An 88,089-nucleotide genomic window follows, 5' to 3' on the forward strand; every position below is an offset into this window, starting at 1 on the left:
CCTAGGGGAGTCGAACCCCTCTTTTCAGAATGAAAATCTGACGTCCTAACCGATAGACGAAGGGCGCGTGCGGGGCGGTTTATAGTGGGCGTCTTGCGGTTGTGCAAGCGCCAAAGGGGTGGGATGTCAAAAAAACGTCATCTGTCCCCCGGCGAATCGCCCTGGCGGGAAATCCTCTTGTAATCAATGCGTTGCGGACAGTTCTTGTGAGCCTGGCCCGGACACGCACTCCGAGGCGCCCGCCGGTAGTCCTCGGCGAAGGAGGATGGCTACTTGCGCCGGCCGCGACATTTCCAGTTCCAGTCGCGTTCCGGGCCAATGTCGATATGGACGGATTCGGTGTGGCAGTAGGTGCCGACGCCGCCGCGGCCCGGCCTGCTGCGCAGGTATTCGGCGAGTTCCCACCGGCTGACGCCGGCGATCTGGATGTCGGCCGCCTCGCAGCGGGTGTGGAGCGACTGCTTTGTCCGGTTACGCTTCATCGGGCGGACGCCGGACGTGACGATGACCGGCTTGCCGTAGTGCTGCTCGACCGATTTCAGGACGGCCAGCAGTTCCGGCTTGAAGCAGCCGGTATTGACCTTCTCCGTCTGCAGCCAAAGCCCGTTCGGCGACAGGCGGGCCAGTCCCGCAAGCGAGGCGATCTCGGTCACGCCGTTGTCGTCCTCGTCTGGGCCGTCCTCCTCGAGCTCGGAATGGTCGACGGGAGCTGCGGTCGACAGGACGCCGGGCAGGGCGGTGGGCACCAGTGCGGCCGTCTGGCGGGCGGCGGCGGTCTCGCGGGTGAGGAGCCGCGCCTGCCGCGCCGGTGCCGGTTTGCCGGCCGGATCGGCGTTGGGCGTCTTGCGCTTGGTTGCAAACAGTGCGGCGAGCGTCAGCCGCGGTTCGGAACCATCGGCCGGCTTGTCGTCGTCAGCGGTGCCGGCGGCGGCTGCCGTCTCCGTGGCAGGCGCGCCATCGCTCACGGTCGTCGCCAGCGCGCGCTGGGCATCGTTGCCTTCGCTCTCGGCCACCAGGGCCGAGCGGACGCTGGTCGGAACGGGAACGTGGTCGGGAACGACGGACGCTTCCTCGTCGAAGGCAGGAGGTGTGCCGGGGGCGGCCGGTGAGCCAGAAGCAGCGGGGATCGAGCCGGTGGTGGCGCCGCTGGCGGGAAGGGCGCCCAGATTGGCCTGATAGAGATTGGTGATCGCGCGGCCGGACGGGTCCGGGTCGGCGCCCGCGGGCGTATCGGACGAGGCCGCCGGCGCGGCGGAGGCGAAGATACTGGTCTGGTTGGCGTTCACCTGGGCGGGCTGCATGACCGCATCGGCAAAGTTCGACGGTTCGGATGGATCGCTCCCGGTCGCGGAGCGCGCCGACGGACCTTCGCCCCCGGCGGAACCCCGGCCGGCATTGACCAGCGGGTCGCGGTAGCCGTCCGCGGCTCCGTCTTCGCCGGCCTGCGCCTGTTCCTGCTGGCTCGAGGTCGCCTGCGAAAGGGCGGCGTCGTCCTCGGACTGCATGTCCCCCGATGCCGATACGCAGCCGTTCAGGACCAGCGCGGAGACGGCCATCAGCAGCCCGTTCCGCAGCCTTGTCGCATGTCTACCCATTCCGCACGTCGTCATGAGGTTCGGATCCCTGCATTTTTTGCGCCGGCCGAAAGGGATCGGCCGTGCTAGTCCGCATCCGGGAAGCTCCTCGGGAAGGAATGGCCCGTCGTGGCTCCCCCGCAGGCCCGCATGGCAATGCGGGCCGCTTGCTCGAAATTCCACCGGAATGAGCCATCGGGGCGGCGCCGGGGCTCTCCTCCCTCAGGAATCATCCACCCGCCGACAGCCGCGGGATATTCCGGGCAAAAGACGGCGAAACCGTGGTGAAATTGCGCGCGGGCGTTGCAGTCGGCCGTGCCCGGGCCGTTGACCCGGGGCGACGACCGGAAGGCAGGCGCCTGCGATCGATAATGAGTGCTAAAGGGCAAGCGTTGTGCGAGGCTTACCAGCTGCCGGTGTTCGCCATGGAGGCCCAGGGTTCGGCCGGCGGCAGGCGTTCGCCCTTCTGCAGGATCTCGAACGATATGCCGTCGGGCGAGCGCACGAAGGCCATGTGGCCGTCGCGGGGCGGCCGGTTGATCGTCACACCGTTGTCCATCAGCTTCTGGCAGAAGCCGTAGATATCGTCGACCTCATAGGCGAGGTGGCCGAAATTGCGCCCGCCTGAATAGGTCTCCGGATCCCAGTTGTAGGTCAGTTCGATGCAGGGGGCGGCGCTCGCTTTTGCCGAGGCGACATCCTCGGGGGCCGCGAGGAAGATCAGGGTGAAGCGCCCCTTGTCGTTCTCCATCCTGCGGGTTTCGACGAAGCCCATCAGGTCCCGATAGAAGCGGAGCGACTGCTCGACGTCGGTGACCCGGACCATGGTGTGTAGGTAGCGCATGCCTCAAATCCTCAATGAACGAATGGGCGGGAAGATAGGAGATTGTCAGCCAGAGGCAAGCCTCGTGGTCTATGGAGGGTTACGGGCAAAACTTTTCGTGAAGGCTTGCCCTACCGCAATGGGACGATGTTATTCTGATTGGCAAGAATCAGTTAACCGTAATGTGACGCGTAATCGAGGGGCTGGGCAGATCATGGCGGACAGGATGTCTACGAAGGAAATCACGGAGCGTGATGACCAGGGTGGCGAGGCGGTCGACCTGATCGAGATCACCGGCGTCATCAAATGGTTCGACGTCGCCAAGGGTTTCGGGTTCATCGTGCCGGACAACGGCATGCAGGACGTGCTGGTGCACGTCACCTGCCTGCGCCGGGACGGCTACCAGACTGTGCTGGAAGGCACCCGCGTGGTGGCCCTGATCCAGCGCCGCGACCGCGGTTTCCAGGCCTTCCGCATCCTTTCCATGGACCAGTCGACCGCGGTGCATCCCTCGCAGATGCCGCCGGTCAAGACGCATGTGCAGGTCACCGCGACGAGCGGGCTGGAACGGGTGCTGGTCAAGTGGTTCAACCGCACGAAGGGCTTCGGCTTCCTGACCCGCGGGGAGGGGACCGAGGACATCTTCATCCACATGGAGACGCTGCGCCGATTCGGCCTGACGGAGCTTCGCCCGGGCCAGGTCGTGCTCGTCCGCTTCGGCGACGGCGAGAAGGGCCTGATGGCAGCCGAGATCCATCCGGACAACCCGATGCCGGGCAACCGGGCGCACTGATGGCCACGGCCGTCCGCCCGGCGCTTCGTCGCGTCCATAGCGCCCTCGTGGCGCTTTTTTTGTTGCTTGCCGGCCTGGCACCGGCACTGGCGGAAGAGACCTTCCAGGAGGGGCAGCTTTCGATCGTCACGCAGGGCGGCGCCCGCCATGCGTTCACGGTCGAACTGGCGCTGACGCCCCGCCAGCGCGCGCAGGGGCTGATGAACCGCCGCACCATGGCGGCCGACCGCGGCATGCTCTTCTCCTTCGGCGAGACCCGCCAGGTGCTGATGTGGATGAAGAACACCTACCTGCCGCTGGACATGCTCTTCATCGACGAAGGCGGCGCGATCCGCACCATCCGCGAGAACGCCGAACCGCATTCCGAGGCGATCATCGATTCGCGCGTGCCGGTGGCCTATGTCCTCGAACTCAACGGCGGCACAGCGCGCAAGCTCGGCATCCGCACCGGTGACCGCGTCGAAAGTCCGGTGATATCGGGGGGCGGCGGGCAGCCCTGAGCGCGACGGCGGGCAGGAGCGGATTGGGGCCGGCACCGAATCCGTGTAAGCAGGCCCCGCAGGAACGGACGGTGGAAGCGGACATGGCGGCACGGGATCGATATTCGAGGAAGCTGGAATGCTCCAAGTGCGGGCGCACGGGCTTCGCGGAGGTCTCCGAGGACGACGACCCGCGGCGCAAGACCCCGGGTTTCAGGATCGACGAAATGCCGGCGGGCTTTTCCACCGAGCGCGCCTCCAGCGATCCGGCGAGGCACATGGTGCGCTGCCGCTGTGGCAACGTGTTCGCCTTCCAGCAGAAGACCTATTATGCGCCGGGCGGCGAACCGGCCCGGGGCCGTTGACGCACTATCAGCGTTTCGACCGGCGTTTTCCAATCAGGCGGCAGAAAAGAGCGGACACACAGATGAACCTTCGCATTCCCCACGCGGCCCTCACGCTGGCGGCAGCCCTTCTGCTTGCAGCCAATGCCCTGGCCGCCGAATTCAAGCATCCGGGGCTGATCAATTCCGCCGGGCGGCTCAACGTGTTGTCGCGGCTGGAGAAGGATGCCCGCTCGTCGGATCGGCGGCAGGCCTATTATGCGTCTCTCGACAAGGACAGGCGGTTTTCGGCCGACTACCAGCCGAGGCCGATGGACTATGTGGTCGTGGTGGCGCGAACCAGCAACGAATCGGAGAAGCGCTTCCGCAACGACATGGCGGCCGCCTATTTCACCGCCCTGCGCTGGGTGAAGACGGGCGACAACCGCTACCGCGCGAAATCGATCGAGATCATGAACGCCTGGGCGGACAAGTTCGTGGCGCTGACCCGCGAGAAGGGCACCAAGACCGGGCCCGGGCAGATCCCGCTGGAGGCGGCCTGGGCGATCCCGATCTGGGCCAATGCCGCCGAGATCATCCTCTACTACAAGCATCCCTACGGCGCGCCGGGGCCGGAGTGGAAGGACAAGGACGTCCGCAAGTTCCGCGCGTTCCTGGGGCGGCTGCACGAGCAGCGCCAGGAGATGCGGCGCAACCGCTCGGACAACCAGGGCGTCTCCGGAGCGCTGGCCGACATGACGCTCGGGGTCTTCAACAACGACGAGCGGCTGTACAGGGCCGGTCTCAGGGAGGCGCAGCGACAGTTGCCGGAGATCGTCGCCGACGACGGCGAAGTGAAGGAACTGCGCGACCGGGACTGCGTCCATCCGCAATATTCGCTGATCGGGCTGACCCAGGCCGCCCAGATCGAGATGAACCAGTCGGGCCGGAGCACGCTGCTGTCGATGAGGCACAAGGGCGACATCCAGCCGATCCTGATGGAAGGCATCGAATACATGTCGCGCGCCCTGACCGATGGCTCCGAGGCCCGCGATTGCCGCACCGGCAGGCTGCTCGACGGCTACGCGCCGATGGCCAAGCGCCTCTATGCCAACGACAACAAGGTGCAGGCCAAGAAGTTGAACGGCGCCATGGATCGCGTCCAGCAGCGCATGTCCGGGCTCTTCCCGGAAGGCACGGAGTTCACCCACGGCGACGACGGTTCGCAATAGGCAGGCCCGTGATTTCGGGCGCGTTCGCCGTCTGAACTAGACCTGGTTGATCGAGGGCAGGAGCGTGATCACCTCGCGCTTGTGCCGTTCGTCGAGCGGCTCGATGTTCTCGTTCCAGTAGGCTTCGGCCTCGGGCGTATCGTGCTCCCACGTCCGCGTGGCGACGTGGTCGTCGTCGATCTTCGACAGCCTGTGGCCGCCGAGCCGCATGTATTCCCGGGCCAGTTCAACTGCAGTCGCCTGTTCCATGACCATTGTCCTTTCGGTGCGACGAGAGGGAAACGGTACAGCGATGATAGTTCCGGAACGCGCCTTTCGCCACCACGATGACGGGCGGTTGACGTCGGCGGGAAACTGCGCATGCGTCTCTTGCAACATCCTATCCAGGGGGATAGGAAGTAGTCATGACGGAACACAAGCACGACACCCATCCCGAGATCGTCAAGCGGCTGCGCCGCGCCGAGGGGCACCTGAGGAGCGTGATCACCATGATCGAGGACGGCAAGCCCTGCCTCGATCTGGCGCAGCAGCTCCATGCCGTCGAAAAGGCGATCGTCAACGCCAAGCGGACGCTGATCCAGGATCACCTCGATCATTGCCTGGAGGACGCCGTCGGATCGCTGGCGCGCGACCAGCGCCGGTCCATCGACGAGTTCAAGGCCATCACCAAGTATCTCTGAGGTCAGACGATGCCCGATTTCGCCGAGTTGATCCGACAGGGATCGGCGCATGCCTGGCTGTTCATTCCGAGCGCCGTGCTGCTCGGCGCGCTGCACGGCCTCGAGCCCGGCCACTCGAAGACGATGATGGCCGCCTTCATCGTTGCTGTCCGGGGAACCGTGGCGCAGGCGGTGCTCCTCGGCCTTGCCGCGACGATCTCGCACACGGCCGTCGTCTGGGGCATCGCCTTTGCCGGCATGTACCTGTGGCGGGACGTCGATGCCGAGGTCTTCGAGCCCTACTTCCAGCTGGTATCCGGAGCGATCATCATCGCCATCGCGCTCTGGATGCTGTGGCGGACATGGCAGGACCAGCGGCAGGCGAAATCGGCCGCCGGCATAACGCACGACCATCATCACCACAACCATGACCACGCCCACCATCGCCATGGGGCGCACGGCCACGATCATGACCGGCCGGACCCTGTGGCCCAGGGCGACACCCGGCGGATCGATACCGGGCACGGCGTCGTGGAACTTGCCATCTTCGAGGACGGCGTGCCTCCGGTCTTCCGGCTGCGAACCCTTGGCGGTCATGCCTGGCGCGCAGCCGACGTCACCGTCCCCATCGAGCGGCCGGACGGGACGCGGCAGGATTTTCGGTTCGCCGACTGCGGCGCCTGTCTGCAATCGACGACGGAAATCGCCGAGCCGCACGCCTTCACCGCCCGCCTCTCGCTGGGGCATGGCAACCACAGCCACGACTACGACGTCTCCTTCGTCGAGGGACACGACCAGGTCCTGGGACCGGACGTCGACGCGGATGGCTACCAGGATGCGCACGAGCGCGCCCATGCGAACGACATCCGCCGCAGGTTTTCCGACCGCAAGGTGACGACCTGGCAGATCGTTCTGTTCGGATTGACCGGCGGCCTCATTCCATGCCCGGCCGCGATCACGGTCCTGCTCCTCTGCCTGCAACTGCGCGAGTTCACCCTCGGCTTCGCCCTCGTCCTCTGCTTCTCGATCGGCCTTGCCATCACGCTCGTGACGGTCGGGGCGCTGGCCGCCCTCAGCGTCCGCCATGCAACGACGCGCTGGAGCTGGTTCGGCACGCTCGCTCGCAGAGCGCCCTATGTCTCCGGCCTTCTGATCGTGCTGGTCGGGCTCTATGTCGGATTCCACGGCCTGCAGGGCCTGTCGGCGCAGGCAGAACCGGCGGCGGCGACGGAGCAGGGATGACGCGCGCCGAAGGTTCTTTCCCTCCACATGGGGAGCGGTGACATGACCGCAGCGGTCGGCGCCTATCTCGGCCTCTTTCTGGCAGCCTTCCTGGCTGCGACCATCCTTCCGGCGCAGTCGGAGACGGCGCTCGTCGTCCTGATCCTGACCGGGGACTATCCCGTCGTCGCGCTCGTCACCGTTGCGAGCGTCGGAAACATCCTCGGTTCCGTCGTCAATTGGTCACTCGGGCGCGGTATAGCCCGCTTTCGGACCAGGCGCTGGTTTCCCGTTTCCGCCAAAAGCCTCGAGATGGCCGGGCGCTGGTACGGGCGATACGGCAAGTGGTCGCTGCTGGCGAGCTGGCTGCCGGTCGTCGGCGATCCGATCACGGTCGCAGCCGGCATCCTCAGGGTGCCGTTTGCGACATTCCTGGTACTGGTATCGGTCGCCAAGGTCGGTCGCTATGCTGTGCTTGCACTGGCGACCGGTGCCTGGAGTTGACGGGGTGGAGGGGAATGAACAGATGAAGATGTCTGCTGCCGTCGCCAGCGGCGCGCGTCGTGGCGAGAAGGACGGTGGAATGGCGCATGGCATCTCCTTTCGCGAGGCCTTCCATGTCTGGCTCCGTGTGGCGGCGCTGAGTTTCGGCGGGCCCGCCGGGCAGATCGCGCTGATGCACAGGATCGTCGTCGACGAGAAGAAGTGGATCGGCGAACGCCGTTTCCTGCATGCGCTGAACTATTGCATGCTGCTGCCCGGGCCGGAGGCGCAGCAGCTTGCCGTCTATATCGGCTGGCTGCTGCACAGGACCGCGGGCGGCCTCGTCGCCGGCGTGCTGTTCGTGCTGCCGGGATTCTTCGCCATCCTCGCCCTCAGCTACCTGTATGTCGCCTTCGGCAATGTCGGCGTGGTCGAAGGCATGTTCTTCGGCCTCAAGGCGGCCGTGCTCGCGGTCGTCGTCCAGGCCGCGATCCGCATCGGCAGCCGCGCGCTGCGCAGCCCTGCCATGATCGCGATCGCTGCGGTTGCCTTTATCGCGATCTTCTTCTTCCGCATCTCCTTTCCGCTGATCATCGTTGCCGCGGCCATTGCCGGCTTTGTCGGCTCCCGGACCGGCGCGACCCTTTTCAAACCCGGCGCCGGCGACAGGGCGGGCGCTGGCGCGGGCCTTTCCGATGACGATTCGGTGCTGGGGGAGGGCACGCCGGAACACGCCCGGCCGAACCTTCGATGGTCGCTGCGGATAAGCGCCGTGCTGCTTCTTCTGTGGCTCGGCCCCGTGGCGCTGCTCTATGTCCTTTTCGGCAGCGACGACGTGTTCACGCAGATCGGCCTGTTCTTCAGCAGGATGGCCGTCGTCACCTTCGGCGGCGCCTATGCGGCGCTCTCCTATGTCGCCCAGGAGGCGGTCCAGCACTATGGCTGGCTGAAGCCGACCGAGATGATCGACGGCCTCGGCATGGCCGAAACGACGCCGGGACCGCTGATCATGGTCCTGCAATTCGTCGGCTTCATGGGCGCCTACCGCAATCCCGGCAGCCTCGATCCGATGACCGCGGCGACGCTGGCGGCGGTGCTGGCCACCTGGGTCACCTTCCTGCCGTGCTTCCTGTGGATCTTCCTCGGCGCCCCGTTCATCGAAAGGCTGCGGGGCAACGCCGCACTGGCAGGCGCGATGTCGGCGATCACCGCGGCCGTCGTCGGCGTGATCGTCAATCTGGCGCTCTGGTTCGGCCTGCATTTCCTGTTTGCCGGAACGGACATCCTGCGGCTCGGCCCACTATGGCTGGAGCTACCCGTCTGGTCCACCCTTTCGATCCCCTCGCTCGCCCTCAGCGCCGCCGCAGCCCTCGCCATCTTCCGCTTCAAGCTCTCCGTCATCGCCACCATCGCCTGCTGCGCGCTCGCCGGCATGGCCTGGCACGTCGCAGGGGCGAGGTGAATGTAGGGAGAAGGCCGGATTTAGCGGGGGATTGGCTGGGGAACCTGGATTCTCACATGATTTCAACGGCTTAGTGGAAGAGCCTTAAAATTCCCTCTGATTTCCCGTCGCGAGCGACCGTGGATGCCACCTTTGTGCCCTGGCTTTGGGCATCAGTCAACCGGACGGGCGAGCGGCAATAATTTCCGCTTTCGGACCTGAAAGTTGCGGTACGCCCGCCATAAGGCGCTGGAAAGCTTTGCGCCTTCCACCTGGTCGTTCAGGTATTTCCGGCCCGTTTCTGAAACCAGACATTCCTGCAGCCAGGCCAACGCGGGCATCATGGACGCTGCCGTTCTGGATATGCTCAAGCGCGAGATCCGTCTGATCGAGGACGCTCGCCAAGAACATCAACATGACTTACAACCTTCGGCAGTGGGACGGCTGCGGGATTAAAGCATGAGCACAGAGCAAGTGAAGAACGAAATCCGTCGATTTCTCAAGGCGGAGGATAAACTTGCGCTTTGTTTGAGCGGCAAGTGGGGCGTTGGCAAGACCCATACTTGGGACACCTTGCTCACTGCTGCATTCAAGGATGCCACGGTAAGGCCGCCGCGCTATGCCTACGTCTCGTTGTTCGGCCTTGAGACCCTAAGCGATGTTCGCAGATCAGTTTTCGAGAACACAGTCCAAGCTGCAGCTTTCAGCGAGAAGGAGAGGCTGGAAGCGACCTTCAGCAGCGTATCCGAACGCTTGGCGCAACTGTCGTCCAAGTGGCGTGCAGGGATCGGATTGATCCGTGGCATCCCCGTTGTTGCCGACTACGGAGGATTGGTTGAAGCCGGATTCCTCGACGTGCGAAACCAGATCGTATGCTTCGACGATCTTGAGCGCATGAGCGACGGCCTCGACCTGAAGGATGTGCTGGGGCTGATCTCCTTCCTCAAAGAGAAGAAGAATTGCAAGGTGGTGCTGCTGTTGAACAGTGAGGCATTGGAAGGGCAGAATGCCGAGGATTTCCGCGTTCAACTGGAAAAGGTAATCGACATCAATTTGACATTCGCTCCGACGGCGAGCGAGGCGGTTGCCATAGCTGTCCCGGATCGAACGACCCTCCTGACCCAGATGGTCGCAGAATATGCGGCGAAGCTAGAAATCACTAACATCCGGACGATCTTCAAGCTCCTTAGAATTTGCAGTCGGCTTGAAGAGGTTTTGGAGGGCTATGACGAGCGCATCATCAAGCAGGCCTTCCATAGCGCGTGCCTGTTCGGCTTCGCGATCTACCAGCCCACCGAAGCACCACCGATCGATGCCATCCTGAAGCATCGCCCCTATGCCGACCTCTTCGGTGACCGAGAGGAGCGAACTCCAGAGGAGATCCAGCATTCCGAGCTGCTGAAGCGATATGAGTTCTTCACAGCAGACGGCCTTGATCTCGTCGTCTTCGATTGCATCCGCAGCGGCTTTTACGATGAAGTTTCCCTGCGGCGAGAAGCCGATGTGCTGACGGGAAGGCTCGAACTCAAGGACCAGGATGCCGCGTTCAGCAACGTGTGGGACATCTACCATGGATCTTTCGATGACAATGCAGATGCCTTCGCCACGGAGCTGAAGCAGTCGATCAGGGACAACTCCGCAGCAATCAGTCCTGCGAACCTTTCCGCCTCGATCGCTACCCTGAAGAAACTCGGTCATGGCGACGGCCTCGACGATCTCATCAAGGACTACGTGGACAGCCGAGATGACGGAAAAGACTTCTGGGTGGGAGATCCTGTTTCGCCGCGCTTCAATATCGAGGATCCAGATGTGATCGCGGCTTTCGCTGCCAAAGCTGGTGCGTTCGCTGACGACAGAACTCTGAAGGGTGTCGCGACCGCTATCGTGAGAGACAGGGGATGGAGCGAGGGCACCCTTGAATTCCTCGACAAGCATAGTACCGACGATTTCTATGCCGCCATGAAATCAGCAAAAGACGAGGAGCTGCGCCTGGTCGTCTATGGACTGACCTACTTCCGAAACATCGGAAACGCAGACGAGAGGATGAAGAGCATTTCCGCGAAGGCCGTGTCAGCCCTACAGAGGATTGGGCAAGAGAGCGCGATCAATCGACTTCGTGTCGAGAAGTTCAGTGTCGTCGTGCCTCAAGCTTAAAGTCACCATTGATTTGTTCTTCGCGGGCGGCAATCCTGTAAAGGTGGAGGTGAACCGCGCCTAGAGATTCTCTGACCGCGAGCGGGCGTGGTTGGCGCTCAATGGCTCGCGCACGATCCGCCTTCTTTGTACCCGCCTCGGGTGTCCGCTTTTCGCGTTAGTGGTCCTAACAGCGTACGGTCTGCTGACGGCCCAAAAGCCGTCGTTCGTCACAGACTGTTTGACGCACTAGAACAGGGTCCCCAGCCGTCATTTTGAGAGTGCGAAGCATCTCTGGGATCTGGCAAACGTCCCACTCCAATTGACGCGAAATCGAGCCAAGTGTCTGAAAAGACGCCGCGATTTCTGGTGGGGAATGACAACTCCATAGCGGAGGAAAATAGGTAAAAAATGGCCTGCCTGGCTAACCTGGATTCTCACATGATTTCAATAGCTTATTGAAATTTCCTTTGAATTCCCTATATTTTCCTGCCGCGAGCGACCGTGGATGCCACCTTTGTGCCCTGGCTTTGGGCATCAGTCAACAGGATGGAGCGAGCGGTAATAATTTCCGCTTGCGGACCTCAAGTTTGCGGTGAGGCGGCCATAAAGTGCCCGGCACTTTGCGGCTTCATTTCAGCCGTTCAAGGCGGCGACTTATATCCCGAAACCTTTCCCTGCCAGGATTCGCCGTCATTGTCTCGACTTCGCGTCGCCGCCCCTTGATGTGCTGCCTTGGTTAGGGTCAGGCGCTGAAGGCGCTCTTGGGCGGGAAGACCCAGACTCGCGGAGCCACCGACATTGATTGGTTCGCGACCCCTATTTCGGACTTGATGCAGTTGCCATGCTGGACTGCTGTCAGGCGGCTTTCGTCCCTTCGTGTCCGGGCCATGCGCGCCGCTGAGCTAAGCACGTTCGTCAACTCAGAGCCGCCTCCGGATTTTCGCCGTGCTGGTGTTCGAGCTCCAAAAGGGTTTGGCCGTATCATCGGCGCTGTGCCGTGCCCTCACTCAGAGCGCGGAAGCGACGCGCCCTCAGGTCTGTCGTTCGCACCGTTCACTGGAGCTTCTGAAAGCGCCGTCCGCTTCACAATTATGGTCGCAGCCGCAGCGCGGCCACGATAGGCCAAGGCTAATTCCAGGGGGGCAAGCCATTGCAACAAAAGACCTTGTTCGATCATCCGACTCTGCTGCTTCGAGTTGTATCCCTCTTCAATTGCATGTCGGTGCGATAGCTGGTTGTATGGAATCACTGACGTCAACTGAGTCCGCTGAGGATCGTATGCATATTGAGAGCTTAAGGCTTCGGAATTTTCGTTGCTTTGGAGATGAAGCGCAGACCATTTCATTTGATCCTGCACTCACTGCCGTAGTCGGCGCAAACGGGGCCGGGAAGACGGCGATAGTTGCCGCATTACAGAAGCTGTTTGCAACCCGCGCGGAAGACCGCCGTTTGACACGTGAAGACGTCCATTTCGGCCCAGGCGAAACACCTGGCACGGTCGAGGAGGCAAATGCAAACTCGGAGGACGAGCTTGACCAACGACTAGGTGAGGCTGTTCTGCCTGAGGATCAGATTCGATCTGTCGACAAAAGAGAGGTCGAGATCGAAGTCATTCTTGGATTTCCCGAACTGAGCAACGGAATTGATGAGGACAAGGCGGATTCAGTGGCTGAAATCTTTCGGGCGATGTCATCTTCCGGCCCCGGCCAACCACTCAAGGCTAGGATTCGATTGGAGGCGAGTTGGATATACGGCATAGATGAGGATGATATCAGCGCACAGATGTTTTGGATCACAAGCCTGGACGAGGTGCCGTTTGGAGAGCGCGACATTGCTAAACTTCCATTCTCTTCGAACGACCGCCGGCGCTTCCAGATACGATATCTTCCGGCGACACGAGACGGTAATGCGATACTGAAGCTCGCTCTTCGAGAAATGCTCGCCTGGCTTGAACGGCACGGGAATTGGGAAGGCGGCCGAGAGCCGATGGCCAAACAGTGGGAGGCAATGCAGAACCTGTTTGATGCCATGCCAGCTATCAAAAAGATAAGTGAAGAGCTTTCAACAAACTGGGGCCGGCTTTTCGAGGGGCGTCACCTTCGAACTCCCCGCTTAACTGTCCTCGCTCGGGAGCTTCAGCGAGCACTTCGCGAGCTTTCGCTCACGCTCGGACCCGGACCTGGTGGGCGACACCGCTCTGTCCATGAACTCAGCGAGGGGCAAGCATCATTGTTCTACATTGCAATCGTTGTCACACTGTTCAAGCTGGATGAGGAACTTGCCCGTTCGCAGCCAGAAGGATTCCTCGCAATTGAAGTTGCACGTCCTTGGCTTACGATTATAGCGCTTGAGGAGCCTGAAAACCACTTGGCTCCTTTCTACCTCTCGCGGATGGTCAACCTCATGCGAGAGCAGGCACAGAGCCAATCCGTCATGGCGATTCTTACGACGCATTCAGCCAGCGCTTTGCGTAGGGTGGATCCCGAGCAGGTCCGCTATGTACGTCAGGATCCGATCACGCTTACGTCGAGCGTGAAGGAAGTCCCGCTGCCTGAATCCAAATCGGACGCTAGAAAATTCATCCAGGAAGCAGTTGCTAGCCACCCCGAGCTCTACTTCGCTCGTTTGGTGATACTTGGTGAGGGACGCTCCGAGCAGATTGTCCTGCCGCGACTTGCACGATCACTCGATTCGGAAATGGAACTGGATCCAGCTTTTGTTGCGTTCGTTCCACTCGGAGGGAGGCACGTCAATCATTTCTGGCGTTTGCTGGACGGTCTAAAGATCCCTTATGTAACCCTTCTCGATTACGATCTAGGACGCTCCGGCGCCGGGCCGAGGCGATTGAAGTACGCGGCAGACCAGCTTGGGAAAATCGGGGTGAATACGCCGCCACTTCCTCGTCCCGGAAAAGCCGGGCAATGGGACACTCTTACCGAGATCGATATTGGTTTCTGGATGTCATGGCTTCGCTTCAACAACGTCTTCTACTCCAGCCACCTCGACCTCGACATGATGATGGTCAAGTCTTTCCCGGACCGATATGGTGAGGTGGCGTCGATTGATGCGCCGGATGATGCCGACAGCTACAAGAAATCTGTTTTCGGTAAAGACGGTCTTGGCCTGGACGCCTATCAAGCCGCGGATCGGTTCACTGCCTTGGAGCTGGCGCAGTACGACGCGTTGTTCAAGTCGAACAGTAAGCCGGTTTCCCACGTCGAAGCGCTCTCGAGTATCCCCAGCGATAAAATGAAAGCCGGGTGCCCCGAGCCACTTGTGGCCCTGTTTGGACGCTGCCAAGATCTGCTTTCTCCATACATCGGGGGAGATTTCTAGTGTCGATCATCGAGCGAGCCCGATGGCATCCGGGGAATGGTATCAACCTAGACACTGCAGCGCTTGACGTTGTTAAGAGCGACAAAAGCGTAGCCGTTGTCGCGGGCCCCGGTGCGGGCAAGACTGAGCTTCTGGCGCAACGTGCCAGCTATCTTCTTGAAACTAACACCTGCAAGGCACCCCGCAGGATTCTTGCGATCAGCTTTAAGCGTGATGCCGCAAAAAACCTCAAGGATCGCGTGACTGCACGCACGGGTGAAGATCTCGGAACGCGCCTGGAGAGCTACACCTTCGACGCCTTTGCCAAGAGCATCGTAGACAGATTCCGGTCGACGCTTCCAACGTGGTGCCGACCAGAGCGAAACTATGAAATAATAATGCCAGGTTGGCAGGACTGGAATGATTTCGCTGACAGGCTTCGAAGAAGTGCCAACATCTCGATAACCGGCAAGGAACTAGACCGTGGTCATTCAACTTTAACCGCAGGACCGGGACCGTTGCCACTAAACGCCACAAAGGATGATTTTCCTAACCAAGCGGGACTTCGTTACTGGGCGGCATGTCTGAGGTCGGACCGAACTCACCAGCTAACATTCGGAATGATTGCCACCCTGGCAATGACGATCTTGGCGCATAATCCCACCGTGCGGTCCGCACTGCGTCTGACCTACTCTCATCTATTTCTCGACGAGTTCCAAGACACTACCGGACTGCAGTATGCGTTGCTGAAGCAAGCTTTCCTCGGATCCGAGACGGTAATCACGGCCGTCGGTGACAGCAAGCAGCGAATCATGACTTTTGCAGGAGCCCGATCGGGTATCTTCCAGGAGTTTGCAGAAAATTTTGAGGCAGACGTCGTCGCACTGACTGCCAACTTCAGGTCCAATCTCAGGATTGTTGCAATCGTAAATGCCATGGCAGCGGACATAGAACCTGACGCGGTCCCGGTAGCTTCTGCACGCGCTCAAGCTGACGCTCCAAGCCTCACAGATGGAGTGATTCATTTTCAGAACGCTGGAGAAGAGGCCAACACTCTTGCCAAGTCCATCGCAGCAGCGGTCGGTTCCGGACGTTGCAAGCCTGAGGACTTCATGCTTCTGGCGCGGCAAAGAGCGGACAAGCTCGAAGACAAGCTAGCATTCGCTTTTGTCGGCGAGGGCCTGACGCTTCGCAACGAAGCGCGATCTCTGGGAGAAATTCAGATCCAGGAACTGATGACCGAGCCGCTTCCAGATGTTGTGATCTGTGCACTTCAGATGGCAATCGATGACCGGACTGGTGCCCCGTTTCATAGGCTTCGCAACATGATCGGGCCGATCTTTGGTAATCGCGACGACAGGCCGGCAGCCGAGCTAAAGGTGGAGCAAAGGATTAGAGAGGCGCTGAAGATCGCTAGAGCCGCTACAGCCAACGCTCCTTCGGATACCGCGGCCGAGACCGTCGCAACGGCCATCTTGGATTCCCTCGGGACGACTACCCTTTCACAACTGGCGCCAGATTATGCAAACCCGGTTAGGTTCGAGGCCATATACTCTGCAACAGTTACCTTTTTGAAGGAGTGCGCAGGGTCGGCTGAGACGTGGCACGACGCGATTGCGCAATTTCAGGGCAGAAATCAAGTAAAACTGATGACTGTTCACAAAAGCAAGGGATTGGAGGCGCACACGGTATTCTTTCTTCATCTTCAGAACGACGGATTTAACTCAAACGCGGACATGGATGAGGAAACCTTGGCCTTCTTCGTGGCAGCTTCTCGTGCTCGCGATCGATTTTTTGTAACGACGACGAGCCATCAGATCGGCCGGGTCACACGGCTATGGGCGATGGTGGAGGCCGCGGAGATTCCTGAACTTGAGGCCAGTGCGCTTGATCGACTCGTGGACTGACAAGCGGTAGTGGGTGCTCACCGAGCAGAGCGCAATCGCGGTACCTCAGACACATTGGTGGGCGATGCGACTGTCTAATCGCAAATGTTGCGCGGACGTATTGAGGGTATGCCTGCGGCGAAGGCCGTCTGTCTTGAGTTGGTGATTAGCTCTAAGTCCATGGCTTATGTCATGCGCTACATTGATTTCCCCCATTGAGCTTTTGTCTGTCGACGATGTTGGTCGCCGGCGGGATTGGTCGGACGAAGAGAAGGTTCGGATCGTCGAGGAGAGCCTGCAAGGCTTTCGGCAGGGCTCGGTAACGGCGCGGCGTTATGGATTGTCGCGGTCACTGTTGACCCGTTGGCGTCGGGAATACCGAAGCGGGCTTCTGAACGTTTCCGCGTCAACGGGCTTCGTGCCGCTTTCGATTTCGCCACCGCCGGCGGTATCTTTCGAGATGGCCCCATCGCCGACTGAAGACGACAGGACGATCGAGATCGGCCTGCCGAACGGTCGTCGCCTGACGATCCCGGCTTCGCTTGATCCAACTATCCTTGCTCGGCTGTTGCCGGTTCTGGACGCGTCATGATCGCCTTTCCGCCCGGGGTGAAGGTGTGGATTGCGGGCGGTGTGACCGACATGCGTTGTGGCATGAACAGCCTGGCGTTGAAGGTGCAACAGGGGCTTGGCCGCGATCCTCACGGCGGCGAGGTCTTCTGCTTTCGAGGTCGCAAAGGTGACCTGATCAAGGTCCTGTGGCATGACGGCGTCGGCATGTCGCTCTACCTGAAGCGCCTGGAGGCAGGGAAGTTCATCTGGCCGATTAGCCAGAATGGCTCCGCCGTGCCGGTGTCGGCGGCTCAACTCGGCTATCTTCTGGAAGGGATCGACTGGCGTAATCCACGCTGGACGCAGCGACCTGCAACGGCAGGCTGATCGCGAACATTCCTCTGTTTTTGTTGGGCTTTTAACAAGCGGCATGGTAGCTTTCGGCCATGGACGACGCTGCTTCGGAGATAGCCAGGTTACGGGCCGCGCTTGCGGCATCGGAGGCGCGTGCCGCCTCCGCCGAGGCTGATCTCGCTCAGGTGCGAGCTGTCGTGACGACGTCCGAGGCGATGATCCGGCACCTCAAGCTCGAGATCGCCAAGTTGCGTCGCGAGCAATACGGTCAGAGTTCGGAACGACGCGCCCGCCTGATCGACCAGATGGAATTGCAGCTCGAAGAACTTGAGGCCGACGCCACCGAGGACGAGATCGCCGCGGAACGCGTGGCGGCGGAGGTTGCGCAAGTTCCAGCCTTTGAACGCCGCCGGCCGGTCCGCAAGCCGTTTCCCGAGCACCTGCCGCGCGAACGGCTGATCATTGAAGCTCCTTCGACCTGCACCTGCTGCGGCTCTGCCAAGATCGTTAAGATGGGCGAGGATATCACCGAGACGCTGGAGGTGATCCCGCGCCAGTGGAAGGTGATCCAGACGGTGCGCGAGAAGTTCACCTGCCGGGACTGCGAGAAGATCAGCCAGCCACCCGCACCTTTCCATGCGACACCACGCGGATGGGCGGGACCGAACTTGCTCGCGACGATCCTGTTCGAGAAGTTCGGCCAGCACCAGCCATTGAACCGCCAGGCTGAGCGCTACGCCAGGGAGGGCGTCGATCTCAGCCTCTCTACGCTGGCCGACCAGGTTGGAGCCTGCGCAACGGCGCTGCAGCCGATTCATGATCTGATCCGCGCCCATGTGCTGGACGCCGGGCGGCTTCATGGCGACGACACTACCGTGCCGCTGCTGGCCAAGGGCGCAACGAAGCAGGCTCGGTTATGGACCTACGTTCGCGATGATCATCCATTCGCGGGCGGCGCGCCTCCTGCGGCACTCTTCTACTTCTCACCAGATCGGGAGAAGACCCATCCCAACACGCATCTTGCCGGATGGCACGGAATACTGCAGGCGGATGCCTATGGCGGCTACAACGACCTCTATCGTGCCGGCCGCAGCCCCGAACCAATCAAGAGCGCGCTCTGCTGGAGCCATGCGCGACGGAAGTTCTTCGAGTTGGCCGACATCGCCGGCAACGTGCGCAAGGGCAAACCTGCCCATGAGATATCGCCGGTCGCGCTTGAGGCTGTAGCCCGCATCGACGTGCTCTTCGACATCGAGCGGGGCATAAACGGGACGTCCGCAGAGGACCGATTAGCTGCCCGGCAACAGCATACTCGTCCGCTTGTCGAGGACCTGCACGACTGGCTGATAGTCCAGCGCTCCCAGATGTCGAAGCACAATCCCGTCGCCAAGGCGATCAACTACATGTTCGACAAGGACGGGCGCTGGGAAGCCTTCACCCGGTTCCTCGACGATGGCAGGCTCTGCATGTCCAACAATGCGGCAGAGCGTGCCCTGCGCGGGATCGCTCTGGGAAGAAAGGCATGGCTATTCGCTGGCTCCCAGCGCGGCGGCGAGCGTGCTGCCTTCATGTATTCCCTGATCGTCACGGCTAAGATGAACGATATCGATCCGCAGGCCTGGTTGGCGGATATCCTCGCCCGTATGCCCAACATTCCCGTATCACGACTGCCGGAACTGCTGCCTTGGAACTGGTCTGCCGCTGGCAGCGGCCGACAGATGGCCGCCTGATGGGCCGCCCGACGCATGTCTACACGATCGGCTACGTCGCTGTGCTGATCGGCGAAAACCTCGAACTCATCCAGGAAATCGCCAGCAACTCCGACAATATCGACTATGGCGAGATGATCCATGCCCATGACGGCAGCGAAGAGGGCATCACGACATTCACCGACCGGGGCGTCGAGAGCCTGAAGGAATTCCTCGCCGACATCCGCACCTGGGAGGGCGGCGTTCGCCAGTTCCTTGGCGACGAGCAATGCGACCAGGAAAAGATCGAGCGCATCATGGAAGACCAGCCAAAATCATAAGCGGTGCGGCCTACGCCGGATGGATACTATTGAGGAAATAATTTCCGCCGCTTTACACTGCGTAAAGCGGACATTTGGCGGCGCATCGATTGCACCCTTTGCTAACCTTTCCATCGACGCAGGTGCGTGTGGCAGCGCGCCGCTCAGTTATTGCTAGATCTTCATCGATCGCTCCGAGCATCTCTATGTCGATCACGTGGGCGGCTATAGCCGCAGCCCTGACAGCCTCGATTGTCGAGGGAATTGTCGGGATATTGCCCGTGTGTTCTTCTCGGGTGACGGCAGCCAATATGTGAGCGGCGCCTTTCAAGCCCATGAGTGTAGCTCCAATGGCGGACGAAACATGATCTTGCCCCACGGCAACGTCTGTGGGGATTGGTCCTAAGGGCATAATTGGGACACCACTTGATGAAAGTGCGTCCGCGATTAACGCAATCGAACTGGGCCGCGCATGGCCAGGGGACTCGATGATGACCCCAACCCCTTCACGCTTTATCTGTTGGGCTAGTTCGAGCTGTAGTCTGATTTCGGACATCTGTGCAGCATCGGCGCTATCGAAGATGTTGGCAGACCGGAACGAAGCTCCAAGGCTGATCGTGGTTTTATACTTCAGGCAGATAGAAATGATGTCAGGCAATATGCGCACATAAACGTTTTCCCGGCGTCGCGAGACCGCAAGGTCTTTGATGACAATGCCTCCGCCTCTGGAAGTAAATGGCACTAATCGAGATTGTGCCTGAGTGATGATTTCCTGGGTGGGGGTAGGATGAATGGTGATGATGCCAACCCCACCTTCGGCCTGTTCCCTGACCCGATCTAGTAGTTCTTGTTCGTCAATACCTTGTTGACGAGGTTCGACCGTATAAATCGGTAACGTCGCAGCGAAGTACCCAAAATCTAGTATCGCTTTCCAAATGGAAGGGTTGTTTTGGACAATGCTCAAATCGGAAACGATCTGGCATGGCGCGGCGGTTGCACTCAATGCCTCGAGTTTGCGAAGCTGGTCAGAAACGTTGCGACGGTGGCTGGCACCGATCAACGCGTTGACGCGAGTTGGCTTTCCGGGACCAACGTCCAATGCAGCACCATCTGGACGAAAAACGAGCGTCACCAACTTTTCCACTGAGGCATTTTTGCTAACACAAGGTCGATGATTTCTGCAGGCTGCATCGGAGTTCCGCTGTCTGTGGAGCTTAGGTACCCGTGGTCATTTGGAAGGAGTTTCCGGATATGCGCTATCTGGGCCAGAGAAGCAGACGAACCCGCACTGGTTTCGGCGCACAGCAAGATGTTGCACCCGAGATCAGCAGCAAGCTCGACCTCGGCCCGAGTTCCCATTCCTCCGTCGAAGGCTAAGACGGTATTAGCCGATCGAAGCATCTCAGCCCGCCATTCCTTGAGGCGAGGCAAGAGTTCGGGATCATTTGAGAGAGCGGGAACTTGTGCATAAGGATTGGGAAAGTACCGAATCCGCTCTCGGAAATCGATCCTATCCTTGGCTGCCTGATCTACAAACGCCTGTATAACGCTCCTGCTTGCGCCTGTGGACTGTCCATCAAACAAGACAACTGAAACATCGGTTCGCTTGGCTAGCTCTCTGCCGACTTCTTCAGCCAGTTTGCTGTTTGCGGTATGACCACCGGTAACATACATGGTTGGGCCTCGGGACCTGAGTGCAATGCTATCCAAAGCAGCCGCGTACTCATCGAAGTTGTTTACGATGGCGCAGTCAATTCCTATTCGCCGCAGGTCCATGGCCCACTGTTGTTGCCTTTGAATGGCATCTGGAGCTTTGCTCGGGTCAGCCTTCCGTTGAAGCATGTAACGCTGTTTCGGCACCTTGCGCGCCAGCCTTCGCGCCTCGACCAAAATGCTTGCTATGTTAGGATCACCGTAGCCGTAGCCTGCGAACAGAAACGTTTTTCGCTGAAGATCGCTTCTCAGTCGCTCCGCCATCAGTGGATGTTTCACGAAATAATCTTCGAAATCTTCACGCGTAATGACGAGCTCATCCGCAGAGGAGCGATTTATGCATCCGTGCGCCTTAATAATTTCGCGTCGCCCCGGTTCATGGTGGTGCGCTATGTCTGTGTCTCTCGAATGGACAACAGGAGCGCCAACCGGGTAGGCCGATTCCAAGAGGTCGTCATAGTTCGTAGTCCAGACCAAATCGATCGCGCTACGGGCGAGCGACTGATGGTAGTGATTTGGCTTTGCCTTCGACTGTTTAATGGCAGTTTGAATTCTCGCGAACAAGGAAGTGCGAGATCCAGCGGACATGTTGACGATGTATTGAGCAATCCCCGGGAGGTCATCTTCCTCTCTGATCTGCAATCCCATTGGCTCCGCCAAGGGTCGCAATAGATCCATCCAGTTCGGAAGCTTTGAGGGTGTGGATATGCCGGCGCCAACAAACGCGGCGGCATTTCCGGTAAATGCGGCCTTACTGACCTCTTCAACAAGGGTTTCTTTTGAAATCGTCGGATTCATTAAGTCCCGTCCTAGTCAGTAATATTCCCGAATATATCCATATGCTTTTTCGAAGAGCTCTGCATCCTGGTGCAACTTGTAACGGAAGAGCGTCTGGCGAAGCGCCTTCCTAACCTCGCGCTCGCCGGCATGCGTAGCCTGCCAGCCATCGAACCTGACGGCGCGCACGATCTCGTCGATGTCGTCTACAACCCGCTTGACCATCACCGGCGTGTCGCCGTTTCGGGCCTCCTCGAACAACGCCGTCAACGCCGCCTTGCCGCGGTCAATGTCCTCTTCTTCGGGCGTCTCGCGTTCGATCTTCACCACGTCCTTCGCCAGCGACAGAAGCTCCTTTAGGAAGTCGATCGACAGGAGCAGACCCTGCTGGTGCCGGTTTTTCAGATCCTCGAGACGCTCACCCAACGCCTTGAACTTCGGATTGCCGGCGTGTTTCCGAAGGCGCCCCGCCAGCTTGATGGAGATCTCCTTCGCCTTCTTTTCCGGATCGGGATTCCCGAGCACAGCCTCAAGCAGCTCAGCGTCCAGAACCAGCGTATCGAGGTCGTCCCGGACGGCATCCACATGGACATTTTCATGGATAAGCTCGATGGTCTTGGCACCCAAGCGATGCCACAGCAATCTCCCTGTCCCCGTTGAAGGCTTTAGGGACTCGTACACCTGTGCCAACCAGCGATAGTCTTTCTCGTACTGCGTCAGGACAGGATCCGGTGACAGCGCTTCCCATATCCGCGTCAGAACGCTGAAATCGGCTGCGAATGCGTCGCGCAGCTCGTTGTTCGGAATACACTCCTGCGCAGCGATCAGACCCTCATACCCGGTAAGACCGCGGTCGACGCCCGCGAAGTAGGCGAGGCACTTCTGGAGCGCGGTCGGGAGAGCATTGATCAGTTCGGCGATATTCGACACCGCCTTCTTCATCCCCTCTTCGTCGAACTGCAGGGCTTGCGCGACGTCATCGAATATACCGAGGTAATCGACAATCAGACCATGCGTCTTCTGTTCGCCGTACGGGCGATTCGTCCTGCAGATTGCCTGCAGCAGCGTGTGGTCGCGCAGGGGCTTGTCCAGATACATCGTCTGCAAAATCGGCGCATCAAAGCCGGTGAGCAACTTCGACGTTACAATGATGATTTTTAGTGGGTCCTTCGGATCCCGGAAACGGTCGAGCAGCTTTTCTTCCGCATCACGGTCGCGCTTGTAAGGTGCGTATTCCGGTTCGCCGCTATTCACGGACATCACGATGTCCGACACTTCTGGCGGCAGGAGCCGGTCAAGTTCCTGTTTGTAGAGCAGGCAGCTTTCCCGGTCGAAAGTCACCACCTGCGCGCCGAATCCATTCGGGGCGACTTTTTCCTGGAAGTGCTTGGCGATGTCGCTGCATATGGCGCGGATGCGCTCGGGTGATTTTACCAAGATCGACATCTTGGCCGCGGCCTTGCCCAACCGATCCTTGTCCTCATCGGTCAGACCCTGCGTCAGTTCCGCATAGGCGTCCTCGATGGCCTGCTGGTCGATGTGCAGGTCCACCAGGCGCGGTTCGAAATGCAGCTCCTTCGTGGCCCCGTCGCGGATCGAGTCGTTCAGACCGTAGCGACTCATATAGCCGCCTTCGTCGGTATCCGCGCCGAAGGCATAAAAGGTGTTCTTGTCGGCGCGATTGATCGGGGTGCCGGTCAGACCGAACAGGAAAGCGTTCGGCAACGCCTCGCGCATCTTGCGGCCCAGATCGCCTTCCTGGGTGCGGTGCGCCTCGTCCACCAGCACAATGATGTTGTCGCGGTCGTTCAGCACGCCGTCGGCCTCGGCGAATTTGTGGATCGTGGTAATCGCCACCTTCCGCGCGTCCTTGCCCAGTAAATCGGCCAGTTCCTTGCGGCTTTCCGTGCGCACCATGTTGGCCATGTCGGCGGCATAGAAGGTGCCGGAAATCTGGCTGTCGAGGTCGATGCGGTCGACCACGATCAGCACCGTGGGGTTCTTCAGCGCGGGGTGCAGCCGTAGCTTGCGCGCAGCGAACAGCATTAGCAGTGATTTGCCCGAACCCTGGAAATGCCAAATCAGACCCTTGCGTGGCTGGCCCACTACCACCCGTTCGACGATCTTGTTGACGCCGTCCACCTGCTGATAGCGAGCGATGATCTTGATGCGGTGCTTGCCCTTCTGCGTCGCAAAGGCGGTAAAGCTGTCGAGCATATCCAGCACCATCGCCGGTCGCAGCATCGAGGTGGCGGCCTTTTCCACCGCACCCATCGTCTGCGGTCCGTCGCCGTCGCGCCAGGGGCCCCACATGTCGACCGGCATCCGGACCGAGCCGTAGCGGAACTCCTTGCCCTCGGTCGCCACGGAAAAGACGTTGGGCACGAACAGCTCCGGCACATTATTTTCGTAGTCGTCATGCACCTGAAGCGCGGCGTCAAGCCAGCTTTGGCTGGATCGCACCGGCGTCTTGGCCTCGATCAACACCAGCGGCAAGCCATTGACCAGCATCACCAGATCGGCGCGCTTTTCCGTCTTGCCGGCGCGGATGGTGAATTGTTGGGTGATGACGAAGCTGTTCTGTTCAACATCCTCGAAATCGATCAGGCGAATGGTGACGTGTTCACCGTTTGCGCCGAACGGCATTGAGCGTTCGCCGAGCAGCCACGCAGCGAATTCCTCGTTCGCCTTCACCAGACCATCCGACCGCGCGCCCATGACGATGGCACGCAGACGGTAGAGCACGTCGTCGGCCCGGCCGGGGTTGGCGGCGATGTCGGGGTTCAGTCGGATCAGGGCGTCGCGCAGATAAGGTTCGACCAGCACTTCCTGTGGCTGCCGTGGAAGTTCGGCGGCGGCGACGTAATGCCACCCGAGGCCAGCAATCCGTTTGCCAGTCCTTGCGAGGCCAGGACTAAGATCCCGCGGTCTGTGGCTCGACGGCCCCGCGAGGATATCGCGAAGATGGGCTTCGACTGTGTTGTTTTCATTAAAGCTGGCGATCCGGCGAGCGCGTTCGTCCGGATAAGACGAGCTTTCTGCTCCGGGTTCGATCCCGATTAGCTGGATTGGATCGAGAAGCGCCTCCAATTCTGACTGAGTTTCTTCAGAGTGCAGCAAGCGGTCCGCGCCATCCGCTGGGATCGCAACTGTCAAGATAATGCTACCTTGCTTCACCGACACTGTAAGTATGTCCTTTGGAGATGCATCGATGACCGCAGCGATCGCGACCAGCACGCGTTCCTTGTCCTTCTCGAAATCTTCCTTGGTCGTGTCCAGTTTCAGAGTGACAAGTTGCTTGGGCCCGAAATCGCTGGGAACACCCTTGTATCTGGCGACCCAAGGCAGTGCTTTGTAGTCCTTGAGCGTCTTTTTATCCCAGTTTTCGTCATGAGATCGAGTGTGGCAGAGACTGCACAGAACCAGAAGGTTCTCAAAAGAATGATCCTTGGTGGTGGACCAAGGAACAATGTGGGCCTTCTCCAACGACACGTGTTCGCCGCAGACGCAGCAACGATGCCCGCACTCGATCATGAGTTTTCGTTGAGTTTCCGTCGGTATAGGCGGGCGAGACGTCATTGCAACTGCCTCCCTCGGCTGAATACCGGGGGATGTTGAAAGCTAAGGAAGTCAGGTTTGGCGGGGGCGACGCGATCCAAGCCGAGGCCCGCGATCTTGCCGCCCGCGCGGGCGAGGCCGGTGGAGAGTTGCGCCGGTCGGGTCGAGGCCGCGCCCGCGAGAAGGTCGCGCAGATGGGCTTCTACGATGTTGGCCTCGGTGAAGGTCATTGTTCTGCACCATACAGAGATTGAGCGAGCAACCTCTCCGAAAGTGACTTCACCTGAGCTCTTCGTGAGTTTATTTTTTTGCGATCAACTTTTAGGCTGTTGAACGTCTCAATAAGCAATCTTTGTGTTTGAATATCTGGGACGGAGAAATTCAAGAGATGCATCGTTTGAGTGTTCACAAGCAATCGTCCGGCCGCTTGCGTTGTGATGGCCGATATCTTTCGCCTCAATGACAGAGAGTACTTCAAAGTAAGCCAAAGATACATAGGCATCACCTTTGCAGGATCTACACGAATCCTGATTAGGTTTGAACTGATGATGAAACCTCTCTCATCATCGGTAATGACATGACACCGACCAACATCAGCAACCCTTGAGAAAACAATATCTCCGGGCTCACACCGATACTCTGAAAACCGCTCGGCGATCGATTGGGAGACAAAAAAGAAGTCACTGTGATCCAGTCCATGCTCAGTGATTGATCCAATTGTTATGACGGGGACACCACTCTCGATGAAATAGGATGTCTTTAAGCTTGAGCCGAACGGGCCAGTCTTTAGCACTGGTTGACCATGGAACCCAAACAAATCAATTGGCTGCTCGGCTACTTTACCCGCTGCTTCAATTTGTAAAAGTTGTTCCGCCATCAGCGAGGTGTTCAAAGCCTCGAGGTGAATCGCCGCGCTAAAGTATGCTTCACTTGTCTCGCGGAGAGCATGCAATGTTCCAACGATTCTGGCCTGCACTTGGATCGGCGGCAGCAGGAACTCGAAACTGGCGAGGCTGGTCCAGTTGGTGCGCGGCGACAGCGACCCGGCCGAGGTGCCGACGGCATGATCGAAGAAGGCGTCGGTCTGGCACAGGAACGGCAGCAGTTCGGGCATCAGCCGGTCGTTCGCGGGTTCCAGCACATAGATGTCTCCGGAACAGACCCCTTCGAAATCCGCCACTGCCACCTTGCGCTGATAGGCGCGGCGCTTGCCGAACAGAACCTGACCCGGCTTGAACAGCGTGGTGAAGGTCGTGCCATCGGCCACGTCACCCCAGCGCCGAATGCGCAAGTCGCCGGGATCGATATGCTCCAGCCCGACGACACGTTCGATCCCGGCAGCCTCGGGATCGGCGACCCGCGCTTTTGAAAGGCGCACCACGTCGCCAAAGGCCACGCGCGTCCACCCCGCCTTGGAAATCGGCCGCTCAAGCATCGGCATCCTCCGCAGGCGTCTGGCCATCGAGCGTGTCCACCAGCGCGTCCATGCCCGACCAGAAGTCGCGCCCCTCCTCATCATACGCCGCCCAGATCGCAGCCAGCGTGGCACCGCCCGCCGCCGCCTTGGGCCGCTTCACATAGCGGGCAATCGACAGGTTGCCGTCGGCCGCCAGCACATCGGCCACATCCGCCACCGCGGCTAGGCCGGGTTCATCCGCAAAGTTCTGATAGGCTGAAAGGATGCGCGTCTGATGTTCGGGCCGCAGGAAGCTTTGCGCCCGTTCGCGCGCGATCTCGGCCACCGCATCGATGAACAGGATGCGCCCCCTGCGTGCCTCTGGCTTCTGCGACCGGCAGATCACCACGCAGGCCTCCATCGGCGAGTTGTAGAACAGCCCAGGCCCCAGCCCCAGCACGCATTCAACCAGGTCGGATTCCACCAGCCTGCGCCGCATCTCGGCCTCTTCATTGCGGAACAGCACACCATGCGGAAACAGGATCGCGCAGCGCCCGGTCATGGGGTGCATCGACGACAGGATGTGCTGGAAGAAGGCATAATCCGCCCGCCCCTGCGGCGGGGTGCCAAGGAAGTTGCGCCCCCATGCATCCTGCTCCCACGCGCCGCGATTCCATTTCTTGATGGAATATGGCGGGTTGGCGAGGACCACGTCGAAGGTGCGCAGCCGGTCGCCCTGCACGAAGGCGGGCGTGGCCAGCGTGTTGCCGCTGGCGATGTGGAAATCGTCCACGCCATGGATGACCAGGTTCATCCGCGCGATGGAGGCGGTAATGGTGATCAGTTCCTGCCCGTAAAGGCCGGTGGTGCGGATGTCGCCGCCGCGCCGTTTCACCTCGGCCAGGCACGAGATCAGCATGCCGCCGGTGCCGCAGGTCGGGTCATAGATGCTTTCACCGGGCTGAGGTTCCAGTATCTGTGCCATCAGATGGACAAGGGTGCGGTTGGTGTAGAATTCCTGCGCGGTATGGCCGCTGTCGTCGGCGAACTTCTTGATCAGGTATTCGTAGCCATTGCCAAGCTCGTCCTCGGGCACTGCAGTCAGCGTCAGATCGTGTTTCGAGAAATGCTCGATCAAGTTCTTCAGCGTGCTGTCGGGCATCTGGGCCTTGTCGGTCCAATTGGCGTTGCCGAAGACGCCCTGCAGGCGCTCGGGGTTGGCGGCCTCGATGGCGAGGAAGGCCGACAGCAGCGCCCGGCCCACGTCGCGCGGTGTCACGCGCATATCGTTCCAATGGGCGCCTGCGGGAATCACGAAACGGTCGTTGGCGGTGGCGGTGGCATAGCACTCGTCTCCGGTTTCATCGAGCGCATCCTTAAAATCGCCGTCCCAGACATCGGACAGGCGTTTGAAGAAAAGCAGCGGGAAGATGTACTGCTTGTAATCGCTCGCATCGATGAGGCCGCGCAGCAGGGTCGCAGCGCCCCAGAGGTAGCTTTCGAGGTCGCGTTGGGTCAGTCCGCTCATTGCAGCCACCCTCCTTCGGTCAGAACCTGACGCAGGTGGTCTTCGGCGGCGCGCGCATCGGCCAGTGCTATCTTGAATGCCTCGACGGCCTCGGGCAACGGTGGGATGTCCTGCCTGATGGGCGGCAGGACGTAGCGCGAGATGTTCAGCGTCCAGCCTTCCTTCTTGATCTCATCGAGGGTTGCGACTTTCGCGCCATCCTCGACATCCTCGAAGGCGCGGTACCAGGCGACGATTTGATCGCTGTGATCCTGGTCGAGGAAGTTCTGCGCCCGGCCTTTGCGGAACAGGCTCGAAGCATCGATGATCATGACCTTGTTTTTTCGCTCGACTGGCTTCTTGCGGCGCAGGATCACTATGCATCCGGCAAGCTGCGTGCCGTAGAATAGATTCGGCGCGAGACCAATGACTGCCTCAACCATATCGTTTTCAAGCAGAGCCTGCCGGATCGAGCCTTCTGTCGATTTCCGGAACAGAGCCCCCTGAGGAAGGACGACTGCCATGCGGCTGTTTCCTGTGGGTGCCATCGAAGCGAGCATATGCTGGACAAATGCATAGTCACCGTAGTTCTCGGGCGGAATCCCATACGTCGCACGACCCCACGGATCGGCCTCCCAAAGATCGCGGCCCCATTCCTTGAGTGAAAACGGAGGGTTTGCAATGACGCAGTCAAACGTGGCGAGGCCGCCCGTGCTGGAATCGGTAAAAGCCGGATTTCTCAGAGTATCCTCTCGCGCCACCTGAAAATCCTCAATTCCGTGGAGGACGAGGTTCATCCGCGCGATCGCCGAGGTGGTGAGGTTCTTTTCTTGTCCGTAGACCTTCCCGTAAAATCTGCGGGCATCGCCTCCTTTTCGGATCACGTGCTCTATGGCGCCCAGCAGCATACCACCCGTTCCACAGGCGGGATCGTAAATGCTCTCACCTTCCTTAGGATTGAGGATTTCGACCATCATCCGCACAACGCTTCTCGGCGTATAGAACTCACCGGCCTTGTTACGGCGCGTGACGTCTGCGAATTTTCCTACGAGGTATTCATAAGCATCGCCGAGAACGTCAGTGCTGACCGCCTGGTTGCCGAGCTGGATCTCTGAAAACCCTTCGATCAGGTCCTTCAGTAACTCATCACTGAACTTTTCTTTGTTGCCCCAGTCGGCGAAGCCAAAAACACGAAAAAGAGTATCTGGATTGGCTCGCTCGATCTCTTGCATAGCCCTCTGCAGACCCGCGCCAACGTTTGACGCCAGGCTCCGTACATCATTCCAGTGACTGCCCTCCGGAAGCGCGAAACGGTGAGCTTCCGGGAACTGAACAGGATCAACGTCGCCGTAGATTTCTTTGGCTTCCGACGTTTCCTCGTCCCAGACGTCAGAAATCCGCTTAAAAAACAACAATGGAAGGATGTAGCCCTTCCAATCTGTTCGGTCGACAGCGGATCCGCGCAGCGTGTTTGCTGCTTCCCAAAGGGCAGGTTTCAGTTCCTGTACACTCACGTTTTCAATGCTCATATGGTCATGATCGGCTCAGTCTGCCCTTCTAGTTTATTCGCAGGAGCATTGCCCAGAACATTCGTAGCTACGTCCAATCATCCCAGAGCTGTGGTTGCCGAGGGAGCTGCAAAGATCTCGTGACACTTCATTTACCAGGTCTCGATTTCTGACTTGTGTAGCTTTGTTTGTAAATACAAAAGGTTGTGGAATGGTGTGGAACGCCGAGTAACAAAGAAGGTCACAATGCTGGATATCAAGTTTATATGCCCAAACCCCAGTTGCGAGGGCTTTGAGATCCCAGCGGAGATTGATGATGTTCAGTATGATATGGCCGAGCAAGAGGATCATGACTCGGTGGTTACAATGCAAAGCCGTGTTATCTGTGGCTCTTGCGGCGATCCGTATACGGTTGAAGTGATTGCACAGGGCGGCGAAAAGAAAGTAATTGTCCTCGAAGACGAAGGCATCCGTGTGAAATTCAACGACAACAGCGGCGACTACACGGATGAAATGATCGATTTACTCTAAGCGCCGCCCGATGAGTGACGTCGGCGTAAGCCTTTGAGCGGAAATGATTTCCGCAGCTTCACCCCTTGAACACCTGATCGCGATGATACCGGAGGAACTGCGAATGCGGGCGATCGTCCGCGCGTGTCGGCACGAGCAGGCGGCGCTCCGGATTTATGAGCCGGGTGATAGTGTCCGGTACGCTGCCACTTGCGATCAGCAGGCTATAATCGTCATCCACCGAAATCAGGCCGCGATCGAACATCCAGTGTACGGTGCCGGATAGCGCCAGGCCATTGCGGACGCTGTCCGGCCCTCGGTCTGCCACCGGACGAATATGAGCCGCCTGAACTTCCGAGCGTCCGCCGCCATTGATCAACTTGAGGCCGGTGACGGCGCAGGTGTCGTGGTAGGCCGCCTTGATGGCAGCAGAGAAAGCGCGGTCTCGAAAGGGGCGTTGGAGCACCTGGGTGACGGTAGGGCGATCGATGCTGTCGGCCTCGTAGGGCATCTGCGGGTTGTCGCCAAATCCGACGCCTGCTTCTTCGGCCGGATCCGGCGACGGCCGTTCGCGGTCTCGTTTCCCGAGGACATGCGCGAAGCCAGCGCCGAGGATCAGGTCATACTCGGCGTCGGAGATGTTCCGGACAGCGCGACCGAATGCTCCCTTGTTCGTCGAGCCGTCCTCCTTGCGCAAGCCTCTCTCGTAGTAGTGGTCCGCGTCCTTGAACGGGACGGCATGATCAAATGGTAGGAAGTCCTCGATCAGCGCGTAGAAGTGATCGGGCTTCGATGGGTCTGGGATGATGTCGGCAATTCGTGCCGTCGCGAAATACGCCTGCTTGCCACCGGCTTTCATCAGATCGCCACTCGGACGCCTGGGCTCATAATAGACGATCCAATCCCGGCGAGCGGCTTCGACCTGATGTAGGTAAGTGCGCGGGAAGTGATACCGCTGCTCCGGCAGGTCGTCGTAGGTCGGGTCGACTTTTGTCGTTAGGACCGCTTTTGACATCGTGGCACCTCTATGAACTGTCCCGGTGTTACCAGGTCGGCAAGTTTTCGAAAACATGCATGAGCGCGAGGCAGCGCGCCCTGTGGTTGTGTTTTGTTACTTTGGCCAAGTCGAAGTAAGAAAAATTTTAATGCGCTAGATCTGAAGTATATTAAGTCTTGATGCATGCAATATCCCCGTCTATCTAAGTAAAAAATGGATAGACAACTTTTGGTACGTCTTGAGTTACTTTTAAATCCAAGGGATAATTTACATATCAATTGCGCAGGTGCGGTTGATGCTTTTGCAACACGCAAGGATCTTTGACATGACGAAGAAAACGAACGAAGCGGCATCCGGCCGCTTTGACTACGACGCGCTCAACATTGGCGCGCAGAGCAAGAAAGCATTGGAGGCGACCGCCGCCGGAATCCTGGCTTTGGGACGCCGGTCCACGGAGCAGGCCTTTGAATTAGGTGACCTGCTGGAGCAGGCGTCCGCAATCGTTGAGCCGGGTACTTTCGAGAAATGGGTCTCGCAGCGATGCGACATCTCCTCGAAGACCGCGCGCAACTATCGGTCTGTTGCTCGAAATCTCGCTCCGTACCGTACTCGTGCGGTCGAGCTGGCCGTCAGCCCCACGGTTCTTTTTCATCTGGCGTCCGCGCCGGACGAAAAAGTTGAGGCTGCCCTAGCTTTTGCGGAGGAGAACGACGGCATTCGCGTCAGTGAGGTGAAAGCTCTGCTGGCGGACGGTTCCGAAGCAGCCTCCGAAGAGGTCACCGCAACGGATCTTCCCGACGTCGGCGGTCTTTCCGGACTGCGGGCGCTGATCGACATGAAAACGAAGAGCGGTCTTGCTGCCTTCGTTGAGAATGCGGCAATGCTTGCGAAAACTGTCGAGGACATTCTCGAACGCAAACCTCGGGGCAAGCGTCTTCAGAAGAAAGCACTCATTCCGGTGCTTGAGCCTTTGGGTCGACTTGCCAAGCGCAGCCTGGGCAACGTCCTGCTTCTCGATGCGCCAGGCGACATCGACGTCCGCAAGCTCTCCGCGACTGAGCTTGCCCCCGGAAGCCGCTGGCACAGAGTGTTCGAGACGCTCGATGACGTGGGCGATCGCGAAGCTTGGCCTGAGGCCAAGGAACTCGAACTGTGGCTGAGGCAGGAGTTGCTGCCGCTCCTCGATTGGGCAACCTCGAGAGCGAAGCAGCCTGAGTGGCCGCTCGAAGCCGCCGTTGCCCCGGAATCACCCGACCAGGTGATGCGCCGTGGGTTGGAGGCGCTGGGTGGCGTCGTGCGGATTGAGGCGCCAAGTCTCGATCCGTCCGAGGACGAGGATGAAACGCTCGAGGACTACGTACCGCCGGCGATGTTCACCCGGAGGGGCGGCGTATCTGAGACCGCCGGTTCCAACGTCCTTTCTTTCGGCTCGACCGAAGGGCTGCCTGGACTAAGGAAGCCGAAGGCGCTCACGCGCAAACCCGCCGAGGCGTCGGCGGACTGAACATAAGAAAGGGGCTTTCGGGCCCCTTTCTTGATTCCGGCTGTGTGTTTGGCGCCGTGCTCAGCGCAACCTGATCGCGCTTCACCGGTCGTTTACCATCGCGCGCGGACAGAATTCGGACGTGAGCCCGCCGTTAACCGCGTTCAGGATCTGTTCTCTTTTTGCCGATCGGGTCCTTGAGATCCGGTCCGGGTCCTGTCAGGTATCGGTGGCTCCACGCGATGGAGCAAACGGCCCAAGGCAGCGCGCCAACGCGACCAAGGGCCTGACCCTCAAGCCTTCTAGGAAAAGGAATCGGGCTATGACCATTCATACTGCCAACACCCCAGCCGGGGAAGTTCTGCGCGCTGCCACTGCGGCATCCTCCACCATGTCTTTTGCCGCCGGCTTGGCGTCGCGCCGCCATTTTGGTGAGCACTTTGCTGTTCGGGCAGAACCGCCGGTGCTGCGTCGCCACCCGCATCTGGTGCGGTACCCGGACGTCGAGGCCGACTTCGACGCGCTGATCGACAAAGCCATCGGCGCCATCTCGGAAGGCGAGCCGGTCGAGGACGAGATTCTCGGCCACTATGTCGCCGTCGCTTCGCTGGTCAGGGCAGTGAGTTTCCGCGAAGGCAAGCTGCTGGAGCAGGCCGTCGAGCGGCTGGCCAAGGTGAATCAGAATCTCGTCGTGTTGATGCAGTCGATCAAACTGCCGCTCGTCAAGGCAGCCATCGAGGCGGTTGCCGGCAATGACTGGCGCCAGCTTGAGGGCGTGCGGCTTGACTGCGAAGCACCGGCAAAGGGGAGTTACACGCCGGACCTGATCGTCGTGAACAAGGCAAAGCGTGCGGCCTTTGTCCTCGACCTCAAACGGTCACTGGCGTCGTATGGTGACACAAGCCGGCTCGAGGAGCTGAAGCTGAAAATGCTGGCGTCGGCAATGATTGTGCCCGACTGGCTCTACAAGACCCAGAAGAGGATGATGGTCGAGACGGTCGGCGTCGCAATTATTGATGGCGCCAGCCGTCCCAGCGATCACGCGGCGGGCGTCTGGGCGCTGTCGGAAATCGACGCCCTTCTCGAGATCGACGGTGCCGCGGCTTGCATGGCCGAACTGCGGCTGCGCTTCGGGCGTCGTGTCCGACAGCTTCTCGAGGTCGAGGCGCGCCGTGCACTCGGTCTCCCGGAGACGCCAATGGCGATGTCGGCCCCAGTGCTCGCCGCTGATGCCTCCACGACGTCGCTCTGTACGCGCCGCTTTGGGACGCTGCGGGAGATCCCCCGCTTCGCAGTCTGCGAGGATGCGACGGACAACATCGAGGATCACGGACCCGGATGCCGTTGCGGCTCCTGTGAAGATGCGAGCTTCGATGATGACGACGATGGCCGCGGTGATCCGGAGGCGCTGGCAGAAGACGTGGTCTGCTGGCCACCCGAGCATATCCGCATTGGCTTTGCCCGGCGTCTGCTCGACGTCTAACGCGAGTCCGGCTTTGCTTAAAGGAGGCTATCGCTGTGGCGCGTGACGCCGCGGCGACCTCCTTGCCGCTCCCATCATCCTGGAGAAGACGCCGTCCGCTGAAGCCGGACCGGCGAGGAGATCCTGCATGCCCGCAGACATCATGTCCACCCAAGCACCATCGACATTTGCACGCCTCAAGCGGGACGGCTCGAGAGCTTCCGAGCCCAATCAGCCTCTTGTGGCTCCTCGTCCGCAGGACGACCCGGCTCTGATCATCGGCCTCGCTCTTGCGTTCGCCCGACAGGGGTCCTCGGACACGCGCGCAATTCCCCCTGTGCTGCTCGAACCACTCCGCAGCCTGGCAGAATCCGGTGATCCCGCCTGCCGGTTGGTGCTCGACTGCCTCACCAGGAGGTCTGGCGCCAATCATCGGACGACCGCGCCTCAGGGTGTGCCGCCGGAAATTGTTTCCGCTCACCTAGCAAACAGGGAGGATCGCTGATGGATCGTATGTCTCCCTTTCTGATCCGACGCTTGGCCCATATCGAACGCCGGGCCGTCCGGCGTCTTGCAGTCCGCAATGGCCTGCTGACGATGAGCACAGCCATCGTTGATGGTCATGTCGTCAGCCGCTTCAGTCCCGCCTTCGATCCTTCGCATCTCACGGGTGATGCCGAGCGGGACCGCCAGTGGGTGCGAGACCATGTTGCAGGCTTTCTGATCGAGGCGCCGCTGGACGGAAACGGTCGTCCCGTTCTCGTCCCGGCCCTGCCGGGGTGGCCAGATCACCTCAGACGGCATCCGGCAAACATCAAGGCTGCTGATAAGGCTGCACATGCCTACGCGGTTCGAGTCGTTGCGGAAGCCGGGTATAATCCGAGCATCAAGCATATGGCTACCCTGCTGCTGCTTGCCGCGGCACTGGAGCAATCGAGCGTCACACTGCGCGATCTGGTCGCGATCCTGCGGCAGCCCGCACCCGTCTTCTCGGTAGCTGTCCTCGCCGATGGCTTTGAGCGGGCCTTGTCGCAGCTCATCGAAGACACCGGCATCGTGCCGTACGGACCTTACACCGGCGTGGCGGCGGATTTTGCTTTCACTGACGACCTCTGGAGGTGGGTGGACGCTGAGACGCGGCGCGTCTTCCTGCAGGTCGCGGCCGGAGAGACCAACCGTCCGAGCCGGGCGGCCCTGCGCGGGCAATTGCTGCGGGCTTTGGCGGATGGCACGCCGGTGCTCGCGGTGTCGGAGACACACAATGGCGTTCCGGATCAGGTCGATCTGACCTGCGACGTCCGAGTGACGGGTGCGGGGATCGATCGTCTGCTGATCGCCGACCTGCTGGAAGCAGTCTATGGCAGCGAGGCGGTCATGCAGAATGACAGCAGCATTGCGACAATCGACACGGGTGCGCTGACGCTCGACGATCTCGCCATTGCCATCCGGCCGGGCCGCCCAATCCTCTCCAGTCTTGATGCACTTGCCGGACTGGCGGTGCTGAACCGCGAAGACAAGGAAGACGGAAACGCTGACAAACATGCAGGCGCCTCGCGGCGGCTGATCACGCAGACCCCAAGGGAGCGAAGAGAGCAGACGTCGCGAGATGGCGGCAGCACCGGCGATCGCGCGGCATCGACGTCGACCTCCTCGTCCAAGGGCAAGGCGAAATCGAAGAGCAAGCCAACCAGCGCCGAGGTGATCCAGCCGGAGCCTATCGATGATGTATCGAGGCCGGCTGCGCCGCCCGTGCTGCGCGTTGAGACGCTGACAGGCTACGGTGCAGCAAAAGACTGGGCGCTCGGCCTGAAAGCCGATCTCGCGGATTATCTCGGCGGCGAGCTGGCGTGGTCACAGATGAGCACCAAGCTGCTTCTCTCGGGACCCCCAGGGACTGGCAAGACGACCTTCGCACGCGCCCTCTGTAATACGCTGCAGGTGCCGCTGGTCGTGACGTCCGTCTCGACCTGGCTGCAGGGCGAGTATCTGCATGATGTGCTCGATCGCATGGCAAACACGTTCGCCGAGGCCCGGCGTCAGGCGCCGTGCATCCTGTTCATCGACGAGATCGACGGCATCGGCAAACGGGCTTCGGCGTCGAGGTCCTATGCCGACTATTGGAATGCGTGCGTCAACAAATTGTTGGAGCTTCTCGACGGCGCCCTGAAAACTGACGGCGTCATCGTCGTCGGTGCGACGAACCGGCCGGACGAGATCGATGAGGCGATCCGTCGCTCGGGGCGGCTGGAAACGCACATTGAGATCCCGCGCCCCGACATTCCGACCCTCGCAGGCATTCTCGCCCATCATCTGGGTCGCGATCTTGACGCCATCACGGCGCCGGACGGTCAGGTGGGAGGTCAGCCATGACGGGCAATATGAAAATCGATAGTGCCTCGGACGAGATTGAGATCATCCTGGACGATGGCAACGAGCGTGATGTCGAACCGCAAGACGTAAACAGACGGGACGCCCTTTTCACCGAGGCGTTGCGGCGCCTGGCAACGCGCGCGATGGGCCTCACTGGCGCTGACATCGAACGGATCGTCCGAGAAGCCCGACTGAAGGCGCGACGTGAAAAGCGCCGCCTGACCTATGCCGATATCGAAGCTGGTATTCGCGGTCACCGGCTGCCGGTCCCGTATGACGTCCGCTGGCGTCTGGCGATTCACGAATCCGGCCACGCCGTGGTTCACCATGCTCTGCATCTTGGGGCGATCATGGGGCTGACGATAGACACCAAGGAAGGTGGCCACAACACGCTGGCTTTTGCGACCAGTACGCCGGATACCGAAGATTGGTACGGGCGGTTGCTGGCGATGCTAATGGCTGGCCGCGCGGCTGAACTCATCGTGCTCAAGACCGTATCGGCAGGCTCCGGCGGAGCCGAAAACAGCGATCTCGCGCGCGCAACTCGCGTCGCGCTGGACATGGAACAGGCGCTGGGCTTCGGTGGCCGCCATCCGCTGCTCTATCTCGGGCACAAGGATCCGACCGCGATCCTCAGCCGCGACGCCGATCTGGCAGAGCGGGTGCATCGGCGAATCGAGTTCGCACAGGCACGTGCCACGGAAGTGATCCTGGAGAACCGGCAGGCCTTCGACGGGCTGGTGCGCGCGCTCTTCGACGCCCAGGCGCTCGATGGGGCAGCGGTCATGGACATCCTGGCCGGTGCCTCGTAAATCCAGAGCGAGGGATGGAGGACGGGATGTCTGTATCGGTTATCGCACATTGCGACTGGAGTATCGAAGCGAAGAAGCGATGGATGTGCGTGGCGGTTCGGCAGGGCGAGACGTGGGCCCTCTCGGCGCCGGAATCCGTCGGCGACACGCAAGACCTTGCACATCGGCTGCGGCGGCGGATAGGAGCAGACGCCGCAGTGCTGATGGGTTTCGACTTCCCGATCGGTCTTCCTGCCGCCTACGGCAGAACTCTAGGGACACCTGACTTCCCTTCTTTTTTGCGGTCATTCGGGGACGCACGCTTTGCGCGTTGGTTCGACGTCGCGGAGCATCACAGCGAAATCTCCATCGACCGACCATTCTATCCGATGCGGCCTGGGGGCACGCAGCGGCAGCACCTTTTCGACGCTTTGGGGCTGACGGCCAAGGATCTTCTGCGCCGCTGCGAGCGTGCGACGCCGGATCGCGGCGACGCCTGCATGCTGTTCTGGACGCTCGGCGGCAATCAGGTGGGCAACGCCGCCTTGACCGGCTGGCGCGAAATCATCCTCCCGAACCTCGGGGAGCTATCGCTGTGGCCGTTCGACGGGACGCTCCATGAGCTGATGATACCGAGGGCCACCGTAGTCGCCGAGACCTATCCCGGCGACGTGTATGGGCAGCTTGGCATCCCTAGACGTCCGGTATGGAGTAAGCGACGGCAAGACGGACGCCGGTCCGTTGCAAGTCATCTGGTGCGGTGGCTAGAGAATAGACCACACGTCGACGGGCGCGAACTCCAAAGTCTGATCAGCGATGGTTTCGGAAATGGCAAGGACGGTGAGGACCGGTTCGACGCGACGGTCGGCCTACTCGGCATGATCCACGTCATCGATGGCCGACGGGGCGAAGGCGTACCGGAAGCAGATGACGTCAAAACGTGGGAAGGCTGGATCCTCGGTCAGCAGGCTTAGGTCTTCTGCACGTTGATCCACGTCTAAGCGAGCTGATGCAGGTCGCTGGCAACCTGAAACAAATTGCGCTCATTCGATTCGAACTTCCGGGCGAACGATTCGAAAGTCGAGGGCAACGTTTCCAAGCTCTGGGCAAACGTTTCGATCGTCCAGATTTCCGATTCATCCGAAATCGGAATGGTCGCACCCTGTGCGTCCGGCGCCGTCAACATAGTCGCGAGATTGCCGGCAACCTGCCTAGACGTGCCCGCAACCTGAAACAAATTGCGCTCATTCGATTCTAAACTCGAAAATTCCGATTCAAAACACAATGATTCCGTTTCGGCGACAAACGCCTTGCGCCATGCCGCCGGTCCTCTGACCATTATAGTGCCATCAACGAAAACAGGGGGAAGATGACATGGCGCGACAGACCTTGGAGGAGCGCAACGCCAAGCAAAGGGAGCGGCAGCAGCGGCTGAGGGACCGGCACCGGGCCGAGCGGCGTCCGGATCGTGACGACGTCGCGCGGGCCATGCTGTTCTGGACGATCAGCAGCTATCTCGACCAGGGACGGCAGGACTGGATAGAAGAGCTGGCCGACGCCGTGGTTGGGGTTCTCGTCGACCAAGGCTTCGACGAGCGGGCAGCCGACGAAGTCTTCGATGATCTCGTCGATCGCTACGCTAGCGATGACCAACCTTTCCGCCGCAAGGTTCACCTGCGGGGCTGACGATTTCTGGCCATCTGCTCTGCCTGATCACCAACTATTTGTGCAAACGGCGTTCACATTCGGGGACTTCGTCCCCCCGTTACTTCGTGAAACGCCGTTTGCAACTGAATCGTTTTTATGAAGCCATTCGCCCACGGAAACCCTTGGTTACCGGAGGTTAACTCCATTCGCATAGCTCGCGTGCCCCGCCTCTGCGGGAACGACCAACAACAGCTACGTGAATGGAAATGAACCAATTTTCTGCCAAAGCCTTTCAACGCAAGATCGACGCCTTCTGCCAACTGCGGCTGGCGCCGCTTTTCAAGGACGACGAACTTCCCCTGCTGAAGTGGTATTTGCACACGCTCATTCAGACGAGGAGACCGGCGCCAAGAACCAGCGGCAGGACAGACTGGTACGTTGTCGCGGCAGCCTGCGGCCTGGACACCAATCTGCTTGCGGGCAACGCGCGTCAGATCGATCCAGCCTTTGACGCTATTGGTCGGTGGATCCGGGACACGCGCCTCTTAGCCACGGCAGCAGACCCCGAAGTCCCTCGAACACGAAAGACGCTGAGGACGAAGGCGGTGCCAACAAGTCCCCGACCAGCCCGCCCACCCCAGAACCAGCCCAAACCAGCATCGGGCGCTACAGCAGCAAGTCCACGCACAGGTCTCGAATTCCCAGAACCGTTGTTCGACGTCAGCGAAGATCCGACGGACTTTTCCGAGGCATTACAGCTCCAGCTCCGACGCCATGGCGAAACGTACTGGACGCTCCATCGTGCCATCACCGGTCCGGATGACGTCACAGACAAGAATACGCTTTTAAGCTGGGTCGAAGGCCGGAAAGTGCCGCGGAGTATCGAGAGTTTCGAGATCTTGTCACGGATCGAGCGACGGTACCGGCTTCCTGCTGGATACTTCAAAACCAAGCTTCCACACCCTTCACGATCGGCGTCAGGGTTTGAGCTGTCCGGCATAGAGCCTGCCGAGCGGCGTCGGATCGCGTGGCATCTTCCCGAGGATTTCAACACGCTGTCCTTCCAGAAAAGGGAGGAGATCGTTGACTGGGTACGGCGGGTTGTTATCAGCGGCACGACGGACTACAGGAAGTACCAGGCAGCAGCCGCCAAACAACGCTACGCCATCCGTTTTCCCGGCGTCTCCTACGGCGGGCGGGCGCCACGCGACGGAAAGATCATTGTGCCTGCGAACTACGAGGAGACCTGGGTCGAGGATCCTGACCTGCTGTCAGGCGTCATAGAGCGCCACCGGCACTTGCTATGCAAATGGCCGACCTGGTGCGCTTCAAGACGTCAGCTCTAACGTCGGTCGGGTTTCAGCGAAACGGTGTCTGGGGCGAAGAAACCGCCTCACAGAAGATCGAGCATCTCGGGCTGATGTTCGGTGCCCTTGCAGCATCCAGAGATGGAGAGGTGAAGGGCTACGGGGTGCCGGTCCGGCAGTTGACGTTCGGGCTCCTCATTTTCCCCGGCGTCTGGGATTGGTATCTGCAGTGGCGGGAGACGCGCCGCGGCTTCTTCACTGCTTGGGAAGTCGACATGTTGCGGATCGCCTTGGCGATCACCAAAGAGGGGACCGGATGGCTTCGGCAGCATCCGGAGCTTCTGGCGCGGGTTCAACCGATCGCCGGCCTCGTTTCACAGAATGAGATCGACTATGCGAATGCGGACTGGCACGGTGCCTGCGACGACTTTCACAAGCATGCTGCCCACCGCGTCAAGGAAATCCAAAGGATCGCTCGTGTTCATCGCGATCCGTTCGAGCCGATCATGCCGGTCCTTGAGGCGGCGAGCCCCGTTGGCGAGTACCGCAAGATCACCGAGGAGATCATCCGCCTGATGCCGGATGAGCATCGTTATCCTCGGCCGGCCGCCGAAGCGGTCCGCTCATTTCTGATGCTGAGATTAGGACTGCATCTTGGGCTTCGCCAGAAGAACCTCCGACAACTGATGCTCAACCCGAAAGGCTCGATGCCGCGTTCGGAACGCGCACTGGAAAAGATGAAGCGCGGCGAAATCCGGTGGAGTGATCGGGAAGGCGGCTGGGAGGTCTTCATTCCTGCGGTCGCCTTCAAGAACGCACACTCCTCCTTCTTTGGCGACAAGCCGTTTCGGCTCGTGCTTCCGGATCTCCTGGATCTCTACAAGTATATCGACGCCTATGTCGACCGGCACCGCTCGGTGCTCCTGCGGTCGGCCGCGGATCCCGGCACGTTCTTCGTCAAGACTGTCAAGACGACCAGCACAAACGCGGCCTATGACACAACCAGTTTCTATGAGGCCTGGCGTCACACGATCCAGCGCTACGGCATCTATAACCCCTATACCGGACGAGGCGCGATCAAGGGGCTGCTACCGCACGGTCCTCATAATGTCCGTGACGTGCTGGCGACCCACATCCTGAAGCAGACTGGCTCCTATGAGCAGGCCAGCTACGCCATCCAGGACACCGCCGAAATGGTTGCCAAGCACTACGGGCGCTTTCTCCCGCAGGACAAGGCGGCACTTGCGGCGCGTATCCTGAACCAGGTCTGGGAAGCTGCTTAACGAAGAAGGAGGCGTCGGAAATTATTTCCGGCGTCTCGCCTCGTTCTTTGCTTCGCGCGCCCACGGCGGCGGCAGCCGCTTTTCGATCCATGGCAGCAGTTTGATCGGCTTCGGTTCGATGCCGGCGGTGATGATCGGATACTTGCTGAGAGCATCGCGCATCAACGGCAGACCAGCGGGGTTGGTGTAGCGCGTGTTGGTTTCACTTCCCTCGCTCAGGCGTCCGGAAATATCATCGATGACCTCTGGAGACACGCCTGCCTGTTTCAACGTGTCCGCCATGCCATGGCGTAGTGCGTGGAAAGCGCGATCCCACATCTTGTCTCCGAGGCACTGCTTCATGATCGGGATGAAGACGTCGTAGAAGCGGTCGCCGGGATCGTTCAACGTCTTGTCGGAGAAGAGGTCGGGGAACACGGCCTCGTACCCCAGCTCCTGGAGCGATGCACAATAGTCGAGGAAGCCCAAGCGAACCAGCTCGTCCGGGAGTGGCAAAAACCGCTCTGATTGCTCCGTCTTGAGCCGCCGGAATTTGTTCGTCCGCAGGATCAGCACCAGGCCGCCGTCGTCCTCCGCGATGTCGTCCAGTGCAAGCCCTGCAAACTCGGCTCTGCGCGCGCCGAGATAGGAAAACATAACGGGCAGGAAATAGGCCGCGTCATGAAAGACGTGCGGCCCAGGCTTTTTGCGCCCGCGATCGTAGTTTAGCGAGCCACTATAGATCGGACTGAAAAAAATCGGTTTGATTTCGTCGGGCTTCGGCTTGTGCTGTTGTTTGCGAATAGCGCCGATCTTCGGCTTTTTCGGCCTCAAGCCTTCAAAGGTCCAATCTTCAACATCAAACCCATTGCCGCGAACATGTTTCAGGAAGTGGTTGAGATTCCCGATGTGCTTCCGGATGGTCGCAGAGCTCAAGCCCACTGCAGCCTTTTCGCCCTTGGTTTCAGCATGCTCGCGCAGCTTCTCGCCCTCGCCACGCAGCTCAGGTGCCGACATCGCCCTCATTCTGGCGCTCTGTCCCCAGCGAACGGGAATATCGTTGAAGTGCTTGCGAAGCCTGCCGATATGGTACTGGGTAATTTGGCCGGTGTGCTCAACACCGTGTTCTTCGAGTACGCCCTTGAACATGCGAACGAGAGCGCGTGCGTCACGTGCGGTGGTGTCGTCCCAAGCATCCTTCATATTTTCGACGAGCTCCTCGCACGCAGCTTCGAAATCCGCGAGGGGAATGACGGGCCGCGTCCTTTCCTCAACCGGCTCATTGATCGCGGCGGCCCGAGGCGAAGGAGCGAGATCGAGCGTCAAGATCGGCCGAGCTTCGAGCCTAGGGGACTCGACAACGTCATCGACGGGAGCTGCAATCTCCGATAATGGCGGCGTCGTTTCCAAAGGCGCAACTTCGATGAAGGCAGGCTGTGGTGCCGAAGCCGAACCACCCGTGAGTTCGCTCAGGTCACGATCAGCGAGTGGATGCCGTTCCGCGACGTCGAAGAGAGCTTCTGCCCTGCCACTGAAATAGGCCTTCATGGCCTTTTCCTCGTTGAGCGGGTTTGGACTGATTTCGAAGAGGTGCATCAATCTTCGAATGCCTGCCTTGAAGCCGCGCGTGTTGGCCTCGTGAAGCAGTTCGAAATAATTGGAGCCGATCGCGAAGATATGGGAGGCGGGAACCCCGTTTTGCCTGAGGTAGGCTAAGCCGCGGCAATTGTCCTTCAGCGTCAGGCGATGGGTGATGCCGAACATGCCGAGCAGTCGATAGGCCCATCCATTTTCTACATCCATTTCCAGCTCTGTGATGTCGGCGGGACGGCCATAACGCCGCGCCACGATCGAGACATCTTCCAGATGCATGAGCATCATGTCTCGTTCGTGTTCGCAAAGCTTTTGGAGCTGCGCCTTGGACATGGGTTCCTTCTGCTTCAACTTCAGTTCGGCGACCAGCATGTTGAGCTTGCGGCCGATCGCCTGCGCTTTCTTATGATCAGAACAGTGAAGGCTCAGTGAAAGCCGGCTGCCTGGTCGGCTTTGCCCGAAGGCGCTTGGGACGCGCGCACGCCAATAGAAGATATTGCCGCGGCGGGTGAGGTTTTCGACGTCGTGGCGGACCGCCATGAGGTTGTTGCCCTTGCCTGCCACCGGAGCTGCCGCCGCGCACAATTCGCGTGGGCATCACCTGTGGGCTACAGTTCTGGGCATCAGGTCGCCAATGATGCCAAAACGATATCCGGCACGACTGGAAAATCAAGGATTTAGAGGGTTTTAGGGAGAATTGGCTGGGGAACCTGGATTCGAACCAAGATTAACGGAGTCAGAGTCCGCCGTTCTACCATTGAACTATTCCCCAACGATGGGCGGCGCAGGCGGCGCCCTGTCGGTGTGGGCGGCTTATAACCAAAAGCCTGGCGGATGCAAATAGGCCTGCTGAATTTTTTTGCCGGCCGGTTGTGGATTTCGCGTGTGGGGTGTTGGGCCTTGCGGCAAGCGGCCGGCTTGCAGGGAGGTGTTGCGCGGGGCAGCCGCCGCGCCATGACGCGCGCAAAAAGAATTTGTCGAACGTGGCGGCCGCTGTTAAGGTCGCGGCAACGAAAATTCGAGACAGCGCCTGCTGCGGCCCGAAACGGCCTTGCGCGGCGTGATAGGCAGAAACGTGAACGACCCCGACCGCGGCCTTGGGCCGTCCGTATCAGGGGCGCAGGGCACGGGCGGAGAGGCAAGACCGAAGCGGTCGCGCCGCCGCAAGGGAAAGGAAAAGCGGGCTCAAAATCCGTCCTCCGGCTCCCTTACCCCGCGCAACGGCGACACCGGCCACAACGGCCAGGAGCCACGCCCCCACCAGAGCGCGCAGGATGGCGATGCCGTCCGCAAGCGCAAGCGTCGTCGCCGCGGCAAGGGCGGCGCAGCCAAGCCGCAACAGCTTCCGTCCGAGACCGAACGCGTCGCCGCGCCCGTTGCCGAACAGACAGGGCAGGGCCGTCCCGGTCGCGACAGGCGGCACCAGGGGCGGGGCCTGCAGGGCCGGCCGCTCAAGGGGCCCGAAAAGACGCCCGAATTCGTGGCATCGACGGGAAAGCTGGCGCAGGCGCAGCAGCAAGGTCAGCCCAAGGGGCCGAATCACGGCCAGAATCAGGGCCATCAACCGGGGCAGGATCGCAGCCAGCGCTACGGCCACCCGCATGGCGCACCGAGGGGCGGCCAGCCGCACGGACGCGACCCTGCGGCGGGCGGCCTGTCGCGCAGCGAACCGCGCCTTGACGACGCGCCGCTCTATGCGGCCCTCGACCTCGGCACCAACAATTGCCGGCTGCTGGTCGCACAGCCGACCCGTCCCGGCCAGTTCCGCGTCGTCGATGCCTTTTCGCGCATCGTGCGGCTGGGCGAGGGGCTTGCCGCCAGCGGGCGGCTCTCCGAGGATGCGATGGACCGCTCGATCGAGGCGCTGAAGATCTGCGCGGCGAAGCTGAAGAGCCGCGACATCCGCCGCAGCCGCCTGATCGCCACCGAGGCCTGCCGCCGGGCGGAGAACGGCGAGGCGTTCCTGACCCGCGTCCGCGCCGAGACCGGGCTCGACCTCGAGATCATCAACCGGGAGACAGAGGCGCGGCTGGCCGTGTCCGGCTGCTCGTCGCTGGTCGGCCGCGAGACGAAGTCGGTGGTGCTGTTCGATATCGGCGGCGGCTCGTCGGAAATCGCGGTGATCCGCATCGACGACAACCGCTCCAACCGGCTCGCCAACCACATCACTCACTGGACCTCCCTGCCGGTCGGCGTCGTCACGCTGTCGGAGCGCCACGGCGGCCGCGACGTCACCCCGGAGAGCTTCGCGGCCATGGTGCGCGAGGTCGAGGGCATGCTGGCGGACTTCGATTGCCCCGCCCATGGCGGCCGCGAGGCACCGGAGGATTTCCACCTGATCGGCACCTCCGGAACGGTGACGACGCTTGCCGGCGTCCATCTGGACCTGCCGCGCTACGACCGCCGCCAGGTGGACGGCGTCTGGCTGCTCGACGCGGAGGTCAGCGCCATGCAGGCGCGGCTTCTGTCCTGGGACTTTTCCGCCCGCGCGGCCAATCCCTGCATCGGTCCGGACCGGGCCGACCTGGTGCTTGCCGGCTGCGCCATCCTGGAGGCGATCCGCAACCGCTGGCCGTCGCGGCGCATGCGCGTCGCCGACCGCGGCCTGCGCGAGGGCCTCCTCACCGACATGATGGCCGACGACGGCGTCTGGCGGCGCGGCCGCCACCGTCGCCAGAACCGCAGCGGCTTCCGCCACCCCGGCCGGCCGGAGGGACAACAGACATGACGAAGCCACCCGCCGGCGGCAGCCGGACCGGGCGAAAGCTCGGCCAGAAGGTCAAGAAGGGCAAGCTGAAGGCGTCGTCGCGGCGCTGGATCGAGCGCCACATCAACGACCCCTACGTCCAGCGCGCCCGCCTCGAGGGCTACCGCGCGCGCGCGGCCTTCAAGCTTCTGGAGATCGACGAGAAGCACAAGATCCTCGACGGCGCCAGGCGCATCATCGACCTGGGGGCCGCTCCCGGCAGCTGGTCGCAGATCGCCGCCAAGGTGACCCATTCCACCGATGCCGACCCGCGCGTCGCCGCGATCGATTTCCTCGAGATGGACCCGCTGCCCGGCGTGCGGATCCTGCAGATGGATTTCCTCGATCCGCTGGCGCCGGAGAAGCTGAAGGAGGCGATCGGTGGGGCGCCGCAACTGGTCCTGTCCGACATGGCGGCGCCGACGACCGGTCACCGCCAGACCGACCATATCCGCACCATGCATCTCTGCGAGGTCGCGGCCCATTTCGCGGTCGAGGTGCTGGCGGACGGCGGGCACTTCCTCGCCAAGACCTTCCAGGGCGGTGCGGAGCGCGAGCTGCTCGCCATGCTGAAGCAGAATTTCCGCCAGGTCATCCACGTCAAGCCCGGCGCCTCGCGCGCCGAATCGGTGGAGATGTTCCTGCTCGCCAAGGGCTTCAAGGGCCGCAGGCCGGTTGTGGAGGACGATGCGGCGGAGGCGGACGCCTGATGCTGCTCTACGTCACTGTCGGCACCAACGACCTCGAGCGGGCCGGCCGCTTCTACGACGCGGTGCTCCCGCTTCTCGGCTATCGCCGCCAGAAGCAGGCGGAAGGGGAGATCGGATATAGCGCGGACGGCGACGTGCGCTGCCGGTTCTGGATCGTCGAGCCGTTCAACCGCGAGCCGGCCACCTTCGGCAATGGCGTCACGATCGCCTTCGACGCGCCGAGCCGGGCTGCGGTGGACGATTTCCATGCGGCCGCGCTGGCCCATGGCGGCACCGACGAGGGCGCGCCAGGGATCCGGCCGTTCCATCCCGATTTCTACGCCGCCTTCGTCCGCGACCTGGACGGCAACAAGCTTTCGATCGTCTGCGAGCGTCCGGAGCCAGCCGGCGTTACTTGACGCCCGCGACCTCTTCCCGCGATGCCACCCGGTGCCCGGAGACGGCCGCGCCCGCATTCTTGGCCATCGTCAGGAACGGGATGACCGCCGCCAACGTCAGCACCGAGATGATCATGAAGGCGATGTGGAAATCGCGCAGCTGAAGTGCCGTGCCGGTGATCATCGTCTCGACTTCCAGGATCGTGCCGGCGACCGCCACGCCGAGCGCCAGGCTCATCTGCTGCAGGACCGCGCTCATCGAGGTCGCCTTGCTGGCGTCCCGGTCGGAAATATCGGCGAAGGACAGCGCATTGACGCTGGTGAAGAAGAACGAGCGCGCGAAGCCGGCGAGAAGCAGCACGAACGAGATCACGACCACGGGCGTCGCCGGCGTGAACAGGCCGTTGACGAAGGTGAGGATGGCGCCGGTGATGCTGGCGACGATCAGCGTGGTCCGGAAGCCGGTTCGGCTGAGCACGCGCCGGGCGAGGAACTTGGTGATGATGGCGCCGACCGCGCCGGTAAACGTGATCAGGCCCGATTGGAACGGCGTGAAGCCGAAACCGAGCTGCAGCATCAGCGGCATCAGGAACGGAACGGCGCCAATCGAGATGCGAAACAGCGTTCCCCCGATCGCAGCCGCCCGGAAGGCGCTGTCCTCGAACAGTTTCAGGTCCAGCACCGGCCGAGGATGGCGCCGGGCATGGCGCAGGTAGAGGTATCCGCACAAAAGACCGAAGGCGGTGGTGGCGAATCCGATTTCGGGCGGCAACGCCGGCAGGCTGATGACGGACAGCCCGAACATGGTGCCCGCGGCCGCGACCGCGGCCAGCAGGAAGCCCTTGAAGTCCAGCGGGCCGGGCGGCGCGGACAAGACGTCGGCCAGGTAGATGCCGGACAGCACGTAGCCGACAATGCCGACCGGCACGTTGATGAGGAAGATCCAGTGCCAGGAGAAGTAGGTGGTGATGAAGCCGCCGAGCGGCGGGCCCGCGAGCGGTCCGACGAGGGCGGGGATCGTCAGCGTCGCCATCGCCGAGACGAGCTCGCTGCGCGAGGTGCTGCGTACGAGCACGAGGCGGGCGACCGGCGTCATCATCGCCCCGCCCATGCCCTGGATGAACCGCGAGACGACGAAGGCGATGAGGCTGTCGGAGACGGCGCAGAGGATGGAGCCGATGATGAAGACGACCATGGCCAGCCGGAAGATGCGCTTGGCGCCGAAGCGGTCGGCCATCCAGCCGCTGAGCGGAATGAAGATCGCGAGCGCCACCATGTAGGTCGTCAGCGCCAACTTGAGCGTGATCGGGCCGACGCCGAGGTCATGGGCGATGGCGGGAAGCGACGTCGCGATGACGGTCGAATCCATCTGCTCCATGAAGAGGGCGACGGCGAGGATGAGGGGAACGATACGGCTCATGACGACGGATTTTGGACGACGGCCTGGACGGAACGGAAGCAGGACCCGGCCGATGACGGTGGGCGACCGGGCGGGCAGGCGCGCCTGCGACCGGCACGCTTGTGCGCCTGCTTCGCCGCAGTGTCAAACGCCTGCCTTGGTCGCGGTTTCACAAACCCGTGATGGTGGTGTCGTCATTCGTGAGGGGAGGCCGTTTCCATTTCGTGTCATGATCCCGCGCCGCCTGCGCGAAATGCGGCGTTGGGCGGGCAGGCCCGGGCTGGCGGGAGGATTGGCATGGCAACGGACATCACACGCAGATCGCTCCTGCAGGCAGCCGGCATCGGCACGCTGGCAGCTCCCTTCGTCCTGAACAGTTCCGTGGTCCTTGCGGCCTCGGAAACGGAAGCAAAAATGACAACATCCCCGGTCGAGACCAGAAGCTTCAAGCTCGGCACGTTCCGCGTCGCCGTCATCCGCGACGGCATGCGCGCGTCCGGCGCACCCGGCGAGACCTTCGGCACCAACCAGTCGCCGGAGGCGGTCGCCGCCCTGCTGACGGAGAATTTCCTGCCGGCGGACAACTTCGTCAACAGTTTCGCGCCGACGCTGGTCGATACCGGATCGGAGGTCGTGCTCTTTGACACCGGCCTCGGCGAGGGCGGGCGCGAAGGCGGCCTCGGCCGGCTTGCGGAAGGCCTGAAGGCGCTGGGCTACACGCCGGAACAGATATCGGTGGTCGTCATCACGCATATGCACGGCGACCATATCGGCGGCTTGACGGAAGGGGATGCCCCGGCGTTCCCGAACGCCCGCTACGTCACCGGCCGGACCGAATACGACTTCTGGGTCAGCCCGGATCGGGTTGGCACCGGCGCCGAGCAGGGCCACAAGGGCGTGCTCGCCAAGGTCAAGCCGCTCGCCGAGAAGATCACCTTCATCGAGGATGGCGGCGAGGTGGTGCCGGGCGTGACCGGCATCAACGCCTTCGGCCACTCGCCGGGCCACATGATCTTCCGGATCGAATCGGACGGCAAGCCGCTGATCCTGACGGCCGACACCGCCAATCACTACGTGCTGTCGCTGCAGCGTCCCGACTGGGAGGTGCGCTTCGACATGGACAAGGCGGCCGCCGCCGCGACCCGCAAGAAGGTGTTCGACATGGTCGCCACCGACAGGCTGGCCTTCGTCGGCTACCACATGCCGTTCCCGGCGGTGGGCTTTGCCGAAAAGGGCGCCGAGGGCTATCGCTTCGTCCCGGCCAGCTATCAGTTCGACCTCTGAGGCCACGTGGAGCCATGCGAACCGGCCCGGGAGCGATCCCGGGCTTTTTGCTATTTCCAATCCGTCACGAACGTGTTACGAGCCCTCGCCAACTTCCAAGACTTATCTTGCAAGCCACCAGGCGGACCATTCCCAAGGGGTCCCCTGGACCGTAGCTTGTTCACCGAAGGGATTTGGCCATGGCGCGCATCATTGAAACCGCAACCGGACTGGAAGCACTGACGTTTGACGACGTGCTGCTGCAGCCCGGCCACTCCGAAGTCATGCCGGGGCAGACGAACATCGCCACCCGCATTGCGAGGGACTTCGAACTCAACCTGCCGATCCTCTCGTCCGCGATGGATACCGTCACCGAGGCGCGGCTGGCGATCGCCATGGCCCAGGCCGGCGGCCTCGGCGTCATCCACCGCAACCTGACGCCGGCCGAGCAGGCCGAGGAAGTCCGCCAGGTCAAGAAGTTCGAGAGCGGCATGGTCGTCAACCCGGTGACGATCGGCCCCGACGCCACGCTCGCCGATGCGCTGGCCCTGATGAAGGCGCACGGCATCTCCGGCATCCCGGTCGTCGAGAACGCCAAGGCCGGCGTCGCCGGCCGCCTCGTCGGCATTCTCACCAACCGCGACGTGCGCTTCGCTTCCGATCCCAAGCAGAAGATCTACGAGCTGATGACGCGGGAAAACCTGATCACGGTGAAGGAAAGCGTCGACCAGCAGGAAGCCAAGCGGCTGCTGCACAAGCACCGCATCGAGAAGCTGCTGGTGGTCGATACCGACGGCCGCTGCGTCGGCCTGATCACCGTCAAGGACATCGAGAAGTCGCAGCTGAACCCGAACGCCTCCAAGGATGCGCAGGGCCGCCTTCGCGCCGCCGCCGCGATCTCCGTCGGCGACGACGGCTTCGAGCGCGCCGAGCGACTGATCGACGCCGGCGTCGACCTCATCGTGGTCGATACTGCGCACGGCCATTCGCAGCGCGTTCTGGACGCCGTCAGCCGCGTCAAGAAGCTCTCCAACTCGGTTCGCATCATGGCCGGAAACGTCGCCACCGCGGACGGCACGAGGGCGCTGATCGATGCGGGCGCGGATGCGGTCAAGGTCGGCATCGGCCCGGGTTCGATCTGCACCACCCGTATCGTCGCCGGCGTCGGCGTGCCGCAGCTCGCCGCCATCATGGCCGCCGTCGAGGCGGGCCAGGCGCAGGACGTCCCCGTCATCGCCGACGGCGGCATCAAGTTCTCCGGCGACCTCGCCAAGGCGATCGCCGCCGGCGCCTCGGCTGTCATGGTCGGCTCGCTGCTGGCCGGCACCGACGAGAGCCCGGGCGAGGTGTTCCTCTACCAGGGCCGCTCGTTCAAGGCCTATCGCGGCATGGGCTCGGTCGGCGCGATGGCGCGCGGCTCGGCCGACCGCTATTTCCAGGCGGAAGTCCGCGACACGCTGAAGCTGGTTCCGGAAGGGATCGAGGGGCAGGTGCCCTACAAGGGTCCGGTCTCGGGTGTGCTGCACCAGCTCGCCGGCGGCCTTAAGGCCTCGATGGGCTATGTCGGCGGCCGTGATATCAAGGAGTTCCAGGACCGCGCCACCTTCGTGCGCATCTCCGGCGCGGGCCTGCGCGAAAGCCACGCCCATGACGTGACCATTACCCGCGAGAGCCCGAACTATCCGGGCTCTGTCGGCTGACCGACTGAGGGGACCTTCCGCGGAAAGAAGCCGTTGGCGCGGCGGTCGTCGGTCAGATCGACGGCCGCCGTCGCATTTCTGCGACAGGCGCGAAGACACGTTTGACCGAGGTCAACTTCCCTCGATGGCGCATTGGCCATAGTGTTTCGGGTACCCCCGGCGTGGCCGGCGGCGCCAGCGACAGGCGGACGCCGCCCCGTGCGATCCGCCTGGGCAATCGGAAACACCCGCGCCGGCGTGGCACTCCGACCGGCACGCAAGGGAAGGGAGAATGGCCATGGCAAGCAGGATGAAAGCAGCCGTCGTACGGGCGTTCGGCAAGCCGCTGACGATCGAAGAAGTGGATGTTCCCGAGCCCGCCCCGGACCAGATCCTCGTGAAGTACGAAGCGACCGGCGTCTGCCACACCGATCTCCACGCGGCAAAGGGCGACTGGCCGGTGAAGCCCAATCCGCCGTTCATTCCCGGGCACGAGGGCGTCGGCTATGTCGCCAAGGTCGGCGCCAAGGTCAGGCGCGTGAAGGAGGGCGACCGCGTCGGCGTGCCGTGGCTGCACACCGCCTGCCGCTGCTGCAGCTATTGCAACACCGGCTGGGAGACGCTTTGCGCCGAACAGCAGAACACCGGCTATTCCGTCAACGGCACCTTTGCCGAGTTTGGCCTGGCCGATCCGGCCTTCGTCGGCCACCTGCCGGCCAATCTCGAATTCGCGCCCGCGGCCCCCGTGCTTTGCGCCGGCGTCACCGTCTACAAGGGGTTGAAGGAGGCGGAGGTGAAGCCCGGAGAATGGGTGGTGGTCTCTGGCATCGGCGGTCTCGGCCACATGGCGGTGCAATATGCCAAGGCGATGGGCATGAACGTCGTCGCGGCCGACATCTTCGAGGACAAGCTGGCGCTCGCCAAAAATCTCGGCGCCGACCTCATCGTCGACGCGCGCAAGCCCGATGCGGTCGCGGCCGTGCAGAAGGAGACCGGCGGCGTCCACGGCGCGCTGGTCACCGCCGTCTCCCCCAAGGCCATGGAGCAGGCCTACGGGTTCCTGCGCTCGAAGGGCACGATGGCGCTCGTCGGCCTGCCGCCCGGCTTCATCTCGCTACCTGTGTTCGATACCGTACTCAAGCGGATCACCGTGCGCGGCTCGATCGTCGGCACCCGCCAGGATCTGGAGGAGGCGCTGGAGTTCGCAGGCGAGGGCAAGGTCGCGGCGCACTACTCCATGGACAGGATCGAAAACATCAATGCGATCTTCGAGCGCATGGAGCAGGGAAAGATTGACGGCCGCATCGTCCTCGGGCTCGGCTCCTGAGGCGCGACGCGTCCTCCGCGCCGGCGTCCGGGTGGCGCCGGCGGGCTGCAAGGCGTGCGCGACCCGATATCACGCGTTCGTGATAGGGTTGCCTTCGAAATGCTGCGCCTGTTGACTTATCCTTCCTCGCCGGAACCTGCGCCGGGCAGGCGTCAACGAACGGGAGGACGGGGTCATGGAACGCATGCCGAAGATCACCCAGGCGATGATCGACGCCTATGACGAATATACGCACCTGACGCTCGACCGTCGCCGCTTCATGGAGCGGCTGACGGCGCTGGCCGGATCGGCCGCCGGTGCCGCCGCGATCGCGCCGCTGCTGGCCGCCAACGGCGCCAGCGCCCAGATCGTCGCCGAAAGCGACACGCGGCTGACCACGGAGGAAGTGACCTGGGCGGCACCCAAGGGGCAGATGCGCGGCTATATCGCCCGGCCGAAGGACGCGCAGGGCCAGCTCGGCGGCGTCATCGTCATCCACGAGAACCGCGGCCTCAACGCGCATATCCGCGACGTGGCGCGGCGCATGGCACTCGAGGGCTTCGTGGCGCTCGCCCCCGACTTCCTCTCGCTGGAAGGCGGCACGCCGCCCGACGAGGACAAGGCGCGCGAGATGTTCGGCAAGCTCGACCGTGCCGTGACCGTCGAGAACGCGGTCGCAACCGTCGCCTATCTGTCCGAGCTCGACTGGGTAAACGGCAGGGTCGGCGCGATCGGCTTCTGCTGGGGCGGCGGGCTGGTCAACCAGCTGGCTGTCGCCGACCCGAACCTCAAGGCGGCCGTCGCCTACTACGGCGCCCAGCCGCCGGCGGAGGGCGTGGGCGGCATCAAGGCGGCGGTCATGCTGCACTATGCCGGCCTCGACGAGCGCATCAACGCCGGCATCGACAGCTACAGGAAGGCGCTCGACGATGCGGGGGCGACCTACGAACTGTTCCTCTACGAGGGCGTCAACCACGCCTTCAACAACGACACCTCGGCCGCCCGCTACGACAAGGCCGCAGCCGAGCTCGCCTGGCAGCGCACGGTGGAGTTCCTGAAGAAGAACCTGAACGGATAACCTGCCTTCCGGCCACGCGCAGGACCAGCGCAGGACCGGGAGGTTCTTGCAATGCAGGGGCGGTCCGGTTAAAGAACACGCGCGCAGGACGACCTGCGCCTTGAAACGTTCCGGGGACGGCCCCGAATCTCGCAATCGAGATCAAAGGGCCGCCGGAATGAACACGTTCCCTAATTCAGAATTTTCACCAGGTTCGCGATCCGTAAGCGCGCCGCGGCGCGCAGGCGTCGTCGCGTGCATGCATCCTCGCGCCCGCAGACTGTCGAAGGAAAGTCATGGCCGGTCCCATTGAACAATTTGAAGTCAACCCGCTGGTGAACCTCGGCATCGGATCCCTGGACCTGAGCTTTACCAATGCGTCCGCATACATGATGGCAACGGTCGCCATTGCCAGCGGCTTTCTGGTCCTGGCGACGGCGAAGGGGCGGCTTGTTCCCGGGCGCTGGCAGTCCAGCGCCGAAATGCTCTACGAGTTCGTCGCAAAGACACTGCGGGACAATGCCGGAGAACAGGGCATGCGCTTCTTCCCGCTGGCGTTCTCCCTCTTCATGTTCATCCTCGTGGCGAACCTGATCGGCATGTTTCCCTACGCCTTCACTGTCACCAGCCATATCGTCGTCACCGCCGCGCTCGCTGGCATCGTCTTTGCGACCGTGACCCTTTACGGGCTCTTCCGGCACGGCCTCGGTTTTCTCCGGCTTTTCAAGCCGGCCGGCGTGCCCGCGATCCTGGTTCCGATCATCGTGCCGATCGAGATCATTTCCTACATGTCCCGGCCGGTCAGCCACTCCGTCCGTCTGTTCGCCGTCATGCTTGCGGGGCATATCACGCTGAAGGTGTTTGCCGGTTTCGTCGTCGGCCTCGGCGGGTTGGGGACCCTTGGGGTTGTCGCAGCCATCATGCCGCTGCTGATGACTGTGGCGATCACGGCGCTGGAGTTTCTGATGGCGCTGATCCAGGCCTACGTCTTCACCATGCTGGCCTGCATGTACCTGAACGACGCGCTGCATCCCGGACATTGAAGAAGGCCGCGGCGCAGGGCCATCCGCGTCCCGGTGGGCACCGCGATGACACGCCTAAAGCAATTCCAGCAAAAGTGGGAACCGGTTTTGCGTCTGGAATTGCGTAAAGCCAAGGAGATAGAGCATTGCCGGCGATTCAATAATCGCCGGCAATGCTCTAGGCGAGGCCGCGCAGGAGCGTGGGGATCAGCTCCGAAACCGTCGGATGGATCGGGACCGACCATTCGAGGTCGCGATAGCCGGTCCCGGCATTCATGGCATTGACGATGCCGTGGATGGCTTCGTCTCCCTCGATGCCCAGAATGGCCGCGCCGAGGATCTTTCCGCTCTGCGGATCGGCGACCACCTTCATAAAGCCTTCGGTCTCGTCGCGCTCCTTGGCGCGCCCCACCTGGCTCATCGCCCGCTTTGACACCAGCACCTTGCGGCCGGTAGCCAAGGCTTCCTGCTCGGTCATTCCCACCCGGCCGAGCGGCGGGTCGATATAGAGTGCGTAGGCGGGGATGCGGCTTGAGACCTTGCGATCCTCTCCGTCGAGAAGGTTCGCTGCGACAATCTCGAAGTCGTTGTAGGAGGTATGGGTGAAGGCGCCGTGCCCGTTGCAGTCGCCGAGTGCCCATATGCCGGGCACGCTGGTCGCAAGCTTGTCGTCGACCGTGACATAGCCCTTGCGATCGACCGCGACGCCGGCCGCCTCGAGACCGAGATCATCCGTGTTGGGCCTGCGTCCGGTTGCGAGCAGGACGTGGCTTGCATCGATCTCCGTTTCTCCGACGGTTATCCGCGTGCCGCTCCTGCTCCGCGCAAAGGCCGGATGCTCCGCCCCGGTGAGGACATGGATGCCCTCCGCTTCGAGGATGTCGCGGATGGCCCGAGAGACATCCTCGTCCTCGCGTGGAGCGATCCGGGCACCGCGCTCGATCACGGTGACCTCTGCGCCGAACCGCCGGTACATCTGCGCAAACTCCAGGGCGATGTAGCTGCCGCCGACAATGGCGAGATGGCGGGGCAGGGTGTCCAGTTTCAGAATGGAGGTGCTCGTGAGGAAATCGATGCCGTCGAGGCCCTCCATGTCGGGAATTGCGGGGCGAGCGCCGACATTGAGAAAGATCCAGGGGGCGGTCAGCGGCTCACCATCGACGCTGAGCCTGTCGCGCGCCTCGAAACGGGCATGGCCGCGGACGATGGTCACGCGCTCCATCTTGCCGAGCCAGTCTTCCAATCCGCTTCGCGCATCCAGGGTGATCCGTTGCGCCCGCCCGCTGACGACCTTCATGTCGACCGTGACGTCGCCAGAAACCCTGACGCCGAAATCTGCCGCTCGCCGGCCGACATGCGCTGCGCGGGCGCTGGCCACAAGCGTCTTCGTGGGCATGCACCCGGCATTGACGCAGGTTCCGCCAAGGAACTTTCGTTCGACGAGCGCGACTGTCCTGCCGCCTTCGGCGAGACGTGCGGCAAGCGATGGCCCGGCCTGGCCGGCGCCGACAACAATGGCATCGAACTTTCGCATCAGCCCGCTCCGGAGGATCCGCGCACGACGTCCGGGGCAATGTGCCTCACAGAGGTCTTTCGCCCTTTTCGGCCGCAAGTTGGCGCGAGCATAGCACAACCGCCGCGATCACGCAGCGGTTCACCCGTTCTGTGTCTCCACGCAGGCGAGCACGGCCTGTGCGATCGCGTCGGTTTCTTCCGCCCCGACGATCCCTCGGCGCCAGGCGAGCCCGATCTCGCGGGACGGCTGGGGATCGGCGAAGGGGACGATGCGGATCGCGTTGCGCAGCGTCTCGGTGGGCACCGCGATCTCGGGGATCAGCGTCATGCCCATGTCGTGGGAGACCATCTGCAGGAGCGTCGCCATCGAGGTGGCGCCGAAGTTGACGAGGCTGCGCTTTCCCGCCGTGCCGCAGACGGCAAGCGCCTGGTCGCGCAGGCAGTGACCTTCCTCGAGCAGCAGCAGGCGGTTGGGGTCGACGTCCGATTCCGACAGCGGCGACATCAGCACCTCGCTGTCGTTCTCCGCCATCGCCATGTAGAACCGGTCGCGGAATAGCGGTCGCGTCGAAATCGCCTCGTTGTCGACCGGCAAGGCGGCGATCACGAGGTCGAGCCGGCCCTCGGTGAGGTCGCCGACGAGGCGGTCGGTCACCGCCTCCCTCAGCTCGATCTCGATTGCCGGATGCGCCTTGCGCAGGTGCGGCACCAGCCGCGGCACCAGATATGGCGCGACGGTGGGGATGATGCCGAGCCGGATCAGCCCGCCGAGGATGCCGTCGCTGCGCCGCGCGGTATGCTCCAGCCGGTCGAGCTCGGAAAGGATCGTGCGCACATGGGCCAGGATCTCCTCGCCCTTGCGGGTCAGCAGCGTGTTGCCGCGGCTGCGCTCGACGAGCTTCGCGCCCAGGGTCTCCTCCATCTCCTTGATCTGCTGGGACAGCGCCGGCTGGCTGACATGGACCAGCTCGGCGGCGCGGCCGAAATGCAGGGTTGCGGCCAGCGCATCGAAATAGCGCATTTGACGAATCGTAGTCATGATAGGATTTTCTTATCAAGATTGAATGTAAATACAATTGGAAATTATCTTTCAGGGATGGGACAAAGGCTCGTTAGAACAATTCCAGGAAAGGCCGGCTTTCACACGAAAGCCGAAAGCCTGGCCTAGAACGGAAGATGCGCCGCCTTCTCCGTTGGCCGGGCGCCTGTGAAGGGAATGCAAACAGGAGGATCCCATGTCTGATCGCCCTACGATGACCACGACGGCCGGTGCGCCGATAAGTGACAACCAGAATTCGCTGACGGCCGGCCCGCGCGGCGGAATCCTGATGCAGGATTACCAGCTGCTCGAGAAGCTCGCCCACCAGAACCGCGAGCGCATCCCCGAGCGGGTCGTGCACGCCAAGGGCTGGGGTGCCTACGGCACGCTGAAGATCACTGGCGATATCTCGAAATATACCCGCGCCAAGGCGCTGCAGCCCGGCGCCGAGACGCCGATGATCGCCCGCTTTTCGACCGTTGCCGGCGAACTGGGTGCGGCCGACCACGAGCGCGACGTGCGCGGCTTTGCGCTGAAGTTCTATACCGAAGAGGGCAACTGGGATCTGGTCGGCAACAACACGCCGGTCTTCTTCGTCCGCGACCCCTACAAGTTCCCCGACTTCATCCACACGCAGAAGCGCCATCCGAAGACCAACCTGCGCTCGCCGACGGCGATGTGGGACTTCTGGTCGCTGTCGCCGGAAAGCCTGCACCAGACGACGATCCTGTTCTCCGATCGCGGCCTGCCGATCACCCCGATGCACATGAACGGCTACGGCTCGCACACCTATTCCTTCTGGAACGATGCCGGCGAACGCTTCTGGGTGAAGTTCCACTTCAAGACCCAGCAGGGCCACGAGCACTACACCAACGAGGTGGCCGAGGGCATCATCGGCAAGACCCGCGAAGGCTACCAGGAGGCGCTGTTCGGCGCGATCGAGGACGGCAAGTTCCCGCGCTGGACGGTCCAGGTGCAGATCATGCCGGAGGCCGACGCCGACAAGACTTCCTACAATCCCTTCGACCTGACCAAGGTCTGGCCGCATGCGGACTATCCGCCGATCGACATCGGCGTCATGGAGTTGAACCGCAATCCGGAGAACTATTTCGCCGAGATCGAGCAGGCCGCGTTCTCGCCGTCGAACATCGTCCCCGGTATCAGCCACTCGCCGGACAAGATGCTGCAGGCACGCGTCTTCTCCTATGCCGACGCCCACCGCCATCGCCTCGGCACGCACTACGAGGCGCTTCCGGTCAACGCCCCCCGCTGTCCCGTCCACCACTACCACAAGGACGGGCAGATGAACTTCTTCGGCCAGAAGACCGGCAATGTCGACGCCTACTACGAGCCGAACTCGGTATCGGGCTCGGCCGCCGAACTGCCGTCGGCCAAGGAGCCGCCGCTGGCGATCACCGGAGATGCCGACCGCTACAACCACCGTATCGGCAACGACGACTATTCGCAGCCGCGCGCGCTCTTCAACCTGTTCAACGACGAGCAGAAGGGGCGTCTGTTCTCGAACATCGCCGCGGCGATGGGCGGCGTGCCGGGCGCGATCATCGAGCGCCAGATGGCCCATTACAGGCAGGTGCATCCGGACTACGAGGCCGGGGTGCGCGCCGCGCTGAAGGCCGCGCACGGTTACGAGGCCGACACGATCAGCACGGCAGCCGAGTAAGGCGAGGGCAGTAGAGCCCTGACAAAGTGAAAGATCCTGCCCCGGCGACGGGGCGGGATCGCAGCCGGACGGGACCGAGGTTCCCATCCTTCAGCCTGCCGTCCTCCCGGCGCTCGGCTGATTTCGCTGTATAAAGCGTCACCCGCCTTGCGGTTGCCCTCACGTCGACGCAATTGCTCGATCCGATCGCACCAGCACCAATCGGGGGACCGCATGCCAGACACTTCCAGAAGATTGCGCATCGCCGTGCTTTTCGGCGGACGCTCCAGCGAGCACGACGTCTCCGTGATGTCGGCGACCAACGTCATGCGGGCGCTGGTCCCTACGAGATACGACGCCGTGCCGGTCTTCGTCACCCGCGAGGGGCTGTGGCTGCTCAGCCGGTTCGACGGCGGCGAACTCGCACGGCCCACGAAGGGAACCGAACTCTGCCTCGTTGCCGGCGGGGAGGGGCGGATTGTGGCGATCCCGGCCGAGGGCGCGCCGCACGAACTGGCGAAGATCGATATCCTGTTTCCCGTCCTGCACGGTCTTTTCGGCGAGGACGGCTCCGTCCAGGGGTTGGCAGAGGTCGCGCGCGTCCCCCTCGTGGGATGTGGCATCCTCGGTTCGGCGACGGCGCTCGACAAGGACATCGCCAAGCGGCTGCTGCTGGAGGCGGGCCTGCCGGCCGCACGCTCGCTGACGATCCGGCAGGACGCGGCCCCCGCCTTCGCGGACGTCGAGGCGGCTCTCGGCCTGCCAGTCTTCATCAAGCCGGCCCGGCAGGGCTCGTCCGTCGGCGTGAGCAAGGTCTCGAGTGCCGCGCAGTATGAGGCGGCGCTCGCCGAAGGTTTCCGCCACGACCGCAAGCTTCTGGCGGAAGAGTTCGTTCGCGGCCGCGAGATCGAGTGCAGCGTCCTCGAGGACACGGAGGGCGGCCTCTTCGTCTCCCGCCCGGGCGAGATCGTGCCGGCGGAAAGCCACGGCTTCTACAGCTACGACGCCAAGTATGTCGACGAGGCGGGGGCGGCGCTGAAGGTCCCGGCGGAACTGCCGCCGGAGGTCGAGGACAGGATCCGCGAGACGGCGGCCAGAGCCTTCCGCGCCGTCGGCTGCGACGGCATGGCCCGCGTCGATTTCTTCGTCACCGACGACATGGGCTTCGTCGTCAACGAACTCAACACCATCCCGGGTTTCACCGACATCAGCATGTATTCCAAGGCGATGGCGGCGAGCGGCGTTCCCTATGCCGAGGTCATCGACCGGCTGGTGGCGCACGGCCTGGCGCGCGCCGGGCGTTAGCGTCGGCGCCGTTGCAACGGAATTTCACTGTCCTGAATGCCCCACGATCGGCCTGGCGGGCACAAATGCCGCCGGGCTACGACCGGGAGGCGGCGTGCGGCCGGCTCACCACCCCGGCAGCACATGACCCGGCCGCAGGCGGGGCAGGCGGGGGAAGGTCTTGACCTCGGCCTCCGGCAGGTCGTCGTTGACGGCGAGCGGCGAGATGTTGTCGAGACAGGCGGTGATGTGGCTGGTGATCGCGTTCATCAGCGACGGCGAAAGCCCCGGCCGCTTCATGATGCCGATCTGGACGGGTGCGAGCGGCGGAAAGCCGTCGGCCTGCGTCAACACCCGCATGCCGGGCCGCAGTGCGGATTCCGGCAGGACGGAGACGGCCATGCCGGCCATGACTGCGGCAGCGACGACAGTCGAGGACCAACTGGTAAAGAGTACCTGGTAGTCGCGGCCGACCGAATCGAGCGCGGCACAGGCGACCTGTCGCCACTGACAGTCGCGCCGGCCGACCGCGAGCGGCACCGGCGCGTTCTCGGGCAGGGGATGGTTGGCCGACATCACCCAGCAGAGCGGCTCGGTGCGGACCACGTCCGACTGGCGCTCGCGCGGATTGTGGGTCACGAGCGCGATGTCGAGTTCGCCCTTGCTCATCTTCTCGGCCAGATCCACCGAGGGCTCGCAGACGATGTAGAGCTCGACATTGGGATGGGTCTTGGCGAAACGCATGATGATTTCGGGCATGTAGCGGTCGGCATAGTCGTCCGGCGTGCCGATGCGCAGCGAACCCTCGAGGCGGTTGTCGTCGAAGGCGGCGATCGCCTCGTTGTTCAGCCGGATCATCCGCCGCGCGAAGTTCAGCAGCCGGTCGCCCTCCGCCGTCAGCCTGTTGCCGCGGCCGTCCTTCATGAAAAGCTGCTTGCCGATGCGCTCCTCCAGCCGGCGCATCTGCATGGAGACGGCGGACTGGGTCTTGAACACCCGATCGGCAGCCTTGGTGAAGGAGCCGGTGTCGGCGATCGCGACGAAGGTATGCAGCTGATCGATATCCAGCGGAGCGGACATGGCGATGTTCCATCAGAGGGTTTGATAAATACTATTAGAAACATTCGTTGGACTGATCAATGTCAATTTGCGAAAAAGGCCTTGCAGGGTGAACGGACGGTCCGCCGGACTTCGCCCAGGAGGAGTACAGATCCGTCCCGGGCGCGTTCCAGCCGGGAGGGACTTTTTGCAAGACCGAAAACTTTTGCCGCCCGCCGATCCCGGCTGGCGAAACGATTACAGGTGCGCGCATTTTTGCCGTGATGGCGCGCTGCACCGGAAAGGAGAAGTGCCATGCGCACCTTTGACCATCATGTCGACCTCGACCTCGCCGGTTCGCGCCGTCCCGTCCCCTCGCTTTTGGCCCGATTCCGCCTTTCGGCTGTCCGGATGGTCCGCACATGGCGCAACCGGGTCGCGATCGGCCACCTGAACGAACTCGACGACCATCAGTTGCTGGATATCGGGCTCAGGCGCGCGGATATCGCCGAGGCGATGACCTCGACCTTCTTCGCCGATCCCGGCCTGCACCTGACGATCACGGCGCGCGAACGGGCGCGCAGACACATCCGGAGCGGCCGGACCGACTGAGGTCCCCCTCCAAGCTTCCCCGCAGGGTGAGAGCCAATAACCCTGCCGCTTGCCCGGCGCGCGACCTTGAATGGTTCCGCCGGGCTTTTTTCATTCTGGACTGGGTGTCGGTCCCTGGCCCTTACTCCGGGGCTTTCGGGGCCTTCTTAGGCTTCTGCGTGCCGGCCTCGGCCTGCCTGGTCATCGTGTCGAAGATGCCTTCGATGTTCTTCTGGTAGTCCTTCTGCATCTCGAGCCCGGTGTCGAACAGCGTGTTGACGAACTTCGACCAGGAATCGGCCGGCGTCTCGGCCTTCTCCGGGGGCGCATCCGCATCCGGCTTCTTGCCCGACATCGCCCCCATCATGTCGGCAAACGCCTTGGCGAAGGGATTGTCGGCAAAGAGGTCCTGGGTCTCCTTCTTCGGCGCCGTGCCGAAGAAGGCCTGGGTGAAGGGATTGTTGAACGGATTGCTGAAAGGATTGGTCTGCGGCTCCGGCTTCCGGGCCATCCCCGTCGCCTCCATCCATTGCTGCATGGCCGCGAGGAAAGGGTTGTCCGCGCCCTGCTGCTGCATGCCGGGGAAGAAGGACGAGGTCGATTGCTTGAACAGGCCGCCCATCAGGGTGTTTGCGACCACCGGCAGCATCTGCTTGTAGATCTCCTGCCCGATGCCGGTCATCTGGGCGGCCTGCGCTGCGATCGCCCGCGACACCTCCTTGGAGCCGAAGAACTGCGACAGCAGGTCGTTGCCTTCGGCAATGCCCGTGGGCGTGAACGCCTTGGTCATGTCCTCGAAGTATTTCGCATGGTCGCCCGAATAGAGCGCCTTCAGGAAGCTGCTGAAATCATAGGGGTTGGCAGTGCTGCGCTTCATCCCTTCCGAGAAGGCCGGCATCAGCGCCGAGATCGCCTCGTTCGCCTGCTGCTGGGCCAGCCCGAACTGCTTTGCCATCACGTCCAGAGCGCTGCCGTTCTGGGCCTTCAGCATCAAGTCGTACAGTGCGATCATCGCCGTTCCCCTTGTCGTCGTGCCGGCGTCGAACGCCGGTGCATGCGGCTGCATGACCTTGCACTATAACGGCAATAGCGGCGGCGGAAACCGGTTTCTTCCGTGGCCGGCCCGGCCGGTCGGTCGCCGGCGACGAACGCTTCCGGACGAACGCGTCAGTACTGGTATTCGGCGAAGACCGGCTCGACGGAGCCCTTCCAGCGGCCGTTATAGAGCGCCAGCATGTCCTCGGCGAGCGTCGCCTTCTTGGCCAGCACCTCGTCCAGCGGCGACAGGAAGACGGTCTCGTCCACGCCGTCACCGTTGAGATGGGCGCGGGCAGCAAGGCCGGCACGCGAGATCGCGATCACCTCGCGGGCGAGATCCCAAAGCGGCTTGCCGCGATGGACCGCGGCGAGACCCTGTGCCGGCACGGCATCGCGCAGCGCCGAGACTTCCTCGACAGTCCAGTCGCGCGTCAGGTCCTCGGCGGCGGCCAGGGCGGTGTCGTCGTAGATCAGGCCGACCCAGAAGGCCGGCAGCGCACAGATCCGCCGCCAGGGGCCACCGTCGGCGCCGCGCATCTCCAGGAAGCGCTTGAGCCGGACGTCGGGGAAGAGGGTGGAGAGATGGTTGGTCCAGTCGCCCATGTTGGGCTGCCAGTCGGTAATCTCGCCCTTCAGCGCACCGGCCATGAACTGGCGGAAGGTGATATGCGTGCAGTCGTGATATTTGCCGTCGCGGACCACGAAGTACATCGGTACGTCCAGCGCCCACTCGACGTAGCGCTCGAAACCGAAATCCGCAGCGAAGCTGAAGGGGATCAGCCCGGCGCGTTTGTTGTCGGTGTCGCGCCAGATGTCGCCGCGCCAGGAGAGCAGGCCGTTCGGCCGGCCGTCGGTGAAAGGGGAGGAGGCGAAGAGCGCAGTCGCGAGCGCCTGCAGCTTCAGCGACACCTGCATCTTGCGGCGCATGTCTTCTTCGGAGGAGAAGTCGAGGTTCACCTGGATCGTGCAGGTGCGGTACATCATGTCCAGACCCCTGGTGCCGACCTTGGGCATGTAGCGGGTCATGATCTCGTAGCGCGATTTCGGCATGCGCGGGGTTTCGTCCAGCGTCCATTTCGGGCTGCCGCCCATGCCGAGGAAGCGGATGCCGAGCGGCTCGGCGACCTCGCGCAGCGTCGCCAGGTGCTGGTTCGATTCCTTGCAGGTCTGGTGCAGGTTTTCCAGCGGAGCGCCGGAGAGCTCGAACTGCCCGCCGGGCTCCAGCGAGATCGCGCCGGCGCCGGAGGGGCCGGCAAGCCCGATGATGTTGTCGCCGTCCTCGATCGGCTCCCAGCCGGTCTTCTGCTGCATGCCGGTCAGGAGCGCGGAGATGCTGCGCTCGCCGAAATAGGGAACCGGGCTGTTGTCGGCGGTGAAGAAGACGAACTTCTCGTGCTCCGTGCCGATCCGGAACTGCTCCTTCGGCTTGCAGCCGGAAGCGAGGTATTCGGCCAATTCCGCTGTCGAGCGAACCGGCGTCTGGTCGGTGGTGTCACGGGCCATGGGCGTCTTCTTGTGCAGGTGGGACCCGGCCGCAAGGCCAGGCAGGTGAAGGTGCTTGGACCGTAATTATGTGCGGTGCAAGCAAATTTCTTTCAAGATGCCTTCAAAAAAACAGAAAGCTCTTTTGTCGCAAGCCTTTGACGCGGAATTCCGGGACGTTGGCGCCGGCCGGTCAGTGCCAGTCGCCGATGGTGGCCTGGATCACCGCCATGGCCGCGACCGCAGCCGTATCGGCCCGCAGGATCCGCGGTCCGAGCGGGATCGGCGTGACGAAGGGAAGGCTTCGCAGCAGCGCCCGCTCGGCATCGGAAAATCCGCCTTCCGGCCCGACGAGAAGGGCAAGCTTTCGCTCACCGATCGCCTGGAGAACGGACAGCGGATTCTGGCTGTCATGGCCCTCGTCGCAGAAGACGATGCGACGATCCTGTGGCCAGTCGCGGAGAAGTTCGTCGAGGCGGCGGGGCGGGGCGACCTCCGGAATGCCGAGGATGCCACATTGCTCGGCCGCCTCGATCACATTCGCCTCCAGCCGCTCCAGGCTGCCTATCTTTCCCTGCACGTGCTGGGTCATGACCGGCTGCAGCAGCCCGGCGCCCATCTCGACGGCCTTCTGTACGAGATAGTCGAGACGACCGACCTTGAGCGGTGCGAAAAGATAGTACAGGTCGCTCGCTGCCGGCTGCGGGCGGGACTGCTCGGCCACGGTGAGAAGCAGCCGCTTTCGGGTGGGATAGGAGACGTCGGCCGTCCATTCGCCGTCGCGCCCGTTGAAGACGAGCAGTCGCGTGCCGTCCTCGGCCCTGAGCACGTTGGCGAGATAGTGGAATTGCTCCTTGGAGACTTCGAATGAGGCTCCGGCGACAAGGTCTGCCTCCACGAACAGCCGCTGCATGCGATAGTTGGCCCGCATTGTCGTCTCCGGTCAGCCGAACAGGGCGTGGAGGATGGCGAACAGGATGGCCGCCACGATCGCCGTGACCGGCACGGTGACGATCCAGGCCGCGATGATGGTCATGAAATGCGAGCGGCGCACCAGCCGGCGCCGCCTGATCTCGTACGGGTTGCGCTCCTCCATGTCCTCCGGGCCGACGATGCCGCCACGCCGGCGGATGTATTCGAGGCGGCGCGGGGAATTCTTCGTGTACCATTCGCGCAGGAGGCCGACGCCGAAGACCGAGCCGACAGCGATATGCGTTGAGCTGACCGGCATTCCGAAGGCGGAGGCCAAAAGGACCGTCGCGGCGGCCGAGAGCGCCACGCAATAGGCCCGCATCGGATTGAGCTTGGTGATTTCCTTGCCGACGAGGTCGATCAGTTTCGGCCCGTAGAGCAGCAGTCCGAGCGAAATGCCGAGCGCGCCGATCAGCATCACCCATTGCGGCACGACGCTGTCGAACCCCGTCTCCATGGTGCGGGTGGCATGCACGATGGCGGCGAGCGGCCCGATGGCGTTCGCCACGTCGTTGGCGCCGTGGGCAAAGGAGAGCAGTGCAGCGGAGACGATCAGCGGCACGCGGAACAGCTTGCGCAGCGACTGGTTGCGGTTTTCCAGTCCGACCGATTGCCGGGCGATCACCGGCACGCTTGCCGCATAGGTCAGTCCGCCGATGGCAAGCCCGACCAGAAGGCAGGCGACGAGCCCGAGGCCCAGAACGTGGTCGAGCGGGCTGAACACCAGATAGGCGGCGAAGCTGCCGCTCATGATCGCGATCAGTACCGGCACCCACCGCCGCGCCGCCTCGATCTTGTCGTCGCGGTAGATGATCGTTTCCTTGATGAAGTACAGCGTCCCGGCCGCCACGACCCCGCCGAGCAGCGGCGACACCACCCAGCTCGTCGCAATGCCCGACATCAGCCTCCAGTTGACCGATTCCGGGCCGGCGGCGGTGATCCCGACACCCATGACGGCGCCGACGATGGCATGCGTGGTCGAGATCGGCGCGCCGATCCAGGTCGCGACGTTGATCCAGACGGCGGCCGCGAGCAGTGCGGCGAGCATGGCCCAGACGAGCGTCGCAGCCGGCATCGAGGTAGGCGCGACGATCCCCTCGGAGATGGTGGAGACGACATCGCCGCCGGCGAACACCGCCCCCAGCGTCTCGAAGATGGCCGCGATCACCAGTGCCGCGGCCATCGTCAGCGCGCCCGAGCCGACGGCGGGGCTGACATTGTTGGCGACGTCGTTGGCGCCGATGTTCATGGCCATGTAGGCTGCGAGTGCCGCGCCGGCGACGACGATGGCAGCCCCCGGCTGGTCGATCACATAGGAACCGGCGACGATCATGGCGAGCGCCAAGAAGATGAAGCCGATCCCCGGCGCGATCAGCCCCCGCGACACGAACTGCGTCGCCGCCTCGACCCGCGTCAGCTTGTCGAGATCCTTGTCGAGTGTCGGCTTGCCCAGCCGCTTGGGGGTATTTTCCATCCGATGCTCCAGCGTCACGGTGGCACTAATGCCTCAGGATCGCGAGAGCAATAAGATGGGGCGATCAGGCCCGCGCATTTTTCGCAGGCGCAGCCTGGTGCCGGGCCTTCCAGTCCCGCTCGAAATGGACGAGCAGGGACTTCAGGCCGGGTTCGGCCACGCGCTCGGCGGCCTCGGACGGACTGACCCATTCCAGCCGGCGTTCGTCCTTTTCGGGAAAGTTCTTGCAGAGGTCGTCGACCTCCAGCGCATAGACATGCACCTTGCAGGGCACCGTCATCCCCTGCGCCAGCCCCTTTTCATACATGTAGTAGCCGACCGGTTCCTTGTGCACCTTGCCCTTGACGCCGGCCTCCTCGTAGGCCTCGCGCTCGGCCACGGCATAGGACTCCCGGCCCTGCATCGGCCAGCCTTTCGGGATGACCCAGCGGCCCGTGTCGCGGCTGGTGATCAGCAGCACCTCGAGCGCGTCGAGCTTCTTCCTGTGCCGGTAGCACAGCGCTGCATACTGCAGGCGCGCAGGCCGCCGGAACATCAGACTCACGTCGCTGGCTATACGGTGCACAAGGTTCAATTTCTTTTTCATTCCTTCCAGCCTCACGCGGGCTGATTCGGGTTCCGTCTCGATCGAAGTATGAAAGCTTTTGCAGCCCTGTAAACCGGCCGCGGTGGGCGAAGGCCCTGCGATAGCGACAAATATGGGCCAAATGGCGGTGGCGCTACACGCTTTTTGCGGAGGCGTTGCGCTGCTGCATCCGCAACTGGGAGATGCGCTGCCATTCGCCGGTCCGCTCCGCCTCGCGGATCGCGCCGGCGATATGGTCGATATGCGCCTGTGCGGCCGCCTTCGCCGCGGCCGGATCGCCGCCGATGATCGCCTCGCAGATCGCCTCGTGCTGCCGGAGAAGCTGCAGCCGCGCCTCTTCGGAGGCGAAGACGAGATGGCGGTGGAAGAAGATCCCCTGTTCCAATAGCCGGTAGCAGGAGCGCAGCGTGTGCAGCAGGATGATGTTGTGCGCCGCCTCGCCGATGGCGTTGTGCAGGTCGACATCGGCGGCAAGCTCGTCCTCGAACCGGCCGCTCGCATGCGCCCGGCGCATGTCCTCGAGGATGCCGACCAGCATCTTCCGGTCGAAGTCCGTCGCCCTTTGCGCGGCAAGCTCCGCGGTGATGCCCTCCAGTGCGCGGCGATACTCCAGGTAGTCGATCGTGGCGCGCTGGTGGCGGGCGATCAGCTCGACCACGGGCCTGGAAAAGACCTGGCCGATGATGTCGGTCACGTAGGTGCCGCCGCCGTGGTGGCTGACGAGCAGGCCACGCGTCTCCAGTTCCTTCAGCGCTGCGCGCAGGATCGGGCGGGAGACGTCGAGGCGCTGCGAAAGCTCGCGCTCGCCCGGCAGCCGGTCGCCGTCGCGCAGGATGCCTTCGAGCAGCAGAAGCTCGATCTGTCGCACGACCTCGTCCGCCGTGCGGCTGTGGCTGACGCGCGCGAAGAGATCGAAATCGGGGCGGGTCGGGACGCTTTCCATGCGCTGAGGATAGCAGCCGCCGGTAACTGGTCAATAAACTTGTCCAGCAGCCAAAAGATGATAGGCCCGCAAAATCATGAGGGATGCGCCCGATGCGCTCTTTGCAGCGCTGAATTGTCGTTTAAGCTGAAGAGACAAGCATGCGCTAGGAGGGGACGATGCGGAGATGAAGAACGGAAGCTTCGCGTTTCCGCCGGCGGCCCAGCGCGCGCAGGCGCTCGGCGAGATCCACGCAAGGCCCTATACGCTGGTGGCCTCGCCGCGCGTGATCTTCCAGCTGGCGTTTTTGACCGAAGGGGGGACTGCGGTCGATCATGCGGTGCTGGCGGAACTGTCGCGTTCGCGCGGGGTATCGCCGCCGGCGCGCGACGCCAACCACCACGCCATGGGCTGGGGGCAGGGGACGCTGCGCTGGGAGCGCCATACCGAGTTCTCGACCTATTTCTGGGACAGTCCGGCGCCTGCGAAATTCGGCGAGGTGGTGCCCGTCCATCCCTTCGGTGACAGCTTCTCCCCGCCCGGCACGCTGATCGCCGGTATCCGCCTGGAGCTTCGCCCCGACACGCCCGAGACGCGCGAGGCGATCGGCGTCTTCGACCCCACCAGCCTCTGCTACAGCGACGTCAAGGACGGGCAGGCAACGATCGTCACCGACTTCCGCCAGAATGGCGACGGGCTGACGCAGATCCTCGTCATCGACCGCGGCATGACGCCCGCCGGCCGCGGCGCGCTGGTGCAGCGCCTGCTCGACATCGAGACCTACCGGACGCTCGCCATGATGGGCCTGCCGCTCGCCCAGTCGCTCTCGCCGGAGATCCGCCGCATCGAGGACGGGCTGACGGCCGTGACCCAGCGGATGAAGCAGCATGCGCGCGACGAGGCCGATTCGATGCTTGCCGAGATCACCCGGCTCGCCGCCGAGCTCGAAGCCAATGCCGCGCTCAGCCTCTACCGCTTCGGCGCCAGCCGCGCCTATTACGGCATCGTGCAGGAGCGCGTCCGCACGCTGGCGGAGGTGGCGATCCCCGGCCACGAGACGCTCGGCTTCTTCCTCGAGCGCCGCCTCGCGCCGGCGATGCGCACCTGCCAGTCCATCGAGGAGCGCCAGGCCAACCTGTCGCGCAAGCTCGCCCGGGCGACCTCGCTCCTGCGCAGCTGGATCGACGTGGAACTGGAGCAGTTGAACGCGACGCTGCTGAACTCGATGGACCGCCGCGCGAAGCTGCAATTGCGCCTGCAGCAGACGGTCGAGGGCCTGTCGGTCGCGGCGATCTCCTACTACGTGGTCGGCCTGTTCGGCTATGTCGCCAAGGCGCTGCACGACCTCGGCCTCCCGGCCAAGCCGGAGACGCTGACGGGCCTGTCGGTCCCGGTCGTCGTCTTCGGCATGTGGCTGCTGGTCCGCGCGATCCGCCGGAGGCATGCGGAGGAGGACGCGCATTGAACCTTAAAGGGCGTGCTCCCAGTAGGGTGTCGGGCCGTAGAGCTCGGCCAGATAATCGATGAAGACGCGAACCTTGGCGGGCAGGAACTGCCGGCTGGCATAGATCGCCGAGAGCACGACGTTGCGCGAGCCCTCGTATTGCGGCAGCACCTGCACCAGCCGGCCGTCGCTGAGCTCGGCGCCGATGTCCCAGGTCGAGCGGAGCGCGATCCCCATGCCGGCGATCACCGCCTCGCGCACCACTTCGCTGGAATTGGTGACGAGCATTCCCTGCGGCCGGTAGATCACCGTTCCGTCCGGCCCCTCCAGTCGCCAAGCGTCCTGGCTGTGCGGCGGGATGCAGACGTGGGCGGCAAGGTCGCCGATCGATTGCGGCGTGCCGCGGCGCTCCAGATAGGAGGGCGCGGCGGCGAGCACGCGCCGGACCGGGGCGAGCCTGCGGGCGACGAGCGAGGAATCCTGCAGTTCGCCGATCCGGATCGCGAGATCGAAACCATCGCCGACGATGTCGGAGAAATCGTCGGTCAGGACGAGGTTGACGACGAGTTCCGGATTGGCCTCCATGAAGCCGTTCAGATGCGGGGCGATGTGCATCCGCCCGAAGGATGTGGGCGCGGAGATCCGCAAACTCCCCTTCATCGCCGACGCGCGGCCGGAGACGAAGGCTTCCGCATCCTCGATGCCGGCAAGGATGGCGACGATGCGCTCGTGAAAGCCCTGGCCGGCTTCCGTCAGCGAGATCTGCCGGGTGGTGCGCTGGAGGAGCCGCGTGCCGAGCCTTTCCTCCAGCCGCTTGATTCGCTTGGAAACGACCGCCGGCGACAGGCCCAGCATCCGCCCCGCGGCCGACATGCTGCCGGTGGCGACGACGCGCGAGAATATGTCCAGATCACCGAGGTCCGTCACAAATGCGGTCCATTTTCGCCCTAGTGGAAAAGGTGCTTAGCATTTGCCTGGGCATGTGCAAAGTGGTAAACAAAAAAGACCAATTCTGGAATCGGGGGAGGCTTCGCGATGGAGCAGATCGGCTTTCTGCCGCCGAGGGCGGCGGTGCTGTCGCGACGGCGCGAGATCGTCGCCGACCTGGCGGATCTGTTGCCCGAGGGCTGCCTCGTGCACGAGCCGCGCGAACTGGTCCCCTTCGAGACCGACGCCTTCGTCTCCTACCGCCGGGTGCCGCTGGCGGTCGCTCTGCCCGAGACGACGGCGCAGGTCGCAGCAGTGATGAAATACTGCCATCGCTACGCCATCCCCGTCGTTCCCCGCGGCGCCGGCACTTCGCTGTCCGGCGGCGCGATCCCGCAGGAGGACGCCGTCGTGCTCGGCCTCTCCAAGATGTCGCGCATCCTCGATGTCGACTATGCCAACCGCAGCGCCACCGTGCAGGCGGGCGTCACCAATCTTGCGATTTCGGATGCCGTCTCCGCCGACGGATACTTCTACGCACCCGATCCGAGCTCCCAGCTCGCCTGTACGATCGGCGGCAATATCGGCATGAACTCCGGCGGTGCCCATTGCCTGAAATACGGCGTGACGACGAACAACCTGCTGGGCGTCAAGCTGGTGCTCGTCGACGGCACGGTGGTCGAACTCGGCGGCAAGGCGCTCGACGCGCCGGGGCTGGACCTGCTCGGCCTCGTCTGCGGCTCCGAGGGGCAGCTCGGCATTGTCACCGAAGCGACGGTGCGCCTGATCGCCAAGCCTGAAGGCGCCCGCCCGGTGCTGTTCGGCTTCGACAGTTCGGAGGAAGCCGGCGCCTGCGTCGCCGACATCATCGCAGCCGGCATCATCCCTGTCGCGATCGAGTTCATGGATAGGCCGGCGATCACCATCTGCGAAGCCTTTGCCGGCGCCGGCTACCCGAGCGACGTCGAGGCGTTGCTGATCGTCGAGGTCGAGGGCTCCGAGGCCGAGATGGACGACATGCTGCGTGCGATCATCGACATCGCCCGGCGTCACGGGGTGAAGGTGGTCAAGGAAAGTCAGTCGGCCACCCAGGCGGCGCTGATCTGGAAGGGCCGCAAGTCCGCCTTCGGCGCCACCGGCCGCATCGCCGACTATATCTGCATGGACGGCACCGTGCCGCTCAGCCAACTGCCGAACGTGCTGCGCGGCACCGCCGAGATCGTCGAGCGCCACGGCCTGCGCGTCGCCAACGTCTTCCACGCCGGCGACGGCAACATGCACCCGCTGATCCTCTTCAACGCCAACGATCCGGAGGATGCCGCCCGCGCCGAGGAGGCGGGCAACGAGATCCTCAAGCTCTGCGTCGATGCCGGCGGCTGCCTGACCGGCGAGCACGGGGTCGGCATCGAGAAGCGCGACCTGATGCGCCACCAGTATGCCGAGGCCGATCTCGCCCAGCAGATGGCGGTGCGCGCCGCCTTCGATCCGCAGTGGATCCTGAACCCGTCCAAGGTCTTCCCGCTGGAAGGGCGACCGGCGGCATGAGCGTCATCCACGATCCTCTCTCCGAAGACGCCGCCGCGCGGATCATCCTGTCCGCCGCGGCGGCCGGGAGCCCCCTGCAGATCCGCGGCGGCGGGACGCGCACGCTGGCCCAGGCCGGCGGCCGCGATATCCTGTCCTCGGCCAACCTCTCCGGCATCGTCGCCTACAATCCGGCCGAGATGACGATGACGGCCAAGGCCGGCACCCCGCTCGAGGACATCACGGCCGCGCTCGCAAGGCACCGCCAGATGCTCGCCTTCGAGCCGCTCGACCTGCGCCCCGCGCTCGGCACCGGTGGCATCCCGACCATCGGCGGGGTCTTCGCCACCAACGCTTCCGGTCCCCGCCGCTTCGTCGCCGGCGCCGCCCGAGACAGCCTCCTCGGCGTCCGTTTCGTCAACGGCGCGGGCGGGATCGTCAAGGCGGGCGGACGGGTGATGAAGAACGTCACCGGTCTCGACCTTTCGAAGCTGCTCGCCGGCTCGCGCGGCACGCTCGCCTTCCTCACCGAGGTCACCTTCCGGCTGCTGCCGGTGCCCGGGGATGCGACAACGATCGTCGTCTCCGGCCTGAACGACGCGGAGGCCGCAGCCGCCATGGCGACCGCCATGTCGATGACGGTCGAGGTTTCCGGCGCCGCTCACCTGCCCGAAAGCGTGCGCGGCCGCGTCCTCGGTGGACGGTTGCCGGACGGGGCAGCGACCGTGCTTCGGCTCGAGGGGCTGGCGGCTTCGGTCTCGGCCCGTGCCGGGAAGCTTTCCTCCGTCATGGCACCGTTCGGTGCGGTGTCAGTGCTGGACGCCGGCGCGACAGCGCAGCTCTGGCGCGAGATCCGCGACGTCCAGCCCTATGCCGACGGTACGGCGCGCCCGCTCTGGCGCGTCTCCGTCGCCCCGACCGTCGGCCACCAACTCGTCGCCGCCCTGCGCCTGGAGACGGGCGCGGACGCCTATTACGACTGGCAGGGTGGCCTCGTCTGGCTGCGGATGGAGGCCGATCCGGAGGCCGAACTCGTCCGCCGCTACATCAAGGCGCTCGGTGGCGGCCACGCGACGCTGCTGCGCGCATCAGCGGCTGCCATGGCAGCAACGCCGGTGCTGCAGCCGCAGGCCGAGGCGATCGAGGCGCTGACCGCGCGGATCAAGGAGAAGTTCGATCCGGCCGGTCTGTTTCCGGCGGGGCGGTGAGGGGGCGATGATGGCCTGGAGCTTCTTCTCTTCTTCGGTGGACAGGAACCCCTCCCCAACCCCTCCCCACAAGGGGGAGGGGCTAGACTGCCGAACGGCCTCGGCAAACGGGTCGTCGGCGCCAGGTGCAACCTTGCTGCAGAACCTGGAGCGGTGCGGCACGACAAGTCCCTCCCCCTTGTGGGGAGGGGTTGGGGAGGGGACTTTCCTTGCCGATCCCCATGACACGACACAGACAGAGGGTTCGGCCTGATGCAGACCAATTTCACCGCCGAACAGCTCGCTGATCCGCATGTTGCGACGTCGGAGAAGATCCTGCGCAAATGCGTCCATTGCGGCTTCTGCACGGCCACCTGTCCGACCTATGTCACCCTCGGCAACGAGCTCGACAGTCCGCGCGGGCGCATCTACCTGATCAAGGACATGCTGGAGAACGGCCGCGCGGCCGACGAGCAGGTGGTTACCCATATCGACCGCTGCCTTTCCTGCCTCGCCTGCACGACCACCTGTCCCTCCGGCGTCGACTATATGCATCTGGTCGATCACGCGCGGGTGCACATCGAAAACACCTACCGGCGCCCGTTCCGGGAACGGATGATCCGCAACCTGCTGGCGGCGGTACTGCCTTATCCCGGCCGCTTCCGGCTGGCCCTCCATGCCGCCTCCCTCGGCCGGCCCTTCGCTGGGCTGCTGCGGAAGGTGAGGGGGCTCGAGCCCTTCGCCGCCATGCTGGACCTGGCCCCGCGCCGCGTCCCCAAGCCCTCGTCGAGTGCCCGCCCGGGCACACATCCGCCGACAGGTACCCGGCGCGGCCGCGTGGCGATCCTGTCCGGCTGTGCGCAGCCGGTGCTGGAGCCCGGGATCAACGAGGCGACGATCAGGCTCCTGACCCGCCTCGGCGTCGAGGTGGTCGCGCCGGCCGGCGAAGTCTGCTGCGGTTCGCTCGTCCACCACATGGGCCGCGAGGAGCAGGCGCTGCAATCGGCGCGCCGCAATGTCGACGTCTGGCTGCGCGAGGTCGAGAACGGCGGGCTCGACGCGGTCATCGTCACGGCGTCGGGCTGCGGCACCACCATCAAGGACTACGGCTTCATGCTGCGCCTCGATCCGGACTATGCGGAAAAGGCAGCGCGCGTCTCGGCGCTGGCGAAGGACGTCACGGAATATCTCGCCACCCTCGACCTGCCGCAGCAGGAGACGAAGCAGGTGACCGTCACCTATCACTCCGCCTGCTCGATGCAGCACGGCCAGAAGATCACCCAGCTGCCGAAGACGCTGCTGAAGGCTGCCGGCTTCACCGTCCGCGATCCGGCCGAGGGCCACCTCTGCTGCGGCTCGGCCGGCACCTACAACATCATGCAGCCGGAGATCTCGGCGAAGCTGAAGGCGCGCAAGGTGAAGAACCTCGAAGCGACCAAGCCCGACGTGATCGCCACCGGCAACATCGGCTGCATCACCCAGATCGCCACGGGAACCGACGTGCCGATCCTGCACACAATCGAGCTTCTGGACTGGGCCTATGGTGGAGAGAAGCCGGCGCTGCTCGCGTGATCGGCTTCGGGGCGCCGCCGGGGGACCGGAGCGCCTATCGTCCCTGGACGATCTTGACCAGCTTCGGCGTGAACTTGCCCCTCTTCATGTCGACGGCATCGGCATAGGTGAGCCGGCCGGACCGCATGGCCTCGACGGCCCGGGTGCACGCCAAGCGGGCGGCATTCTTTTCCGTGCTGTCGATGATGACGGCGGCTGCACGCTTCTGGCTGGTGGAAAAGCCCTTCGTGCATTCGCTGACCGCGAGTTGCCGGGCCTTCGCACTGCCCTGCAGTGTCGTGACGAGGGCCTCGTACTCCCTTTCGGTGGGCGCACAGCCCGCGAGGAGGCCGACGGAAAGCATGAGTGTCAGGATGCGGGTGCGGTTCATGGCTCTATCTCCGATTGCGCAGATCGTCCGTATCAACGGCGTGACCGACTTGCAATCAGGAGTGGCATGGCGCCAACACTTATTTTGCGACGCGTCCGTCGCGACCCGGTCCGTCAGATGACGAAGGCGGCACGGGTGCCGTCGACGACGAACTGCACGGCAAGGGCTGCGAGGATGACGCCGAGGAGCCGCGTCAGGATCGCCCGTCCGGTGACGCCGAGGTAGCGGTCGATCCTTTCGGCGACATAGAGCGTCACGAACACGATGGCGACGCAGAGCGCAATGACACCGATCAGGGCCACCCGTCCGACAGGCGAGGACATCGAACCCGCCAGAAGCAGCGTCGCCGAAATGGCGCCGGGCCCCGCGATCAGCGGCAGGGCCAGCGGAAAGACGGCGATGTTGCGGATGTGATCCTTGGTGACGGCCACCTCCGAGGTCTTCTTCTTCCGTTCCTGCCGGCGCTCGAACACCATCTCGAAGGCGATGAAGAAGAGGAGCAGGCCGCCCGCGATGCGGAATGCGGCCATGGATATGCCAAGTACGCCAAGGATTCCGGCCCCGAACAGGGCGAAGGCCGCAAGGATGGCAAAGGCGATGATGGAGCCGCGGAACGCGACCTGGGTCCGCTCCGAGCGGTTCATGCCGACGGTGAGCCCCAGGAAGATCGGCGCAAGCCCGGGCGGGTCCAGCGTCACCAGCAAGGTCGCCATGGCATTGACGACCAGATTCCAATCGTACATGCGGCGATCCCCTGTGCCGGTTCATGCGCATACTGGCGATGCGCTTTGCGCCATTGTTAGGCGACAGACGCGGGGAAGGGAAGGGCGGGCGGCGGGCGCCGTCGAAAGCCGCCATCAAATTGCGGCAATTGGCGGATTTCTGGCAAAAGACTGTTCAAAACTTCCCGCAAAATTGGCGCAGTTCAAGCCGTTAGGCTATAAATTCCGCGACTGATTCCGAACAAAGATCGTGACAGACATTGACAGAGCAAACCACTCCCGGCGGCAAGACCCCTCCCGGCATTGAGCCGATTTCGATCATCGAGGAAATGCAGCGGTCCTATCTCGATTACGCGATGAGCGTGATCGTGAGCCGCGCGCTGCCCGATGTGCGCGACGGCATGAAGCCGGTGCACCGGCGCATCCTCTTCAGCATGGGCGAGATGGGGATCGACTGGAACAAAAAATACGTCAAGTGCGCGCGCGTCACCGGCGACGTGATGGGTAAGTACCATCCGCACGGCGATAGTGCGATCTACGACGCGCTGGCGCGCCTGGCGCAGGACTGGTCGCTGCGGCTGCCGCTGATCGACGGTCAGGGCAATTTCGGCTCCGTCGACGGCGATCCACCGGCCGCCCAGCGCTACACGGAATGCCGCCTCGAGAAGGCCGCGCATTCGCTGCTGGACGATCTCGACAAGGAGACGGTCAACTTCCGCGACAACTACGACGGCACAATCCAGGAGCCGACGGTCCTTCCGGCGAAGTTTCCGAACCTGCTCGTCAACGGCGCCGGCGGCATCGCCGTCGGCATGGCGACCAACATCCCGCCGCACAACCTGTCGGAAGTCATCAACGGCTGCGTGGCGCTGATCGACAATCCGGCGATCGAGCTGCCGGACCTGATGCAGATCATCCCGGGCCCCGACTTCCCGACCGGCGCCATGATCCTCGGCCGCGCCGGCATCCGCCAGGCCTACGAGACCGGCCGCGGCTCGGTCATCATGCGCGGCGTCGCCCGCGTCGAGCCGATGCGCGGCGACCGCGAGCAGATCATCATCACCGAGATCCCCTACCAGGTGAACAAGGCGTCGATGATCGAGAAGATGGCCGAACTGGTGCGCGAGAAGCGCATCGAGGGCATCTCGGACCTGCGCGACGAGTCCGACCGCGAGGGCTACCGCGTCGTCATTGAACTGAAGCGCGACGCCAATGCTGACGTGGTGCTCAACCAGCTTTACCGCTACACGCCGCTGCAGACCTCGTTCGGCTGCAACATGGTGGCGCTGAACGGCGGCAAGCCCGAGCAGATGGCGCTGCTCGACATGCTGCGCGCCTTCGTCTCCTTCCGCGAGGAGGTCGTCTCCCGCCGCACCAAGTACCTGCTGCGCAAGGCGCGTGACCGCGCCCACGTGCTCGTCGGTCTCGCGATCGCGGTCGCCAACATCGACGAGGTCATCAGCCTCATCCGCCGCGCGCCCGATCCCCAGACGGCGCGCGAGCAGCTGATGGAGCGGCGCTGGCCGGCCAAGGACGTCGATGCGCTGATCCGCCTGATCGACGATCCGCGCCACCGCATCAACGACGACGGCACCTACAACCTCTCCGAGGAGCAGGCGCGCGCGATCCTCGAGCTGCGCCTTGCCCGCCTGACGGCGCTCGGCCGCGACGAGATCGACGAGGAGCTGAACAAGATCGGCGAGGAGATCCGCGACTATCTCGACATCCTCGGCTCGCGCCTGCGCATCCAGGCGATCGTCAAGGACGAGATGATTGCGATCCGCGACGAGTTCGGTACGCCGCGCCGCACCGAGATCGCCGATTTCGGCCCGGACATGGACGACGAGGACCTGATTGCCCCCGAGGACATGGTGGTCACCGTTTCGCATGCCGGCTACGTCAAGCGCGTGCCGCTTGCGACCTATCGCGCCCAGCGCCGCGGCGGCAAGGGCCGCTCGGGCATGGCGACGCGCGACGAGGACTTCGTCACGCGGCTGTTCGTGGCCAACACGCATACGCCGGTGCTGTTCTTCTCATCGCGCGGCATCGTCTACAAGGAGAAGGTCTGGCGCCTGCCGATCGGCACGCCGCAGTCCAAGGGCAAGGCGCTGATCAACATGCTGCCGATCGAGCCCGGCGAGCGGATTACCACCATCATGCCGCTGCCCGAGGACGAGAGCACCTGGGCGAACCTCGACGTGATGTTCTCGACCACGCGCGGCACCGTCCGGCGCAACAAGCTGTCCGACTTCGTCCAGGTCAACCGTAACGGCAAGATCGCGATGAAGCTGGAGGACGAGGGCGACGAGATCCTCTCGGTTGAGACCTGCACCGACCAGGACGACGTGCTGCTGACGACGGCGCTCGGCCAGTGCATCCGCTTCCCGGTCGACGACGTTCGCGTCTTCGCCGGCCGCAACTCGGTCGGCGTGCGCGGCATCTCGATGGGCCAGGGCGACCGCATCATCTCGATGACGATCGTCAGCCACGTCGACGCCGAACCCTGGGAGCGCGCCGCCTACCTGAAGCGCTCCGCCGCCGAACGCCGGGCTGCCGGCGGCGAGGCCGAGGAGATCGCGCTGGTCGGCGAGGAGGTCACCGAGGAGGGGCAGCTTTCCGATGATCGCTACGAGGAGCTGAAGACGCGCGAGCAGTTCGTGCTGACCGTCTCCGAGAAGGGCTTCGGCAAGCGGTCGTCCTCCTACGACTTCCGCACCTCCGGCCGCGGCGGCAAGGGCATCCGCGCCACCGACACCTCCAAGACCGCCGAGATCGGCGATCTGGTCGCAGCCTTCCCGGTCGACGACGGCGACCAGCTGATGCTGGTCTCGGACGGCGGCCAGCTGATCCGGGTGCCGGTCAACGGCATTCGCATCGCCAGCCGCGCCACCAAGGGCGTGACCATCTTCTCCACCGCCAAGGATGAGAAGGTCGTCTCCGTCGAGCGCATCAGCGAGCCGGACGGCGAGGACGAACTCGACGGCAACGGCGTCGAGGGTGACGGCGTGGAAGGCAATGGTGTGGAAGGTACGGAAGCCGGGATGGCTCCGCCTTCGACCGACGGGGGCGAGACGCCCGAATAGGGACGACCGTCACCGGGCGGCAATGACTTGGCGATAGATAGGGAAAGGCCGGCGCGGGGCGCCGGCCTTTCTTCATGCAGGTCGCTTGAGGGGAAAGCGCCTGCGAGGACGGCGGCAAGGGGAGGTGCGGCGAGGACGGGCTCCGGTGTTGCCTTCTTTCCGGAAACCGGCCTTGCGCCTTACACGTCGAAGCCGCCTGCTTTCCGTCGCATCGCCCTGATCGCGACCCGTTCCTGGCGCAGCGCCAGGATGGTCCGCGAAAAGTCGATGGTGAAGATCATGCTGATCAGGATGGCGAAGAACATCATCACGGCGGTCATGATCAGGCCTCCCGGTGGGTGCGGATCCACTTGCCGCGCGGGCTGGCCGCAAGGGAGCTCCGGCGCGCTTCGCGGCGGGTGGCCCGCATGCTGGCCGTGGTCAGGAGGACGAACATCGTCATGCAGAGTAGTGCGAGTGCCATGGTGCTTTTCCTTTTCCGATCGGAAAACGCATTCCCTTGATTGAACTTGCAACCAGAACGCCGCTGCTTCGACATTTGTTCCCGATCACCTATATGGACATCGAAGCCGTGCGCGGCCGACCGGTCCTGCATCTCGCGTCGGTGGCATAGCGCCCGTCAGTTTGACGGGGACACCGGCGGCTTCGGCAGGCCGCTCTCTTGCTTATGGCTCTGCCGCGTGACACAACGCGCCAAAACGGGAAAACGCCATGGCCGTCGCCTTCTATCCGGGTTCCTTCGACCCGATCACCAACGGGCACCTCGACGTGCTTGTGCAGGCGTTGAACATTGCGCCGAAGGTGGTGGTCGCGATCGGCATCCATCCCGGCAAGACGCCGCTGTTCTCCTTCGATGAGCGCGCCGACCTGATCCGGCAGGCGATCGCCGAGGCGCTGCCCGCGCGCGCCGCCGACGTCACCGTGGTTTCCTTCGACAAGCTGGTGGTCGATGCGGCCAGGTCCCATGCCGCGCACCTCCTGATCCGGGGCCTGCGCGACGGTACCGATCTCGACTACGAGATGCAGATGGCCGGCATGAACCAGCAGATGGCACCGGACGTCCAGACCGTATTCCTGCCTGCGGGGGTTGCATCGCGACCCATAACCGCCACATTGGTTCGTCAGATCGCGGGAATGGGCGGTGACGTCAGCGCCTTTGTTCCCAGGGTCGTCGATGCAGCGTTGAAGGCGCGCAGGCGCACCTGATCCATTTCAACGAAACGGAGTGACCATGAAACTCTTCAAGTACGCCCTTGCCGGCGCCCTCCTTCTTGCTACCGCCAGCGGCAGCGCCTGGGCCCAGGCGAAGGAATACCTGACGATCCAGCTGAAGGACGGCCCGGTCGTCGTCGAGCTGCGTCCGGATGTCGCGCCCAAGCATGTCGAGCGCCTCAAGGCGCTGGCGGAGAAGGGCGAATACGACAACGTCGCCTTCCACCGCGTCATCGACGGCTTCATGGCGCAGACCGGCGACGTCCAGTACGGCGACATGGAGCAGGGCTTCGAAGCCTCGGCTGCCGGCACCGGCGGCTCCTCGGAGCCGAACCTGCCGGCCGAGTTCTCCGACGTACCCTTCGTGCGCGGCACGGTCGGCATGGCGCGCGCCCAGGACCCGAACTCCGCCAATTCGCAGTTCTTCATCATGTTCGCCCCCGGCGATTTCCTGAACGGCCAGTACACGGTCGTCGGCCAGGTGGTCGAAGGCATGGAGAACGTCGACAAGATCAAGCGCGGCGACGATGCCAACAACGGCGCCGTCACCGAGCCCGACCGGATGATCAAGGTCACCGTCGGAAAGTAAGCCTTCCAAACCAAGGAGAAAGACCATGGCCGAGATCAAGGATCCGGAAAACACCATCATCATGGAGACCTCGAAGGGCAAGGTCGTCATCCAGCTTCTGCCGGATCTCGCCCCCGGTCACGTCGCCCGCATCAAGGAGCTGACGCGTGAGGGCGCCTATGACGGCGTCGTGTTCCACCGCGTCATCGAGGACTTCATGGCCCAGACCGGCGACGTCCAGTACGGCAAGACCGGCGGCAAGGACTTCAATCCCGCCCGCGCCGGCATGGGCGGCTCGGAAAAGCCGGACCTGAAGGCCGAATTCTCGAACATGAGCCACGTCCGCGGCACCTGCTCGATGGCCCGCAGCCAGATGCCGAACTCGGCCAACTCGCAGTTCTTCATCTGCTTCACCGACGCCCCCTGGCTGAACAAGCAGTACTCGGTCTGGGGCCAGGTCATCGACGGCATGGACAACATCGACAAGATCAAGCGCGGCGAACCGGTGAAGGATCCCGACACCATCGTCTCGATGAAGGTCGCAGCCGACGCCTGATCGCTGCAGCGTGCCGGAAACCCGCTCCGTATGCGCGCAGGCGCCGGGGCGGGTTTCCCTTTTTCGCCGAAATGGTTTATCGCCACGACGAACCCGAAGATCCTAGTTCCGATGCGCATTGACCTGTTCGACTTCGAGCTCCCCGAGGAGCGGATCGCCCTACGCCCGGTGACCCCGCGCGAGGCGGCGCGGCTGCTCGTCGTCCGTCCCGGCGAAGCCCGGCTCTTCGAGGATCGCCATGTCGGCGACCTGCCGGACTTCCTGCAGGCGGGCGACGCCCTGGTCTTCAACGATACCCGCGTGATCCCGGCGCAACTGGAAGGCATCCGCCATCGCGAAGGGGCAGGCGGCCAGCAGGTCTCCGCCACGCTGCACATGCGCATCGCCGCCGATCGCTGGAAGGCGTTCGCCCGGCCCGGCAAGCGGATCAAGGTCGGCGACCGCATCGCCTTCGGCCACGGCGGCAACGCCTGCCTGCTCGGCGCGCTCGATGCGATCGTGGAGGAGAAGGGCGAGGGCGGCGAGGTGACGCTGCGCTTCGATCTGTCCGGACCCATCCTCGACGAGGCGATCGCCGCGGTCGGCCACATCCCGCTGCCGCCCTATATCGCCTCCAAGCGCGAGGACGACGCCGACGACCGCCGCGACTACCAGACGATCTACGCCCGCGAGGAGGGCGCCGTCGCCGCGCCCACGGCCGGCCTCCACTTCACCGAGGCGCTGTTCGAGGCGCTTGATCGTAAGGGCGTCGAGCGCCATTTCGTGACGCTGCATGTGGGGGCGGGGACGTTCCTGCCGGTCAAGGCCGACGATACCGACGACCACGTCATGCACCAGGAGATCGGTTATGTTTCGAGGCGGACGGCAGAGGCGCTGAACGCCGTGCGGGCACGCGGCGGTCGGATCGTCTGTGTCGGAACAACCTCGCTCCGTCTGCTCGAAAGTGCGGCGCGCGACGACGGCACGATCGAGCCCTGGTCGGGCGCCACCGGCATCTTCATCACGCCGGGCTACCGGTTTCGCACTGCCGACGTGCTGATGACCAATTTTCATCTGCCGAAGTCGACGCTGTTCATGCTCGTCTCTGCCTTCAGCGGGCTGGAGACGATGCGGGCGGCCTATGCGCACGCCATCGAGACCGGCTACCGCTTCTACTCCTATGGCGACGCCAGCCTGCTCTTCCGGAAAGAACCATGACCGAACGCTTCGAATTCAAGCTGCTTGCGACTGACGGCAAGGCGCGGCGCGGCGAAGTCTCCATGCCGCGCGGTACGATCCGCACGCCGGCCTTCATGCCGGTCGGCACGGTCGGCACCGTCAAGGCGATGTATCTGGACCAGGTGCGCGACCTCGGCGCCGACATCATCCTCGGCAACACCTATCACCTGATGCTGCGCCCGGGCGCAGAACGCGTCGCCCGCCTCGGCGGCCTGCACGAGCTGATCCGCTGGCCCTGGCCGATCCTGACCGATTCCGGCGGCTTCCAGGTGATGTCGCTCTCCGGTCTGCGCAAGCTCGACGAGCAGGGCGTCACCTTCAAGAGCCATGTCGACGGCTCGCTGCACCACATGTCGCCGGAGCGCTCGATCGAGATCCAGGGCCTGCTCGACAGCGACATCCAGATGCAGCTCGACGAATGCGTGCGCCTGCCCGCGGAACCGAAAGAGATCGAGCGGGCGATGGAGATGTCCTACCGCTGGGCCGAGCGCTGCAAGGTGGCCTTCGGCGACCAGCCGGGCAAGGCGATGTTCGGCATCGTCCAGGGCGGCGACATCGCGGAGCTGCGCGTGCGCTCGGCGCAGGCGCTTTCCGGCCTCGACCTCAAGGGCTATGCGATCGGCGGTCTGGCCGTCGGCGAGCCACAGGCCGTCATGCTCGAGATGATCGACACCACCTGTCCGCACCTGCCATACGAAAAGCCGCGCTACCTGATGGGCGTCGGCACGCCGGACGATATCCTGAAATCCGTCGCCCACGGCATCGACATGTTCGACTGCGTGATGCCGACCCGCTCCGGCCGCCACGGCCTGGCCTTCACCCGCCACGGCCGCATCAATATCCGCAACGCCCGCCATGCCGAGGACATGCGTCCGCTCGACGAGCAGTCGGCCTGCCCGGCGACCCGCGACTACTCGCGCGCCTACCTGCACCACCTCGTGCGCGCCAACGAATCGCTCGGCGGCATGCTTTTGACCTGGAGCAACCTCGCCTACTACCAGGAACTGATGGCCGGCATCCGCGCTGCCATCGAAGCGGGCCGCTACGGCGACTTCATGGCGGAGACGCAGGACGGCTGGGCGCGCGGCGAGGCGGAAGCGAAGAAGAACGCCTGACACCGATTATTCTACGAGTGTTTTATAAAAACAGTAGGATAAGTTGGTTTCTTAAATAACAGGTTCGGATATGGGGCCGCTCAGATGTCCGGCCCCGCCACCGAGCGCATCATGTGCACGCCGTTGATCCTGTAGCTGCCATCGGGCTGGCGCACGACCTGGTAGACGGCGGTCCAGTCCTTGCCGTCGCTGCCGTTGATCAGGACTTCCTGCAGGACGGTGTCGTCTGCGACCCTGCTGCGACCGAAGGCGAAATTGCCGGGGCGATAGACGGGCGCATAACCGCGTTTGACCATGTCGAAGAAGGACGTCTCGTCGGGGAATTTCTGCCGGATGGCCGGGGAGGCGAAGGCGTAGGCAGCCGCCGCATCGTCGGCAAGAAAAGCCTCGATCTGCGCCGCGATCACCTTCTGCACGGTCAGGACCGGATCGTCTGCCGTGGCCGGTCCTGCCGGCGGCAGCAGCAGCATGCAGACTGCGAGGGCAGCCCGGACGATCTTCATGGCGCGCTCCGATCCCGTCTGTCAAAGCTAGCGCACATCCTGAGATTTGGAAGAGGTCATAGGCAGGTGGGAGGAGGGCTCCTGGCTGATAAGTCCAGATATTTATGGTTTAATATCAATTATATCTGTAACAATTCTAATGCGAAGCCTGAGATTCAGCGTGCCAGATTGCCGGCATGGCGGCGAACTGCCCGTTGCCGCCCGCACCCCGCTTCATTGGCCGTGCGCCATCTGCTGCCCGTGCGCTGCCACGATCGCATCCGCCTCCTTGCCGTAGACCTCCTCGAAATGGTCGAACGCCTTGGAGAAGTAGCCGATGCCCTGGCTGGCCGAGCGGAGCGAGCGGGCGAGGTCCTCGAGCATGCTGGCGGGAATGAGGGCGCGGAACGTGTCCCAGCCCTTAGCCGCCTCGTCGCGGTCGAAGCCGAGCACCTGGCCCTTGAGCGCCGACACGATCTGCACCAGCCCGCCGGTATAGACCGAGGGGATGTGGATCTCGACGCGGGCGATCGGCTGCATCAGCACCGGCGCGGCCTGTGCCATGGCCTGCCGCGCCCCCATCTTGGCCGCGGTGCGGAAGGCATACTCCGAACTGTCGACGGCATGATGCTGGCCGTCCGTCAGGGTCACGCCGACATCGATGACGCCGAAGCCGAGCGGTCCCTTGTCCATGGCCTCGCGCGCGCCGGCCTCGACGGCGGGGATAAAGTTGCGCGGCACCGCGCCGCCCTTGACGACCTCGGCAAAGGAGAAGCCGTCGCCGCGGCCGTTCGGATGGACACTGAGCTTGACGTCGGCGAACTGGCCGGCGCCGCCCGTCTGCTTGCGGTGGCGGTAGTGGACGTCTGACGGCCGCGAGACCGTCTCCCGATAGACAGGGCTCGGCGGCTGGTCCTCCACGACGATGTGGAAGACGTCGGAGAGCGTCCGTGCGACCTCGCGCAGATGCAGGAGGCCCTGGATGCTGATGAGATAGGCGCCGGTGCCTTCCTCCTGCGACAGGCGCAGGCCGCGGTCTGTCTCGGCGATCTTGGCGAGCGCCGAGGACAGCTTGGTCTCGTCACGTTCGTTGTTCGGAACGAGGATCCGCTCCAGCATGGGCGAGGGTGGCGCCGTCCAGTCCGGCGGCGGGAAGGCGGTCCCGACCGCGAGCAGGGCAGGGACGGGCAGGCGATCCGACTTGACCGAGGCGAACACCTCTCCCGGCGCAAGCTGGCCGTTGGCGACCGGGCGGGCGGCAATCGGATCCTGCAGCGTGCCGAGACCGCCTTCGCCGAGGGCCGCGGCCTGTTTGATCTCGCCCAGCGCGCGGCCCAGCACAGTCTTGCCGATGTTCTGGCGATGGAAGGCGTGGAAGGTCATGGCAGCAATGTCGGCACCCGCCGCCGCGGCGAGCCGGTCGCGCAGGGCTTCGACCGGCGGCGCCTCGTGGCGCAGCGCCTTCATCAGCCGCTGCATGCCGTTGCCGTGGCCGGCCGAGCCGATGAAGACGGGGGTGATGCGGTTTTCTTTCAGGATGCGGGTGGCGATGGAATAGAGGGCGGCGCCGTCCGGCTCGCGATCCTCGATCAGTTCCTCCAGCAGCCAGTCGTCGAACTCCGAAAGGTGCTCGAGAAGCTCGGTGCGCGCCTCCTGTTCGCGCTCCGTCACGTCCTTCGGCAGGGCGACGAGATTGGAGGGCTGGCCCTCGCGGTAGCGCCAGGCCCGTTCGGAAATGAGATCGACGCTGCCGACGATCGTCTCGCCCTCGCGGATCGGCACCTGCCGGAGGACGAGCGTATGGCCGGCATAGTCCTGGAGGGCCGCGATCACGTCGCGGATGCGGCCGCGCGGCTCGTCGATCCGGTTAACGAAGATGATGCAGGGCGTCCCGGACGCCTCGATGACCCTGAGATAGGGCGCGGCGAGGACGGCTTCCTCCGGCGCCGGCGAAACGCACAGGATGCAGGCGTCGCTGGCCAGCAGCGCGTTCTGCGCATGGGCGATGGCCTCGACCGAGCCCGGCGTATCGAGCGCGCACCAGGCTTCACCGCCGTATTCGAAGGTGCATATGTTCAATCCGGACGGCGTGGCGGTCTTCTTGCCGCCGCCCTCCAGCGCGCCCAGTTTTTCGACGAGCGTCGATTTGCCCGCCTGCGACGGGCCGACCACGGCAAAGCAGCGCATCGGCATTCCTCCCTCTGCCAGCATCGCAACTCTCTCCTTTCAACAGGATGACGCGAAGCGGACGGAAGCGCCAGAGAGGGGAACGCATTTTCTTTCAAGGCCCAAGCTGGGCCCGGTCGCAATGCTGTCTTCGGCAGCCTACGCAGCGGGCGGCATCAGGCGGCGCGCGAGCCGTACCATTTGACGGCCGCCGCCTCGCCGACGGCCACGCCGAAGAGGATGGCCACCGTCGTCAGATGGATCAGGAAATTGGTGGTGTTCGACACCAGCAGATAGGTGACGCCGAGCAGGGAGATGCCGGCGATATGGGCGTAGGGGACGATGCGCGACGAAGCCGCCCGCATCCAGCCGAGGCCGGCGAGATAGAGGGCAGGGCCGCCGAGAAGCGCCAGGGCGCTGCTGGCCGAACCGCTCTCGAACGGATGGGTGAGGCTGAAATCCTCACCGACGGCGGTCAGGATGATGCCGGCGATGATCGGCAGGTGGCCATAGGTGAAGAGATGTTGGGCGGTTTCCTGCGGCCTGCTCGTTTGCTCAGCCTTCTCGGCAGCCTTCTCCTGGCCGTGGTGGAAGTAGAGCCACCACATCAGCACGGTGGTGAGAAAGGCCAGCACGAGGACCGGCATAGTCGCGGCATTTTCGAGATGCGCCGAGGCGTTCTTGCCTGTCGTCAGGATCGTCTCGCCGAGCGCGATGATGACGAAGAGCGCACAGCGTTCGGCCAGATGCTCGCCATCGACCTTGAGCGCCTCGGGCGGCGCTGCGCCGATCGACGGCAGCCAGTAGCGCGCCACCGGGCCGATATATTCGACGGCGAGCGCGGCCACCCAGAAGAGCACGCGCAGATGCGGCTCCGACAGGCCGCCGGCAACCCACAGCGCACCGGATACCACAAGCCAGGCGGTGATGCGCAGGAACGTCGTGAAGGCGGCGCGATCGCCATTGCGGAACGCGTAGAGGGCAAGGAGCGAACGGCTGAGTTGCATCGCGCAGTAGGCGAGGGCGAAGACGAGCCCCATGTCGGTGAACGCCTTCGGAAGCGCGATCGCGAGCACGATCCCGAGGAACATCAGTACGAACAGAAAGATCCTGACCGGCACGATCTCGGAATCGAGCAGATTGGTCACCCAGGTCGTATGGATCCACACCCACCAGAGCGCCAGGATGAACAGCACGGCCTCGCTCGCAATGCCAAAGGTGAAATCCTCCACCAGCGTCTCCGACAGCTGGATCAGCGCGAAGACGAAGACGAGATCGAAAAAGAGTTCGGGAAAGCTCGCGCTCGAAGCCTCCGCATCGTCCTTGCGCAGCCAATACCGCCTGTCGTCTGCCATGAAGCCTCCCGCTCGCCGCCGACATGCTATCCTGTCCGGCGCCGGGAACGAAAGGGCTGATGCGCTGCATCAGATTGTCGAACGATGGTGGCCGAACTGGCGAGCTATCGGGTCGATCGGCGAGGGTCAATTGCGTATAGAAATCATTGGCATGTCGCACTTGGAAATAGAATGTACCCGGCTACACAGAGTGTCAAAGCTGAATAGGGCTGCGACGCTGTCGGCCAGTTAGAAACGCGACACTGGCACGGATGATCAGCCCCCGATC

At 63.1% G+C, this 88,089-nt stretch carries 75 protein-coding genes, 1 tRNA gene and 1 pseudogene; 44 read left to right on the top strand and 33 right to left on the bottom strand.

What is annotated here, in order from left to right; genetic code table 11:
* Nucleotides 1–269: 269 nt before the first annotated feature.
* Together OCK02_RS23060 and OCK02_RS23065 are read right to left on the bottom strand one after the other, a co-directional pair.
* Nucleotides 270–1,595 carry a YcbK family protein gene (locus tag OCK02_RS23060; protein WP_263815049.1) on the bottom strand — a complete coding sequence of 442 codons (1,326 nt, stop codon included), beginning with the start codon at nucleotides 1,593–1,595 and terminating at the stop codon, nucleotides 270–272.
* Nucleotides 1,596–1,977: 382 nt separating this feature from the next.
* Nucleotides 1,978–2,418, bottom strand: a complete 441-nt coding sequence (locus OCK02_RS23065; protein WP_263815050.1) for a VOC family protein — start codon at nucleotides 2,416–2,418, stop codon at nucleotides 1,978–1,980.
* Between the two features lie 193 nt (nucleotides 2,419–2,611).
* Between OCK02_RS23065 and OCK02_RS23070 the strand changes: the two genes are divergently transcribed.
* The 4 genes from OCK02_RS23070 (at nucleotide 2,612) to OCK02_RS23085 (ending at nucleotide 5,224) form a co-directional block, all read left to right on the top strand.
* Nucleotides 2,612–3,190, top strand: coding sequence for a cold-shock protein (locus OCK02_RS23070; protein ID WP_183808218.1), 579 nt, complete (start codon nucleotides 2,612–2,614; stop codon nucleotides 3,188–3,190).
* Nucleotides 3,190–3,690, top strand: coding sequence for a DUF192 domain-containing protein (locus OCK02_RS23075; RefSeq protein WP_263815051.1), 501 nt, complete (start codon nucleotides 3,190–3,192; stop codon nucleotides 3,688–3,690). Before OCK02_RS23070 ends, OCK02_RS23075 begins: the two co-directional genes overlap by 1 nt.
* Nucleotides 3,691–3,773: 83 nt before the next feature.
* The gene (locus tag OCK02_RS23080; protein ID WP_263815052.1) at nucleotides 3,774–4,034 is read left to right on the top strand and encodes a hypothetical protein; all 261 of its coding nucleotides are present in this window, start codon (nucleotides 3,774–3,776) and stop codon (nucleotides 4,032–4,034) included.
* Between the two features lie 62 nt (nucleotides 4,035–4,096).
* A complete protein-coding gene (locus tag OCK02_RS23085; protein ID WP_263815053.1) occupies nucleotides 4,097–5,224 on the top strand; it encodes an alginate lyase family protein in 1,128 nt (375 codons plus the stop codon).
* Nucleotides 5,225–5,260: 36 nt separating this feature from the next.
* Here the strand turns inward: OCK02_RS23085 and OCK02_RS23090 are convergent, their stop codons facing one another.
* On the bottom strand, nucleotides 5,261–5,473 hold the full coding sequence (locus tag OCK02_RS23090; RefSeq protein WP_230808308.1) for a hypothetical protein: 213 nt from the start codon (nucleotides 5,471–5,473) through the stop codon (nucleotides 5,261–5,263).
* Between the two features lie 155 nt (nucleotides 5,474–5,628).
* Here OCK02_RS23090 and OCK02_RS23095 point away from each other — a divergent pair, with 155 nt between their 5' ends.
* From OCK02_RS23095 to chrA, 4 genes are read left to right on the top strand one after another with little or no spacing between them, the layout of a single operon-like run.
* Nucleotides 5,629–5,904 carry a metal-sensing transcriptional repressor gene (locus OCK02_RS23095; RefSeq protein ID WP_263815054.1) on the top strand — a complete coding sequence of 92 codons (276 nt, stop codon included), beginning with the start codon at nucleotides 5,629–5,631 and terminating at the stop codon, nucleotides 5,902–5,904.
* A 9-nt stretch (nucleotides 5,905–5,913) separates the two neighbouring features.
* Nucleotides 5,914–7,125, top strand: coding sequence for a nickel/cobalt efflux transporter (locus OCK02_RS23100; RefSeq protein ID WP_263815055.1), 1,212 nt, complete (start codon nucleotides 5,914–5,916; stop codon nucleotides 7,123–7,125).
* Nucleotides 7,126–7,167: 42 nt separating this feature from the next.
* The gene (locus OCK02_RS23105) at nucleotides 7,168–7,608 is read left to right on the top strand and encodes a YqaA family protein (RefSeq protein ID WP_263815056.1); all 441 of its coding nucleotides are present in this window, start codon (nucleotides 7,168–7,170) and stop codon (nucleotides 7,606–7,608) included.
* Nucleotides 7,609–7,636: 28 nt separating this feature from the next.
* Nucleotides 7,637–9,049, top strand: a complete 1,413-nt coding sequence (gene chrA, locus OCK02_RS23110) for a chromate efflux transporter (RefSeq protein ID WP_263815110.1) — start codon at nucleotides 7,637–7,639, stop codon at nucleotides 9,047–9,049.
* Nucleotides 9,050–9,205: 156 nt separating this feature from the next.
* On the opposite strand, the gene OCK02_RS23115 is transcribed toward chrA, so the two are convergent.
* Nucleotides 9,206–9,445 carry a hypothetical protein gene (locus tag OCK02_RS23115; protein WP_263815057.1) on the bottom strand — a complete coding sequence of 80 codons (240 nt, stop codon included), beginning with the start codon at nucleotides 9,443–9,445 and terminating at the stop codon, nucleotides 9,206–9,208.
* A 42-nt stretch (nucleotides 9,446–9,487) separates the two neighbouring features.
* On the opposite strand from OCK02_RS23115, the gene OCK02_RS23120 reads away from it, so the two are divergent.
* The 7 genes from OCK02_RS23120 to OCK02_RS23150 all read left to right on the top strand — a co-directional run bounded on the left by OCK02_RS23120 (nucleotide 9,488) and on the right by OCK02_RS23150 (nucleotide 19,300).
* Entirely contained in the window at nucleotides 9,488–11,182 is a 1,695-nt protein-coding gene (locus tag OCK02_RS23120; RefSeq protein WP_263815058.1) for a KAP family NTPase, read from the top strand.
* A gap of 1,221 nt (nucleotides 11,183–12,403) precedes the next feature.
* Nucleotides 12,404–14,500, top strand: a complete 2,097-nt coding sequence (locus tag OCK02_RS23125; RefSeq protein ID WP_263815059.1) for an ATP-dependent nuclease — start codon at nucleotides 12,404–12,406, stop codon at nucleotides 14,498–14,500.
* Entirely contained in the window at nucleotides 14,500–16,386 is a 1,887-nt protein-coding gene (locus OCK02_RS23130) for a UvrD-helicase domain-containing protein (protein WP_263815060.1), read from the top strand. Before OCK02_RS23125 ends, OCK02_RS23130 begins: the two co-directional genes overlap by 1 nt.
* Before the next feature lie 181 nt (nucleotides 16,387–16,567).
* Nucleotides 16,568–16,957, top strand: a complete 390-nt coding sequence (gene tnpA / locus OCK02_RS26270; protein WP_412178905.1) for an IS66-like element accessory protein TnpA — start codon at nucleotides 16,568–16,570, stop codon at nucleotides 16,955–16,957.
* The gene (tnpB, locus tag OCK02_RS23140) at nucleotides 16,954–17,304 is read left to right on the top strand and encodes an IS66 family insertion sequence element accessory protein TnpB (protein WP_263815061.1); all 351 of its coding nucleotides are present in this window, start codon (nucleotides 16,954–16,956) and stop codon (nucleotides 17,302–17,304) included. The genes tnpA and tnpB overlap by 4 nt, the downstream gene beginning before the upstream one ends.
* A gap of 59 nt (nucleotides 17,305–17,363) precedes the next feature.
* Nucleotides 17,364–19,001, top strand: a complete 1,638-nt coding sequence (gene tnpC / locus OCK02_RS23145; protein WP_263815062.1) for an IS66 family transposase — start codon at nucleotides 17,364–17,366, stop codon at nucleotides 18,999–19,001.
* Nucleotides 19,001–19,300 carry a hypothetical protein gene (locus tag OCK02_RS23150; protein WP_263815111.1) on the top strand — a complete coding sequence of 100 codons (300 nt, stop codon included), beginning with the start codon at nucleotides 19,001–19,003 and terminating at the stop codon, nucleotides 19,298–19,300. Before tnpC ends, OCK02_RS23150 begins: the two co-directional genes overlap by 1 nt.
* Nucleotides 19,301–19,352: 52 nt before the next feature.
* Here the strand turns inward: OCK02_RS23150 and OCK02_RS23155 are convergent, their stop codons facing one another.
* The 7 genes from OCK02_RS23155 to OCK02_RS23185 are packed head-to-tail and all read right to left on the bottom strand — an operon-like array spanning nucleotide 19,353 to nucleotide 29,759.
* A complete protein-coding gene (locus tag OCK02_RS23155) occupies nucleotides 19,353–20,411 on the bottom strand; it encodes a phosphomethylpyrimidine synthase ThiC (RefSeq protein ID WP_263815063.1) in 1,059 nt (352 codons plus the stop codon).
* Nucleotides 20,408–21,790, bottom strand: a complete 1,383-nt coding sequence (locus OCK02_RS23160; RefSeq protein WP_263815064.1) for an SIR2 family protein — start codon at nucleotides 21,788–21,790, stop codon at nucleotides 20,408–20,410. Before OCK02_RS23160 ends, OCK02_RS23155 begins: the two co-directional genes overlap by 4 nt.
* 15 nt (nucleotides 21,791–21,805) lie before the next feature.
* The gene (locus OCK02_RS23165; protein WP_263815065.1) at nucleotides 21,806–25,303 is read right to left on the bottom strand and encodes an HsdR family type I site-specific deoxyribonuclease; all 3,498 of its coding nucleotides are present in this window, start codon (nucleotides 25,301–25,303) and stop codon (nucleotides 21,806–21,808) included.
* Nucleotides 25,304–25,344: 41 nt separating this feature from the next.
* Nucleotides 25,345–25,557: a hypothetical protein gene (locus tag OCK02_RS23170; protein ID WP_263815066.1), complete on the bottom strand. Its 213-nt coding sequence runs from the start codon at nucleotides 25,555–25,557 to the stop codon at nucleotides 25,345–25,347.
* A complete protein-coding gene (locus OCK02_RS23175) occupies nucleotides 25,554–26,789 on the bottom strand; it encodes a restriction endonuclease subunit S (RefSeq protein WP_263815067.1) in 1,236 nt (411 codons plus the stop codon). Before OCK02_RS23175 ends, OCK02_RS23170 begins: the two co-directional genes overlap by 4 nt.
* A complete protein-coding gene (locus OCK02_RS23180; protein ID WP_263815068.1) occupies nucleotides 26,755–28,251 on the bottom strand; it encodes a type I restriction-modification system subunit M in 1,497 nt (498 codons plus the stop codon). The genes OCK02_RS23175 and OCK02_RS23180 overlap by 35 nt, the downstream gene beginning before the upstream one ends.
* Nucleotides 28,248–29,759, bottom strand: a complete 1,512-nt coding sequence (locus OCK02_RS23185) for a type I restriction-modification system subunit M (RefSeq protein ID WP_263815069.1) — start codon at nucleotides 29,757–29,759, stop codon at nucleotides 28,248–28,250. The genes OCK02_RS23180 and OCK02_RS23185 overlap by 4 nt, the downstream gene beginning before the upstream one ends.
* 225 nt (nucleotides 29,760–29,984) lie before the next feature.
* Here OCK02_RS23185 and OCK02_RS23190 point away from each other — a divergent pair, with 225 nt between their 5' ends.
* Nucleotides 29,985–30,269, top strand: coding sequence for a hypothetical protein (locus tag OCK02_RS23190; protein WP_263815070.1), 285 nt, complete (start codon nucleotides 29,985–29,987; stop codon nucleotides 30,267–30,269).
* 58 nt (nucleotides 30,270–30,327) lie between these two features.
* Here the strand turns inward: OCK02_RS23190 and OCK02_RS23195 are convergent, their stop codons facing one another.
* Nucleotides 30,328–31,263 carry an HNH endonuclease gene (locus tag OCK02_RS23195; RefSeq protein WP_263815071.1) on the bottom strand — a complete coding sequence of 312 codons (936 nt, stop codon included), beginning with the start codon at nucleotides 31,261–31,263 and terminating at the stop codon, nucleotides 30,328–30,330.
* A gap of 307 nt (nucleotides 31,264–31,570) precedes the next feature.
* Between OCK02_RS23195 and OCK02_RS23200 the strand changes: the two genes are divergently transcribed.
* The 5 genes from OCK02_RS23200 (at nucleotide 31,571) to OCK02_RS23220 (ending at nucleotide 38,325) form a co-directional block, all read left to right on the top strand.
* Nucleotides 31,571–32,749, top strand: a complete 1,179-nt coding sequence (locus tag OCK02_RS23200) for a hypothetical protein (RefSeq protein WP_263815072.1) — start codon at nucleotides 31,571–31,573, stop codon at nucleotides 32,747–32,749.
* A 301-nt stretch (nucleotides 32,750–33,050) separates the two neighbouring features.
* On the top strand, nucleotides 33,051–34,211 hold the full coding sequence (locus tag OCK02_RS23205) for a hypothetical protein (RefSeq protein WP_263815073.1): 1,161 nt from the start codon (nucleotides 33,051–33,053) through the stop codon (nucleotides 34,209–34,211).
* 483 nt (nucleotides 34,212–34,694) lie between these two features.
* Nucleotides 34,695–36,560 (top strand): ATP-binding protein, encoded by a 1,866-nt coding sequence (locus OCK02_RS23210; protein WP_263815074.1) that lies wholly within the window; start codon nucleotides 34,695–34,697, stop codon nucleotides 36,558–36,560.
* Nucleotides 36,557–37,372: an ATP-dependent Zn protease gene (locus tag OCK02_RS23215; protein WP_263815075.1), complete on the top strand. Its 816-nt coding sequence runs from the start codon at nucleotides 36,557–36,559 to the stop codon at nucleotides 37,370–37,372. The genes OCK02_RS23210 and OCK02_RS23215 overlap by 4 nt, the downstream gene beginning before the upstream one ends.
* Before the next feature lie 26 nt (nucleotides 37,373–37,398).
* Nucleotides 37,399–38,325 carry a DUF429 domain-containing protein gene (locus OCK02_RS23220; RefSeq protein WP_263815076.1) on the top strand — a complete coding sequence of 309 codons (927 nt, stop codon included), beginning with the start codon at nucleotides 37,399–37,401 and terminating at the stop codon, nucleotides 38,323–38,325.
* Nucleotides 38,326–38,348: 23 nt separating this feature from the next.
* Here OCK02_RS23220 and OCK02_RS23225 read toward each other — a convergent pair whose 3' ends face one another.
* A complete protein-coding gene (locus tag OCK02_RS23225; RefSeq protein WP_263815077.1) occupies nucleotides 38,349–38,690 on the bottom strand; it encodes a hypothetical protein in 342 nt (113 codons plus the stop codon).
* A 35-nt stretch (nucleotides 38,691–38,725) separates the two neighbouring features.
* Between OCK02_RS23225 and OCK02_RS23230 the strand changes: the two genes are divergently transcribed.
* Nucleotides 38,726–39,037: a hypothetical protein gene (locus OCK02_RS23230; RefSeq protein WP_136883213.1), complete on the top strand. Its 312-nt coding sequence runs from the start codon at nucleotides 38,726–38,728 to the stop codon at nucleotides 39,035–39,037.
* A 221-nt stretch (nucleotides 39,038–39,258) separates the two neighbouring features.
* A pseudogene (locus tag OCK02_RS23235) lies at nucleotides 39,259–41,588 on the top strand (hypothetical protein).
* A gap of 21 nt (nucleotides 41,589–41,609) precedes the next feature.
* On the opposite strand, the gene OCK02_RS23240 reads toward OCK02_RS23235, so the two are convergent.
* Nucleotides 41,610–43,724, bottom strand: coding sequence for an integrase (locus OCK02_RS23240; protein ID WP_263815078.1), 2,115 nt, complete (start codon nucleotides 43,722–43,724; stop codon nucleotides 41,610–41,612).
* 134 nt (nucleotides 43,725–43,858) lie between these two features.
* Nucleotides 43,859–43,932: transfer RNA gene (locus OCK02_RS23245), tRNA-Gln, on the bottom strand.
* Between the two features lie 303 nt (nucleotides 43,933–44,235).
* Here OCK02_RS23245 and OCK02_RS23250 point away from each other — a divergent pair.
* Genes OCK02_RS23250 through OCK02_RS23260 form a run of 3 tightly spaced genes read left to right on the top strand, consistent with a single transcriptional unit; the run spans nucleotide 44,236 to nucleotide 47,014 of the window.
* Nucleotides 44,236–45,888 carry an exopolyphosphatase gene (locus OCK02_RS23250; protein ID WP_263815079.1) on the top strand — a complete coding sequence of 551 codons (1,653 nt, stop codon included), beginning with the start codon at nucleotides 44,236–44,238 and terminating at the stop codon, nucleotides 45,886–45,888.
* Nucleotides 45,885–46,616, top strand: coding sequence for an RlmE family RNA methyltransferase (locus OCK02_RS23255; RefSeq protein WP_263815080.1), 732 nt, complete (start codon nucleotides 45,885–45,887; stop codon nucleotides 46,614–46,616). The genes OCK02_RS23250 and OCK02_RS23255 overlap by 4 nt, the downstream gene beginning before the upstream one ends.
* A complete protein-coding gene (locus OCK02_RS23260; protein ID WP_263815081.1) occupies nucleotides 46,616–47,014 on the top strand; it encodes a VOC family protein in 399 nt (132 codons plus the stop codon). The genes OCK02_RS23255 and OCK02_RS23260 overlap by 1 nt, the downstream gene beginning before the upstream one ends.
* Here OCK02_RS23260 and OCK02_RS23265 read toward each other — a convergent pair.
* The gene (locus tag OCK02_RS23265) at nucleotides 47,007–48,413 is read right to left on the bottom strand and encodes a DHA2 family efflux MFS transporter permease subunit (RefSeq protein WP_263815082.1); all 1,407 of its coding nucleotides are present in this window, start codon (nucleotides 48,411–48,413) and stop codon (nucleotides 47,007–47,009) included. The genes OCK02_RS23260 and OCK02_RS23265 overlap by 8 nt on opposite strands.
* Before the next feature lie 276 nt (nucleotides 48,414–48,689).
* Between OCK02_RS23265 and OCK02_RS23270 the strand changes: the two genes are divergently transcribed.
* The 5 genes from OCK02_RS23270 to OCK02_RS23290 all read left to right on the top strand — a co-directional run bounded on the left by OCK02_RS23270 (nucleotide 48,690) and on the right by OCK02_RS23290 (nucleotide 54,740).
* Nucleotides 48,690–49,676, top strand: a complete 987-nt coding sequence (locus OCK02_RS23270; RefSeq protein WP_263815083.1) for an MBL fold metallo-hydrolase — start codon at nucleotides 48,690–48,692, stop codon at nucleotides 49,674–49,676.
* A gap of 179 nt (nucleotides 49,677–49,855) precedes the next feature.
* Complete coding sequence (gene guaB / locus OCK02_RS23275) at nucleotides 49,856–51,355, top strand: IMP dehydrogenase (protein WP_263815084.1); 1,500 nt, start codon at nucleotides 49,856–49,858, stop codon at nucleotides 51,353–51,355.
* A 277-nt stretch (nucleotides 51,356–51,632) separates the two neighbouring features.
* Nucleotides 51,633–52,661 (top strand): alcohol dehydrogenase AdhP, encoded by a 1,029-nt coding sequence (gene adhP / locus OCK02_RS23280; RefSeq protein ID WP_263815085.1) that lies wholly within the window; start codon nucleotides 51,633–51,635, stop codon nucleotides 52,659–52,661.
* A 175-nt stretch (nucleotides 52,662–52,836) separates the two neighbouring features.
* A complete protein-coding gene (locus tag OCK02_RS23285) occupies nucleotides 52,837–53,718 on the top strand; it encodes a dienelactone hydrolase family protein (protein ID WP_263815086.1) in 882 nt (293 codons plus the stop codon).
* 275 nt (nucleotides 53,719–53,993) lie between these two features.
* Nucleotides 53,994–54,740, top strand: a complete 747-nt coding sequence (locus tag OCK02_RS23290) for a F0F1 ATP synthase subunit A (protein ID WP_263815087.1) — start codon at nucleotides 53,994–53,996, stop codon at nucleotides 54,738–54,740.
* A 157-nt stretch (nucleotides 54,741–54,897) separates the two neighbouring features.
* Here the strand turns inward: OCK02_RS23290 and OCK02_RS23295 are convergent, their stop codons facing one another.
* Together OCK02_RS23295 and OCK02_RS23300 are read right to left on the bottom strand one after the other, a co-directional pair.
* Nucleotides 54,898–56,253: an FAD-containing oxidoreductase gene (locus OCK02_RS23295; RefSeq protein ID WP_263815088.1), complete on the bottom strand. Its 1,356-nt coding sequence runs from the start codon at nucleotides 56,251–56,253 to the stop codon at nucleotides 54,898–54,900.
* Nucleotides 56,254–56,373: 120 nt separating this feature from the next.
* Complete coding sequence (locus OCK02_RS23300; RefSeq protein ID WP_263815089.1) at nucleotides 56,374–57,273, bottom strand: hydrogen peroxide-inducible genes activator; 900 nt, start codon at nucleotides 57,271–57,273, stop codon at nucleotides 56,374–56,376.
* Nucleotides 57,274–57,469: 196 nt separating this feature from the next.
* On the opposite strand from OCK02_RS23300, the gene katA reads away from it, so the two are divergent.
* A complete protein-coding gene (katA, locus tag OCK02_RS23305; protein WP_263815090.1) occupies nucleotides 57,470–58,954 on the top strand; it encodes a catalase KatA in 1,485 nt (494 codons plus the stop codon).
* A gap of 213 nt (nucleotides 58,955–59,167) precedes the next feature.
* Nucleotides 59,168–60,238: a D-alanine--D-alanine ligase family protein gene (locus OCK02_RS23310; protein ID WP_263815091.1), complete on the top strand. Its 1,071-nt coding sequence runs from the start codon at nucleotides 59,168–59,170 to the stop codon at nucleotides 60,236–60,238.
* Between the two features lie 105 nt (nucleotides 60,239–60,343).
* On the opposite strand, the gene OCK02_RS23315 is transcribed toward OCK02_RS23310, so the two are convergent.
* Complete coding sequence (locus OCK02_RS23315) at nucleotides 60,344–61,297, bottom strand: LysR substrate-binding domain-containing protein (RefSeq protein WP_230808249.1); 954 nt, start codon at nucleotides 61,295–61,297, stop codon at nucleotides 60,344–60,346.
* A gap of 273 nt (nucleotides 61,298–61,570) precedes the next feature.
* Between OCK02_RS23315 and OCK02_RS23320 the strand changes: the two genes are divergently transcribed.
* The gene (locus tag OCK02_RS23320; protein WP_263815092.1) at nucleotides 61,571–61,867 is read left to right on the top strand and encodes a DUF1127 domain-containing protein; all 297 of its coding nucleotides are present in this window, start codon (nucleotides 61,571–61,573) and stop codon (nucleotides 61,865–61,867) included.
* A 121-nt stretch (nucleotides 61,868–61,988) separates the two neighbouring features.
* On the opposite strand, the gene OCK02_RS23325 is transcribed toward OCK02_RS23320, so the two are convergent.
* From OCK02_RS23325 to OCK02_RS23350, 6 genes are all read right to left on the bottom strand, one after another.
* Complete coding sequence (locus OCK02_RS23325) at nucleotides 61,989–62,858, bottom strand: DUF937 domain-containing protein (RefSeq protein ID WP_230808385.1); 870 nt, start codon at nucleotides 62,856–62,858, stop codon at nucleotides 61,989–61,991.
* 155 nt (nucleotides 62,859–63,013) lie between these two features.
* Nucleotides 63,014–64,387 (bottom strand): glutamate--cysteine ligase, encoded by a 1,374-nt coding sequence (locus tag OCK02_RS23330; RefSeq protein ID WP_263815093.1) that lies wholly within the window; start codon nucleotides 64,385–64,387, stop codon nucleotides 63,014–63,016.
* 172 nt (nucleotides 64,388–64,559) lie between these two features.
* Nucleotides 64,560–65,297, bottom strand: coding sequence for a 16S rRNA (uracil(1498)-N(3))-methyltransferase (locus tag OCK02_RS23335; RefSeq protein WP_263815094.1), 738 nt, complete (start codon nucleotides 65,295–65,297; stop codon nucleotides 64,560–64,562).
* A gap of 12 nt (nucleotides 65,298–65,309) precedes the next feature.
* Nucleotides 65,310–66,812 (bottom strand): inorganic phosphate transporter, encoded by a 1,503-nt coding sequence (locus OCK02_RS23340; protein WP_263815095.1) that lies wholly within the window; start codon nucleotides 66,810–66,812, stop codon nucleotides 65,310–65,312.
* 64 nt (nucleotides 66,813–66,876) lie between these two features.
* The gene (locus tag OCK02_RS23345; protein WP_230808384.1) at nucleotides 66,877–67,386 is read right to left on the bottom strand and encodes an NUDIX hydrolase; all 510 of its coding nucleotides are present in this window, start codon (nucleotides 67,384–67,386) and stop codon (nucleotides 66,877–66,879) included.
* 145 nt (nucleotides 67,387–67,531) lie between these two features.
* Nucleotides 67,532–68,341 carry a FadR/GntR family transcriptional regulator gene (locus OCK02_RS23350; protein WP_263815096.1) on the bottom strand — a complete coding sequence of 270 codons (810 nt, stop codon included), beginning with the start codon at nucleotides 68,339–68,341 and terminating at the stop codon, nucleotides 67,532–67,534.
* 166 nt (nucleotides 68,342–68,507) lie between these two features.
* On the opposite strand from OCK02_RS23350, the gene OCK02_RS23355 reads away from it, so the two are divergent.
* Nucleotides 68,508–69,785: a DUF3422 family protein gene (locus OCK02_RS23355; RefSeq protein ID WP_263815097.1), complete on the top strand. Its 1,278-nt coding sequence runs from the start codon at nucleotides 68,508–68,510 to the stop codon at nucleotides 69,783–69,785.
* Between the two features lie 3 nt (nucleotides 69,786–69,788).
* Here OCK02_RS23355 and OCK02_RS23360 read toward each other — a convergent pair whose 3' ends face one another.
* The gene (locus OCK02_RS23360) at nucleotides 69,789–70,691 is read right to left on the bottom strand and encodes a LysR family transcriptional regulator (RefSeq protein ID WP_263815098.1); all 903 of its coding nucleotides are present in this window, start codon (nucleotides 70,689–70,691) and stop codon (nucleotides 69,789–69,791) included.
* Between the two features lie 108 nt (nucleotides 70,692–70,799).
* On the opposite strand from OCK02_RS23360, the gene OCK02_RS23365 reads away from it, so the two are divergent.
* The 3 genes from OCK02_RS23365 (at nucleotide 70,800) to glcF (ending at nucleotide 74,974) form a co-directional block, all read left to right on the top strand.
* Nucleotides 70,800–72,236, top strand: a complete 1,437-nt coding sequence (locus OCK02_RS23365; RefSeq protein WP_263815099.1) for an FAD-linked oxidase C-terminal domain-containing protein — start codon at nucleotides 70,800–70,802, stop codon at nucleotides 72,234–72,236.
* Nucleotides 72,233–73,423 (top strand): FAD-binding protein, encoded by a 1,191-nt coding sequence (locus OCK02_RS23370; protein ID WP_263815100.1) that lies wholly within the window; start codon nucleotides 72,233–72,235, stop codon nucleotides 73,421–73,423. The genes OCK02_RS23365 and OCK02_RS23370 overlap by 4 nt, the downstream gene beginning before the upstream one ends.
* 252 nt (nucleotides 73,424–73,675) lie before the next feature.
* Nucleotides 73,676–74,974 carry a glycolate oxidase subunit GlcF gene (glcF, locus tag OCK02_RS23375; RefSeq protein WP_263815101.1) on the top strand — a complete coding sequence of 433 codons (1,299 nt, stop codon included), beginning with the start codon at nucleotides 73,676–73,678 and terminating at the stop codon, nucleotides 74,972–74,974.
* 34 nt (nucleotides 74,975–75,008) lie between these two features.
* Here glcF and OCK02_RS23380 read toward each other — a convergent pair whose 3' ends face one another.
* Complete coding sequence (locus tag OCK02_RS23380) at nucleotides 75,009–75,344, bottom strand: hypothetical protein (RefSeq protein WP_230808238.1); 336 nt, start codon at nucleotides 75,342–75,344, stop codon at nucleotides 75,009–75,011.
* A 113-nt stretch (nucleotides 75,345–75,457) separates the two neighbouring features.
* On the bottom strand, nucleotides 75,458–76,087 hold the full coding sequence (locus OCK02_RS23385; protein WP_263815102.1) for a MarC family protein: 630 nt from the start codon (nucleotides 76,085–76,087) through the stop codon (nucleotides 75,458–75,460).
* A gap of 239 nt (nucleotides 76,088–76,326) precedes the next feature.
* Here OCK02_RS23385 and gyrA point away from each other — a divergent pair, with 239 nt between their 5' ends.
* Nucleotides 76,327–79,149: a DNA gyrase subunit A gene (gene gyrA, locus OCK02_RS23390; protein ID WP_263815103.1), complete on the top strand. Its 2,823-nt coding sequence runs from the start codon at nucleotides 76,327–76,329 to the stop codon at nucleotides 79,147–79,149.
* A gap of 179 nt (nucleotides 79,150–79,328) precedes the next feature.
* On the opposite strand, the gene OCK02_RS23395 is transcribed toward gyrA, so the two are convergent.
* Nucleotides 79,329–79,469: a hypothetical protein gene (locus OCK02_RS23395; RefSeq protein ID WP_230808235.1), complete on the bottom strand. Its 141-nt coding sequence runs from the start codon at nucleotides 79,467–79,469 to the stop codon at nucleotides 79,329–79,331.
* A 2-nt stretch (nucleotides 79,470–79,471) separates the two neighbouring features.
* Entirely contained in the window at nucleotides 79,472–79,612 is a 141-nt protein-coding gene (locus OCK02_RS23400; RefSeq protein WP_263815104.1) for a hypothetical protein, read from the bottom strand.
* 248 nt (nucleotides 79,613–79,860) lie between these two features.
* On the opposite strand from OCK02_RS23400, the gene coaD reads away from it, so the two are divergent.
* The 5 genes from coaD (at nucleotide 79,861) to tgt (ending at nucleotide 83,818) form a co-directional block, all read left to right on the top strand.
* Nucleotides 79,861–80,355 (top strand): pantetheine-phosphate adenylyltransferase, encoded by a 495-nt coding sequence (gene coaD, locus OCK02_RS23405; RefSeq protein WP_230808233.1) that lies wholly within the window; start codon nucleotides 79,861–79,863, stop codon nucleotides 80,353–80,355.
* A gap of 25 nt (nucleotides 80,356–80,380) precedes the next feature.
* Complete coding sequence (locus tag OCK02_RS23410) at nucleotides 80,381–80,950, top strand: peptidylprolyl isomerase (protein ID WP_263815105.1); 570 nt, start codon at nucleotides 80,381–80,383, stop codon at nucleotides 80,948–80,950.
* 25 nt (nucleotides 80,951–80,975) lie between these two features.
* On the top strand, nucleotides 80,976–81,485 hold the full coding sequence (locus tag OCK02_RS23415; RefSeq protein ID WP_230808231.1) for a peptidylprolyl isomerase: 510 nt from the start codon (nucleotides 80,976–80,978) through the stop codon (nucleotides 81,483–81,485).
* 111 nt (nucleotides 81,486–81,596) lie between these two features.
* Complete coding sequence (gene queA, locus OCK02_RS23420) at nucleotides 81,597–82,682, top strand: tRNA preQ1(34) S-adenosylmethionine ribosyltransferase-isomerase QueA (protein WP_263815106.1); 1,086 nt, start codon at nucleotides 81,597–81,599, stop codon at nucleotides 82,680–82,682.
* Entirely contained in the window at nucleotides 82,679–83,818 is a 1,140-nt protein-coding gene (gene tgt, locus OCK02_RS23425) for a tRNA guanosine(34) transglycosylase Tgt (protein WP_263815107.1), read from the top strand. The genes queA and tgt overlap by 4 nt, the downstream gene beginning before the upstream one ends.
* 80 nt (nucleotides 83,819–83,898) lie before the next feature.
* Here tgt and OCK02_RS23430 read toward each other — a convergent pair whose 3' ends face one another.
* The 3 genes from OCK02_RS23430 to OCK02_RS23440 all read right to left on the bottom strand — a co-directional run bounded on the left by OCK02_RS23430 (nucleotide 83,899) and on the right by OCK02_RS23440 (nucleotide 87,821).
* Entirely contained in the window at nucleotides 83,899–84,321 is a 423-nt protein-coding gene (locus OCK02_RS23430; RefSeq protein ID WP_263815108.1) for a DUF4864 domain-containing protein, read from the bottom strand.
* Between the two features lie 213 nt (nucleotides 84,322–84,534).
* Nucleotides 84,535–86,487, bottom strand: a complete 1,953-nt coding sequence (locus OCK02_RS23435; RefSeq protein WP_263815112.1) for an elongation factor G — start codon at nucleotides 86,485–86,487, stop codon at nucleotides 84,535–84,537.
* Between the two features lie 155 nt (nucleotides 86,488–86,642).
* A complete protein-coding gene (locus OCK02_RS23440) occupies nucleotides 86,643–87,821 on the bottom strand; it encodes a low temperature requirement protein A (RefSeq protein ID WP_263815109.1) in 1,179 nt (392 codons plus the stop codon).
* Nucleotides 87,822–88,089: the final 268 nt, after the last annotated feature.

Origin of the sequence: Rhizobium sp. TRM96647 (assembly GCF_025780115.1) — a bacterium.
Classification (GTDB): Bacteria; Pseudomonadota; Alphaproteobacteria; order Rhizobiales; family Rhizobiaceae; genus Mycoplana.

Coding starts and splice junctions, on each gene's coding strand:
- katA (WP_263815090.1), top strand. CDS start 57,470: ATGTCTGATCGCCCTACGATGACCACGACGGCCGGTGCGCCGATAAGT.
- OCK02_RS23430 (WP_263815108.1), bottom strand. CDS start 84,321: ATGAAGATCGTCCGGGCTGCCCTCGCAGTCTGCATGCTGCTGCTGCCG.
- OCK02_RS23285 (WP_263815086.1), top strand. CDS start 52,837: ATGGAACGCATGCCGAAGATCACCCAGGCGATGATCGACGCCTATGAC.
- OCK02_RS23170 (WP_263815066.1), bottom strand. CDS start 25,557: ATGACCTTCACCGAGGCCAACATCGTAGAAGCCCATCTGCGCGACCTT.
- OCK02_RS23180 (WP_263815068.1), bottom strand. CDS start 28,251: ATGAGCGGACTGACCCAACGCGACCTCGAAAGCTACCTCTGGGGCGCT.
- OCK02_RS23385 (WP_263815102.1), bottom strand. CDS start 76,087: ATGTACGATTGGAATCTGGTCGTCAATGCCATGGCGACCTTGCTGGTG.
- OCK02_RS23410 (WP_263815105.1), top strand. CDS start 80,381: ATGAAACTCTTCAAGTACGCCCTTGCCGGCGCCCTCCTTCTTGCTACC.
- OCK02_RS23195 (WP_263815071.1), bottom strand. CDS start 31,263: ATGTCAAAAGCGGTCCTAACGACAAAAGTCGACCCGACCTACGACGAC.
- OCK02_RS23315 (WP_230808249.1), bottom strand. CDS start 61,297: ATGTCCGCTCCGCTGGATATCGATCAGCTGCATACCTTCGTCGCGATC.
- OCK02_RS23325 (WP_230808385.1), bottom strand. CDS start 62,858: ATGATCGCACTGTACGACTTGATGCTGAAGGCCCAGAACGGCAGCGCT.
- OCK02_RS23105 (WP_263815056.1), top strand. CDS start 7,168: ATGACCGCAGCGGTCGGCGCCTATCTCGGCCTCTTTCTGGCAGCCTTC.
- OCK02_RS23435 (WP_263815112.1), bottom strand. CDS start 86,487: ATGCGCTGCTTTGCCGTGGTCGGCCCGTCGCAGGCGGGCAAATCGACG.
- OCK02_RS23290 (WP_263815087.1), top strand. CDS start 53,994: ATGGCCGGTCCCATTGAACAATTTGAAGTCAACCCGCTGGTGAACCTC.
- OCK02_RS23060 (WP_263815049.1), bottom strand. CDS start 1,595: ATGGGTAGACATGCGACAAGGCTGCGGAACGGGCTGCTGATGGCCGTC.
- queA (WP_263815106.1), top strand. CDS start 81,597: ATGCGCATTGACCTGTTCGACTTCGAGCTCCCCGAGGAGCGGATCGCC.
- OCK02_RS23395 (WP_230808235.1), bottom strand. CDS start 79,469: ATGACCGCCGTGATGATGTTCTTCGCCATCCTGATCAGCATGATCTTC.
- OCK02_RS23210 (WP_263815074.1), top strand. CDS start 34,695: ATGGATCGTATGTCTCCCTTTCTGATCCGACGCTTGGCCCATATCGAA.
- guaB (WP_263815084.1), top strand. CDS start 49,856: ATGGCGCGCATCATTGAAACCGCAACCGGACTGGAAGCACTGACGTTT.
- OCK02_RS23335 (WP_263815094.1), bottom strand. CDS start 65,297: ATGCGGGCCAACTATCGCATGCAGCGGCTGTTCGTGGAGGCAGACCTT.
- OCK02_RS23255 (WP_263815080.1), top strand. CDS start 45,885: ATGACGAAGCCACCCGCCGGCGGCAGCCGGACCGGGCGAAAGCTCGGC.
- OCK02_RS23440 (WP_263815109.1), bottom strand. CDS start 87,821: ATGGCAGACGACAGGCGGTATTGGCTGCGCAAGGACGATGCGGAGGCT.
- OCK02_RS23215 (WP_263815075.1), top strand. CDS start 36,557: ATGACGGGCAATATGAAAATCGATAGTGCCTCGGACGAGATTGAGATC.
- coaD (WP_230808233.1), top strand. CDS start 79,861: ATGGCCGTCGCCTTCTATCCGGGTTCCTTCGACCCGATCACCAACGGG.
- tnpB (WP_263815061.1), top strand. CDS start 16,954: ATGATCGCCTTTCCGCCCGGGGTGAAGGTGTGGATTGCGGGCGGTGTG.
- OCK02_RS23320 (WP_263815092.1), top strand. CDS start 61,571: ATGCGCACCTTTGACCATCATGTCGACCTCGACCTCGCCGGTTCGCGC.
- tnpC (WP_263815062.1), top strand. CDS start 17,364: ATGGACGACGCTGCTTCGGAGATAGCCAGGTTACGGGCCGCGCTTGCG.
- OCK02_RS23300 (WP_263815089.1), bottom strand. CDS start 57,273: ATGACTACGATTCGTCAAATGCGCTATTTCGATGCGCTGGCCGCAACC.
- OCK02_RS23120 (WP_263815058.1), top strand. CDS start 9,488: ATGAGCACAGAGCAAGTGAAGAACGAAATCCGTCGATTTCTCAAGGCG.
- OCK02_RS23340 (WP_263815095.1), bottom strand. CDS start 66,812: ATGGAAAATACCCCCAAGCGGCTGGGCAAGCCGACACTCGACAAGGAT.
- OCK02_RS23355 (WP_263815097.1), top strand. CDS start 68,508: ATGAAGAACGGAAGCTTCGCGTTTCCGCCGGCGGCCCAGCGCGCGCAG.
- OCK02_RS23085 (WP_263815053.1), top strand. CDS start 4,097: ATGAACCTTCGCATTCCCCACGCGGCCCTCACGCTGGCGGCAGCCCTT.
- OCK02_RS23400 (WP_263815104.1), bottom strand. CDS start 79,612: ATGGCACTCGCACTACTCTGCATGACGATGTTCGTCCTCCTGACCACG.
- OCK02_RS23095 (WP_263815054.1), top strand. CDS start 5,629: ATGACGGAACACAAGCACGACACCCATCCCGAGATCGTCAAGCGGCTG.
- OCK02_RS23350 (WP_263815096.1), bottom strand. CDS start 68,341: ATGGAAAGCGTCCCGACCCGCCCCGATTTCGATCTCTTCGCGCGCGTC.
- OCK02_RS23185 (WP_263815069.1), bottom strand. CDS start 29,759: ATGAGCATTGAAAACGTGAGTGTACAGGAACTGAAACCTGCCCTTTGG.
- glcF (WP_263815101.1), top strand. CDS start 73,676: ATGCAGACCAATTTCACCGCCGAACAGCTCGCTGATCCGCATGTTGCG.
- OCK02_RS23190 (WP_263815070.1), top strand. CDS start 29,985: ATGCTGGATATCAAGTTTATATGCCCAAACCCCAGTTGCGAGGGCTTT.
- OCK02_RS23310 (WP_263815091.1), top strand. CDS start 59,168: ATGCCAGACACTTCCAGAAGATTGCGCATCGCCGTGCTTTTCGGCGGA.
- OCK02_RS23165 (WP_263815065.1), bottom strand. CDS start 25,303: ATGATCGAGTGCGGGCATCGTTGCTGCGTCTGCGGCGAACACGTGTCG.
- OCK02_RS23225 (WP_263815077.1), bottom strand. CDS start 38,690: ATGGTCAGAGGACCGGCGGCATGGCGCAAGGCGTTTGTCGCCGAAACG.
- OCK02_RS23270 (WP_263815083.1), top strand. CDS start 48,690: ATGGCAACGGACATCACACGCAGATCGCTCCTGCAGGCAGCCGGCATC.
- OCK02_RS23205 (WP_263815073.1), top strand. CDS start 33,051: ATGACCATTCATACTGCCAACACCCCAGCCGGGGAAGTTCTGCGCGCT.
- OCK02_RS23150 (WP_263815111.1), top strand. CDS start 19,001: ATGGGCCGCCCGACGCATGTCTACACGATCGGCTACGTCGCTGTGCTG.
- OCK02_RS23370 (WP_263815100.1), top strand. CDS start 72,233: ATGAGCGTCATCCACGATCCTCTCTCCGAAGACGCCGCCGCGCGGATC.
- chrA (WP_263815110.1), top strand. CDS start 7,637: ATGTCTGCTGCCGTCGCCAGCGGCGCGCGTCGTGGCGAGAAGGACGGT.
- OCK02_RS23125 (WP_263815059.1), top strand. CDS start 12,404: ATGGAATCACTGACGTCAACTGAGTCCGCTGAGGATCGTATGCATATT.
- OCK02_RS23265 (WP_263815082.1), bottom strand. CDS start 48,413: ATGAGCCGTATCGTTCCCCTCATCCTCGCCGTCGCCCTCTTCATGGAG.
- OCK02_RS23380 (WP_230808238.1), bottom strand. CDS start 75,344: ATGAACCGCACCCGCATCCTGACACTCATGCTTTCCGTCGGCCTCCTC.
- OCK02_RS23160 (WP_263815064.1), bottom strand. CDS start 21,790: ATGAATCCGACGATTTCAAAAGAAACCCTTGTTGAAGAGGTCAGTAAG.
- tgt (WP_263815107.1), top strand. CDS start 82,679: ATGACCGAACGCTTCGAATTCAAGCTGCTTGCGACTGACGGCAAGGCG.
- OCK02_RS23230 (WP_136883213.1), top strand. CDS start 38,726: ATGGCGCGACAGACCTTGGAGGAGCGCAACGCCAAGCAAAGGGAGCGG.
- adhP (WP_263815085.1), top strand. CDS start 51,633: ATGGCAAGCAGGATGAAAGCAGCCGTCGTACGGGCGTTCGGCAAGCCG.
- OCK02_RS23075 (WP_263815051.1), top strand. CDS start 3,190: ATGGCCACGGCCGTCCGCCCGGCGCTTCGTCGCGTCCATAGCGCCCTC.
- OCK02_RS23330 (WP_263815093.1), bottom strand. CDS start 64,387: ATGGCCCGTGACACCACCGACCAGACGCCGGTTCGCTCGACAGCGGAA.
- OCK02_RS23090 (WP_230808308.1), bottom strand. CDS start 5,473: ATGGAACAGGCGACTGCAGTTGAACTGGCCCGGGAATACATGCGGCTC.
- OCK02_RS23115 (WP_263815057.1), bottom strand. CDS start 9,445: ATGTTGATGTTCTTGGCGAGCGTCCTCGATCAGACGGATCTCGCGCTT.
- OCK02_RS23100 (WP_263815055.1), top strand. CDS start 5,914: ATGCCCGATTTCGCCGAGTTGATCCGACAGGGATCGGCGCATGCCTGG.
- OCK02_RS23200 (WP_263815072.1), top strand. CDS start 31,571: ATGACGAAGAAAACGAACGAAGCGGCATCCGGCCGCTTTGACTACGAC.
- OCK02_RS23295 (WP_263815088.1), bottom strand. CDS start 56,253: ATGCGAAAGTTCGATGCCATTGTTGTCGGCGCCGGCCAGGCCGGGCCA.
- OCK02_RS23260 (WP_263815081.1), top strand. CDS start 46,616: ATGCTGCTCTACGTCACTGTCGGCACCAACGACCTCGAGCGGGCCGGC.
- OCK02_RS23070 (WP_183808218.1), top strand. CDS start 2,612: ATGGCGGACAGGATGTCTACGAAGGAAATCACGGAGCGTGATGACCAG.
- OCK02_RS23080 (WP_263815052.1), top strand. CDS start 3,774: ATGGCGGCACGGGATCGATATTCGAGGAAGCTGGAATGCTCCAAGTGC.
- OCK02_RS23065 (WP_263815050.1), bottom strand. CDS start 2,418: ATGCGCTACCTACACACCATGGTCCGGGTCACCGACGTCGAGCAGTCG.
- OCK02_RS23220 (WP_263815076.1), top strand. CDS start 37,399: ATGTCTGTATCGGTTATCGCACATTGCGACTGGAGTATCGAAGCGAAG.
- OCK02_RS23175 (WP_263815067.1), bottom strand. CDS start 26,789: ATGGCCAGACGCCTGCGGAGGATGCCGATGCTTGAGCGGCCGATTTCC.
- OCK02_RS23365 (WP_263815099.1), top strand. CDS start 70,800: ATGGAGCAGATCGGCTTTCTGCCGCCGAGGGCGGCGGTGCTGTCGCGA.
- OCK02_RS23415 (WP_230808231.1), top strand. CDS start 80,976: ATGGCCGAGATCAAGGATCCGGAAAACACCATCATCATGGAGACCTCG.